Below are 115,343 nucleotides of genomic sequence, written 5' to 3' on the forward strand. Positions count from 1 at the left end.
GTTTTGCTTTCGCAAAGGAAGATCTTCCTCTCCCTCCGCCCACAGTCGCCTGCAAGCTACCGGTTTCATGGTTCGCTAAAGAATCATGCGGTAAAAACCAAAGTAATTTCAAAACCCAGGCGGTCAACAAGCTTTTATAAAAAAGTTCGTGGTTCATGAAGATTATTTTTATAAATTGGTGGTTCGTTAGCAGGTGTAATGAGACATAATTCGGGTGATGGATGTATGGGAGGCAATGGCGCATAACAATGGAATGGTGGCTATAGACAAGCGGCTAACATTAGATAGATGGTACAGGCGAGCGGTTGTTTGTATGAATGGGTCAGATCTTCTCTCTTACTTTGCGTATAGATTTGCAAAAGGTGAACTTATGGAGAGATTTTTTTGGAAAGAGTCATTGTTAGTTGGAATTCTAACGTTCTTGTGGTAGAAGGGACTTATTGGGTGGCGGGTGGATTACCCCACCCAGTTCGATCAGGGCGGGGAGACTTTACTTTCTAATAACGCACATTAAACTGCAGATAACCATACCCTTCACGTGATGTCTGCCCATAACTGACTGAACCAGGGTTTATTGGTAAATATATGAAGATGTTCGTCACACTTCTCATCATTTTACCAAGCGCTCAAAATCTCACAGATTCATCTATTGATTCCTACCTGTACAAATATAGGGCAAACTCTTGTCGCCCACCAACGAAAAGAAAGAAAAGAAGAAGAAAACATGCGTATCACCATTCACCTACCAATCCTCCCAAAATTCTCTTGCAATTTCTTGAATCAATGTAAGATTTTTATGAATCTATATTGATTCTGCATTGTATGAAAAAAACACTTTTAATAATATTTCTGTGCCTTGTGACCCTTCCCCTATTCGCAGTCAATACTGTCATTCTAAAAAATGGGAAAACATTAAAAGGGAAAGTTACCGACCAAAATGAACGAGGACTCACTGTGCAAACCGCAGAAGGATCACAAACCGTTTCTAAATCCCAAATTTTAAAAGTAATTTATAAAGATGTAAGCGAACAAGAAGCCGAAAAGATCAGGATCGCTGAAGAGAAAAAATTACGAGAAAAAGAAGAAAAAGAAAAAGCGAAACTTGAAAAAGAAAGACTACTGGCAGAAGCAAAAGAACAGAAACGTTTGGAAGAAGAAGCAAAACTTGCGGAACAAACAAGACTCGCTGAAGAAAAAAACAAAGGAACACTAGCGGAAAAAGAAGCAAGAGCCGAAGCAGAATGGCTCGCAACAAGAAAACTAGGTCCTTCTCCGGCAGCAGCCCAGTGCGGAGGCCGACTAGCATTGATTTGGCGATCTGCATTAATCCCTGGATGGGGTCAGTATTGTGGTGGTTATACTGTATCAGCCGGGACCTTTGGTACTTTATTTTTTGGCACTCTTCTCTATTCACTTGGGCCTCTACGCACCGAAGAACAAAATGCAAAGTCCCATTACGATACAATGGTCTTAATCAACCAAATCGGAGGACCAGGCACCAGATTCAATGCACAAAATGTGAGTTTGCCTTCTGAATTTATTGGTGGATTTGTTGAGACTTCCATTATGGAAGATCTAATCACAAAAAGTAAAAACAATGCCAAAGAAGCTAATATCAAATATTTGGCTGGGCTTGGAACAGCTGGAATCATTTACATCACCAATGTCATCCATGCCTATATGATTGGAAGGGACCGGTATCCCGATCGCCCTTCTGTCAGCACTGGAGGCAAACAAATTAGAGAAGGTTTCGACTGGGATTCTGGCTTTGACAAACCATACTCAGTCACAGGCATTCGCCCACAAACCAATGCAGTTTATGCCGAAGTTCGGTATTCCATTCTATTCTAAGGAGCCTCCCAATGAAAAAATCATTCATAACCATTCTAATTCTTTTACTTTCTTTTCAGTGTAAAATTTTCAAACCATCCAACCTTGATCCCACTGAAGACTTAGGTTCTTTACAGTCCTTACTTCGAATGTTAAGTTTGATCGATGCTTTCAGTACCTATAGCCAAACGGTCGTCTTTATGAAGTTTACCGATCCAAGTGGAAATCCATACATCAATGGGATCGTCACTTATTCTGTTTTTAACGAAGCAGACGAAAATGGAATCATCCCTTCCCAATATGGAGAATCAGGAAATGTCCAATCCTATACAGTCACTCTCGATGTCAATGGTCGCGGATTTTTATACTTTAGCGAACGCGGGATTGCGAACCTCTCCGTTGCAACTTCAGGAGGAACTCTTGTCGGCGCTGCCAGCTTTCGCATCTACAACGGAATCACCAAACAATCGTTTTCTTTACTAACCCAAGGCGGAATTGTTCAGTTCCTTTTAGAAGATATTGCCAATTATCGAAATCAACTGGCATCTAACCTTTCTTTTACTCCTCTCGGGTCAGTGAACGGAAGGCAGTTTATTTATTTAGAAGTTCAAACTTCCTTTGTCTCTCCTAGCCAAAACACTTCCATCGGATATATCGCATCCTCTGCAGATGGAGAGAACTATGATTTGGTCACAAAAATTGACGGGGTTACCATTGAAAAAGGGGTAGGCTATGAGGTAGTATTAAAAATATCAAAACCAGTTTTTAATGGATCAGAATATGTCTTTTTTCTTGCAGAAGAAAAACGTGATTTTGCGGGTCCTCCACCAAATATACTTGGATTTCGTAACTTAGCATTGCGGATTCCTGCTTTTTTTACACCTAACTCTAGTGCAGTCATTGGACTAACATTAGACCCCACACTTTTTTTATATCGACCAGACAATTTTCCTTGGATGTATCCGGCGTTTTATTTTGGCAATGGTCGGTATCTCATTTCGCCGACATTCTATAGCGCTGTAGAAACAAGGCCGATCCTTCTAAATTCTGACTTTTCAGTAAACCAAGATTTAAATACTAGCTTTAGCTGTAACCTTGCTAATTCAATTGTAAACTCAGTCGGCTTTCAAATCGTGTCTATCGGTGGAACTGAATACCTTCAATGTCCAAGTTCATCGTTAACTTCCCCTATTCAGGTTAGAAGTATTGAAGGGAATACTTTAAGTAACCGTGTTGTCAATTTCGATGGAACTCAGAATTTTGAATCACTTCCTGTTTTTGTCAGAGGGAAGTTTGTTGCCACCTTTGGTCCTACGCCTATTGGTTATACATTCAATGCAGATAATTACTCATTACCAAATCCAACTTTGGTAAGAAATGCCTCGCAAATTTCAGGCTTCACTTCTTCCATTAGTAATTCAGGCACTAGTGGAATTCTGAGATCTGTCAAAAGTTCAGGAAACTCAGATTATTTTATCCTTTCGAATAATCCTACTTTTTCAACACCTACCATCGAAATCTTTCGTAGCACTGATTCTTTAGCTAGTGTTACTCTATTACCAGGATTCCCCGGAACATACAGCACGGGGATTTCCAATGCAGAACAACTTCAATCGGTCAATGGAAAATTAAACTACAGCTACGCAATCTCCGCAGGCACCGGTTTTGGTTTTTTCCCAGTTTACCTCACTCGATTCACACAAGATGATGGAAACTGGGAAGCTCTACCTAGACTCATCAAAATTCGTTAGAAAATTACCACCTATCTTTTCGTAGGTGGTAATTTAAGAAACTGCCATTTTTTATGTTAGCGGTTTCCAAAATCATCCTTCAATACATATCACTTTGGGAAGGAAGTATGTTCTTTTAGAAAAGAATTTACTATGGATTCGTATTCACTCGGGCGAACGTCAATCGACTTACAATGATTAGCTCCCCAATCCGTTTCCACCAATTGTTTACGGTTCGATTTTAAATTTTGAAAAATTTCCTCAGAATGAGAAACCGGAGTAATCTCATCTGTGTTTGAATGAATCAAAAGTACTGGCAAAGATATAAATTTTGCGGCTTTTTTAGGAGAAACTTCATCCACAAGAAAATCGGCACGAAGTTCCGCGAGAGAAAGGGCGATGGGAGATAGAAAAAGTACCACCGGTGAATACAAATCGACGGCTCTTTTTTCTACAATCGAACGCATATCCATAAAAGGGGAATCCGCAATCACAAATGCAAAATCATTTCGTCCTTCTGCATATTGTAATGCCGTCGCTGCACCAAACGAAGCACCAAAAATTCCAATCTGTTCTTCTGGAACTGTGCTAATCTCGGAAAAGAACTCAATGGCCCTTTCTAAATCAATTTTTTCATAAAATCCGTACGTTCCGTATTCTCCTCCACTTTCCCCGTGATGACGAGCATCATAGAGGAACAAACTGCAACCTCGTTTCCAAAACAAGGGGGCATATTTCAATACACCAAAACGTGTTCTCGTATGTCCGTGAAGCAAAACAACACCACATTTTTTCTTTTTTGGATTTTTGAAATACCAACCACGCAAACGAAGATTTCCATTTTGAAATCGAATGGATTCTGGTTCAGGGAGTCCAAATTCAGAAATGGAATTGATCTTTAATTTCGTCTTATCCTCTTCTAAGGTAGTGACGGGAAAGGAGACAATGGAAGATGAAAAATAATAGCCTGCACCTAGCAAAAAAAAGGTGAAAACAATGATAAACGTACTGAGAATCTTTTTCATTAAAGGACCTAGTTGGAAAAATCTAGGAGAGACCACAATTGGAAAAGCGAATTTTCCAAAATGCCTGTTTTTGAACCGAAAAAGAATTGCCGGTTTGCGATCCTTCCATCATTTCTTAAGGAAATCTATGAAACTATATTTAGCGTGCTTAGCCCTCCTCCTTAGTCTTTCCTTCACAAACTGTCGAACGATGGATGCTGCTGTCCAATACCCAGAATCGGGAAAAACGGATTTAGGAATTTCAAAAGTGGCAGTTCTACTTTTTGACATTGAAGAGGCCAAATGGGGAGATGAATTCACCGATGCAGTCTCTTTACAAATTGCAAAATTACTTCCAATCAAAGTAATCGAAAGAGAACAACTTTCAAAAGTAGTAAACGAACAAAGTTTTTCTAAAACTGGAATCATTGACACACAAACAGCCGTTCGATTGGGAAAAGTGCTTGGTGTGGATGCATTGGTTTTTGGTCGAGGATCTGCACTCAAAAAATACGATGAAAAAGGAAAACTCATCCCCAATTTAGTGGATACAGTTTCCCTCAAAATAGTTCATATAGAATCAGGCCATGTCATCGTCAATGCTCGTAAAAAACCGGGAGCAGATTGGACCATAGGAAAATTAATCCAATATAGCTTAGGACTTGGGCTTATCTGGAGTCGTGAGGACATTTTGTTAACCACGAGCCAATATGATTTTGTTGCCGAGAGTCTAGTAGAACGAATCGTTTCAGAACTAAAGAAATAATATATAGCAAATCAAAAGGATAAATGATGAAAATTAATATTGGAATCCCAGAAGAAGAAAGAAGTGCAATCTCAGAGTCTTTAAAAAAACTTTTAGCAGATACGTACACTTTGTACCAAAAAACTCATAGTTACCATTGGAACGTAACAGGGCCAATGTTTCAAACTTTGCATATTCTGTTTATGACACAGTATACTGAACTTTGGAATGCAATTGATCCCATTGCTGAAAGGATTCGATCTCTTGGATACTATGCACCAATGGGTGGTTGGGAATTTGCAAAATATTCTAGCATCGCAGAAGACAAAGAAGTTCCGAAAGCCCAAGATATGATCAAACATTTAGTGGAAGGAAATGAAGCAGTCATTCGTACGGCTCGGGCAGCCTACGCACCAGCGGAAAAAGGAAACGACCAAGCTACATTGGACTTACTCACACAACGTTTGGACATTCACGAAAAAACAGCATGGATGTTAAGATCCTTACTGGAAGAATAATTTTTTTTTGATTCGACCTTAAGGTCACTAGACATTCAAAATCCAACTTCTGTTACAATGATACTGTTTCAGTGGTTGGAGATTTTCGATTGAAACCAATTCTTCAAAATTCCTAAATACTCTGCTTGGTGGGTATAATGAATATAGTGACCACCTCCCAAAATACTTTCCATTGTTAAACGGGAAAAAATTTCCTGAATTAAGGTTTTATCTGAATCTGTAATATAATCAGAAGAGCCACCAAGAATAAAAAGTGTATTTGTGTCGGAAGATATTTTTTCAGGAAAAGGATGATCAAATACTCGCCTTGCCTGATTCAGTCCGGCCACATTTAATTTCCAACGATACTCACCCGAATCTAACCTTTCCAAACTCATTTGTAAAAACTGACGAATAAATGTATCCGGTAAAAATTTTGCCATCTCAGTATCAATGTCAGCTCGAGAGGTAAATCCTTCCAACGGAAAAGACATAGACTGGATTTCCTGATCGTAAGCGAAAGGATAGGACCTAGGCGCAATGTCTTGCACAACCAAAGCATTCAAAACGCCGGGATGCGTAAAATCAAAATACATTGCCACAAGCCCGCCCATAGAATGACCAAATAAAATCGGATTTTTGATTTGGTGATCCAAAATGAATTCTTCCAAATCCTCTGACATCAATCGGATAGAGTGTTCAGTAGCATGGGGAGAATCTCCATGGTTTCTTTGGTCAACAGTATAAACTGAACCGAAGTTTGATAAAAACTTTGCCACAGTTACCCAGTTTTTTGATGAACCGAATAATCCATGTAAGATGATAATATCTCCTAAAGATTTTTCATTTTCTGAATTTGGTTGGAATAGATACAGTTTGTAACTTAGTTTCACAAAAACCTCTATCAAATTTCAGAAAATAGTTAACGAAAACATTCTTTCTTTAGGATTTGCAAATGAGGGAGGATTTGTTTTTTTTCACGAGGTCCAATCTCTGAAGCATATCGAATCATTTGATTGATTTCAGATTTGATCCCTTCCCCTACTGGAGCAAAACAAGGGATAGAATCGGGATCTTTTGTCATCGATTGCAGATTGTTTACTAAATCTTTAGTGTATAAATTAATATAATTACCTGTGGGAAATAAATAGATATAACGAAGTTTCCCCTTTCTCATTTCTTCCAAACGGCATTTTAAATCTACATTACAATCGGCATTTGGCATACTTTCTGTTGCCAAATAACCAGCGTAATCCGAATGTTTGGTTTTTGGATAGGCCTCTAATAGTTTCCAAAAATAATTCGAATCTACATAGTATTTCCCAGAATTGTAATCATACAATAACCTGGTTTGGTGGCGTTTTAAAAATTCCAAAGTACCTGGATCATTGTCCGGTTTGATTCCCTTTGTATTCATAAGATCGACTGTTTTTTTTAGGAAAAATCCAGCCTTGGCTCGGATAAATATAAAATCATCCCCTGTAAATTTTCCCGTAGAAGAAATGGCAAAAATAGTATCTGTAATCTCTTGTTTGGCAACAAAATCAATTTGATTGGAAAGAATCATTCGTTCTGCTTCAAATAATAAGGTAGACAAATACTGTTTCGGAGGAACCGAACGGACAACGGAACGTTTGATAAACCCGGAAAGCCCGTCTTCTAATTTTACAGGAATCCAATCTTCTTTGGGGCTTTCCAGCGAATCCTTGTCAAAGGAAACTGGTTCACCAAACTTAAGTTTCCGCAAAACATCACTTTTCTGATCAGCAAACAAATGTAAGTTGAGTCCAATCACTGGAATGACAATCAGAGAATTTGAGTCTCGTTTGAATAGTTCAGAAGGTTTTGTTTGTTTTGATTTTTCTTGTACGATCGGAGCGGAAATCAGCAAACCATTAGAGATGATTACAAAGATCAAAACTGCAACGAAAAAAAGAGAAAAACCAATTCGAATGCGAAAGGAAAACTTTGGCCTGAAATACATCAGTTGATGAGAAAAGACCATCCCTCTACGAAAGAATTTCAGTAAAGGGAGGAACTTCATTTTACTTTTGTAAATCCTCAATCATTTGTTTGATACGAGCCACACCTTTTTCGATGTCCTTATCACCTAACGCATAAGACAATCGAATGGCTTTATCATCTCCAAAGGCAATACCAGGCACTGCGGCCACATTGTATTTATCAAGGAGGACATCACAAAAAAGTTTGGAGTAAGAAGTTTCTTTTTTCTCCGAAAGAAGGCGTTTGAACCCAGGAGTTTCATACACACCTGTTATATATGGGAATGCATAAAAAGCACCTTCTGGCATCCGGCATTCTACACCTGGAATCTCACGTAATAGTCCCACGATGAGTTTACGACGTTTATCAAAAGCCTTGAGCATTTCTGCCACAGGTGTTTGGTCACCAGCGAGAGCTGCCTCAGCAGCTGCTTGGGAAATGGAAGAGGCATTGCTTGTGGATTGGCCTTGCATGGTGTCCATGTTTTTAACAATCTCTGCGTTTCCTACCCCGTATCCAATCCTCCAACCTGTCATCGAATATGCTTTGGACACACCATTGATGACAAAGGTTTTTTCCTTCATCTTCTCGGAGATCATAGCAGGATTTACAAATTCCAATCCATCATAAATGATTTTTTCGTAAATATCATCCGAAACTGTAATGATATCTTTTGGTTCCAAAACCTTTACAAGTGCTTCTACATCCGAACGAGTGTAAGCCGCACCTGTTGGGTTCGATGGAGAATTAAAAATAAAAACTTTAGTTTTGGGAGTGATGGCTTTTTCTAATTGTTCTGCCGTGATTTTAAATCCACTGGAAATATCAGTCGAAACAATGACAGGAGTTCCTTCCGCCAAACGAACGATATCCGCATAACTTACCCAATACGGTGCAGGGATGATCACCTCGTCACCAGGATTGAGAGTCGCCATAAAAAAATTGTAGAGAACTTGTTTTCCACCTGTTCCTACAATGATTTGGTTCTTTTCGTATTTGAGTCCGTTTTCAGTTTCAAATTTACGAATGATGGCCTCTTTCAAAGAAACAGTTCCACTCACAGGAGTGTATTTGGTTTTCCCTTGGTCCATTGCCTTTTTGGCAGCTTCTTTGATATGTGTTGGTGTATCAAAGTCAGGTTCCCCTGCTCCAAATCCAACAACATCAAGTCCACTCGCTTTCAACTGATTGGCTTTAGCAGTGATCGCGAGAGTGGGAGAAGGTTCTACGACATCCAGTCGTTTTGCTACAAGTTTCATTTTGTCCTCTATTTAGTGAGTGATTCCTCTGGAACTGTTTCTTTAAACTGATCCAAAGTATAAATTTCGTATTCATACCCTTGTTCGGTGAGGAAGAGCTGTCTGTTTTGACCAAACCTTTCTTCGTTGGTATCACGCGAAATCAGCGAGTAAAAAATGGCCGTGTTGTCTTGGGCTTTCGGACGAAGGATACGCCCTAAACGCTGCGCCTCTTCTTGTCTGGAACCAAAAGTTCCCGATACCTGGATGGCAATGTTCGCATCTGGTAAGTCGATGGAAAAGTTCGCAACTTTCGAAACCACAAGTTGTTTGATTTGTCCTGTACGGAAGGCCTGGTAAAGTTCTTGTCTTTCAGGAAGAGGAGTTTTCCCGGTAATCAAAGGGATTTTGAAAGTATTGGAAATTTCTTCTAACTGATTGATGTATTGTCCAATCACCAAAATGTTGTTAGTGGAGTGTTTTTTTAGAATGTAACTGATCGCGCGGAGTTTTTCAGGGTTTTCTGATGCCAAACGGAACTTCTCACGGTCATCCGCCACAGAATACTTCATACGAAGGTCATCTTCCATTGGCACACGAATTTCCACACAATTGGCTTCTGCAATCCAAGACTTGGCTTCGAGTTCTTTCCAAGGCACATCATACTTTTTAGGACCAATCAGTGAGAACACATCTTCTTCCAATCCATCTTCCCGCACAAGTGTCGCAGTCAAACCTAACCTACGTTTGGCTTGGAGTTCCGAAGTCATACGAAATACAGGAGCTGGTAATAAGTGAACCTCATCATAAACAATCAGTCCCCAGTTGTTGGCACTGAAAATATGAAAGTGTGTGAAGTCCCCACCTTTTTTCTTCCTATGAGTTAAGATATTGTAAGTTGCAATGGTAATGGGTTTGATTTCTTTGAGTTCACCCGAATACTCACCGATGTCTGATTCAGGGATATCGGTTTTGTCTAAAATTTCGTTTCTCCACTGACGAATGGACAAAGTGTTCGTGACTAGAATCAGAGTTTCTGCTCCGACAATTTGCATAACCCCCATCCCCACAATGGTTTTTCCGGCACCACAAGGAAGGACCACAACCCCAGATCCACCTTCATTCCGGCCACCAGCATGGAAGGCTTCCACCGAAGCTCTTTGGTAGTCACGCATACCAAACTTGATACCACCAACGGTAACAGGACGTAAATTAAACGGATATTTATTTCCTTCATCGTAACCGGCAAGGTCTTCCACAGGGAAACCAATTTTAATTAACGCTTGTTTGATGTGGCCACGGTATTCTTTTTTGATACGAATTTTATCACCTTCCATTCCATCCACAAAGGGTTGAACGGCGCGGTTATTCGCAATTTCAGTAATGAATCCTTTTTCGTTGGAAATGATATACAATTCCCCCGATTCTTCTTTTACTAGTTTTACTTTTCCGTAACGAGAGATTTGTTCTCTCACTTCATTCATTACGTTTTTAGGAACGGAATAACGAGCAAACTTAGTTAAACCTTCAATGATCTCATCTGCCGTCATTTTAATGGATGCCGCATTCCACAAAGAAAGTGGAGAAATGCGATACGTATGCATATATTCCGGGCTTTTTTCGAGCTCAGCAAACTTGGAAACGAGGTCCCGACAGGCTTCAAATTCTGGGTTATCCACCTCTAGAAGCATTGTTTTGTCACTTTGTACGGTGAGTGGCTTGGTCATGGTATTCCCTCTCAATTTAACCAGGCTGGGAAGAGAAACCGCCCTGTCAACTCATTTGATTTTAATAGATTTTCGATGAGTTTTCTCGGCGTTTTTCAGGCAAATCCAGAATTTTTTGAACAAACTCTAGACATGTGCCGTCTAATCTAAGTTAATCTATACCTTCCAATTTTAAATAATTGAATTGACTTCTATTTCTTTTCTTTGGGCGTTCCCCAATTTGTCCCTATTGGAAACTTTCATTTTCCAAGGGTCAGGCTCTTCCGGGGTGCGCTTACGCTTCCGCCAGCTTCTCGTCGTTAGACGATTCGCTGGCCTTACGCCCTCCAGATCCTTAACGTTCTAAATAATCCTCTAAAATAGATTCGTTTGCTCCTGTCGTATGCATTCGATCTGTGAGAAATTTTCGAAACTCTCTGGCACCCTTTTCTCCATAATAAAGTCCCAAAATATGTCGTAGAATATGATGCACTTTTCCCTCTTTTTCGAGAGCCGAGTGAATATAGGAAATAAGCTCACGAAGGACTTCTTCTCTCGAAAGAGGATTTTCTTTTGCTCCAAAATACAATTGGTCCACTTCCTGAAATAAAAATGGATTGTCATAAGCCGCCCGTCCCATCATCACTCCATCTACCTTTGTTAGATGTTCTTTAATCTCAGCGTGGGTTTTAATTCCCCCATTGATAGTAATGGGAAAATCGGGAAACTCATCTTTCAGTCGGTAAACATCTTCATATCGGAGGGGAGGAACCGTTCGATTCTCTTTGGGAGAAAGTCCTTCTAAAATGGCAATCCTTGCATGAATAATACTATGATCCACTCCTGCTTCCTTAATTTTAGAAACAAAATGATATAAATCCTCGTAACTTTCTTTTCCGTTCACACCAATCCGATGTTTGACGGTAACTGGAATTTTGACCTTTGCCTTACAAGCGGAAACCATCTCAGCCACAAGGTCTGGTTCTTTCATGAGACATGCCCCAAAACTGCCACTTTGTACTCGGTCCGAAGGACAACCCACATTCAGATTGATTTCGTTATAACCATAATCTTCCCCAATTTTGGCACATTCCGCCAGTGCCATGGGTGAATCACCACCTAACTGAAGAGCAACGGGATGTTCCTCTTTGGAAAAATCTAAATATCTATGATTGTCTTTTCCACGAAGGATGGCACCTGTAGTCACCATCTCCGTATAAAGTAACGTTTGTTTGGAGATAAGTCGGATAAAAAAACGGAAATGTCTGTCCGTCCAGTCCATCATCGGGGCAACTGAAATGCGGTACGATGGAACTGAACTTGTCAAAAAAATCTCCTATGCTTCTTGTGGGTGCTCCTCTCTTGAGGGAAGGCTTAGAACCGAGGCAATTTCTGTCGGAACCCCTCTATGGATTTCTTCAGAAGCAATTACTGCAAAGTTCCTGGGGGGTAGTTCCTTTGTCAAAAAGAATGCAAAGGCTTGTCTCAAGTATCTAGAAACCACAAAGATTAGGAAACGATTCTCATCTAATGCCTTTTGTAATTCATTGTATACCGATTCCAAAATCCTCACACGAATGTCATGCGGAAGGATGATGAGTTTACTTCCATCCGTTTCGTCCAGAGTGATACTTTTGTTCATACGATCAATGATCCTTGGGTCAATGGTCACCACATGTAACTTTCCATCTGGAGAAAGGAAATCATTGATGATTTGACGAGAGAGAGCTTGTCTTACATGTTCTGCCAAATCAAAAGGATTGTTTGTCCTTGGCAGATGGTTGGCAATGGCATCCATAATTTTCGGAAGGTTTTTAATCGAAAGTCCCTCTGCCAAAAGATTTTGTAAGGTTTGTTGGATGATCCCAAGTCTTCCTTGTTTGTCATAATCCAATTCACCCACAAGAGTCGGATGAGTTTGTCGTAAATGTTCGAGAAGTGCTTTCACTTCTTCTCTTCCTAAAAGTTGTGATGCATAATTCGAAATTAATTCTTTTAGATGAGTGATAATAACAGTGGATGGATCTACCACCGAATAACCTTTGTTCTCCACTTCAATTTTATCATTGGGATCAATCCAAGTGGCTTTGAGTCCAAAGGCTGGTTCCGTAAAAGGTTCTCCCACAATGGCTTCTAAATTACGTGCCGTGTTATTCATTGCCATCAGTCTATCTGCTCTGACAGCTGATTGGCCAACCACCACTCCATTGATACGAATGCTATAGTTATCGTGAGGGATTTCTAAGTTGTCTATGATTCGAATGGCTGGAATCACGAGTCCAAAATCAATTGCGAATTTTTTTCGTGTATTGGCGATCTGCTCGAGTAAATGACCACCCGAAGAGGCATCCACTAACGGGAGTAAATCGCGACCAAGTTCCACTTGAATGGCTTCCACAGAAATTTCTTTGATATAGTTTTCTGGTTTTTTCTCTTGGACTTTTTCTTGGGCAACGTTTTCTATTTTTTTGATTTCTTCTTTTGCCACTTGTTCAATGGAATATCCCAAATACCCAATGGCACCTGCTAAAAAGAGTAATGAGAAAAATGGAAGTCCAGGAATCAAACTAGAAAGACCAAGTGCTCCGGAAACCACATACAAGGTTTTGGCATTTCCAAAAAGTTGGTCTTTGATTTCCACTGTCAGTTTTTTTTCTGAACTAGAACGAGTGACAATGATACCAGTTGCGGTTGTAGAAAGTAGACCTGGAATCTGCGAAACAAGTCCATCCCCAATGGTAAACTTTCCATAGGTTTCAATCGAGGCGAGAAAGGATTCCCCACGAATGGTAGAACCAATGAGAATACCACCAAGTAAGTTGATGGCTGTAATGATAAGGCCTGCTCTCACATCTCCTTGTACGAACTTGGAGGCTCCATCCATGGCCCCATAAAAATCAACTTCCCGTTGGACCTTTTTTCGTTTTACTTTCGCTTCAGCTTCTGTAATCGCACCACTATTGAGTTCCATATCGATGGACATTTGTTTTTGTGGTAATCCATCGAGTGTAAACCTTGCTGCTACTTCCGAGATCCTTGTTGCACCTTTCGTGATAACTAACACCTGTACGATGGTAAGGATAATAAAGATAATAAGTCCTACTACATACTTTCCAAGTCCCGATTCTCCACCCACCACAAAGGTTCCAAATGCTTCAATCACACTTGAATTCATCGCAGGACCTTTAGATAAAATTTGTCTTGTGGTGGATACGTTTAGAGCTAACCGAAATAATGTGGTGATGAGTAGTAAACTTGGAAAAATGGAAAACTCACTTGGTTCGGTCACGGACAAAGCTGTCATGAGAATGAGTAACCCAAGCCCAATACTCACAACAATCAGAATGTCTAAGACAAATCCCGGTAAAGGGACAATCAACATTCCCAAAATCAGAAGTGTTCCCACTCCTAAAACCACATCGGATTGTTTGAGTATGTCTCTAAAGTTCATTTGCTTATGCCATTCCTACTTTTTTTTTGAACTTCTCAAGGGTGATAAGGATTTGTACCACCGCTTGGAAGAATTCTTGCGGGATTTCTTCTCCCACTTCCACTTGCGCATATAAAAGACGTGCTTGTTTTGGGCTTTCAATAATTGGGACATCATTTTCACGAGCAATTCTTCGTATTTCGAGTGCTAGGCGGTTTTCACCCTTAGCAATCACTCTCGGTGCAGAGTCCCTTCCCATTTCATAAGATAAGGCTACAGAATAATGAGTGGGATTGGTAATCACAACATCGGCCTTTGGGACTTCACGAAGCATATTTCCCTGCATCATATCCCTTGCCAATTGCATCCTTCTGTTTTTCATTACAGGATCACCCGAATCTTCCTTCATCTCTCGTTTTGCTTCTGAAGGAGTTTGTTTGAGAGATTCTTCAAATTCAGACTTTTGGAAAAAAAAGTCAGCAACTGCTATCCCCAGTAACAAAAGTCCAGCAGCCATCATAATCTTAAATCCAGAATAGGTGATGAGAGTAATGGCCTGCATCATTCCCATATTTCCCGTCAAAAGAACTTTCAAAAAATCGCCTGAAATTAAAACATAACTAATTACACCGATTAACACTACTTTTGCGAGGGACTTAACCAAATTAAACAATGTTTGGCGATTTGGCAAAACCCGTTTAAAATTTGGTGAGATTCGATCAAATCGAAAGGAAAGTGCTCTTGGAGAAAACATAAACCCTACCTGCACCACATTCCCAACAATCGCAAATACAAGAGTAATCGCAAGGATTGGCCAAAGCAGATTAAAAAAATCACGGGAAACACCGGCGAGGATCACACGAAATTCCTCTGCCCCGAATCGATCTAGTTTCATTCCCATGGGAAGGTATTTTTTAATAAAAATAGCCGTATTTCGTATAAATGTGTCACCCAAAACAAATAATACACCTGTTCCACCTAACAAAACAAGTGTGGATGCAACTTCATTGGACTTAGGGACATTCCCCTTTTCTTTTTCTTCTCTTCTGCGACGTTCACTCGGCGGTTCAGTTCGACCTTCATCAGCTGCTGCAAAAAGCTGAAGATCTATTTCATAATAACCTGTGGAAAAATGAAGACTTTTCCGAAAAAACTTGGTAACCAAATTTTCTATAAGTCCTAATGGCAAAAAACAAGTACCACCAAACAAATATTTGGTTACTGATTTCATCCATGTAGTTGTATTACCGAAAAAAAACTTCATTTTTCTTTTCATAAATTGGGCCACTCCCGGATGAGTAAACTTGCCTTATCCATGGAAATTTGAATTCCCTGTACCATTTGAGTTGCAATGAAAGTCAATGTTGCAATGAGAGTGAGTGTTCCAATAAAAACTTTGAGTGGGAAAGACATGGACATCACATTCATTTGTTGTGCCGCCTTTCCCATAAGGCCTTCCGCAAGAGAGACTAAAAATAAAATCCCCATCACAGGGAGTGCGATTTTAAAGCTAACAACAAACATAGCCCCTATCGCGTCTTCCATCAACCGATATAACCCAGCATTTACCTTTCCGGTAAATGCAATGATTCTAATTTTTTCAAAAGAATAAGCAATTGTTTCAATGAGAAACCTATGTGCTCCAATCACAAGAAATAGTGCCGTTGCCATTAAGTTTTTCATGGTTCCAATGGCAGGGAGAGAATTTTGAGTGACTGGGTCTAGAATTTCCGTATAACCAAAGCCAATTTGATTATTAAAAAATTCACCAGCCATTTGAAAGGCGGCAAACACAAGTGATACGAGAAATCCAATAAATACACCAACCAACATTTCGGAAATAATTAGAATTCCGAAGTTGATCATATGACCGGGGACAGGCGGCATATAAGTTGCGACAACTGGATAAACAATGAGTGATACCATAAAGGAAAAGATCATACGGAGTGAAAAATTGATTGATTCAGAAGAGAAAAAGGGTGCTACAAGGAAAAGTCCGAGAAGTCGAACTAAGACAAAGAGAAAAGATTGAAAGTGTAAAACAAATGATTCCATATCATATCTTTTCTATCATAAAAAAAATTTCACGAGTGTAGTCCGTCATCACTCGCACCATCCAAGCTGAAAAAAATACAATCACAGCAAAAATAGAAACTAGTTTCGGAACAAAGGCAATGGTAGGTTCTTGGATGGAAGTTGTAGTTTGTAAAATCCCAACAATCAGTCCCACCACAAGTGCAGTAATCAAAATGGGACTAGAAATTTTTAGAGTCACAATGAATGCTTCTCGCATCAAGTTGACAACATCGACTTCTGTCATTTATAACTCCTCACAAGTTCCAGAACAAGTAGGTTCCATCCATCAATCAAAATGAAAAGAATAAGCTTTAACGGAAGGGAGATCATTACCGGAGGTAACATCATAAAACCCATAGCAAGAAGGGCTGATGCAACAATCAAATCGATCACAATAAATGGTATAAAGATATAAATCCCAATGATAAAAGCTTTTTTGATTTCGCTTAACATAAAAGCAGGAACCAAAACATAAGAAGGGACGTCTTCAAAAGATTTTACATTTTGTACTTTCCCAATTTTCAAAAACAAAGCAACGTCCTTTGTTCCATCTTTTCCTAGTTGCCTGATCATAAATTGACGAAGATGTTTCATGGATCCTTCCATCATCGCCGTTTGATCAATTTTCCCATTTAAGTAAGGTTGGAGAGCTTCATCATTCACCTTACCAATCGTAGGTGCCATAATAAAAAAAGTAACAAACAAAGCAAGACCCATCATCACTTGGTTTGGTGGTAAGTTTTGTAAAGAAAGAGCCCTTCTCACAAAATCAAATACAATCACAACCTTCGTAAACGAAGTGACACTCATCACAATGGCTGGTGCCAAAGAAAGTATGGTAACAAGAAAAAGGATCATCAGAGACAAACTTGTTTCTTTAGGTCCCCGCGCCTCATTTACGTTAAATGATAAATTAGGAATAGGAATTTTCGAACCTTTGTCCTGAGCCATAAGGCCCGTAAACCCACCGGCTGTGATGAGGAATAAAATTCCAATGAGAAAAATAATCGATTTATGTCTCTTAAGGAAGGATAAAAAACGCAATTTCACGACTCCCCTCCCTCTAACAATTCACGGTGTTTGCGTAGACGTTCCAATCCTTCTTTGGCCTTTCTTTGGATCTCGGCTGCTCCGTCGAATTCCAAACTTTCCATCTTGGAAGGGTTGATTCGAATTTTTCTTTGTGCTTTGGATTGTAAACTTTCGAGGACAGTTTCCAAAAAATTAGGAACGTAAGGATCCGCTTCCTCTTTCATTTTTTGGATTTGTGATTTTTCGTCGGGAGCAGTCACTTCCGTGAGTAAACTTACAGAACCATCGGCAACACCGAGCACAAGTGTACGACCACCCACTTCGATAATTTGAACGGATTGTGTGGCTGAAAGTGGCAAACTAGACAAAACCTTCATAAACCCTTTTACAGGATACTTAGCCGATTTTGATTTTTGCATTTGCAAAATGAGATAATAACCGGCACCCACAAGGATGGCCAAAATAAATAAAATTTTCAGTAAGATCCAAGTGGCTGAAGGGGAATCATCCGAATTTTCTGCATATCTTTCTTGGATGAGATTGGTTTCCTCGTTTCCTTTTGTGGTCTCACTAACGTTCGAATTACTTGTGTTAGCCGATCCTTCAAACTTTGGACCAGAATTGGAATTGTTAACATCGGATGGTTTGGATTTAGGGTCACCCAATTCCTGGCGAAGGATTTGATCCAATTCCTTGGTTTCTGTGTTTTGAGAAATGACAGGGGAAACAGCCAAAACAAGGATTAGGCAGAAGTACATAACTTGCCCCTTTTGTTTTAAGCTTTTATGGATGGACCTGATCATTTTTCGCCTTTGAGTCGGTCAGTAGGACTTACAATATCGGTAACACGAACCCCAAAGTTTTCATCGATCACCACAACCTCACCTTTTGCAATGAGTTTGCCGTTCACAAGTAAGTCCACTGGCTCACCAGCTAACTTATCCAACTCGATGATAGAACCTTCACCCAAACCTAAAATATCTTTGATGTACATTTTGGTTCTACCGAGCTCTACTGTCAGTGCCATCTGCACATCCATGAGAAGGTTGAGATTTGTTTGTCCGGGGCCACCACCTGCGGTTGCAAGAGATGGGAAATTAACACCTTTGATTCCAACAGATCCTTGGCCACCACCCATGCCCATGTTTGGTTGCATGTTGACGTTCATTCCACCAGACTGTTGTTGTTGTTTTTGGCCACCACCCTTTTGGATATCCAAAACGGAATTAGCCATAGACAGAGCAATTACATAATATACTTTAAAGGAACCTACTCCATCAATATTTAAACTGAGAGAGGTTTTCACCAAATTATTGTCATCTGGTAGTTGTAAATCACGGCCTGAATTGACAAGAGCAATCTCCGGAGGACTACCGGACATGGTTCCACCAAGTTTCATTCCAATCTGTGCCGTCACAGTTCCGAGAATGGGAGATAATGAATCTTTTAAAGTTTGGAGTTGCGCATTGTCTAATTGGCCTGGAGGAGTCATCCCCCCCATCATCACACCAGCAATTTTTGCTGCGTTTTCTTGGGCCATAATCAGACAAACTCGTCCCGCCAAACTTCCGCTAATTGTTGAAAATAAACTAACGGATTTTGTTCCAAGTTCCTTTTGAATGTCAGCAGAGGAGCTCGATTCGGTGGCAGGGTTCATAAAACGAGTGTTTTTTGCCAAGATCGTGCCAAGTGTGTTCCCCGCCACCTGGAATGCAGAGCCGATCACATCAGAAATAATGTCGCGGTCAATTGGAGATAGGTTGTCCGATGACGAACTTGCGGCGCCACTTAAAGAAGAGAGGTCGAATGTATCATCCGCACCTTGTAGTAATGCGTCTATCTCGTCTTGTGAGAGTGAACCTTCACCCATACCCTTTTATCTCCGGAAAACTTAGGATAATGAGACATAATATGAATCTTTTTGTCACTCAGTTTTTTTCCGAATTGACAAAAAGTAAGAGAGATTAGTCGAATGCGCTCGAAAATCCGTCCGAATAGGCACGGAGATTGTCATACGAGTAAATTCCAGTGTTATGGTAGTCACTCCAAACAATGGAAATCGCATACCGACCCACTTTGGTCCAAGAAAGGAGTTTGATGGACTGGATATGGCCAGTTGCATCCCCTACTTTCCCGCCATGCCCGCCTCGACAAGTGGCACAAGGGCATTTTTTACGTAAGTCCAGAAGGGAATACTTCGACCCATGGCCATCCTTCCATTCGATGTACAAAGAATCATCATCGAAAGAAATTTCTTTTGGGAAGGTGGCAAGTTGTGAGTTCGACATTTTTAAGGTTTCACCGGTAGTTTTGTCGTTTTGGAACGAAAATTCCCAACAGTGGTTCCATACTGGATTTTGTCACCGAGGGTTATGTTTGTCAAGTCGATGGTGTCATTTTCGAAAACAAGGATGACTGTGGAACCCATTTCAAAACGTCCCAGTTCCGACCCTTTGTCGATCATAATGGAAACATCTTTGTAATGGTGTTCCTTCGCAAAACGAATCCAGTTGTTTGTGACGATTTTATTGTCATACGTCACCCGAATCTTACCCACGTTAGATGCCCCGACCTTAATGACAGCTATTTTACCGTATTCCGTTTGTAAGAAGGTGATAAGCCTTTCGTTTTTAGGGAAAAGTCCACGAATATTGAGAACCGCCAAATCATTCACAGGGAAAAGTTTTCCCGGCTCATAATAATAACCAAGAATTTGACCAGCGAATGGACTGTGGATGCGGTGGTAATCTTGTGGGGATAAATAAAAGGTAATGTATTTACCATTTGTGAAGTAAGGATAATACTTTTCGGAGCCTAACAATTCTTTTACGGAATAATCAATCCCTTTGGCTTGGATGATGGTCGATTGGCTGATATTTCCAAAGCTTGTGATTTTTGAATCTGTAGGAGAAACCACAGCGTTGGCCGCTGAATCGATGATCCTTGCTTCGGCGCGAAGGGCACGAGTAAAAAATTGATTGAGGGATGCATATTCTTTAATTTCAAGTTCTGCTTCGCTCAAATTGATTTTATAAGCCTTTGCAAATGCTTTTAAGATGGGAATCATCATAAATCTTGGCAACTTAAACATGGAGAAGTAACCAAAGAGTTTGGAAATTAAGTTTTTCGGAAGTAAGGTTAAAAACAAAAGGTAAATGTCTTTGAAAATTTCGTAACGAGCACCTGATTCGGAAAGGTATTTTTTTAGTTCCAAATTGGCTGATTTACCAAGCAACATAAGAGAAACTAACAATGGCACACTGGTAATGACTGCGGCAATATAACCCCAATGCATTACAAATATAAATACATCGATTCCGTATTTTACATAAAGATAGGCAAAACCAAGAGTTGATCCGATGAATAACATTCTAAAAAAATTGGAAAATTTTTCACCAAATACATAAAATGCATTTTGTTCTCCACTATAGAACCAACCAGCAAGACTGAGAACTCCAAAACAAAGGAAGGATACAAAAAATAGAATGGCTGGCAATGATTCCTTTTGTTCTAAAATTCGATTTGGGAATAAAAGAATAGTTTCTAAATTGACAGCTCCGTAAGAATACAAAACAAAACCTACTAGTGTCGCCATAACAAATCCTTCAAAAAAGGAGGCAAGCATACTCACTAACCCTTGTTTTGCGGCATAATCAGTTCGAACAACCCCAGCAATCCCTGAAGATTTTCCAACAGCAGTTTCTGTAGACAAAAAGAAAGTACTTAAGGAAACAGAAAGACCACGTAAAATCCCAAACGCCCCACCACCTTGTAAGGCCTTGATAGAAAACGCTTCTTTTGTAACGTCCGACAAAAATCCAAAAAAGGAAATCATTCCACCGGAAAACAAAGACACGTAACCAAAAATGAAGAGAATGATACCAATGGGAGCAAGAATGGATGCAGCACGACCGACTCGCCTAACACCGCCAATAACGATAAATAGTAAAATGACGGAAATGGAAATAGGGCCTGATAAACCGGATAAACTCAAACCCTCTTTTGTGATATATGTCAGTCCCACATAAGGAAAAATTCCACCAAACAAAAGGACTGTTACCAAACTTGCGAGGGAAAAGGCAACAGCAAGCCATTTGGCCCGCAAAGCTTTTTCGATAAAATACATTGGTCCAGAAAGATACCGACCACTCGGAAGTTGGTTTCTAAATTTGACTGCGAGTGTTGAAGAAACAAAACGGACGGGCATCACGAGTAAACTCATGACCCAAATCCAAAAAAGAACGCCAATTCCGCCATATGCGATGGCCAAAGCCGTTCCAATCACTGATCCTACAAGTAACGAAGAACCGATTCCTGCAAAAAATGCCTGTGAATGAACCAATTGCCCCTTGGAACCTTTGAAGTCCATATTGCCCGTAAGGATCTTGAGTGCGAGGAAGAGAAAACGAATTTGTGGAAATCCCAATCGAAAGCTCAAATACACCGAGGCAATCAGAATGAGATAGAAATAAGGGCTGAGAATGTCTGATCCTAAAATCAGATTAAACGTAGATCCGTTTTGAAAGAGTGTTTCCATATTGGTTCTTCCTCACGAAATTGGAATAAATTGTTATGTCAAGATGTATTGTGATCCTTTCGCTTCTGGTTTTTATGATTTCTTCTCTGGCCCTTGGTAACTTGGTCGCCGAACCCTCAGGGATCGAAGTGGGTATGCGATATGGTGCTGGTGAACGAATTCCAGGTCGATTTGACGGTGACCTAAAACAGTTCTCGTCTACCTTTAATCCATTGGTTTTTTCTGATGTCAGTTTGAGTGGAGGAAAGTCCACCAACTTGTATGAAGGTTTTGTTCGTTTCCTTTTGGATTCAAGATCAAGGGTCGGGTTTGTTGTTGGTAGGAATGATTGGCAAATGCTACACCTAACCGAAGTTACAAGTGACCTTTATTATACAAAACTTCGGTCGGAAATTTATTCCTACCATGTACTCGGAATGTATTACTTTTCAATGCCTATCTTTCGGAATTGGGAATGGGAAAACGGTTTGGGGATTGGATTTACCTCTGCCGATTGGAACATAAGAGGATATTCGGTGGGTGAGTTACCTCCGGATACCCAATACTTCAATCAAAAAGGAAGGTTACGAGGAAGTGGACTTGCGTATCGAGCAGAGACTGCCATCAATCACAGGTTATACGAAAACACATTTTTTCAAATTGGCCTTGGTTATCACCATGTTGCCATTGATAAGTTTAGCGGAAACTATAATGGAGAAACTTCAAGTTTCTATATACGAGCCGACGGGAAAGTGGGTGTGATTGATGACACTCGAATCTTAGATGCCACTGTGAGCACTGCACAAACTTTTCGAAGGTTAGATATGAATACGGGATCATGGGTTCTTTATTTTTCAGTCTTCCAAAGGTTTTTGGATTGACGATCCATTGTTTAAAGTATCATTTTTAAGAAAATTACATGAAACCTTCTAAAATCATTACCATCGGTATCAAAGAATTGGCTCACCAAAAAGTCATCCTTGCTGCTTGGTATAACTTTCTAAAAGAAAACTTCGATGCCAAAAAAGTTTCTGCAGAAGAATTCACTTTATACCTACAAGCACATGTCATGTATGATTTGGACAAAGACCAAATTGAATTGATGTTGTCGGGTCCTGAACCTCTTTTAGAAGATTTCAAAAAGTCTATTTTTGGATGAATCTCCAAATCTTCGGAACCAAAAAATGCAAAGACACGAAGAAGGCTCAACTCTTCTTCCAAGAACGTCGTGTGAATTTTCAGTTCATCAACCTGCAGGAAAAAGAGATGAGCAAGGGAGAACTTCGTTCCATACTCGGCAGTGTCAGTTTAGATGACTTGGTTGATACAGAATCCAAAGTTTACGAAGACAAAAATCTCAAATACATGTTATACGACAAAGAAGAGGCCTTACTCGAGAACCCTCTTCTTTTCAAAACCCCAATCGTTCGAGATGGGAAACGTGCAACCATTGGATTTGTTCCAGATGTCTGGAAACAGTGGATCTTAGAATCTAAAAAATAAAGTCGAAGTCTTTAGGACTCCAACTTCTTTCTTTTTGAAAAATCCTTTGCAATTTCTGGTAACACTGGCAATGAACTGTGAATTCGATGCATTTCCAATGCAGGTCTTGCGGGAATTCCAAAGTATGCAGTTTTTTCTTTAGAATCTTCTGTAAGTCCTGACAAACCCATTAAAATCGAACCTTTTTTCATTGTTAGGTGTTCTGCTACTGCAGATTGCCCTGCAAGGAAACATCCGTCTTCAATCGTAACAGAACCTGCAAGTACAGTGGCACCCGCAATATAAACGTAATTTCCAACACGGCAATTATGACCGACATGCACATGGTCATCAAACTTTGTAAAATTCCCAATGGTTGTGGATTCAAGAGCGGCTCTGTCTACGGTGCAATGAGCACCCATTTCTACTTCATCACCAATGATGACGTTGCCAATTTGGGGAACTTTGTATCGCACCCCTGCATAGTCATAAAATCCAAATCCATCTGCGCCAATGACAGTATTAGAATGGATCAAATTTCTTTTCCCCAACTTACAATTGTAATATACGACAACGCCAGATTTTAAAACTGTTTCCTCTCCAATTTCCACATCTGATTCCAAAACAACATTGGGATAAATAACGGCGCGATCACCAATGACTACATTTTCTTGGATCACAGCAAAATCCATAATCGTTACATCTTTTCCAAGTTTGGCGGAAGGATGGATACTCGCTTTGGAGGAAATAGAAGCCACATGTTTTGGTTTTTTTTCAAACAAAGAGACAACTTGAATGAATTTTACCTTAGAACCTTCTTCTGGAATAATAATAGCATTAGGAAATTGCGAAGCAAGCGAATCGACTGTTAAAGCCACTTTTACATCCGAAGCTTTTTTGTGTTTGGCTAAGTATTTTTTGGAAGCTACGTAATAAATACTATTTGGATCTACGGGAGTATGGTGCTCCAAATCTTTGATCCCATTGATTTCTAAGTCACCGGAACCAGTGAAATTTGCACCTAATTGTTCAGCTAAATCTTTTAGTTTCATTATACACCTTACACTTGAAAATGAATTGGAAGGGACATATTTCAATCACATTTTTAAAATCTATCATATTGATTATTTTCAAACTTTCCGATGATTAGATTATGCGCCATCTACTTTTAAACAAAGGCCTCCGCTTGCTTTTGTTAACTTACACTGTTCAATATTGTTTATTCATAAAAGATCTAGTCGCGCAGGAAGGATATGTCTTTGAGAATCCTTATAAAAAGACAGAACAGGCTTCTGATGAAAAATCATTTACGATCTACTTTTCGAATCATTCTTCCAAAATTTCAAAATCAGATTTAGTTCGATTACAACCAGTCGCAGATTTTTTAAACCAAAATCGAAACTATTCTGTGTACATTCATGCACATGCAAATGAAGGAAAAACGGCTTCTGAAGATGTTACCATTAGCGAAAAAAGGTCGTTAGAAGTAGAACGTTTCTTTTTGATCCACTTTGTGGAACCAAACCAAATCAGGAGATTGTTTTATGGAAATGCAAAATCACCTAACAAAACAAAAGAACACCAAGCTCTTAACAGACGTGTCGAAATTAAATTACAACCACTTCCTTAACGTGGATCTTTCCAATCTTTGAGGTCATTGATATCATCAATATCATTTAACTCTGCAAGTAAAGTAACAGTATTTTTGTTTTTTTGTATGACTTCAAGTGTAAGCGGAAGAACATTACTTGTGCTCCAAGGAATGGAATCAAAAACATAGGGAAAAAATTCTCTCATCCCCAAAAGATAATATCCTCCGTCCATCGCAGGACCAATTACAAAATCAGTTGTATCCAAACTCAGGTAGGCCTTCTCTAAAATTTCTTTTGTTAAAAAGGGACAATCGGTTCCAATGATCACAACCTTTCCAAAATTTGATCGGAATTCATCTTCAAAGGCAGTTTTCATTTTAAATCCGAGATCTCCTTCTACTTGGACTTTCGTTGAATCGCCAAACTCAAATTTCAAAGGGCTCACAAGATCAAGATGATCCCAATACACAATTTTTTCAACAGAGAGAGTTGAAGTTATATTTTTTGTGATCTCAAGGAGTTCCTTATAAATCTTTAAAGTTTGGTCTTCTCCAATACTCACTGCTAGGCGAGTTTTTACTTTTCCAAGTTCAGGTTGTTTTGCGAAGATAATTAATTTGTTTTTTCCCATATAAACCTAAAATTAAAATTGAAACTAGCCAATGAATGTATACGAATTCATAATACACATACATTCCATATGATAAAAAAGCCAAAAAGATAACGGAAGAGAGAATCTTTTTGGCATTCTTTTTTTCAATCATAAACAAAATCCATAGAATCCAATACCAAGGATGAATGACTGGCGAAAACAAAAGAAACAAAGAATACAAAACTAAAAAAGAATTCCACTTTGTTAGGCGATAAAAATATTGTTCTTTGAATAAATAAAAAAGAATAAATCCCAAAATAGAAAATGAGATGACCCCAGACAAATACTCTCCTTCAAATATGGATAAAATGAAATAGAAAAAAGGTTCTAAAATACCAGCAAATCGAAAGGAATGAAAAAAAAGTCCGATACCGGAACTGCCTTGCAATAACAAATCTGAAAACACTGTCAATTTCCAAATCAAAAGTGAAACAAGCAAAACAAACGCCAAACGAATCCAAAACCTTTTGTCTCCACGAAACCCAAAAACAAAAAGAAATAAGTTTAACTTTAATTGTGTTAGGATAAAAAAAGAAAATAAACGAAACCAATTGGGCCGTAAAATAAATAGAAATAAAAATCCTGTGACGACCAGAACCTCGGGATGCATTTGAGAAACCCCTTCGATGATGACAATCGGATTTCCAAAATAAAACCAATAAGATTGGTTTTCGCTATGCGGGTATAATTTTCGGATAAGAGTCAAATTGATACTTTCGACTGCCACAAAGAGAATCTGAATTCCCACCAAACTGTTTCCAAATATAGAACCTAACAAAGTTCCGAAGGAATAAAAAATTTGTAATAACAAAGGATAAACGGAATAATAATCAGGACTATTCATCTTCAAAAACAAAAAGTCCAACCCAAGATTCGAAGTATTCCCAAGTTCAAGAAATTCTCGAGGAGTATGGTGATAAGGTAAGATACCATTCAAAAATAGTTTTGCATCAAATAAATAACGATAAATATCATCACTCCACACTGCTGGAGAGCCAATCACAACAACTCGCAAAAAAATTCCATACAAAAGAAAAAGATAAAATCGATTCCCAAACAAAAACAGGATGTCTGATAAAAAATAAAAATACAGGGGCAAAACAAAGGCCACCACAAGGATTACACTGAATTCATTTCTATTTCCAAAATGTACCGAAACAAATAAAAGAATCGGATAAATCAAAAACAAAAGAAATTTCAAAAACTGAGAACTAACGGACACGGAAAATTAATAACCGAAAGAAAGTGTATAAAATTTTGATACCCACACGCAAAGACATTAAAATTGTTCCAGAAATTTTGGAAACACCAGCAAAACGTTTTCGATAATTGACTGAAATTTCACGAATATCAAATCCAAGTTGCAACGCCTTTATATGCATTTCAATATTCCATCCCCAAGTTGGATCCTGCATCTGCAATTTGTGAAAGGATGTATATTTGACAATTCGAAGCGGACCCATATCCGTAAATTTACGTCGAAAAAAAAGGAGGATCAAAAAACAAGTGAGAGCATTTCCAAAAATTTGGATTGGGGACAAGGCACCTTTCTCAACATTCCCAATAGTCCTTGAACCAATCACTAAATCAGCTTTTGTTTCGTTTATCACCTGAATCAATTTTTGAATGTCAGAAGGATCATCTGAGCCATCAGCATCACAGAATAAAATATATTCGGGATTCAATTTTGATTGATTGATCCAATCCAAGGCCACCAAACAAGCGTTTCCATATCCAATTTTTGGACAATCCAATACCAACAAACCCATCTCTTTGACAATCTTTGGAGTTTGGTCTTTTGATGCATTGTTGACGACAATGAATTGAGATTTGTTTAAACCAGAACCAAGGATAAGACCATTTAACGCACGAAAGATGCCCTCTTCCTCATCCCTAGCCGGTATAATACAAAGAACTTTATTCACCTTTTCTTAGTATATTCCTTCGGAAAAGTTCTTCTAAAGGAGTGTCTTTTCTTTTTTTTGTTTTCAATTGATAGATTGATTCAATGACAATCGAACTATGAGGATACAAATCTTTCATTTTTTCCACTTTTTCTTTATACGGAGAGGAAAGGTTACCAGAAGAAAGGATCATATAGTCAGAAGTTTTGTCCTTTAAACGAACATGAACCGCTTGGAAAAGAAAAGATTCAATCAGAGGATCCTTTTGTTCCAATTTCCAAACAAAGTTTTTTCCTGATGGAATTCGCGAATCACTAACCTTTTTTGCAGAAGGAGACCAAGACCATTCTTGCCCTATTGTAGTTTCTTCTTTAAAAACAATATTTCCTTTTTTATTTAGACCTATGAGTGTTAGTCGATAAAATCTCTCAGGATCTCCTGTTGTGACATGATGATCTGCACTTGTGTTGGTTAACGTCAATTCAACTGTATTATTTTCTACTTTTATGTTGGAAAGGACAATCCCTGGTTTATAACCCAATCGAATTTGGTCAGCATACAATTCAAAAGTTTTTGGAACTCCTCCTCCAATAAATCCATGTTTGTGCGATCTTCGGATTGGTTTGTGTAGAGACGGTTTTACAAACGACCTACGAACTTCTGGTTGGTGGCAAGAAGAACAAGATTCATTTGATTTAGTAGCGATTAACTCTGTGCCTGTTTGGAAAGAACAAACAAGGGATTCGTTTAAAGTATAAGTTTCATTATGGCAATCGTAACAACGACTTAGCAACTGTTTGCGATCTATTTTTACCGGATGTGGCGGTGACGTTCCGCCTGTTCCACCAATCACATAACTTTCTTTAGTTTCAGAGTCCACACGAACATGGCAGGTAGCACAAGTGACACCTTCGGCTTTCATTTCTGGGTTAAAACTAGGATTTACAATTTCTATTGGTCGGAAATAATCTCCATTTTTTAGTCCAGTGATAATGGTTTCTCTTTGGTTTTGAACAGGAATATGGCAGTTCAAACAAATCCATTTTGGTGAACTTGGTTTTGCTAATTCTGACTGAAATTGTATATCCGAGAGGGCATTGGCATGTGTGGAACGTCTCCACTCTTCATAAATTTCCGTGTGACAATTTCCGCAATTTTTTGCGGTTGGTGCCCCTACTGCCTTTAAATCTGGTAGGTTTTCAATTGGTTTTGCCCAAACTTTTCCAGGGAACACCTGTTCAATGGGAACTTCTCTTTGGTTGAGATAAATCAAAACACTCGCACCTAAAATCAGAAAAAGAAAAAAAGAGATGTAAATGTTTCGTTTCAATTTCCAGTTTCCAAAGGAAGATTTGGGTCGTGAGACCATTCCCACATAGATCCCGCATAGTTATAAGCATTATAACCATAGGTGCGAAGAATTCCAACGACAAAAGCGGATCGAACCCCACCAGTGCAATAAGCAACGACCGGTTTTTCTTTTTGGATTCCCAACCGTTTTAAATAAAGCTCCACCTCGGCCTTCGATTTGATTTGGCCTTTTGCATCGAATAACTCTTGGTAAAATACTGACTTTGCTCCCGGAATATGCCCCCCACGGGACTCGCCATACGGTGTGGCTCCAGAAAATTCTCTCGGCTCGCGAGTATCAAGGATTTGATATTCTTTTGAGGATAATCCTTTCAGAAGTTCCTCTTTTTGGATTGTATAGGATATATTGGAATTTGGTTTAGAAGGTTTAGGAGTCGGGTTTATATTATTTTCTGACTTTAAATTTGTTTTCTTTCGAATTTCCTTTTCATAGGTTTCATATCCACCATCCAACCAATAGGCTTGTGTAAACCCTGCTTCACGTAGACTCCAAACAATACGCCCCTCTTCTCCCCATCCACTCGCACCATCACCTAACACAAGAATGCTGTCGTTAAGTTTGATTCCTAAATCATTGATTTTTTTACGTACCAATTTTAATTCCAACAATTCCCCCTTATGCGGGAAATCAGTTCTTGATAACTCTTCCCATGTAATGACTTTGGAACCGGGAACTTTATTTTTCCAACGTTGTAAGGAGGAACGTGTGTCGAGAATGGTAAATTCTGTGAATGGATACGAGGATTCTTCGGAAAGAAACCAAGGGGTTTCTTTGGATTCTCCTGGCTGGACCTTGGGCTCTGCCGTCAATTGAAGCCAAAAAGCCCAGAACAGAGACAAAGAAAATAGATAAATCCCATAACCACGGAATACTTTCATAAAGATTCCCTCCCGATTTCTAAAATCTTTCTCTTTTAAGACGAATTTTCGTCAATAAAATAAACATTTCATCCAAGAAAGCGAATTTTTCTTGCCCAATTGAACCCTCTCCGTAATTTGGAAGCAAAGGGAGGGCAATATGAAAATTGGATACTATCCGGATGTGGTCAATGAAAATGTCACAAGAATTGTTGCTTCAACTGTTGTATTCCTCGGCGTCATCGCTATCTTATTTCCGAATGCCTATGTTCTTGGACTCCTGTTACTTGGATTTTCTCTGCGATTGAGTTATGGACCAAAGTTTGAACCATTTGCTTTTTTTACTTCTCGGTATTTGGTGCCATGGCTTGGAATCTCTTTTGTAGGAGCGGCAGGACCACCAAAACGATTTGCGCAGTTGATTGGATTTCTCTTTAGTTTGAGTGCAATTGGATTCTTTATTTTGGGTTATTCCTTCGCTTACCAAATCACTCTTGCGACTCTTGTTTTTTTTGCTTCACTCGAATCTTTTTTAGGATGGTGTGCTGGTTGTTTTGTCTTTGGTTTACTGATGAAACTGGGAATCATTCCAGAAGAAATTTGTGAACGATGCAACAACCTAAACTTCAATAAATAAGTTTGTAGTAAAACTTTGGTACAATGGTTTCTTTTTTCCTTTTTTTCTCTTGTTACCATTCTCTTTTTGGGGATGGTAACCTTACCTAAAACTTTTTTTAAAAAACATTCACAATTAATTTTTCTTATAGGATTTGGGTTCAGAATTCTTTGTATTTTTTTTCCACCCATTTGGGAAGACGATTGGTCAAGATACTTATGGGAAGGGAATTTAATTCGTAACGGAGAATCTCCTTACCAAATCACAGCCTCTACTTATTTTCAAAAACAAAACATATCAGAATCCGAAATAGAAATTTTATCACATATCAATCATCCCGATTGGACAACCATCTATAGCCCTTTTGTTTTGTTATTTTTTGCCTTATTTTCAGCTGGTTTTTCGGGAATTTTTCTTAAACTCAGTTATCTCTTTTTTGAGACAGCCTGTATACTTTTTTTTTCCAAAAAGAAATTCAACAAACATCTTCTACTCTATTGGAGTTTTCCGATTCTTATCAAAGAAGTATATGTAAACTTGCATTTTGAAATTTTAGTTTTATCTTTTGCTTTTGTTTTTTTTCGATTAGTAAAAGATAAAAAAAGAATTCTCGCAAGTTTTCTATTGGGCCTTGGAGTTCATGTTAAAATATTTTCGTTACTTTATTCGTTTTATTTAATTGCTACAATAAAAATCCAAAATTGGAAAAACCAAATTGTAGATTGGATTTTAAATACTCTTTCTTTTTTTCTCGGATTTTCTATTTTCTTTTTTATCTATTACATACTTTTCCCAAACACAATTGATTTTGGAACTACCAACTTACTTAAATTTGGTGCAAATTTCAAATTCAATCAGTTTTATGAACCATTCTGGAGATTATTCGGAGTAGCAGACCTTAAAGTTTTTCCTTTTTTGATCCATTTGATCATGATGACTGCATACGTATTTCTCTCGTTAGAGAAACAAAATCGAATCCAAAAGTTTAAAAGATTTTTCATTCAATACAATTTGTATTTTGTATATAGTTTTCTATTTTTATCCCTACTTCCCGTATCCAATCCTTGGTATTTTTTGGTTCTTCTCCCGATCATTTTAATATCTCCCTTTCCATCCCCCCTCCCATGGATTTTGGTTTTGGTCCCACAACTATCCTACCTTACAAAAGTGCGATTGGGGCAAGAATTCACTTATTTCTATGAAATCCCAGACTCAATCCTCCTTACCGAAGCCCTAATTTCAGTTTTCTGTCTCTTGTGGTATTTCAAACAAATATTCATTTTACTTTACAAACTATCCAATATATCAAACATAGCTCCAAAGGGAAATATTGGGTATGGAAACAGAAATTGATAGTTTTTCGGCCACAACAGAAAACGAAAGAAATGTAGACGAAGTTTTGACGGTTGTTCTTGGAGAAACCTTAAAACGGCGAAGGCTTGAGTTAGGGTTATCAATGGAAAAACTCTCCCAGCTATCAACCGTAAGCCGGGGTATGCTCGGACTCATTGAGTCGGGCAAAACCACTCCAAGCATTGGAATTTTATGGAAATTATCCAAATCACTCAGGATTCCCATTGGAGAAATGATTCCCGATTTATTTGCACAATCTCCTCGGTTTATTGGAGCAAACGAAGGAAGACGTTGGATTTCCCCCAAAAATACAGCAGAATCTCGCGTTTTTTACCAGGAAGAAAGGGACCGTTTGAGCATTGTTGAATGGAAACTGGCAACTGGGAAACTCACTCAATTCGGACATTTGCCAACGGCATTTGATATCAAAATCTACCAAGTGAGCGGACAATCCAAAATTAAACTAAAAACAAAAGAGTTATTTTTAGAAACATCTGACAGTGCTTTTTTCCCAATTTCAGAATTGGAATCGATTGAAAATGACTCCCCAGAAGAATCCAAATTCCTTTGGATCGCCTCAAAAAAGGTAAGGTAAGAAAAATATAGGAACTTATGGACCTTCTTTCTCTTCCCAAACAGGGGGTCCAAAAGAATGTACAACCCGAGAATATTTTATACGTTATATAGGAATTTATATTCAATATATAAGATAATCAGTTTTTGATTTCCTCCCCCTTTTTCAGACTGACCTTACCTTGTTTTTGTCTCTGGTGCAACCCCTACAGAGAAAAAACGGGAATTCAATCTAAGGATTTACAAATGAAAACCAATTTAGTTTCCAAACTGATTGCTCTTATTACCGCGGGGTTCATCGGAGCCTGCGGTGGAGCCAATAAGAATAACGACACCCAAAGTTTACTCCTAGCAGCCCTTGCCCTTTCTTCAGGAATCAAGGTCAACAGCGCAGCAGAGTTAGCCAAAGAATCTAACGATGATTACAATCTCAACGAGTATGGCCTTATCACTCCATCAACTTTAGGCAAATGGGTGAACAATTGGGCAGGAACAAAACCTGCTGGTATCAATGGTAAATTGGTTATCCTACAAAATGGTGCCAGTGCCACAGTCGGAAAAGAATACATCGCCGGAAATGGAAACGATGTTGTTGTCTATAGTTTTACATTTGCTGATGGGGCAAGTGCTCTTGATGGCGGTGATGGATTTAGTCAAAAAAGAAATAGTGGACTTAGTGATACAGTTTCCATCATTGCAAACGGAACAAAAGTTGATTCGATTTTAAATCGTTATGGAATTGATCCAATCAATGACTTAGTAGTTTTTGTTTCTTCTGCCAATGCCAATAGCCACGTCCAAGGAACACTCAGAGGATTTTATACTTTCCGTTATTGGGGATTTGATGCAAAAAACTTAGCATTCCTCAATGGAACACTCCCTCGACTTGCAGTCACTGATGGAAATTTTGTTCCTTTCAGCTCAACTACAAATACACCTCCGGGTTTCACAAATCGTTATTCTGTTCGTTCACTCAGAGTAGACAATACAATTCTTATGTTGCCTTTGGAAGATGTCATTAAAGCGGTAAAATCACCGAACAACGTTACTGTAACTGGTCTTACCTCTAGTGTATTTGTTTCTGATGCACGTTCTTCTTCGGGAACAAGCAATGAGTACAATGGTGTGATCAAAAGTACAACTTCTGAAGTAGCTGGAAAATATGTTGGTTTTGAAGGAAGAATCAAAGGAGCAAAAGAAGTAAAGTGGACTGATTTACTCGATACGGAATTCCGATTCAAATCCAAAGCAGATTTAAAAGCATACTATGATGGGAAAGGATACCAAGCGGGACAAACTGCTATCCAACTTTGCAGAACAAATAACAGATCACAGGTGACTGGATTTTCTTACATCGCTATCCTTGGATATCCTTCTACATACTATGATGGAAGTTGGATTGAATGGGGAAGTTTGACTGGTGGAGGACCTGCACCAAAATTACCTTCGGATTCTCCGTTCAGAACAGATATACCAGAATTATCAGAGGTGATTACCTACAACGTAGCTGGAGATGTTGATCCAAGTCTTCCAACTAATTTAAATACTTTCGCAACAACTTCAAGAAAGATTGTGGAAGAAGACAAAGCATACAAACGCTAAAACTTTTAAAAAAAGGTTAGAGGGATGTTCCAACATCCCTCTAAAAAATAAATAAATCGATACAACAGGGAAAGTTATATGAAGAACTTATTAAAAATTATATTAATTCACTTAACGATCATTACAGCATTAAGTGCATCCGGTGGAATTGGTGGTGGTGGGATTGCAAACATTCCACAAGGCCAAGATAGAGAAAAATACCATCTTGGAAAAGCAGTCTATAACCAAGACATTACCTTAGAAAAACAAACAAATGTTAAGTTAGTTGAACAAGAAGAACGTTTAGAATACTTACAAGGTAGTCTACCAAATACTGAAAAAAGACGAGTGAATCTTCCTGACTTTGCAGGAAAACTTACGGAAGAACAACTCCAGGCCCTCGAATATTTCATCCAAATTCGGTTCAATGTGAAATTTCCAGACAAAAAGAAGGAATAAAATATGAAAGTCTACTTCAACTATATCAAATCATTTTTATTTTTTACTTTTTTTGTTAGCTCAAGTATATATTCACAACAAGCTTGGGCTCCCTATGAAAGACAACTTTGGATACGTCCTGTATTTATTCATTCCGAATACGACAGCGCTTTTTTAGCCGGGCAAAAAGCAAAGTATGACGATAACGTTCGTTTAGCGGTAGCAAACTTAGCTTTAGAATACGGGATTACTGATCGGTTAACGGCAGATTTAACATTAGGTTTTGGAAAACTAGGAAGACATAGAGTATTTAACAGATATTTAGGGTTACAACAAACCCCGGATGTTCCAGATAAATATGGCTTTATGGATACAAGATTTGGACTCCGTTATAAAATCCTGGACGAGTTCGATTCTAAATACCGATGGATGCCCACAATTTCTCTTCGTTTCGGAGGAATCAAACGGGGAGATTATGACCGTAACCCGCAATCACTTGGAGATGGCGCAAGTGGTGGAGAAGTAAATCTCTATTTAGCAAAAGATTTTGGAGTCTGGGGACTTGGTTCTTTAGGTGAATTTTCCTATCGTAAACGTGAAAATCCAGTTCCAGATGATATTCTTTACTACTCTGCGATTTATAAACGATTTTTCGAATCGCTTTTTTTAACGGTAGGACTTCGTGGACAAGTTGGACAAGGTGGGTATGCATATGCCGATCCAAGACAACAGCCTCCATTGAATATGGTTCGTTATCCGCAACCTTCTATCTACGGAATCAATCCATATGATCTTTACGTACAAAATGAACGGCCCGCATGGGGAAGAAAAGAAGATTTCCATAATGCTGAAGTTGGTTTGAGTTATTCAGACAGTTTTGGAAATTTTTATACTCTATTTTATTCGGAAACCATTGCTGGCTACAACACAGCTAGACTTAAAACTGTTGGTTTTGCTGCGACACTACCATACAATCTCTGAGGTTATCAATGAAACTTAAATACTTAACTATATTCACTGTTTTATTCATCCATATACTTGGTTGTAAAGGTTTGCCAGAATATCTGTTTTTACCACAGAGTATGAAGCTAGACTTAACTCCTTTTTTATTTCGTGTTTATTCACCTGGAGAACTGGCAACATTATCCAATTCTGATTATAATGCAAATGAAAGTGGACTCATTACATCATCCAAGTTCTCTCGTTTTTTATCTAATTGGAGTAACAATCGACCTGTTGGAGTTTCTGGAAATTTGGTTGTTTTTCAGATCCAAACATCAGGTGTCACAAGTGGGCGCTATGTTTTCTTCGATGGAAAACAAAGTTTTGCTTATCCAATTGCAAATTTACCTGATTTACTGACAGACACAAGAGATGACGGAGTTTTATCAATTGATGGAGTTGTTCCTAAAGGAAAAAAAATATCTGATTTTTTTGCCATTTATGGGATTGATCCTGCTATTGATTACGTTGTATTTGCACAAGATACATCTTCACTAACCAATTTATCTTCTGCAACTTTTGCTTATTATTCCTTACTGTATTGGGGGTTCCCCAAAGAAAGGTTAGCCATTCTAAATGGTTCCATTGCAGATTTAACCGTAGCAGGTAGTATATTTACAACTCCATCCTATACGTATGCTAATAGCAATCGAGCTGGGAGTATCAAAACTCTTTACCGGGACCATACTGTTTTGCAACTCACAATTGGAGATTTAATTCATGCAGTGAAAAATGGGAACACAAATCTGGAAGAGGTAGATCCAATTCCAGCAGAAGGTTTTTTTCTGATTGATGGCAGACCAAATGCTTCTTATACGGGAACTACCAACTCAACTGCAGCTGGATCTAAGTATGCAAACTGTACTGCTAAAACAAATTCAACCTTTGTTACGAATACTTGTGTGGTTACTTATGAAGGACGAGTTAAGTCTGCTACAAATTTGATCCCTACAGATTTGTATGACGGAACAACCTTCCAATTCAAATCCTTTGCCCAACTCCAAACGTATCTAAACAATACAGGATACCCAACGAACAAACAAATTTATGTTTATGGGGAGGACGCAAACAAAGGATCCCTAGCTTGGTTTGTATTACACCAAATTCTTGGCAACCCAACAAGGTTATATGAAGGAGGATGGAAACAATTTGGCGCACTGGGACTTCGAACACCGCCTTCTGGTACAAGCCCAAGTGCCATCACACAACCGGCTTCTTATTGGAGGACAGACATTGTTACACTTTCGGAAAGTAATACGACAAATGCAGACAACAATGTTCCCAATTACCAACTGGATATATCAAGACAATATTCAAAAACAGCAAACAAACTGAGAACAGAAGACAAAGCATTTTTACGAGGAACTTCTACTGGTGGATCGTCTGGTGGAAGTGGCGGTGCACCTTCCGGCGGCGGTGGAAATGCTTGCGGAGGATAATCCTTATCGTATTGTTTACGAATAGGTATGCGATATCTGAACTTCCAACTTACGAACATTCTCCTTTTGGTCCCAATGTTCGTAAGTTGCTCTGACTCAAATTTTTTGGAGTCTCACTGGAACCATCCCATACAAATACAAGGGAAACCTCCTTCGCATTTTTCTCCATTAGAAAAGAATATGGACCCAAATGCTTGTGGTACTTGCCATACGGAACAATTCCGAAATTGGCAAAATAGTTTTCATGCAAAATCCATTGGCAAAGGTTTTTTATGGCAGAAAGAAATTCTAAAATCTGAAGAATTCAAATCTTGTTTCCACTGCCACTCACCTCTTCCTGAAACTAAATCAGAACTTTCGACTGAATTTTTAACTCCTGAAATCCTCAGTTCAAAAACCCATAACTTTCCAAATGGAATCAAAAACCCATCGATTCTATGTGCCTCTTGCCACATCAGAAACCAAATTCGATTTGGACCACCGCCAAAAACAAGCTTAGAGACAAACAAGGATATTCCGAAAGAAAAACTTCCACATAACGGTTATATTGTGAAAGAAGATTTTGAATCATCAAAGTTTTGTAAATCTTGTCATGAAAGTAAAGAGGAAGGAGTGAAACTTAACGGGAAAAAACTGATGGAAGTGTATTCCGAATGGGAAAAAAGCCCTTTTGCAAAACAAGGAGTACAATGCCAAAACTGTCATATGCCAAACAGGGAACACTCCTGGAAAGGGATTCATGATAAAACCTTTGTTCAAAACTCTATTTTGCCAAGATGGGAAATCATCGAACATGATGGATTTTATTCAGTAAAAGCCGAAATCAAATCCATTGGTGTTGGCCATATGTTTCCTACTTATGTAGTTCCTAAGATCTATTTACGTTTTTATGCAATCACAAATGAAAAAAAAAGAATCCTTTTGGATGAATCGATTGTGGGTAGATATGTGAATACCGATTTGAATGAAGAATACTTTGATACAAGGATCAAACCAAATGGAACTCTAATGGTTCAATTTGATTACAAACCTAAAAATAAAATCCAAGAATTTCTTTGGGAAATTGAAGTAAATCCAGATGAACATTATGTTCGGAGTTTTGAAGAGCAGTTAGTTACAAAAGCTGACATCATCTCCAAACAAGCTATACAAATGTTGCAAGAGTCCTTATCAGAAAAAAAGAACTCCCGTTATCTATTATTTACTTTGAATTGGCGAGTGCCTGCTTCACTTCCGCAATAATATCGTCAATATGTTCCAAACCAACAGACACACGAATGAGTCCTGGTAAAATTCCTACAGCAAGTCTTTCTGCTTCCGATAGTTTAGAATGAGTCGTTGAAGTCGGATGGGTCACAGTGGTTCTTGTATCTCCCAAATTAGCAGTGAGAGAAAACCATTTCAAAGCATCCAAAAATTTTCTAGCTCTATCCACTCCACCTTTGATTACAAAGGAAACAATTCCCCCACCCGATTTCATTTGTTTTTTTGCAATCGCATAACCAGGATCATTCGGCAAAAAAGGATACCTAACTAATTCAACATCGGCTGATTGTTCTAAAAATTCAGCCAACTTCATTGCATTTTCAGAATGTCTATCCATACGCACCGCAAGTGTTTCTAAACTTTTCGAAATGATCCATGCATTCATCGGAGATAAAGATGGTCCAGTATTACGAGCCATATAACGAATCGGTTGGATGTATTCTTTTTTGCCTAAAATAATACCTGCGATCACCCGGCCTTGCCCATCCAAATATTTAGTAGCAGAGTGAATTACAATATCTGCTCCAAAATCAGCAGGCCTTTGGATATAAGGAGAACAAAAACAATTATCAACAATGAGAATTGCTTTTTTCTTTTTACATAATGCTGCTACCCATGCCAAATCTACAATATCAAGCCCTGGATTGGAAGGTGTTTCAATATAAACGATTTTAGTATTTTCTTGGAAAGCTGCTTCCCATAACTCTGGTTTGTTGATATCAACGTAAGTTGTCGTCACTCCGAATCGTGGCAATATGTTCGCAAAAATCTGATGGGTGGATCCAAAAATAGCGCGAGCCGATACAATATGATCCCCCGACTTAACGAGACCAAACACAGAAGTAAAAACAGCAGACATTCCCGAAGCAGTAGCGATTCCGTCCTCTGTGTGCTCTAAAGAACATAATTTATCAATTAACTCAGTTGTATTCGGATTGGAAAATCTTGTGTATTGATTGCCGGTCACTTCTTCTGCAAACAGCGCCCTTGCATGTTCTGCATCATCAAAAACAAAACTAGAAGTTAAAAATAGCGGGGTGGAATGTTCTTTTTCCCCGGTTCGTTTGGTTTGGATGCGAATGGCGTCAGTTTCAAAGTGTTCAAACATACTTCTACCAAGTTTGGCGATGAACGCTCGAAAACATCATTTTTTTTAGAAAATATCTGCTATAAAATCGGAAATAAACTAATATAGCAGAATTTTTAAGAAATTTCTGCAATTTTACCATCGATCATATGGACACGACGGTTAGCAAGGCCTGCATAATCAGGATCGTGAGTGACAAATAGAATGGTGGTTCCATCCACTTTGTTGATCCGTTTGAATATCTCCATCACCTTATCTCCATTAGCTGTATCTAAATTTCCCGTTGGTTCATCAGCAAAAAGAAACTTTGGTTTTTGAACAAGAGCACGTGCGATTGCCACCCTTTGGCCTTCTCCACCAGACATTTGGCTTGGAAATTTATCCTTACAGTGTAATACGGAAAAACTTTCCATTAAATGCAAAGCATACTCTTCGATCATTTTATGTGATCCAGTTTTTCTCGCAGGCATCGTTATGTTTTCAAGGCCGGTGAGTTCAGGGAGTAAGTAGTGAAATTGAAAGACAAATCCTATCGATAAATTTCTTAAAGTGTGAATATCTTTACTTCCCATACCCACAAGGGAACTTCCATTCAATTTTACATCGCCACTTGTTGGATTGTCTAAGCCACTCACGATATAAAGTAAGGTTGATTTTCCCGATCCAGATTTTCCAGTCAGAGCCACAAAATCTCCAACTGCAATCTCAAGTGATACATCTTTTAAAACATCTTGAGGTGGTTCTCCGAAAGATTTAAAAATATGTGTGGCTTCGATTCCTAACATTTAAGTAGCTCCTCGAATGATATCTACTGGAGAAAGACGACTTGCCATACGAGCAGGAATATAACTCGCAATCGACGCACTAAGAACTGCGATTGAGAAACCCTTTATATAAATCATCCAGTCCCAAGAAATCATCATTGTTTTCATCAGAGCCTTTGAATTGTGTTTTGGATCTCCAATGGGAATTCCATCAATATAATAACATCCTAAAATTCCTACAAAAATTCCTATGATGGCCCCAAGTGTTCCTAAAAACAATCCTTGGAAAATAAAAAGTTGAATTGTATCTTTTTCATCAAACCCAATGGAGCGAAGGATGGCCACTTCCTTTTTCTTTTGATTTACAACCATATTTAGAATATTATAAATTCCAAATGCCACAACGAGGATAATGGTAAATGTTGTTGAGTTCCGGACTATATCCTGTGTTCTAAAAACTTGAAGAATACTTGCGTTAACTTCATCCCAACTTTCCACTTTATCTTTGCTAAAGTAACGAAAGTCTTCGGCAATTGCAGCGGCTGATCGAATGTCTTTAATTTTTACAATGATCTGCGAGACCTCACCACTGGATTTGGTAATACTTTGGACAGAGGATAAAGAAGAATATACCGTGACATCATCTACCAATCGGTTCCCGGTACTCAATACTCCAACAACTTTCACTGGGATCAAATCAGTTCCAGGAATATAAACAGAGATAGTATCTCCAATTTTTGCACCCAGTTTATTTAGAACTCCTTCACCCATTATGGCAAGGGAAGTCCCTCTTGATAAATCCGCAAGTTTTCCCTCAACAATGTAATCACTCAAATTGGTGACTTTGGGTTGGATACTCGGATCAACTCCAACAAAACGAGCCGGTGCGGTAGCTTTCCCATTCACAAAAATAACTTCTTTTGTTAACTGCGGTGCAAAGGAAACAACCCTGTGGTCATTCGAAAGTTTGTCCATCCACCCAAGAACATTAGTTAAACGAGAGTTATCGGTCCGCCCCGATGGAGGAGATAACCAACGAACCATTTTGTTTTGAAAAAAAACATCTTCAAACGTTCTCTCTGTAATGAGTTCGTCTTTCGGAGAAATTTTAATTTGACCATCCGAATTCACCAATTGGTCAGTAATGACGGCCTGGAACCCTAACATAATTCCAGAGAATACAATATAACCGGCAGTACCCAAAACAATCCCAATCAATGTTAAAATTGATTGTTGGGGTCTCGAAAGAATTTGTCGAATAGCAAGAAACAACATATTAGTTCTTAACCAATACTTCGTCGCCTTCTTTTAAATCCCCTTGGATGAGTTCTCCAAACTCAGAATTGATTGCCCCAATTCGAATTTCTATCTTATCACGTTTCCCATCTCGAAAACGAGTTAATTTCCCTCGATCCACGGCAACTAACGGAACTAGTACGACATTTTCTTTTGAAGAAACCTCTATGGCAACATCGGTTGTCATATCTGGTAAAATCCCTTGCGGGAGTTCATGAGGTTCAATGCGTACTAAAAACTGGCCATTGGATGGATAAATTCTTTCCACTTTTCCTTTATAAACGTTTCCACGAATGGATTCAAAACTAAGTTGGACTGCCTGGTCTGGTTTGACCCTTAAAGCCGACTCTTGGTCCAATGATACAGAGATATATACTTCTTTTAAATTCTGGATTTCTAAAAGAGGAAGTCCAGGCATTGCTGTTTCATTTTTCGCAACATTTAACTTTGTTAAGGTGCCTGTAAATGGAGATCGAAAGGTGATTCCTGAATCGTTGGTTAGAAGGGCTTGCCCTTTTGTGACCATTTGACCTTCTTCCACAAAAATTTCTCGAACGGAAGCAGCAATTCCAAACTTTAAACTAAAACTATCCACAGGTTTCACAGTTCCCAAAGCATAAACGGCTTCTACCAAAGATCCTCTTTCGATTTTCAATCGATTGGATTGGGAATTTCTAAAGAAAAGGTAAATTGTAACGATTAGAACCATTACAACGATAAAACCAATGATAGATAACTTTTTACGGTCCATGATGACCTAATAGTCAATGATCGAAAGTTTTTGAAAATTCTTTTTCTATAAAAAACTAAAGGGACAAACCGAAAACGAACTCACCTTCTTTGTCTTTGGCGGGTTTGTATTCCAAACACCTAACATCAACGAATTGGCCTTTTTGTAAAGTATGAAAGATACTGGAATTTTCCAATCGACCTTTCAGATAATTATCAGTCACTAACCTGCCATCACTTTCGAGAATGGCTTCATAGGTTTTTCCTAAAACCGATTCAGCATATTTAGTATGGAGTGTGGAGCTAAGTGACATCAAATCTAGCACTCTGCGTTTTTTCTCATCACCAGGGATTGGATCACCAAACGTTTCGGCCGTAGTTCCTTTACGAACTGAATAAGGAAATACATGTAACTTTGCAAATCCAAGTTCGACCAACAAATCCTTTGTTTCTTGAAACTCTAATTCGGTTTCCGATGGAAATCCAACAATTACATCTGTTCCTAAAAACAAGTTTGGGAGTTTTTCTTTGGCAAGTTCGATCCTGGTGCGAAATGCATCAGGATGATAAGTCCTTCGCATATCCTTCAAAACCTTTCGACTCCCACTCTGGATGGGAACATGCAAAAATTTACAAAAGCGTGGGTGTTTCATTAAATCTAATAAACCGGAACCCACATCCGGTGGTTCAATCGAAGAAAGGCGAATTCTAGAATATTCTAAAATCTTTAGAATATCTTCCAAAAGATTGAGAAATCCTTTTTCTCCATTTTCCAACCGGTACCAACCCAAATTAACACCGGTTAATTGGATCTCCCCAACCCCATTGTCTTGAAGATATCGGACCTGATCTAAAACATCATTATAATTTCGACTAACACCAAGTCCACGGGCCGCAGGTATTTTACAATAAGAACATTTCCGATTGCATCCATCTTGGATTTTTAGATAAGAACGAGTATGGCCTTCTGGTAGAACATCGGAATAAGCAAATCGATCGAGTGTTTTCTCTGGATAACTATCCTTACCTTCAAAGTCTTCTAAGATTTTGTAAGGAAGAGCACTTTTTTCGGAATTCCCAAAAACACCGAATACTCCGGGGATATTTTGTAAAATTTCTTTATCAGTCTCCGCATAACAACCAGTCACATAAACCTTGGCACCAGGATTTGTGCGGATGGCATTGCGGATGATATTTCGATTTTTTACATCAGCTTTATTTGTCACAGTACATGTATTCACAACAATGTACTGTGCCTCTTCCTGGGCTTCCGCCAGAGAAAAACCTTTGTCTTTTAATACAGAGTACATACCATCGGTTTCAAAAAAATTCAACCGACAGCCAAGAGTATGAAACTTAATTTTCACAAGTCGTTCAGTGCTACAATCCGTTTAGAGTTTTCTTTGATTGTATTACTTTCGCCATTTAAATCAGAAGCTTTTCGGATACAATCCTTTGCTTCCGCCAAATAGGTGTTCGCCTGGGATTTTTTTCCCAATTTTTTATTAGTTTTAAATAATGACTCTTGAACGAGAGCCAAGTTATTCCAAATTTCAGCTGAATTTTGGTTTAAAGATGATGCCCATCGCAGACTAACATCTGCTTTGTCATAATTTTTTAGATTATAATAAATTTTCCCTTCCAGCTCTAACATTCGAAAATCATTTGGGCTTCCTGCCTTTGCTTTTTCGATTTGAGAAAGAGCTGTTTTGGAAGCACCTTTTTCGGAAAGTGCTAACGCATAAAAGTATCTAACTTCAGGGTTTTGTGGGTATAAAGGAATAGTTTTTTCAGCCAGTTCAATTGCTGGTTTCCATTTTTTATGGCGCGTTAGAATCGCAAGACTTGCTTGCAATAGGTCTTCATCATCGGGTTTACGTTTTCTTGCTTCCAAGATATTTTTATAAGAATTTTCGAAGTCGTTCAATTTATCATAGTTAAATGCAAGTAAGGCATAAAACTCATAAGAAGACTTTCCATCAGTCAAAAGGCTTTTGACTAGTTCAATTGACTTGTTATAATTTTTAACCTTATATTCATCCACAGCTTGGAAATAAGCGGAACCAACTTGTTCTTTTTCTTGAGAGTGAAGGGATGTTACGAGAAGACAGGTAACGGCAAAAGTATAAATCAAATGTTTCATAAAAGGTCCGATGGAACTGTAATGGAGTTCAAATTGACCGAATCAATCCTGGAATGGTAAGGTTCGATGGGGTCCAGGTATAGGAAAACGCTTCCCCCCTTGGAAAGCAAGTAATGTTCGATATGTTCTTCGGTGATGATTTCGGTATCTGCGGTGTAAAGAATTGGGTTTTCTCCCGGCCCCATATGGACGTGGAATTCCTGGTGGGAGAGAAAATCTGAAAGGTTGAGATACCCGGACCCAAAATAGAGTCCCGACTGGAAGTAGTATTTATAATAGACTTTCACTTCAGGGAGGATGAGATTCGGGCGAATGAATCCCAATTCAATTCGTTCAATTGTGCCAACAGTACGGATTTTTCGGAGTTGGAACCAAATTTTGCGGATAAAAAAATAAGAAAACAGAAAGACGAGGGGAATGAGGATAGCCATTTCCGTTCGCCTTTCCGAAAGGCTCTCTAAACGAGAGCCAAATCTTTTTCCTCTGTGTTTGGAGAAGAACCATCGTCTTTTTTCGGAATTTCTTTGTAATCAGACCAAGGAGTTTCCGAATACACTAGTTTTCCTTCTGCAAAATCAACGAAGATCTTTGTTGGGTTGTCATAAACACCTTTCAAAGATTGTACTGCCATATAATCTTCCAATTCTCTTTGGAACACACGCCTAAGTGGTCGTGCCCCATAGTTTTGGTCGTATCCAATGGTTGCAAAATGTTCTTTTGCCAATTGAGAAAGGTCAACAAGAACTTTTTTCTCAGTCAAACGTTTGTTAAAGTCTTTTAACATGATATCCACAATGTTTACGATCTCTTCTTTTTTGAGAGGAGAAAAGTAAACCACCTCATCCACACGGTTGAGGAATTCTGGATTAAAATGTTTTTTCAACTGTTCACGAGCTTGTTCTGCTTTGTAAGTTTCTCTTTCTTCTGCGAAGTCTTCAAAACCCAATCTTCCACCTTTCGAAATTTCTTTCGCAGCGATGTTCGATGTCATGATAATGATGGTATCGCGGAAATTTACCTTACGACCTTTCGTATCAGTTAAGTTTCCCTCTTCCATGATTTGGAGTAGGATGTTAAAAAGATCATGGTGTGCCTTTTCGATTTCATCAAGAAGCACCAAACTATATGGTTTTCTTCTGACAAACTCAGTGAGTTGGCCACCATCATCATAACCTACGTAACCTGGAGGAGCTCCAATCAAACGGGATACTGCGTGAGGTTCCATATATTCCGACATATCAATGCGGAGCATATTATCCTCCGATCCAAACAACTGTTCTGCGAGCGCCTTAGCAAGTTCTGTTTTTCCCACACCCGTTGGGCCAAGGAAAATAAACGATCCAGTAGGACGTTTTTCGCTTTTAAGACCGGTACGAGAACGTCTGACGGCACGAGCCACTTTTTCGATGGCATCAGTTTGGCCAACAATACGACCTTTGATGTCTTCTTCCAAATTGAGAAGTTTGGTATTTTCGGACTGTTCCATTTTTTTCAATGGAATTCCTGTCCAAAGGCTCACAACAGAAAGTATGTCCTCTTCTTCGATGGAAACGGCATAACCTTCCATTCGTTCTTGCCATTGTTTGGTTTTTTCTTCCAACTGGCCTTTTTTACGATTCACTTCATCGCGAACAGCTGCAGCTTTTTCATACTCTTGGCTACGAACCAAATCTTCTTTTTTAACAGAAAGACCTTTGATTTCTTCTTCGATCTCTTTGATTTCATTTGGACGTTGGCAATTCGCAAGGCGTGCTTTTGCTCCTGCTTCATCAATGATATCAATGGCTTTGTCTGGTAAAAAACGATCGTTGATATAACGGTGAGATAACTTCACAGCTTGTTCGATCGCTTTTTCCGAATAACGGACCTTATGGTGAGCCTCGTATGCTTTTTTCAAACCGTCTAGGATAAGAACCGCATCATCCACGGAAGGTTCTAAAACCTTCACCATTTGGAATCTTCTTTCCAAAGCAGAATCTTTTTCGATGTATTTACGGTATTCGTTATTGGTGGTGGCACCAATACATTGTAATTCCCCACGTGCAAGAGCTGGTTTTAAGATGTTTGCTGCATCCACAGCACCTTCTGCGGCACCCGCTCCAATCAGAGTGTGTAACTCATCAATAAAGATAATGATGTTTTGAGAAGTAACGATTTCTTTCATGATTTTTTTCAATCGTTCTTCAAACTCACCGCGGTATTTCGTTCCAGCAATGAGACTTGCCAAATCAAGAGATAACACTCGTTTATCGAAAAGTAAATCTGGAACTAATTTTTCGATTACGGCTTGTGCAAGACCTTCAACAATCGCCGTTTTTCCCACACCCGATTCTCCTACAAGAACTGGGTTGTTTTTCGTTTTACGAGAAAGGATTTGAATGACTCGTTCGATTTCTTTGGAACGACCAATCACTGGATCCAATTTTTTCTCACGTGCGAGTTGGGTTAAGTCTCTTGCAAATTCATCCAAAATCGGAGTTTTACTCTTCTCTTGTCTTGGGGCCGCTTGTTGTTGTGTTTGGCCTTGGGTTGCACCTTGTGTTCCCGTAGCTCCACCCACAGCACCAGAAGGTGGAGCTCCGAGAAGTCGTAAAATTTCAGATTTAATGACGTTATAATTTACGCTAAAAGATGATAACGATCCGCCCGCGATATTATTATTATCACGTAATAATGCCAATAGAATGTGTTCAGTTCCTACATAGTTATGTTTGAGGCGTTTTGCTTCCTCTTTAGAAACTTCGATCATTTTTTGGTATTTGTCTTGTCCTTGGCTTACATCCAAAAGCAAGGCACCCGAACCCTCACGAGTTCTTTTTTCGACTTCTTTACGAAGTTCGTTTAAATTGATATTTAGATTCGTTAGAATCTTGATCGCGACAGAGTCCTCCTCCCGGAGAAGCCCAAGTAGAATGTGCTCAGGACCGATAAAATCGGAACCCAAACGTTTTGCCTCATCTTGGGCGATTTCGTTGATGACTCTTTTTGCTCTTTTTGTGAATTCCAACATGCCGCACCCTGCCTTTGTTAATTAGACGAACGTTCTTTGTTCCCATCACGACCGTACCGGTTTAATACGAGCCTAGTAAACCAAGAATTTTGTAAAACTGACGTTTTTGAACCACTGAGGCGTTCTTCCACGAAATTTTTACGACTAGGACTCGGTCTTTTCCGATGTTCCTAAATCTATGATCGGTGGAAGGAGCAAATTCTATACCAAATTCAGACAATGTTTGTAAATTTGAAAAAAACCCAATCGCAAGGTCGGGATCCACTCCGAGTAGGACAGAATCTCGCCTTCCCATTCCCAAATTGGTGGGGCAGGAAGAAACAAATCCCCATTCCGGTAAATGGGCCCAGTGGGATTTTTGGAATAAAAAACGAAAAATGGAAATTTTCTTTTTTTCTCTAAGGGGGAAGGGAAGCGAATTTTTCGGTGGGAAAACCCAGATGGATTCCCAGCGGATATGGTCTTCCGATCCCAAATAAAAACCCATTGTAGATTCCGGTTCCGCACTCCTTGGAGGATTCGAAAAAAAACCATCCGGATACAAATAAACATCCATTTTATTTTCAACTAACAGCCGTTTAGACTTATCTTCAAAAGTTTCATAAAAAGGAAAAAGATTTGATTTTAAATTTCTTGTGATGCGAGTTCGAAAAGACAATAAAGAGAGATGGTTTGTATTTTCTTTTACAAAATTTTCCAAATCTTCCCTTAAGTTTTTGGGGATGATTTTGTTTTTTTTTGGTTTTGGAAATTCAAAATTGGAAACACAATGAATACACCCAAACTTGCCGCTTTTACGAAACTGGATTTCTGTGGTTCCGCAAAAACGACAAAAGCGCATTTTAGATAACTGGCGTTAGCTGCCCTGATACAATTCGATTTCGTTTGTGAGCCATAGAGGCAAGTTCCAAGTCGTGAGTCACAAGAATCAAAGAGAACTTAAATTCATTCTGCAGTTCTTTGATTAAATCCATCAAATGGCGAGAGTTATCCCGGTCCAAGTTTCCTGTTGGTTCATCTGCCAAAATGAGTTGCCTTCTTCCCACAAGGGCTCTTGCCACACCGACCCTAGCACTTTCTCCACCGGAGAGTTGGGATGGGAAACTATCTGTCCTTTCGCCAAGACCTACCTTTTTTAAAATTTCAGTGGCCTGTTGTTTTGCCAAACCTGGATTCATTTTTGCAATGAGAAGTGGCATCATTACATTTTCTAGAGCGGTAAAATCAGGTAACAGAAGATGTTGTTGGAAAATAAAAGAAATTTTTTCGGCACGAAAACTTTCTCTTTGTTTTTCGTTTAGATTCTTTAGACTCACTCCACATACTTCCACCTCACCGTCGTCAAACGAATCCATAGCGCCAAGGATATTGAGAAGTGTGGACTTCCCCACTCCCGAAGCTCCTTCTACAGAAACAATTTCACCAGGCAAAACTTCAAAATCTAGGCCCGATATGATATGGTATCTTTTATCAACAACCTGATAGTATTTTTCTAATTTGCGAACGGAAACAGTTGGTTTTATATTCATATCAGTCATTTCGGATTGTATCCACAGGGTTTAGATTCGCAGCCATACGTGCAGGGAAATAACCAGCAAGACCCGAAAGAATGGTCGCAGCCGTTGTCACCATAAAGATAAAAGAAATATCAATGTCCACAGGGATATGATCAAAATAATAAATATCTTTTGGTACAAGTTCTACGGGATCCCAATCTCCAGGGTTTAATAGTCCACCAATTCCATTGATGATCTCAGAGATTACGTTGATGATGACTTCTAACTTAGTCGCAATAAAAATCCCAGCCATTCCACCTACGAGCGAAGACAATATCCCTACAATCATCGCATTTAATGTAAAAATCAAAAGAATATCATTGGAAGCAAGGCCAAGTGCCTTCAGTGTTCCAATGGATCTTCTTTTGGCTCGAATCAATGAATGGACCGTGGCCACCATCCCAAGTGCTGCAAGGACAATAAATAAAAATACAATGATGGAGATGATTGTTTTTTCAAGCCTTAGTGCTGCTAAAAAGTTTTCCTGTTCTTCAGCGATCGTTCTAACAGACCATGAAGTTTCATCTTGAATTTTTTTGTTCCAGTTATCTTCGTTTAACCTTGATAAGATCCTATGTTTGGTAAGTTTTAAATCATCCAAAGAACGAACCTTAATAGCAACCTGATTGACTGCTCCACTCATTTTAAAAAATTCTTGAGCTTGCGGAAGAGACAAAAATACAAACTTAGAATCGTAATTATAATAACCTGTTTTAAAAAGTCCGGTCAATCGAAAGGTTTGGACATTGACTTGGACACCACGTTCCACAGTAAATCTTCCACCGGGAACAGCCATTGTGATTTCACGACCAAGCCCATACCCGTAGATGGCACTCATCTCTTTTCCCACAACAACCAATTTCTTCGTGTTGATCGATTGGATCTCATCTCGATCGTATTGCAAAATGCGAGGAAAGTTTGGTAACCCATTCTCCACTAATTTTTCGACAGAGTCCACAGGGACTGCACGAATCATAATGGGGTTAAAGTTGTTATTACTTTGAATGAGTCCATGACTCGTTATGTTTCCTTCAACAGAAACAAAAGACTCTGCCAATTTCGGATCTGACTTTAGGTGAGCGATGACCTTTTCATAATCATAAATCGCCCCAGACCCATATGAGTTTTCGATCGTGATATGTGGTCCCCCTTGCCAAAGAGATTCTTTCACTTGTTTTTGGAATCCGTTGAAAATGGAGAGGACAACCACGAGGAGTCCCACTCCCACCGCCATAACAATGAACGACAGCCTGGATTTGATGGAGAGGAATCCTAGTACTCGGGACCCTCGGATGTAACGGATTGTGATTAAAGAGACAATTCCCATGATGACCTAATCTTTTTGACAGCTTTCTTCCAAAGATGGATACTGTCAAAAAAGAACCTTATGCCTGAGACACCAAACTATTATTCTGTCAAAGTAAACCTTCGAGACGAAGCCAATATGGTCTACACCATGATTGCGGCTGTCATTGACCCGGTTGAAACCAAATCGGTGAAGTTTGAGGGAGTTTCATGTACAAGCCCGCTGTCCCTTTTGCCAGTTCGGTCCACATTTCAGGACTTTTATAACCGAATGCAACGGGTGATTTACAAAGGGGAACAACAAAAAAACATCACAAAGTCCCTCCAAGAGCTGATCAAAACAAAATTTGGATCAGAAAGTTTTTTGGAAGAGATCCTTCACTACATGGATCACAACCTAACAGACCGTTTGGACTTTGTTTTTAGCGAAATTCATAAAAGAACCTCGGGAAACACAGAACCTAAAGTGGAGATCCATTTTGAACTCATTGACCCAAGTGAAGTTTCAAAAACCACTGTGGACGAGGAAGAAGTTGCAAAAAAAGAAGCCCCTCCTCCAACGCCAGTTCCCCAAGCCTCCGGTTTTTTAATCCCAGCTGACAAACAAATTGTTCAATTTAAGTTCCAACTCTCCCCTGTGAATGGAGTACCCCTCGTTGAACTGAAAGCAGGTGATAATGTTTACATTCGTTTGGTTCCTGGTGATGGAATCACAGATTCCATCATCAATACTCTAGAACTCAAAGAAGAATCTGGTGCAATCAAACAAATTCCCGCAAAAATTGTAAACATCTCGAATAACAAAAATTTTTCGGAAGTTGTCATTAAAATCAATGAACAAATCTACGGAAAAATCATTGAAGAAGAGAATTCTGTAAAAATCAAAACAACGGATGCACAACAAGGGGCCGCCAATATCATAGGTTCAGTGGCATCTCCCACGGCAGCCGTTACCAAAGCTAAACAAAACCAAAAACTTTCTGCTGATGAAAGTTTTCATTTAATGCCTTATATCATTATGTTAATCGTTCTTGCGATTGGTATGATGACTATTTTTGTAATTTTATAAACTTCTATGGAAAAAATAAAAAAAAGACTCCCGATCATCACTTCGGCATTTATTGCCATCATTCTCATTCATTCTCTCTTTGTTGATTATACAGTTCAGTTTCCCGATTATATCGCCACAGAACCGTCCGATTCGGCAATGGAATCAATGAAACCACAAGTAGTTGCTGAAAACGGAGTTCTGAATCGAATTTCCTATTTAGAATCATTTTTGGTTGAGTTGGAATCAAGAGAACTTCCAGTAGATACAGAGCAGGAAGACACTAAAGAAAATATCAAACGAGTCTTAGTTGGTCAAAAGTTATTACTCGGCCTTTCTTTGTTTTATTTGTTATTAGCATTTTCAACTGCAGTTTCCTATGCATTCAGAGCATGGTTTCATAAAACATTGGCAAATGTTTTTTATCCCGTGTCTTTTGTTGTTTTGGCACCAAAAGTTTTTTACCAACTCAACTTGGCAATGCAGCAGGAAATTTTTTCCTATTTTTATTTCATTTTTTTAATTTTCACATACGGAATCAGTGTGATTTCCTATCGATTGATTTTAAAAAATAAAGAACTAGCAGAAGGATTCCAATCACTACAATTTTCTTCTTCCTTAGAAGAAGAAGGGAGATCTCCAAGTAACACAAAAACTGGATCTATCTTCGCTCCAGTGTTTCATGTGGCCATCATCATCTTAATTGGAATTTTAATTGGAAACTTAATTTATATTCCGCTTTTCCTATTACAAAAACACTATGTAACAGAATTTAGTTACTTTATTTTCTTTTTACTTGGGATTTTATCTTTATTTTATATCTTCAATTACAAAAAAGTGGGCGGGGAACCAAACAGTAGTAATTGGAAAAATCTGACTGTTAGTTTTGCTTATTTACAATTTCGTTTTTTAAGAAATGGCTTTTTGTCTTTATTTAGCACCATTCTTATTGTTTTCTTTGTAACGTTTTTGTTTAGTTTATTACTTTTTAATATTGATCTAATCCAAAATCATTTGGGGCTTTTTGGCAAAGCCACAGAATTTTGAGTGCCTAGTGGCACTCAGGTTCCTTCCCTTTGCGCACCAAACACCAAACCTTTCCATTCGGATAGAATGTAGATCTTGAAATCAATTCTCCTTCATTGGAGTAGATTTCAGATGCTTCTTTTGCACCAGTTGGGTAGTAATAAAACCACTCACCCACCTTCTTATCGTTTTCGTAACTACCCTTTTCTTCTACTTTTGTATCTGGATAATAACGAACCCAATCTCCTGTACGCAATCCGCCGTCAAAAAAACCTTTTTCGTTCAATCGACCACTACGAAAATAACGATGATAGGAGCCGGTTTCATTTCCGAGTTCAGCAGATCGAATCCATAACTGTTTTTTGCGATTCCCAACTTTGTAATTTTGTTCGATGTATAATTTACCATCGGAGAAATAAAACTTCCAAAGTCCGTCTCGTTCACCGTTGATCATATTCCCTTCCATGATGGTAATCCCAGAGAGGTAATTTAACTTTTTACCATATCCATTGGGTTGGCCAAGAGCATCAACGGGAACCTCAGTGATTAAGTTTCCGTTTTCATACCATTCACGGTAAAACCCATCCCCCACCAAAAGGTAGAGATTTGTTTTTTTTTCGTAGTTTGCATCCTTAGGAATGGACCCAGACCTTGCGGCAGTTGCTTTACAAGGACCGAACAACAAACCGGAAACTAAAATCGCAACTAATAAGGATACAAAGACCCAGATCGAACTGTCTTTAATGTGTGTGGATGTAGATGTCATTTTCATTTTTGAACTTAGTTAGGATTTCTTTTGAGATAAGAATTCGATTGAGCCTCTTTGACCGAATGGGAGTTAAGTAACGTAAACACATCAGGATAGTTCCTTCAGGTTCTAAAGAAGTGTATACGATAGGAGTTGTTTTGCCAAGTCGAACCAGATAGTTTTTAGACATCTCTCGAATTTTTGATTCTACCAATTCAGGAGCCAAAACCAATTCTTCATGAAGGATTTGGGAACAGATTTTTTCTGCTTTTTCCCAATTGGAATTGATCGCAAGATATACCTTAAACTCATCCCAAACAAAATCCATAGTTTCCGAAACAATAAAGAATCGATACAAAACAATATTATAATTTGGAAAGTGAATGAGTCGATTTGTTGATTGTTCAAATCTTGGGTCTGAAGCAATTTCTAATAGAGTGAACTTAAAAAAACCAATATTAACAACATCACCTTTGATATTATCCAGTTCAATCCGGTCTCCCACCTTAAATCCATTGGCTCCCATAATCATAAACCAACCGACCATATTCAACCAGACTTCTTTCAGTGAAATGACAATCCCGGCGCCAGCAAGACCAAGCACCGTGGGCAAAAGCGACAAACTTGAAAACACAATGGGAAGATAAGCAATCCCAAACACCAAAAGAAATCCCATACGGGCTACTTTTCTACGATTGTATTCATGAACCGCATCGGGAGCTGGTTTGATCCTCTCCACAAGAATCATAGTAACTTTATAACAAAATATAGCAACAATGACCATGTATCCAAACAGAATCATGGTTTCCGCAAAATCACGGTTAGCACTACGAAGTAAAGTTAATGGATTTAAATCCAAATAGAATTCTTTTAGGCTTCCCCTACCCATTCTATAGTTTTCCTTTTTGGCGTTTTAAAATTTCGAGGATCATCTTTCTTTCCACCGGAACACCAAATTTTGGTTTTCCAAAATCCTCTAAGAGAACAAATTTTAAGGAACTACCTTCCTTTTTTTTGTCATGTTCCATATGTTTTAAGATTTCTTCTGGTTTTTCTTCCAAACGAGTGGGAAGTTCCAGTTTTTTCATAAGGGTGATAGCCTTTTGAAAATTTGATTCTGAAAATCCAACCAATTCTTTGGATAACAATAAGGCAGTCACAAGGCCCACAGAAACGGCTTCCCCGTGAGAATATTTTTTGTATTGGGTTAACGATTCAATGGCATGACCAGTTGTATGTCCTAAATTTAGGACAGCACGAAGGCCCGACTCCTTTTCATCTTGCCCAACAATCCCGGATTTGACTCTCACGGATTCCTCAATCGCATAACGAAGAATTGGTGAATCTGCAAAGTATTCTGAACGTATTGAATTTGATATTTTTTCTAAAAAGTCTCCACCATCGAGAAATGCGTGTTTTGCGATTTCTGCTAACCCACAACTCCATTCTTTATCTGGGAGAGTGGATAGTGTAAAGAGGGGAGCAAAAACAAACTCCGGTTGGTAAAAAGCTCCAACCATATTTTTACCAGAATCAACATTTACTGCAACCTTTCCTCCAACTGAGGAATCAACACAAGCGAGTAATGTCGTCGGAACCTGTACAAAACGTACGCCTCTTTGATAGGTAGCGGCAATAAAACCCGCGAAGTCACCTACCACTCCACCGCCAAAGGCGATGACAACGGCTCTTCTATCTGCATCCGTTTCAATGAGTTGGTTGTAGACCTTCTTCACTCGATCGATATGTTTATTTTTTTCACCAGGTTTTAGATAAATAAAGGAAAATGGGACGTTTAAGGACTTTAATTCTTTGGTAATGTATTTTTCATAAATTCCCGCAATTTCTCGGCTCGTCAGCACATAGATTTTTGAAACCTTGGGTAGTGAATTTAATTTTTCAGTGAGGCCTTGGAAGTCTTCGTGTAACTCAATTGGGTAACGAAACCCCTGTCCAATAATTTCACGTTCTGACAACTTCATGGTTCATTCACCCATGGGCTGGAAATATATCTAGGTTTATTTGTTGTTTTTGCCCGGAAGTAATGTTTTATATCGGGACGAATGTCCATAGACAAAATTTCTTTGGTAGTAAAATATCCAAACCCGGAAATTGCCTTTTCTTTCGGATTGAGAACGGGTAAAAGATCTTTGACCTTGGTTAAAAAAACAATTTGAATGAGATGTCGTTTTTTATTTGGATCGATGGATTCATTTAAAAATAAAAAATCCATTTTACTCACTTCCAGAGACAATTCTTCATTCAGTTCTCGTTTGAGTGCTTCTTCTCCCGACTCACCAAATTCAATCCCACCACCAGGAAGCAACCAATACCCCGACTGTTTTTTTTGCTGTTGTACAAGCAAAATCTTACCCTTGGGATCTTGGATGAGAGCGGCAACCCGAACTCTCATCGATTTGGATTTTAATAAAAAATCGATCATAGTATCTTTAAAAAACGTAAGGCCGCTTTTGCTGCCATCTGTTCTGCCCGACGTTTGTTTTTTCCTTCCCCATTTGTTTGGAAATTTTTATCGCAAACAACAGAAACGAGGAACTCTTTATCGTGGTCAGGACCCTCTTCTTTCATAACAGAATATTCAGGTAATTTTTTCCATTTCTTTTGGCAAAATTCCTGCAAAATGGTTTTATAATCTTTTGTTTCTTCGGCATCATCCACTGCCTTTTCCATCGTTTGGAAATGAGGAGTGAGGAACTTACGACAACTCTCTAATCCTTGGTCCAAATACAAAGCACCAAGGAAAGCTTCAAAACAGTCTGCTTGTAGATTGGCATTGGCTTCCCCTTTGTCCCTCTCACCTTTGCCGAGGAGTAAATACTCAGGGAACCTGTACACACGCGCTAATTTCGCAATGGCGGGCGCAGAAACCATTTTGCTTTTTAGTTTAGCAAGTTTCCCTTCTTTTCCTTTGGGTAGGGATCTATATAAAAATTCGGCAGCGAGGATTCCGAGGACCGAGTCACCAAGGAACTCCAAACGTTCATTGTCAGATAAATAACGATCTGAGTCTTCGTTTGCGAATGACCTGTGAACAAATGCTAGGTGGAGAAGAGAAATATCCTTAAATTGGGTTTTTGTTAAAACTTGGAGTTCTTTAAGAGAGGAAATTCTTTCAGGTGGGAGTTTGATACGAATCGAGTCGGACAAGGGTTCAAAGATCCGGGTTCCTCTATTCGGGGAACCCGGTTTTTGGATTGGGAATTACCCCTTAAGTTTATCGATGAATTTAATTACATCGCCTACGGTTTGGATTTTTTCTGCGTCTTCGTCAGAAATTTCCACACCAAACTCTTCTTCAAGAGCCATTACTAGCTCAACTGTATCAAGAGAGTCAGCACCAAGATCATTGATGAAGTGAGCTTCAGGTGTAACTTCTGACTCATCAACACCAAGTTGTTCTACGATGATTGACTTAATTTTTTCGAAATCTGCCATTTTATATCCTCCAGGCCACTGTGAACAGTGGGGCAAGTGTTAAATCGTTTTCCGCCAGGTATATATGTACGCCTAGCGTTTTTTTAAAATGAAATTGTCGGAATTTTTGGCAAGTCTAAATAGATTATTTTCCTCTTGAAACCTTTGACATCATTCTAACATCACCTAACGCAAATTAACTTCAGGAAAATTCTTGCGTTTTGTTCAGAAAACCGAGTCCACACCCAAAGGACCCAGACATTTCCAAAATCCTGACCCGATTTCCAATGCTTTGCTCCATTTTAGCAGATTTACTTTCTGTTATAATGGAATTAACTTCCCCCAATCCCTCCCCTTTGCGAAAACAATCCCAAGAAAATAAATAAAGGAGAATTCCATGACTCAAAAATGGATCCAACTATTCACCACTTTCCTCCTACTTTCCTTCTCGGTATCTTGTGCAGAAAAGAAAGAAGACAATAACACACTACTCGCAGGCCTACTTCTCTTTGCCGCAAACCAAGTGAAAGTGAATACAGCCGCCGATTTAGTGAACGAATCGGCAGCGGACTACAATCAAAACAATTGGGGACTCATCACTCCGCAAACTTTGGCCCGATTTGTAAACAATTGGCAGACAAACAAACCAAGCCACATCACAGGAAACCTCATCATCTTACAAACAGATGCAGCTGATCGTGTAGCGGGAGGTGCTGCTTCCCCATACATAACTGAAAATCCAAGCCAAGGTGTCTACGTATACCTATTAGATGATTATAAAACTGTCGATTTACCAAGTGGAGGATTCCGTTTCAACCAAACAAGAGACACGGGCCTATTCTCCAACTCCGTTCGTTACCAAGCAAATGGACAGTTTGTAGATGATTGGCTAAAAACTTTTGGAATCAATCTCTCTAAAGACTTAGTTGTTTTTACTGTTGGTACAGGGAATGGAATCACAGCAGGAGCTTATCCAGCAAAAGCAGTGGGAGCCGGTGCCGTACAAGATGTAACAAGAGCGGTATATTGGTTACGTTATTGGGGAGCCGATATCAAAAACTTGGCAATTCTCAATGGAAACCTGAACAAAAAAGCAACTGGTGCAGGGATTCCTCTTTCTGCAAGTCGGTCAGGAATCAACTTAGAAAGGAATGCTGGATTTTCAGTGAAACAACTACGAGTTGATAATACTGTGCTTACCCTTGGATTGGAAGATATTTACGAGATTGCAAAAACTGGCGGGACCGCAAATCTTCCTGGCCTTACCGCCAAACAACAGATTATTGATGCAAGGCCAGCCACACAATACAATGGGACTGCGGATGGTTTAAACGTAGCACGAAATGCACTTCTAACAAATCCAGGAAACCAAGCCTACATCACAACTTCCTTTCAATCATCAGGTGCCCCTTCTGCCAGTGCAGGCAACCAAACCTTTGTCCCTTTCGAAGGGAATATCAAATCTTCCAAAACATTTCCATGGGCCGACCTACTCAAAGACAATGCGGATGGATATGAATTCTTAGACAAAGCAGCCATCAAAACATTGTTTGATACAACAAGAGCTGTTTACTCACCAGGAACCACCATTGTCAGCCAATGCCGTACAAACTTTGAAGCCCAGGTCAATGGATTTGCCTCGTTGAATATCCTTGGATACCCAACAGTCTATTATGATGGATCTCTCGTGGAATGGACGGCTCTAGTAGCGGGACATGGAACCAATTCCATCAACCAAGTGCCTGCAGACTTCAAATGGAGAACGGATACTTCCAATGTATCAACTTTTCTTTGGTACAATGAACCAACACATGTGGTTCGCCCTGTTGTAAATCTCACGGCAACGACTACAAAAAAATTCATCCAAGAAGATAAGGCTTATAAGTACTAATCTCTTTCCCAGTTTACACTTCGTCTCCCTGCGAAAGTAGGGAGACAATCTTTTAGAAATTCCCTTTCCAAGAAAGTTTTTCCTAGTCAGTTTGTATTTATGGCAAGGAACGAAAAAGAAGAATCCATCCACATTGGGTTTCGTGAGACCATTACCTTAATCCTCCCCTACTTTCAAAAAAAAATTTGGGACCAAATCAAAGCCGTCATCTGGATTGTTCTGTATCTTGCTCTCTTTCAATTATTCATTTTGCGAATTCCCATCAAAGAAGCAGGTCTAATTGCCTTGGGAATCTCTGCAGTAGTCCTTGGTTTGGCTTTCTTTTTGGAAGGACTGTTTTTGGGTCTCATGCCCTTGGGTGAGGCATTGGGACTTCGCCTTCCACAGAAATTAGGAATTTTTAGCATCATCCTTTTTTCCATATTGATGGGAGTTGGTGCCACACTGGCAGAGCCAGCCATCACCATCCTTCGTGCCTGTGGGAGTAAGGTGGCGCCTTGGGATGCTCCACTACTCTATTTTTTGTTAAACGAAGGGTCTTTTTATCTTTACCTTTCCATTGCCATAGGGGTTGGGATCTCCGTTGTCTTTGGTATGTTACGATTTTTATTTGGATTTTCTTTAATGCGAATCCTTGTGCCAACCATAGTGATTCTGTTAGGTGTAAGTATCTATGCATACTTTGATGAAAATTTAAAATTTATATCTGGCCTTGCTTGGGATTCGGGAGCTGTGACAACGGGACCGGTCACTGTCCCACTGGTTGTGGCGCTGGGAATTGGGATTTCCAAGGTAGCAGAAAAAAATGACCAGAGTAGTGCTTATGGAGTCGTGACTCTTGCTTCTCTTTTTCCCATCCTCTCTGTGTTTTTAGTAGGAATGTATTTTTCTGGAAAACTACCCAAACCAATGCCGGAAGAAGTATTTTTTAAACAAGGAATCAAATTAGAAGAAGCCAAACTTCTGCTTGGTGATTCATACAAAGTCCCTTCCACAAAAGAAGTATCTCTGCCAAAAAAAATTAGCCCACCTGAATTTTTCATAAAGGCAAAAGAAAATATTTTTGATGCTTTTGAATTAGCAATCCGGGCCATTTTACCTTTATCAATTTTTTTACTTTTGTTTTTAGGATTAATTCTTAAAGAAAAAATATCCTACCCCGAAGAAGTTTTTTTGGGGATTGGATTTTCTATCATTGGTCTTAGCATTTTTAACTTTGGGATCATCTTCGGATTAAATAAACTGGGAGACCAAGTCGGTGGGAAACTTCCATCCACGTTTCGTTCCATTGAACTCATCGACTCCACAAAATTTATTCCTAACTTTAACCCAAAATCTGTTTTGAAAGCCGTCAACGAAGATGGAAAAGAAGAAAAGTTCTTTTATCTAAAAGAAAGAAAATCCTATACAGGAATCCCATACCATGAAGAAAACTGGAATCAAAAAAACAAAGTGTATGAATATGTTCCCATCCACGGACCAATTTTTGGGAAAGAAGACAATTTATTAGGTTACTTAGTAGTTCTTGTATTTGCTTTCTTTTTGGGATATAGCGCAACACTCGCCGAACCAGCATTATCTGCCCTAGGAAATACTGTAGAAGAAACAACCGTTGGTACTTTTCGAAAATCTTTATTAATTCAATCTGTGGCGGTGGGAGTGGGACTTGGAACTCTCCTTGGTATGTTAAAAATTTTATTAGAAATTCCTTTGGTTTGGATTGTTGTTCCCATTTATCTTTTACTTCTTTTTTTAAATACATTTAGCAAATCAGAATTTATTGATATAGCCTGGGATAGCGCTGGAGTGACCACAGGCCCCATCACTGTTCCACTAATCATCGCCATGGGACTTGGGATCGGCAACCAAATGGGAACTGTCGATGGATTTGGAATTTTAGCAGCCGCATCTGCTTTTCCCATCTTATCTGTTTTGATTATGGGTATGATTGTTGAGAACTCCCGCAAACTTTCGTTACGTGATTCAGAACTAAAAGAGAAATAAAATGCATTTTAAACAAAAAGCGATACGAATCACTGCAATCGTACATAGAGATTTAACCGACCTCGTTGTTTCCGCCTTAAAACGAAATAATATCCACTATTTCCATATGGAACCAGGCAGGTATCCAGTCCTTGCCAAACGAGGTTGGCTTCTTTTTGATTTTTACCAAAACCATTCTATCATTGATACGCCGGTTACGATCTTTGAAGTTTCCTGTGAGGCCTCTACTGAAAACTTTTTACTTTCGCTTTTCCGAGATGCAGCAGAACTAAACATCCCAGGTCACGGCAGTGTGTATTCAGAGACGATTGAATTCCACAGTCCTCTCCCAGCCGACTACATTGTCACAACGGAAGAAAAAACCAAAACCATTGGTTTTTCAGGACTCACTGGAATTTTTTGTATTTTACCTCGCGGGTCAGCAGAACCTATAGCTCGTTTGATTCTGCAAAACGGTGTGGCCGTTCCTACCATTAGTTATGGAACAGGGACAGGATTACGGGATCAGTTGGGACTTTTAAGAATCACAATTCCAAAAGAAAAAGAAATTTTAAAATTAGTTGTCCACTCATCGGATGCGGAACATGCGATGGACTTTATCATCGAGGTGGGGCGATTGGATTTACCAGGCAGAGGATTTATTTTTGAATTCCCAATTGGCCGAGGTTTACTCAATACAAAAGTCAGTTTGGAAGGACCCAAACAAGCAGCCAGTATGGACCAAATCATTTCCGCATTAGACCAGTTATACGGAAATATGGAATGGAGAAAAAAATCCAATCAATTTAGACAATCGGCTCGTCATAGAAATTATTTTGAAGGGGTGAATGTTGTCATCAACTGCAAAGAGGAATCTATTGAATCCACTCTTGCCAATCTACGAAAAGTGGGAGTTTCCAGTTCCACAATCTCCCTCAACAAATTGGTTCATTCCCAAAATGAAAAAAATGCATTTACACCAGCAAGAGAGGTAGCCAATATTCTGATCCCTAAAAAAAATCTTTCAGAAGTACTTAGCTTATTGGAAGAAACTGGATTTTTCGGAGAAGAAACAGAAGGGATTGTTTACACAATCGAAATCCCAAGAGCCTTCTCTTACCAATCGAAACTCGGTAAAAGAAAATAAAAATCCCCTCATCTCGAAGTATCGAAATCAGGGGATCTACTATCACCAAAAGATGGTAAGGTGGTAAACTTAAGATCAGTCTTCAATCAATCTGAAGGAAAACTGACCAACGTCTTATTTCCTAAATCTTAGTGACCGCCACCTGGTAAAAATCCACCACCATTAATATCAAGGATATGTCCTGTGATAAAAGAAGATGCATCAGATGCAAGGAATGCGATTCCGTTTGCGATATCTTCTGGTAAACCAGCACGTTTGAGTGGAATTGCTTGCACCATACCATGTCTGATGTTTTCAGGGATTGCTTCTGTCATTTCAGTTGCGATAAATCCTGGAGCAATTGCGTTACAACGAACCTTTCTAGAAGCCATCTCAAGAGCTACTGCTTTTGTAAAACCAATCACACCTGCTTTGGATGCCGAGTAGTTTGTTTGTCCAATGTTTCCATTTTCACCAGAAATAGAAGAAAGGTTGATGATCGATCCACCATTTTCTTGTTTCATCATGACTTTGATGGCAGCTTGTGTACAGAGATAAGTTCCAGTTAGGTTTACTGCAATCACAGAATCCCATTGTTCTTTTTTCATTCTCATGAGGAGAGTGTCACGAGTGATCCCTGCGTTGTTCACTAGGATATCAACAGATCCAAATTCTTTTTTTGCAGAATCAATTAGTTTTTGAGCATCTTCTTCAACAGAAACGTTTGCGACAACTGCGATTGCTTTGTAACCTTTTGATTTTAATTCTTCCGCAGTGGCATTCGTTGCTTCTGGGTTCATATCCGCTACAACGATATTGGCTCCAAGAGAAGCAAGTTTCAAACAAGTTGCTTTTCCAATTCCTCTTGCTCCACCTGTTACGATGGCTGTTTTTCCTGATAAACTAATCATTTGGTTTTTCCTCTTTTTTTCTAATTCCTAAAAACATTTTTAAATCTAAAATCTATTAAAATGAATCCTTCTATTTAAACCGAATCACTAAGAATCGTTTTGTATTCACTCAGTCTTGTTCGAATTCTATCGTTGATTCCGTGTTTGGCGCACTCTGAAATGACTCTGACTGCATTTTTAACTGCCAATGCATTGGAAGAACCATGCCCAATCATACAAATCCCTTCTACACCGAGTAGAAGCGCACCGCCATATTCCGCATAGTCTAAACGTTTTTTCACAGCGTTAAATGTTGATTTTAAAAGTAAGGCACCAGTTTGTGCAAGACTGGATTGTCTGATGGAATTTTTTAAAACATTAAAAATAGATTTTGCAAGACCTTCTGTTGCTTTGAGAACAATGTTCCCAATAAAACCATCACAAACAACAACGTCTACTTCACGGCCACCGCCATAAAGATCACGACCTTCCACGTTTCCGACGAAGTTAAATGGTATTTTTTTTAAGAGATCAAAGGTTTTGACAGAAACCGTATTTCCTTTTTTGTCTTCTTCCCCATTGGAAAGAATACCAACCTTAGGATTTTGGATTCCAAAAAGTTCACGAGAATAGATTTCACCCATCACAGCAAACTGAGCTAAGTATTCGGGTTTACAGTCTACGTTTGCACCAGCATCTAACAGAAGTACAGGTGGCCCTTCCTCTCTTGGAATATGCGCAGCAATGGGTGGGCGCAAAACGCCAGGTAGGCGGCCAAGGTGTAACAATGCGGCGGCCATAGTAGCACCTGTGTTTCCCGGAGAAAACACACCGATACATTCTTTATCTGCTACCAAACGAACTGCTTTGACTACGGAAGAATCCTCCATAGCGCGTACTGCTATCGAAGGAGAATCATTCATACCAATGATTTCGGTAGAATGAATGACACGGATTTTTTCAGTGTCATAATCAAATTTTAACAGGATATCGAGTAACTCTTGTTCGTCTCCAACGAGATACACAGACAGCCCGAATTCTCGAACTGCCAGTACCGCGCCCTCGACGATACCTTCAGGGCCGTAATCTCCGCTCATCGCGTCCACGGCGACCCACATAATGGTTAGTTATCTTCGGTCGTTTTTTTAACTTTTTGAGCGACTACGAGTTTTCCCTTATAAAAACCGCAATAAGGGCAAACACGGTGGGATAGAACAAATGATCCACAATTGGAACACGGGTTTAAGTTAGGTTTGCCAATCGCGTGATGGGCTCTTTTCGTTCTAACTTTCGATTTTGATTTACGTCTCTTTGGGACTGCCATGGCTATCCTCTATGGAATTATAACTGGTTTTTACTATGTTTTGGAAAACCAATGTGAAAACAATATTTTAATTTTCTAGGCTCTCGATAAGAGACCGTAATTCGGTGTGTTTGTGATAAAAAGAGGAACGATTGCAGACAAAACGGGCTGTACTGTATAAAATCGACTCAAATTCCTTGAGACCATTGGCTTTGAGAGTCCCACCAGTGGATACTAAGTCCACGATACAGTCAGATAGACCTACAATCGGTGCCAGTTCAATCGAACCATAAAGTTTGATGATTTCGCAGGAAATCCCTTTGGAAAAAAAATATTCCCGAGTTAGGTTGGGGTATTTGGTCGCCACTCGCACTTTGGAGCGTTTGGCAAATAAATCAAAGTCAGGGAATGAGGCAAGAGAGAGACGACAAGCCCCTAGTTTCAAATCCACTGGAGCAATGAGATCAAATCCCCCTTCTCGGAGGATGTCCCAGCCCACAATGCCGGCATCAGCGGCTGCTTCTTCCACATAGGTGCAAACATCTTGGGATCTGACAAATAAAAGACGGAGGCGTTTGTCTTCCGAGACAAAGGTGAGTTCTTTGGAACCCTCGGATGGCAGAGTTTTTAACCATCCTTTGGATAACAAAAGATCCGCAGTTTCTTCGGCAAGCCTACCTTTCGGAAGAGCCAAAGTTAACATAGGTTAGTTTTTCCCGAGTTTGAGGAGTAAATAACTAGAGAGAAGTTTTACATCTTCCCCAGATTCTGCCACATCTAGTTTGACTGCTTTTTCAAGATACTCTTTGGCACCCGCCTTATCTCCGTTAAGGTAAGACAAACGACCTGCTTGGTAATTAGACCATGCTTTAAATCCATTGAGTTCTCTTGCTGGTTCGATCACCGTAGCTGCAATCTTATAGTTTTCTAATGACTTGGCATTATTTTTTTCACGTTCTCTGTAGTTCCCAGCAACGTAAAAATAAAGTGCTTTGATTTCTTTGGGAGTATCAATTTTTTTAGCGGCGTCTTCTAAGTATCCGGCAGCTTTTCCGAATTCCCCTTTTTCAGCATACAGTTTTGAAAGATCTTTCCAAACTCGAAGTTCCATCTTTCCGGTACTTTGGTTTTGTAAAAAAGCTTCTAAACTTTGGATCTGAACATCGAGACCCACTTTCGATTTTTGGTGGGTGAGTTTCAAATCCTCAAGTGTTACCGTTTCTTTTTCAAAAAGATAAGCTCTATATTCGAAAAATCCAATGACAACAGCTAACACAACAATGGCGGATGCAAGACTGATAAAAACAGACTTACGATTGCGTGCTAAAAAATGTGTGAACTTTAAAAATGCGAGTTCAGCTTTAGAACCTTCAAAATCAGCGAACTCATCCTTTTGGATGAGTTCTGCTTGTTTTTTGTGTTCGATTTGGTTTTTTTTATGAAACTTATCCATGGACCTATCGGTTTTGGTTTAAATTCATAAAAGAACCGATGGATTCACGTGAAGGTTGGTTGTCTTCCTTCATGTATTTTGCCATCTCTTCACGTTCTACTGCTTTATCAAAGTCTTTGATAGAGAGAGAAATTTTCTTATTGTTAGGTTCGATTTTGACTACAACTGTGCGAACAGAATCACCCACTTTGTAAAGATCTTCTAACTTAATGTTACGACCATCTGGGATTTCAGAGATATGAACTAGGCCTTCATAACCTGGTTCTACTTCTACGAAAACACCAAAACTAACAATCGATTTCACACGACCTTCTACAAGAGTACCCGGTGGGTATTTTTTGCGAAGAGCTTCGTATGGATGTTCAGAAAGTTGTTTTAATCCACAGCTGATTCGTTGTGCATCTAAGTTTACATCTAGGATTTTGTATTGAACCGATTGGCCTTTTTTAAGGAGGTTTAATGGGTTCTTTTCTTTTTCATCCCAAGTGATGTCAGAGATATGAATGAGTCCTTCGATTCCACTTTCTACTTCAACGAAAGCACCGTATTTAGTGATCCCTGTGATTTTACCTTCGAGTACGTTTCCGGCACGAACGTTAGCAGAAAGCGCTTCCCAAGGGTTAGGAAGGAGTTGTTTGAGTCCGAGAGACAAACGTCTTGCTTCGAAATCAATGTCTAAAATTTCAGAGTCAACTTCTTGGCCTTTTTTCAAAACATCTTTTGGATGAGGTGGTTTTTTGGCCCAAGAAAGTTCAGTGGTGTGAATCAGACCTTCGAGTCCCTCTTTGAGTTCCACGAAAGCACCAAAGTTGGTAAGGGAGGTTACGATTCCGCGAACCACCATTCCTTTTTCGAGTTCTTTCTTTGCCCAAATCCAAGGATCTTCGTAAAGTTGTTTGATTCCAAGAGAAAGTTTATTGTTCTCTTTATCAACTTCCAGAACAACTACTTCCACTTCGGCACCGATGTTGAAGTATTGTTTGAAAGGAGCAAATTTTTTGTAAGAAATATCGTTTTGGCGGAGAAGTCCGACCACTTCGTAAACAGAAAGGAAAACACCAAAATTGGCAATTTTCACAACCTTACCGTTCACTTTGTCCCCAACTTTTACTTTGCCGAGGAGTTCTTCCCACTTCTCGCCGTTGATTTCGTCGAGGAGTGTTTTACGAGAAACCACGCCGGTTCTTGTTTTTTCGTTGAGTTCAATGATTTTGAATGAAAACTCTTTTCCACCTTCTGTGGATTCTTTGAAACGGACCCCTACGTGAGAGGCAGGAAGGAAAAGTTGAATGCCTTCACTTTCAACTAGGTATCCTTTGTTTTTGACTTCACCGACAATTTTACCGGAGAGTGGATATCCGTTTTGGCTTGCATCTTTGATGGTTTCCCAACCGACTCGTTGGTCCGCTTCTTTTTTGGAAAGGACACAATATCCATCGACCCGCTTTTTGATGATCGCACTGACTTTTTCACCGCGTTTTGGCGTTTCAGAAAAGTCTTCACGTGAGACACGAGCTTCCAATTTTTCTCCAATATCAAGGAAAACAGTGTCACCAATGACATCGACTACAGTCCCTTCGATGAGGGTACCTTTTCCTGCGGAGTTTTCTTGTTCTTGTGCTTGTGACTGCGATTCCCACTTCTCTAATAATTCGCCGAAGGAAGTGGTCTCATTTTTGGGGGAGGATGGGTTGGTTGAATTCAATGGTTACCGGGATACAAAACCTAGATTTGCCCAGAGGATGAAACCTTGGACAGGATAGTATTTAGGACAGTTTCCGTGTCGAGGGTGCTCGTGTCAATCAGGATTGCGTCGGAAGCCTGCTTCAGGGGAGCCACAGTGCGGGTGGTGTCACTTTCATCCCTTGCCACAATCTCTTCTTTGATGTGGTTTAGGTCGGCTTTGAAGCCTTTTGTTACTAATTCATCGTATCGGCGTTTGGCCCGCACTTCCACAGAGGCGGTCAGAAAAAATTTAAATTTGGATTTGGGAAAAACTTCTGTCCCAATGTCTCGACCATCCATCACCAATTGGTGGGTTTTTGCAAATTCTCGGATGTGGTGGTTGATAATTTCGCGAAATGCTCGCCTAGGGGCAATGTAACGAATCTTTTTTGTAATCTCTGGATCGCGGATTTCCAAACTTATGTCCCTTCCACCTAGGAACATTAAATTTTCCCCCGTGGAAGAAAGTTCACAATGTACGGGAATTTTAGCCACAGAAAAACCGAATTCTACTTCGTCCTTTTCTAAAAGGGTGGCGTCTGCTAGTTTTTCTGTATAAAACGGAAACTTAGACTCATCCTCTTTTGTTTCCAAAAACTTTTCCCATATAGCAAGCGTTAACGCACGATAATAAGCACCCGAATCCAAGTAAAGATACCCGATTTTATGGGCGATCATTCGTGCAAGTGTACTTTTTCCGGAGCCGGCAGGCCCGTCTATGGCAATGACTTTTTCTATGTTCGAGAGACTCATGGTTTTATATTCTAAAACTAGAACAGGAATTGATTTCGTCCAGAGGAATTCTGAATGGGAAGAAAGGCTAACCGACGGTAAACGATTTTCCCTTGACATCAAAATTTTCCTCCCTAGCGTAGCGACACTCAGGCGGGATGTTCGTGAAGCTTAGAAATCGCAATCTTGATCCAGAACGAATTGCCGACTTTGAATGTTATCGAAGTGGGATTTTAGAACTCATAGTAGGAAATGCTCCGCTCACTAATGTACTAACCGAAATTGTATTGGGAATTGAAACTTTAAATCCCACAATGCTTTGTACAGTTGTTCTCATCGAAAATTCTAAAATTAAAATTGGAGCGGCCCCTTCTCTTCCCAAAATTTATAACGATTCCATTGAAGGAGTCACCATCGGACCTGAGGCCGGTTCTTGTGGCACAGCGGCATACACTGGCAAACGAGTTGTGGTAGAAGATATAGGAACAAGTCCTTTATGGAAAAATTATAAAGACATAGCATTGAGTGTGGGTCTATCCTCTTGTTGGTCTGAACCCATCCGTTCCCATACAAACGAAGTGATTGGTACATTTGCCATTTACCATCATGAAGTTGCAAGCCCTACAGAATTTGATATCTTTATCATTACAGAAACAGCTGATCTTGTGAGCATCGCGATCGAAAAATCGATTGTTTCCGAAAAACTAACAGAAAGTGAAAGAAGGTTTCGCGATTTTTTTGAAAAAAATTCATCTGTAATGCTCATCATTGAACCAAACTCCGGGGACATCATTAACGCTAACCAAACAGCAGTTCAATTCTATGGATATCCTCATGAAGTTTTGACAAAGATGAAAATTGAAGAAATCAATATTTTACCTCCTGAAGAAGTAAAAGCAGAAAGGCTGCGTGCACTGGCAGAAGAGAGAAGTTATTTTGCTTTTTCGCATAAACTTGCCAGTGGAGCCATCAAACAAGTAGAAGTTTATTCCACTCCAATTGAAACAAGCAACCGCCATCTTCTTTTTTCCATCGTTCATGATGTCACAGAAAGAAAAATCGCTGAAGAAAAAGTTAAGTCCCTACTTTCGGAAAAGGAAATGATTTTACGAGAGGTCCACCATCGGATCAAAAACAATATGACCATTCTTTATAATCTTTTGGATTTACAAGCAGGATCACAGGAAAACGAAGAAATCCGAAACTCATTAAAGGATGCAACCAGTCGTATCAAAACAATGTCCCTTCTCTACGACAAATTGTACTTGGGGAAAGCATTTCACGAATTACTTTTAGATGAATATCTAATCCCTTTATCAGGGGAAATTATTTCTTTATTTCCTTACCCAGTAAAACTGATTACTGAAATTGATAGTCTCCAATTGTCCGCAGAACAACTCCAAGCCATTGGCATCATTACAAACGAACTGCTCACCAATAGTTTAAAGTATGCAAGAGATTCTTCCAAAGAGTTGGAAATTAAAATCAAAGTTTGGGCAGAAGAAGAAAATTTCTTTTTACTCATCAGTGACAACGGAAAAGGATTTGATCCAGAAATATCAAACCCAGATAAACTGGGTTTTGGATTGACCTTAGTGTCTATGTTAACCAAACAACTGAATGGTTTACTTACCTTTCAAGGTGCTTCTGGTGCAGAATATAAAATCAAATTCCCGATCCATAAAACCCATCCTTAACTGCGGGGAAAGTGTATCGAAATCTTTTTTTGGAATTACCTAAATAAGCAAATTCCATACGGATGGTGTCAATATGGCTGGCATCATTACCTCCATCCAAATACAATCTCACTTCCTTCTCCATTGTTTTACGGTAAAAATAGTTATCCTTAACGTAATTGACCATCTGAAGGTATAAAACTTGATTTTCTGCTGAAAGTTTAGGGTTTACTTTGTCTGCATTTTGGCTGGCAAATTTCAACTTCCCGTTCAAAAAATGTAAGTTAGAAGAAAACAAATAATTCATTGGGTTTGTTTGATCCATCTGGATGATGAGTGGGAGTTTAACTGAATTACAATTCCAATAGAATCTTAGTGTAGGTTCTTCTAAATTCACTTCCTTCCAATAAAATTCTAATTCATTCTTTTGGCCGCAAAACTCATTTGACTTTTCATCTGAATTGGAAAGCCGAATCGATGATTTTGGAAATACAGAAAATACAGACTGGTTTTTGCTTAATTTCGAATACACTCCATGTGGAATCCAAACTTTTGTTTCTAGTTGTATGGCCAATGATTTTGCTTGTTCTTCTCCATTTCTCTTTTTTACTTCAGTAAAGAGAGAGTCAGAAAGTGTATTGATAAACTCCGGGAAAAAACGATCTCCTGCACTAGTTTTTGCAATTGCCTGAAAAATGGTTACATCTGCTAACTCACTTCCCACCAAAGCCCGATACTGCCATAACAAAGAAGGAATAAAGGCAAAATCTTTTTTAAAATCAGATTCAATGTTTGCGTCATAAATTCCAATTTCTTTATCCAATCGAAACGCAGATACAATCAGTTGGCGTTTGACTGCCTCACAAGTTTTGTGCGTATACAATTCAGGATGATCCAAAAGAGATGCAGCATAATAATCAGATATCCCTTCTGCAAGGGAACGACCTATGGCATTGTTCCCAAGATATTTTCCTGTGATCAAATGAGTGTATTCGTGATAGATGGCATCAGGACAAGAAGCTGTATCAATGATTCGTTCAAATGCAAATGTTCCAAAAACAGGTAAATCCCATTTAGGAGCAAACCACAACTCACTGTTCCAAGTTCCATTGGATTCAGCTGGTGGGATGGTCAAAGCAGTGTTTTTTAATGAAACTTTGGAATCATAATAATCCGTAGGTGAATAAGCAAATGGGGCATCCACTCGGATTCGAACCTTGGGATTAAATTCTGTAATTTTATCTTTTATTCCAGCGTTTGTTACGATTGTTTTAAATCTAGATTCGATTTTCCGAAGTTGGAATCCTAACGTCAGTAACTTCAAATTTCCTTCTACTTGTTCCAGTGGAATTGGCTCTTGTTCTAACTTAGAATAAATGGAAAAATTTTCTAATATATAATTTGTTTTGGATTTGAGACCTAGGTCTTCAATTGATATATTCTTATGGACAAACTGTTTACGGTTCCCATCCCAATCCAATACTTGGTTTTCTTTTTTTACTTCTGCTGATAGGTTCACACCGAAGAGGAATGTAAAAAGAGAAAGTAAGATGTAACCTTTTTGTTTCCATTGATTTTTATGAAACTCTAAACTCTTCATTTTTTATACTCTATGGTTCTGTTGTTAAAAAAAGGGATCTTGTTTCTTTTTGCCACCAAGAGTGGATAGAAACAAGATCATTAAATTTGTTTTAATGTCTGATAAATGGATTAGAACCCAAGTCCTACGGAATCATACATTCCGCCAGATACCACGTTACCAAATCCACCACTATGAATGACCAAACCAACAACAGCGACTACAGTCACAGAAGCTAAAACGTTTTCAAAAACTCTGAAGTTTGTTCCGTGTAAGTAGTTACCTGTAGATTGTTTCAATTGAATAGAAGAAACAATTCCTTCTAAATCTTGGTCAAGAGTTCCTGCGAATTCAGCATTTTTAATTTCTCTACTGATTCTTACAAACTCTTGCGGAGTGATATGAGCTTTTAGATACTCATGAGCTTCTTTGTTTGTCATTCCATTGGTTACTAATATTTTCGCTGCTTCCTTTACGCTCATTTGGTTAGCGGGTGCTGCAAATGCTGCTTGAGTGGCAAACGCGATAGCGAGTACTAAACTGATTTTCTTTTTCATGGGGTTATCCTTTGAATCAAATTTGTTCTTAGTGGGATTTCTTTGAACTCCCCTCTCAAACTTGAATCCATCCTACTACGAAAAAGAATCCAGATCGTCTGGATCGATCGAATTGGATTGAAAACTACGACCGACTGGATCGAACTGGATGTTTTTTCAGAATTTTTTCTCTATATTCTCTTGGAGTGGTCCCCGTTTCTTTTTTGAAGGCTTCATTGAAGGTAGATTTGGACCCAAATCCTACATCATAGGCAATGGCAAGAAGGGACCTGTCTGGTTCCTTTTCGATTTTTTCCTTTGCTTCACTCACTCGGTAGAAATTTGTATATTGGTAAAAACTTTGTTTGATTTCCGTATTTAAAAATTCAGAGAGTTGGTGTGAACTTAAGTCCACTCTTTCTGCTAATTCACGAAGGCTTAGTTTTTCTTCTCGGTAGATCTTTTCTTTTTCAAATAAACTCGCGAGTTTGTTTCGCACTTCCTTGTGGTCTAGTTTGGAAATCTGCGAGATCTTTGCCTTTTTTTCATCTTCTACAATTTTGCGAACTTCCAAAAAGAAATCCGGGTAAGTTTGTCTCAATACATACAAAAAACACAAAAAAAATCCAATGGCAATCCCTGACAATTGGTGAGCGGTTTGTCCACCTCTGGCCAAAGTGATGAGTCCATGAATCGATAAGGCCAAACAAAATCCAACTATGAGGATTCCAATTCGTAATGTGTAATTTTTTCGCAACGTACTCCAACGAATTTGTTTGGATATCCTTCTAAAAATCCGAAGCAAACACCAAATATAAATGAGAATGGTGGGCAAAACTAAAAACAAAGGTCTCGATAAAAATGGATTCAAACCAAGGGCTTGGATTTCCTGGTAGTTGGATCTGTTCCAAATATTCCAAAGAACAATCAAAACAAATAACGAAGTTAAGGGAACAATCCTGTAAGAAAGCCTTCGAAAAGATCGGAATTTTCCTTCCAGAATCATAAGAAAGTATTCATCCAATAAGACCCCAAGGCAGGCAACAATGGGTAAATCTGTTAAGAATAAAGGATAAAGTCCCTTAATTTTTCCAGAAGAGATTAGGTAAAAGTTAAAAAGTAAGTAACTAGTTCCAAGGAAGATGATTCCTAAAAGAATTTGTTTTCTATTTTTATGATAACTAAAAAATTCGCCGATTGCATATAGAAATCCGAGAAGTGAGGAAAACAGGAGGAAAAAATTTAAGTATTCACTGAAATATTGGAAGGGAGAAGCCATACATATACCACGCTAAAAAGCCGAAGCACCACTTGATTGTTACAATTAGACGAGAAGTAGAATTGATCAATCATTACTAATGACTGATTCTAGAAGAAACAGAAATATTTTTCCATATGAATGAACACAGTTAAGATTCAATTCGAACATAATTTGTCCGAATCGATCGAAACGGATTTTTTAGAGTTTAAATTGATCCCTAGATTTAGATGGATTGGATCAAATCAAAATCCGAAATCATTTGTTTCAGAATGATTTTAGAATTTCGAAAAATCCAGGGAAACTGGTATCTACCCAACTGGTATCATCAAACGTTAGTTCTACGCCCGAAAGTTTAGAGAGAATTGCAAAACTCATAGCAATCCGATGGTCCATAAAAGTTTCAATCGCTGAGGTTTTGATTTCTTTTACTTCCCCAAATTCATACCCATCTTTGGACTCCATAACTGTCACACCAAGTCTTTCTAAGTTGGATACCATCGATTGGATTCGATCAGATTCTTTTGCTCTAAGCTCTTCAGCATGAGAAATTTGGAATCCCCCTTCGGAAAACAATCCAGCTATAGTAAGGATTGGAATTTCATCGATGATGGAGGGAATCAAATCTTCTGTAATCACAGACCTTTTTAATTGGGAAGGATAAACAAGTAAATCTCCGATTTCTTCACCACATTCTTGTCGTTTGGCGGTGACTTCAATTTTGCCACCCATATTTCTAAGAACTGTGATGATTCCCACTCGTGAAGGATTGAGTCCAATGTTACGAATGAGAAGAGGTTCACTCCCTCCCGCACAAAGTCCAAAAACAATATAAAAGGCAGCACTGGAAATATCTCCAGGGATCACAAACTTGGCCCCTTCAAAATGATAAGGTGGCTCAACCGTAAAATGAACTGGGGAATGGTGTTTGATGTTTCCTCCGAGGAATCGGATCATATTTTCTGTATGATCGCGGGAAACTTCCGACTCTTTGTATTCAATAGAAATCTCAGAAGCAAGAGCCGCAAGCACCAAAGCACTTTTGATTTGTGCCGAAGCAATCGGACTTGTATAAGAATAAGATTTGAGTTGTTTTCCCGTCACACGAAGAGGAGCCCGATCATTCCCTTCGACCGATACAATGTCTGCTCCCATTTCACGAAGTGGATTCATAATCCTTGCCATGGGGCGTTTGCAAAGAGAGGCATCCCCTGTTAGAGTGGCAGTGATCTGTGGAAGTCCGGCAAGAAGTCCTGCAGAAAGGCGGATCCCCGTTCCCGCATTCCCAAAATCCAGAACACCCGTAGGAGATTTTAAGTTCTGTTTTCCTGGGCTTTGTACGGAATAACTACCTTTTCCTAAGGGCTCCACCGAAAGCCCTAAACTGGCAAAACAATTTAAGGTATGAAGGGGATCTTCTCCTTCTAAAAAACCATGAATTTCCGATTTTCCTTGGGAGAGTGCACTAAAGAGTACCGACCTATGTGAGATGGACTTATCTCCTGGGACATAAATTTCTTTTTTTGCACTTAATTTAATTTGGGGCTTCAACATGATGTATTTTTCTAAAAAGTATTTTGCAATTTGGTGCTTCTTTAGTAGGTTTTGACGGAAACCAAAGTTTCGCAAAACGAACAACCAAATGCCTCTAGATACCAGTAAAAATAACCAAAAGATCCCAGTCAATCCAGGTGAAGTCCTTTTCATTGGAGGCAAAGCCTCAACTTCCATGAACATCCTACATGAAGGATCGGTTCGTATTGAAACCACTTTGGGAGATACAAGCATCGTTCTCTACAGTTTGGACGGAGCCAATCTCACTCCCGGTATCTTTGCCCTCTTGGAAGGGACACCTTATCCCTATACCATCCGAGCCAAAACTTCCTGTGTGATTTCCACTTATGTGATGAACCAGGCCAATGCCAAAAAAACTCTTACTTCCAAAGTTTCTGTAGGAGTGATGGCCGTTCGCACTCTACTCAAAGAAATTGGAGAACTCTACAAACGAGTGTTATCGATCAAGGGCCTTGCTGCAAAGTTTGAACAGACCATGGACAACTTGGGGGCAGTGTATTATATTTTAAATCCTTCTATCTTTTCAGATGTCAGTCCAGGGGCACTCATCACACGAGATGAAAACATCATTGATCCAGTGATGAGACTCATCCGAAACAACTTGGCTGGGTTCCAAGAACATGGAGGAATTTTACCAGACAAACCAACTGTTAATTTTTTAGAAGAAGACCATGGCGAATTTTTTGAACGTAATTATAGCGAATCCATAGAATGGAATGATGCCGAGTTTCATTTTATTCGAAAAATTCTTTCGGTGAACCCAAAAATTTCACAAGCCTTATTTGAGTCCGATCCAAGCCTACTTCAAAGTGCCGCAGAAAGTTATGTTAAAACCTATCGAGAGTTGTTCGAAATTCTAATCAAAGAAACAAATGAACTCTCTGAGATGATGAACACTATGTTTGTGGGAGAGAATGCCCTTGTTGAAAAATTCAACCTAACATTGGATTTGTTTAACACTGGATATTCTACAATTCCATCTACAGTGTTATTGCCGATTACTGAATGGGCTCTTAAAAAATCAAAATCACTTTTAGATGAATACAAACAAATTTTTGGTTCTCCTTATGCTTCCCTTGGAAACAATCTAGACAAACTAGAAACCAAACAGACAGAACTCACAAACAAATATGGCCATGAACTTGCTGCAGGAAAAAACAAAGAAGAAAGTGCGCAAGGTAGCGGAACCATTCACGCTGGAATCGATACCAAAGCTCTCAAAGTAGAACTTTTAAATTCAGCAAGCCAAATCCTAAACTATTCCCAAGCAGATCCAGAAGCTGTAAAAGAGTTTTCGACTCTTATGGTAAAACTCAAATCCTTTAAAAATCCATTGGATCCAGAACCAGACAATCGTAAAATCAGAAGGACTATTGCAAAAACTTATTGGGAAGTGTATAAAAAATCTTTCACCAAATGGTTACAAGCTGGTAAACAAGCTCCGAAGGCCGTTGAACTCATGTTACGATATGGGTACTTTGATGAAAGCCTTTTGGATGAAGGCCATATTGTTGAACTTGTTGGTCGTTTGTACCAAGGAGGGGGAAACCCAAGTGCTCCTATCCATTACGGAACCGATTGGCTAGAAAAAATTTATTCAAGAGAAGTCCCAACTTCTGTGGATGAGTTGGGACAAACTTTTTTTGAAAAACTCAAAATGGATCTGAAAGATTCGGGAATCAAATCTGAAAAAGACATTCCACCTGATTATGATACGGGTGATGCAAGACTTGGTTCAGAAATCTCCTCCATGTATGAGCCAAACGTTCGTTTGACGTCTGGTAATATTGCCAGCCACTTTCCAATCTTAACAAAATACCATATTACCATTCCTTTAGAAAAATGTTTTGTATCTAAAGAAGATGTAGAAAAGGCCCTACAATATATTTTAGGAGTCGATTATACTGCCTTCAACCGAGAAGTCATTTACCGAAACGAAGAAATTGGTATCAAAAACGAATTTGTCCAAAGGTCGATCATTCCTGACTTTATCTTAGTTCCTTCCATTGGACCAAAGATTATGATGTGGCAGGACCTATCAGTCTTTCGTGGAGCCGGTTCAAAAGAATCAAGAGGAAGAATTTGTATTCCTCACTTTGTCACCGGAGACCTAAAAACGTTTATGTTAGAAGCCATCGCAGCATTTCGTTGGGAACTTTGTAAAAATATTTTGGGTCCAGACTGGAACAACGTGGGAATTCCTTCCATCACAGCAGATTACACGGATTATGTGCAGTTCTATAAAAAGAGCAAAGACCTCTCACCAGAACTCAAAGAAAAAATTTCATCTGAATTCAAACGTTTCCGAACGGACAGGGATAAATTTGCTTACGACTACTCCATGTGGATTCGGTATGAAGCAGAAGGAGTACAAAGGGTCAACCGAGTGGTGCGTTCCATCTTCTATCGTCATATCCCTTTCCACAAAAATATCAGAGAAAAGGTAAGTTCGCAACCGGCGTATGCAGAACTTCACAACCGATTCAAAAACATTCGGACACGCCAACACAAAGAATTCGAAAACAAATACAAAAAGTATATGGATGCCAGCGGGAATCTCCCCAAGGAACTTTATGAGAATTTAACGTTTTACGAAGTTTAATCCTTGCTTAATTCCATAGATGCAACATAATTGCATCTATGGAATCCATCCAAACAGTCGAAGTAGCCATCATCGGTGGAAGTTTTTCGGGACTTTCAGCCGCTCTTTCCCTTGTTCGTTCCCTTAGAAAAATCATAGTTTTTGATTCTGAAAGGCCCTGTAACAAAACCACTCCCGCATCGCATAACTTTATCACCCACGATGGAGAATCTCCTGATTCCATTCGTACAAAAGCAATTAATGATTTAAAAAAATACCCAAACTTCAAACTTCAGTTAGGTGAAGTAGGAACAATCGAAAAAATGGAAGAAGGTTTTTTATTAAAGGGAAATGGATTTTCTCCCATCCAGACAGAAAAAATTATTTTTGCCACTGGTCTGAAAGATGTTTTACCGGGAATTCCGGGGTTTGCCGAGTCTTGGGGAAAATCTGTCATCCATTGCCCGTATTGCCATGGTTATGAATATGTTGGAAACCAAACTGGGCTTTGGATGAACGAACCGGGAGTATTCGAACATTCTAAATTTCTTAAACATTGGTCGGAAGAATTAACAGTATATACCAATGGTCCCATTCAGTTTCCCAAAGAAGAACAATCTAAATTAGAAAATGAAGGGATAAAAATTGTTACAGATTTGGTAGAAGCCCTGGTCCATCAAGAAGGCCAAATTTCTGCTATCAAATTAAAATCAGGAAAAGAGAATCAAATCGAAGCACTCTACACCAGATTGCCAATGGTACAACATTCTAAGTTACCTGAAGAAATTGGATGTAAACTATTACCAAGTGGTCATCTAGAAGTGACAAACTTTTATGAAACGAATGTTCCAGGCGTGTATGCAGTCGGCGATATGTCGTCAATGTTTCGTTCGGTGGCAAATGCTGTCCACTCGGGAAACATCGCCGGTGCTATGCTCAACCGTGCGATGATTTTGTCTTAGCTAAACTTCTTCTACAAAATATGGTCTTGTGTATTCTCTCACAATCTCCACCACAAAACGTCCCCAGGATTTGGGGTCTTCTTGGGAGATATTGACCTGTTTGATTTTTGGGAAATACGCTGTTGGTTTAAAAACAGAATGGGTAAGTTCCAAGGTTCGAAGGTAATTGTCCAATCGTTTGACTTTTACAAAATTGATGATTTCGTTTTGGATTTTTTCTTTGGGAAGGTAACCCACAATGATCATACGAGGGAATAGGTTTTTTTTGAGTAGTCCAATGAAGTCCTCGAAACTATCCACACGGTCAATAAACCCTTCGTAAGCACCACCACCTAAGTTCATAATCTGGGTCACAATGTCCATGGAAAAGGAAACCCCTTCCATTGTGGACATATCGGAGATGATGACAAGCCCCTCATCCGGTTGGAAAACCTTAAACATATCCACACCCTTAAAATGGCGCCTAAGGAGTTTTGCAGCTGACACATCGATTTCTTGTGCTTTGGCTAGGAGAACCTTTCCTTGGGGGTCAAGGATGGGATCTCGCGTGATGAGGTACCGCTTTTTCACGGCATTTTGGTTCATGACTCGAAAGGCCTTTACTTTTTCCTCGATTTCATCCAAGGTTGAGTAACCAATCTTAAGTACATTTTCCCGTTTGCGTTTCCCGATGTCTGTTTCTTCCATGAAAGCTTGGTGCCTAAATCTTTGTATTGCTTATCCTATGGTAATTCTAGCATTGTATAGCATATTTTTGTCTAAGGAATAGAATGCGATTTAATTTTTCCCTATTTCCCCTACTCTTACTCGTAATTGGATGTTCTACGGTGGATTTTATCCCAGAACCTGATTACAGGCCAAATGATTCGCGTTATAAGGTGCAATCCTGGGCGGAAGTGGAAATCCTCCGCGAACGTCCGAAACGTCTTTTCCAAATTGTAGGCGAGGTCATTGTTCGTAATACGGAAGATCTCTCTTGGGAAGATTATGAACCTCGAGTCAAAAAAGATATGTTCCGACGTAAAATTGATGGAGTTTGGATGACTGAAAAAAATCAATCCACCATTGATTCCGCAACCATTGAAACTATGGACCAAAAGGGTCGCTCCACCAATTCTTACTTGCAAAAATCAAACCTTCCTTATTGGAAAGGTTATGCCTACAGGTATAAATAAAAATCATATGCCAAGAATATTTGACTCTGAAATTTATGTTTCTCCAACAGACGAATGGATCTTTCGTGAAAATCGAATCGATAAAGAAGAAATTTTACAATATTTTCGAAACAATCTGCACGGTAACGAGAAGGGAGTGTACATTGAAAATCGGTTTGGGGAACTTTCGGAACATGGATACATTCGAATTGATGGTTGCCCCTGTCATGTCCTTCATGTAGAACCAACGGATTCAGAACTAATCTTTCATACAGACGATGGAAGAAACTATCCTTTTGGCGAATTTGAAATTTATGAAACAAACGATGGTGGACTCATTGGTCTACGTACGACAGAAGAAAAAATCAAATACCGATTCACTTGGAATGCAGCAAAAGAACTTTCTGATCATCTTACAGAAGAGGAAGAAACTACTTATCTGGAATGGAAGGGAGTGAAAATGGAAGTTCCCAAATATTTGGGAGAGATTCCAGTCCCTCTCCCAAATGAATATTCTTAGTCCTTAGTTGGAAGGTGCTTCTTCGTCGGACTTTAATTCCCTCCAAAGATCATTTGCCTCTGAAAAATCTTTTTTAAGAGTCAATGCTTTGTGAAGGTATTGTAAGGATCTTTCAGGTCTATTCCATAACTTATACAAAGTAGCAAGGTTAAAATAAGAAATATGAGGAGCGTCGTTTCGTTCACAACGAACCGATTTTTTCAACCAATACACTGCTTCTTTGTCGTTCCCCATACGGAGCAATAGGACACCAATTTCATTACATGGATTGCCGTATTCGTGGTTTAAACTCACGGCTTTGTAATAAGAAGCCAGAGCATCGCTCCATTGGCCGAGGGCGTTTTGCACCAAACCCAAATAAAAATAGGCTTCATCGGATTCTTCCAATTCCAAACTGGAACGAAGGTGGAATTCAGCTCGGTCTAAATCACCGACTTTAAAATGGTCTTTGGCTAAATCTAAAGAAAGTTGGAAAGAACTAGAAGACAATGAGATCCTCGCATTTTCTTTCATTTTCGGATGACTTGAAAAATATCTGTAAAACTAATTTATTTTTTCAAAGATAGAATCAACTCTTCGGCAATTTGCGAAGCGGTCAGACGGTAATGGTCCAAAATTTGATTCCTTTCCCCATGGTGAATGGGTTCGGGTGGCAATGCAAAGGTCTTTAAAAACTTTCCAAGAAGATCCGAAGGAATTTCATTCAAAAGAAAACCAGAAGCACCTGCATGGATATAACTTTCGTCCAAAATCACAAACCGTTTGTTTTTTTGAATTTGCCCATGCACAAGATCCGTATCATAAGGGCGTAACCAAAAAAGATCCACAACTGAAACAGAAATCCCTTTTTGTTTTAAAATATTCCCAACAGTTGTGGCAATCGGTAACATAAACCCAACGGAAAGAATGAGTAAATCCTCTCCCTCACTTACCAAACGACCCTTTGCCTTGGTGATCGAAAGAGGAGAATCAAACTTTAACTCGCGTAAGTCGCCACTATCCTTAGGAAACCGAATGGCAATGGGATGTTCTGTATAATCCTTCATAAAGTGAAGGCTATCAATAATGTCTTGGGCAGAACTAGGAACAATGATGTCCATATTAGGGAGTCCCGCCAAATACCCAAGATCAGAAAGGCCTTGGTGGGTTTCCCCATCGGGCCCAACGATCCCTGCTCGATCGATCACAAATCGAACTGGCAAATTCATAAGAGAAACATCTTCTACCAATTGGTCCATTGCCCGAGTGAGGAAGGTGGAATAAATACACATATAAGGAATGGCACCACCACTTGTCATGGCACCTGCAAAAGCAACGGAATGTTGTTCTGCAATTCCCACATCAAATGTATGGGCAGGATAGGCCTCTTGGTATTCCCTAAGTCCCGAACCTTCAATCATCGCAGGGGTGATGACTGCAATTCGTTTGTCTTTGTCGGTTAAATCGGTAAGTGTTTTTCCAACAATTTTAGATAAACCAATTTTATTGGAGTCGGATGAAGCCATTTTCCCCGACTCTTTGTTAAACGGTGTGACACCATGATATTTGATGGGATCAGCTTCTGCAGGTTTATAACCTTTTCCTTTTTGCGTTAGAACATGCAAAAGGATGGGGCCTTGGATTTTTGAAAGATTTTGTAACATCTGAACCACGCGGTTCACATCGTGACCATCAATCGGACCAAAATAAGTAAAACCCAAATCCTCAAAAAGTCCACCAGGACGCATCATAAAATGTTTAAACGAAGTTTCCATATTATGAGCAAGCGCCTGCAAGGCGGGCCCAATCAGCGGAATCCATTTTAAAAATCCATAGAATGCCGTTTTACCCCTGTTATAGATTTGAGAGGAAATGATTCGGTTAAGATAATTTGAAATGGAACCTACGTTTTTGGAAATCGACATATAGTTGTCATTCAAAATGACGAGCATGTTCGGTTTGACATGACCACCATGGTTCATGGCTTCGAGAGCCATTCCTGTGGCAATGGAAGCATCTCCAATGACGGCAGCGACTTTGTAGTCTTTTCCAAGTAGGTCGCGGGCACAGGCCTCACCTAGAGCTTGGGAGATGGAAGTTCCGGCATGGCCAGTGTTGTACAAATCGTATTCGGATTCTTCTCGTTTGGGAAACCCAGAAAGCCCTTGCCACTTACGAACAGTGGGGAGTTCTTTCTTTCGGCCTGTGAGAATTTTATGAGGGTAAGTTTGGTGGCCTACGTCCCAGATGATTTTGTCAGTGGGGGTTTGGAACACATAATGCAACGCGACTGTGAGTTCCACAACGCCTAGGTTACTAGCGAAGTGCCCTCCTACGTCTGAGAGGGTGTCGATGATGTATTCCCGAAGGTCATGGCAAACCTTCGAGAGATCCTCTTCGTTTATCTTTCTAAGATCTTCCGGAAATTGGATTTTGTCGAGATAGGGATATGATGGCATGTAAACTTCATGTTGCCGCCTTTTGGAGAGGCCGCTTCATTTTCTCCATATCTTCTGGGTTTGTGATTCCAAGCAATTCGTAAATCCGAACAGGTTGGGTTTTTCCTTTTACTCGCACTAAATCCAGTTCCCGAGCGACCACTCGGTCTTTCACTTTTTCGTATGTGTATTCAGAGATAATCACATTTGTGGTGTACATTTTATTGGATCCTTCCAAACGGGATCCAAGGTTGATCGTATCACCCATACAGGTATATTCCATCCTGTGAGAAGATCCCATGTTCCCAACAACGGCAGGACCGGAATTCAGACCACATCCAATATCGATCACCGGAACATTTCGTTCTGCCCATTTTTGTTGGAGGATTTTTAAATGGTCGAGCTGAGCAAGAGCCGCCACACAAGCATAGTATGCATGGTCTTCCAAAGGAACTGGTGCTCCCCAGAATGCCATAATCGCATCTCCCATATACTTATCAATGGTTCCCTTGTATTCAATAATGATATCTGTCATAGCCGACAAATATTCGTTCAGTAATTTCACCAAATCTTCTGGACCCAACTGTTCCGAGATGGTAGTGAACCCGCGAACGTCAGAGAAAAAAATGGTGATCTCTCGTTTGGATCCACCAAGTGCCAAGTTATCAGGGTGTTTGAGGAGTTCGTCCACAACGTCTTTGGATACGAATTTAGAGAAAGTTTGACGGATGTATTTTACGTTTTCTTCTTCTGTTAAGATTCTAAATCCGATGATGGCAACAAAGACCACAATCTGTTCGATGGTAACAGATGGAAGGACTGTGATGAGGTTGAAGGTTTGGAAAATATACAACGTAGCCACTACATAAAGTAAAAGCTGAGTTAACATAATCGCAAAACCAATATGTGTTTTTACCCTTGGTTGTAAAAATCCAATCATTACACCAAGACCAACATAAATTAGGAAAATTCCCCAGTTTGGTATTGTAGACAAAAAGTCTTGGTTTAGGATGGTATTGATTGCGTGAGCATGGTGTTCAATTCCCGACATATCGCCAAACGGAGATAAGTGGGAGTCTTTAGAAGCCCCACGCCCCGTAGCATAATACATTGCCACAAGAAAGATTTTATTATTAATTTGGTTTGCTTCTAGTAACTCAGCATCCCAATCATTAGTGACTTCGAAAATTTCATTTTGTTTGAAGGAATAACGTCCACCTACGAAGTTGATTTCCATTTGTCCTTCCCAATCAATCGGGATGACCACTTCTCTTTTTTCGTTCGGGACTTGCATCACATCCCTTTCTTCAAACTTACGTTCTTTGATGTTAAACTCTCGGATGATTTTTTTTGGAATATTGGACAATTTTATATAATGTCCCATATTGACTTCCACATCTCTCTGTACATCGATACCGTAGTATTTACAAACAATGAGTAAGTCGATGGAAGGGAAATATTCTGTTTCTCTATCTCTTCCTGAATTATAAACTTTTACCACAAGTGGCATCTTACGATTCAAACCAGATTCGTCTTTTTTTACGTTCGCAAAACCAAGACCAGCAGACAATTCGCTAATGGGTTCAATCGGAGGTTGTGGAAACTTAACCCAAGAGATCCCCGCATCGTTTTCATCGATGACATTTTTCAATTGGAACTTACGAAGGATATCAATTCGTTTTTCCAAATTTAGAACTGCTTCCTTTGATTCCGCGCTGACTTCCATAGGGTAGTCAAAGAGGACATTCCGGTTCTTTTGAAGAGCAGCTGCCATCTCTTCTGTTTGACCGGGTTTGTAATCTACGAAGAAAATATCGAACATGAGAATGTTATTCGATTCTTTGAATGTTTCAATGATATCAGCGTAATAACTCCAAGGAAGAGGCCAAGTCCCTTGTAATTTTTCGAGTGATTCTGTTGTGATACCAATGATATTGATATCCTTACGGGCCTTAGCTGGTGGTTGGAACTGAATGTATTCGATACGACCCGTGTCCCCTTCACTTTCTGTTTTTGTGTTGGATCCACGTAAAAATTGAAACCGTGTGGAAACGGAATTTTCTTCCAAATCCTTGAGTGGTTGGAAGGTGTTTACCATTGTATACATAAAAATGGCGATCACATAGGATAACCAAATCGCACCTGACTTCTGTTTGTCTTTAGAAACCTTTTCGATGGTTTTATATACAAAATAAGAAGAAGTCAATAAGGTGAGTAAACCACCAATGAGGAAGGAAAATTCGTATTCCCACCCTGTCATGACGACAGAAATGATCACACCAAGTGATCCTAGTGCGGCAACGGTAACACTGAGATAGTCCAAAATCGAAAGCGATTTTGATTCTTTGTCGGACATAGAGCCTCTTTATTCGTTTGGGAATTTCCGACCATTTTCCCGGAATTTTTAAAGAGACTCAAATGTTTTTGAAGGATACAGGAAAAAAATTTAGGAAATCGATGCCCTGATCTTTGAAATGTAATCCGCCAAAGCCGAAACCGCTTTTGTGCGGTCTGACCCGTTTTCTTCAATGATCCTTTGGATCGCAGAACCGATGATGATCCCGTCCGCATACTGTGAAATTTGGTTGGATTGTTCCGGAGTGGAAATTCCAAACCCTGCACAAATTGGCAACCGGATGGTATCTTTCAAAAATTTAATTCTTTCCTTTAAATCCACCGAGAACTCCCTTCTTTCTCCAGTAACTCCAAAAGAAGTTACGTAGTAAATGAACCCAGAGGAAGTTTTGGAAAGGGCTTGGATTCTCTTTTTTTCCGAGGCCGGAGTGACCAAATGGATGAGATCCATATCCCGAACTTTTAATTCTCGAAACAAGGTTTCACTTTCTTCTGTATCAAAAGGTAAGTCAGGAATCACAAGGCCCACAATTCCTGATTCCTTGGCTCTATCCAAAAACTTGGTGATCCCACAATGGTAAATGGGATTGAAGTAAGTAAGATAAACAAGTGGAGTCTCTGGTTTGTGGTCATGGATGGCTTTTGTGACTCGAAAAATTTCTTCGAAAGAAAAAGGATTCTTCAAAGAACGAGCCACTGCTCTTTGGATTACGGGTCCATCTGCAACCGGATCAGAAAAAGGAATCCCGAGTTCCAAAATATCAGCACCGTTGTCTAAAATGGTTTTTCCAAATTCGATGGAATCATTATAGTTTGGATCCCCTAAAGTGAAATAAGGGATAAAGGCTGATTTAAAACTTCCGCTCTCAAATAAAGATTTTATTTTACTCATTTACTTTCTTTCACCTAAGAGTCGCAAAACTTCCGTTACATCTTTATCACCCCGGCCAGACAGACAAATGATGAGATCCTTTTTCTTTCCAAGGTCTTTTGCCACATCACGAGCTACATGAAAGGCATGAGCTGTTTCCAGGGCAGGAATGATTCCCTCCACACGAGTGACTTCCAAAAAAGAATCTAATGCTTGTTCGTCTGTTACCATTCGGTAATCCACTCTTCCCGTTTGGGACAGGTGAGCGTGTTCTGGTCCCACACCTGGGTAATCTAACCCTGCAGAAACTGAATGCGCTGGTACAATTTGTCCAAACTCATCTTGGATGATTAAGGTTTTTGTTCCATGTAAAAATCCAGTTTTCCCGTATGTCAAAGTTGCCGAATGTTCTCCTGGTTTTGGACCAAGTCCACCAGCCTCTGCGCCATAGATGGCAACATGTTTGTCTTTTAAAAAGGCATGGAACATTCCAATGGAATTGGATCCTCCACCTACACAAGCTACAATGGCATTCGGAAGTTTATGATTTCGTTTTTTAAACTCTGCTCTTGCCTCTGTACCAATAAAGGATTGGAAGTCACGTACGATTGTGGGAAACGGGTGAGGTCCAATCGCAGATCCAACAATATAATGAGTTGTGGATACATTGAGGGCCCAGTCTCTCATAGCTTCACTGGTTGCTTCTTTAAGAGTGGCTTCTCCTGCTGTGACCGGAAGGATTTTTGCACCTAACATCTCAATTTTTTTAGCATTGAGATTTTGTCTTTCCACATCGACAGCTCCCATATACACCACGGTTTCCATTCCAAACATTGCTCCCACTGTTGCCGTCGCAAGACCGTGTTGGCCTGCACCAGTTTCTGCAATGATTCGTTTTTTCCCCATAAAACGAGCGATAAGCGCCTGTCCGATGGCATTATTAATTTTATGCGCACCTGTATGATTTAAATCTTCGCGTTTGAGCCAAATCCTAGCACCTCCCCATTGTTTGGTGAGGCGTTCAGCATAAGTCAGAGGACTAGGTCTTCCGACATAGTTCTTTAAATAGTATTCGAGTTCTTTTTTGAACTTTTTACTTTTCTTTAACTTTTGATAGGTGGATTCAAGTTCTTCTAATGCTTCCGTTAGAATCTCAGGAGAGTAACGGCCACCGAATTCACCAAAATATCCAGGTAGGTTTTTGCCCATATATCCCAAAATACGGGAATGGGGGAATATGAAAACTGCTTCTTTTGTGGGGGGTGGGGGTTTTTGAGTATACTCTCCCCGCCCTGATCGAACTGGGTGGGGTTAACCACCCGCCACCCAATGGCTACCTTCTATCACATCTCTCTCATTCTTACCATCGCTTATCCCGATTTTAAAGAAAAAATCGAAAGAAGTTCATGTTCCCGCACGTTCCACTTCGGCTTGGAGGGTAGCATGCAGGTTCTTGATTTGATTTTGTAAGCGACCAACCAAATCTTCATTTGTGGTAAAGGTAACGGTCTCTTCTGCCATTGATTTTCGGTCAAGGATGGTGATTTCACCCTTCTCCAAAAATCCCTTTCCAAGTGTCAATCGGATGGGAAAACCAATGAGTTCGGAATCTTTGAACTTAAAACCAGGACCAAGGTCCCGGTCATCCCAAAGCACTTCGATCCCGGCCGCCACAAGTGCTTTGTAAATGGATTCAATTTTGGCAATGTCGTCTGGATTTTTAGCAATACTCACCAAACAAACAGTAAACGGCGCAATGGAGACTGGCCAAAAAATTCCTTTATCGTCATTACATTGTTCGATGACAGTGGCCATACAGCGATTGACACCGATCCCATAACAACCCATAGTCGTTGTGGTGGCTTTCCCTTTATCATTTAAAACAGTAATATCAAAAGCTTTGGAATACTTTTGGCCTAACTTAAAGATATGACCAACTTCGATTCCTTTTTCCGCAGTGAGACCGGTTCCACAGTTAGGGCAAGGATCCCCTACTTTGGATTGCGACACATCGATTTTTGTCACTTCCTCATCTTTGAAAAAGTCGAAGAGTTTAACCCCTGCAATATGGTAATCCACTTCGTTTGCACCAGATATATACCCAAAATTCCAATCGATCAGAGAATCGATGATAATTTTGAGAGATTCTGATTTTGGAAATCCAGGTCCGATGAATCCAGGAACGAGCCCAAGTTTTTCCATTTCAGCCGGTCCTATTGGTCTTAGTTCATTACAACCCAAATGATTTTTTAGTTTGTTCTCATTGAGTTCCCGGTCGCCTTCTAAAAAGACTAGGACGTAGGTTCCGTCCGCCCATAAAGCCACTGCCTTTAGGAGGTTTTCTTCCTTTGTCCCTATAAACTCAGCAACTTCTGTAATTGATTTTTTAGATGGAGTATGGATTTTATCTTTTCCGACAAACGCTTGTTTTGCTAAACTTACATTTCGAATCACAGGAGTTTTTTCAATATTCCCTGAATATTGGCAAGAAGGACAAATCGTAAGTGTTTCTTCTCCTATGGGTGACACCACCATAAATTCCTCAGACGCAGACCCACCCATATTTCCTGAATCCGCTTGCACTGGGATCGTAGAAAGACCCATCCCCGCAAAAATCCTTCGGTAAGTTTTACGCATCGTTTGGTAGGTTTTGTCCAAAGACTCATCATCTAAATGAAAAGAATAAGCATCTTTCATTGTAAATTCACGAGAACGAATCACTCCAAACCTTGGACGAATTTCATCGCGAAACTTTGTATGAATTTGATACACATTGATAGGAAGATCTTTATAAGAACGAACCATTGGTTTCACGAGCACACAAAAAGATTCTTCATGCGTGGGGCCAAGGCAACTTTCATTGTCATGCCGATCTTTCAAACGAAACATCTCTTTCCCCATTTTATCCCAACGGCCAGACTCTTTCCAAATTTCACTTGGAGTTAAAATAGGAAGTTGGAATTCCAAACCACCGGCCCGGTCCATCTCGGAACGAACAATGCCTTCAATTTTTTTTAGGACCCTTAACCCGAGAGGAAGATAAGAATACAATCCGGCTGCGGATTTACGAATGAGTCCCGCCCTTGTCATCAGTTTATGGGAAGCAACAACTGCATCTTGTGGATCTTCTTTTGCAGTAGGAATCAAATAGGAACTAGCTTTCATCGATCTTTTCTCTTTTATTTATATAAAACTAAACGAAACAAAAATTAAAAAATACGCATCACATCATTGAACGAAACATAAAGCCCAAGTCCAATGAGAAAGAAAAATCCCAACCGAAAAATGGCTTCAATGGCTTTTCTTGGGAGTGGTCTACCTGTAATCGCTTCATAGGCATAGAGAACAATATGTCCACCATCTGCCATTGGAATTGGTAATAAATTCATCACCATCAGCGCTAGGGAAATTTTGGCAACAAAGTCGAGGTAAGTCACCCAACCATATTCCAAACTAATTCCTGCTATTTGTACAATTCCAATAGGACCTGATAAATTTTCTTTTGGAGATAGAAGTCCAGAAAATAACATCCCAATCCCTTTTAAGGTAGTGGATACATTTTCATACACTTTTGTTGAAGCGCCCACAAACGAAGAATAGACGGTTGTTTCCTTCTGTAACTTCTCTGCTTCAAATTTCATCGAAGCACGAAATCCGAGAAGCCCAATGGGTTTTAAATTGACATCGGCGGAATATTTCATATTCCCAATCCATATATCTTTTCTACCCGAAGATTGTTTTAAGTAATCGCTGATTGCATCGGCTTTGTCGAAGGATTTATCTTCTATCTTTAAATTAGAAAGGCGATTTTCAATTTCGGAATCATAACTATCCAACCGGAAATAAGGGATTCCCAGTTCAGGAAACTTCGGATGTCTGATATCCCAAAATTCAAACACATTGGCACCTAACACAGGAATTTGAATGGTCACAGTTTCAGTCGCCCAAGGTGTGAGGAGTGGGTATGTTTTTCTTTCCACAACAACAGGAATGGTTTTTCCCTGGTGTTTTCCGAGCTCTGTTTGCAACTCAGGAACGGTATGAACATCCACGCCAGCCACTTGCAAAATCATATCCCCATCTTTTAAAAAGGATAAGGCACGCCTGCGAAGGGATTTTTCGCGTTCTTGGATTTCTCTTTGTTTTAAAAGTTCTTCCGGGATTTCATCTTTTCGTTCTTCGATTTTTTCCTGAAAGTAAACTGAAGATTTGTCATCACGATCGAGGAGATTTGCCATAAAATGGCTTAGTTGTTCCCCATAAGTAAAAGTAGCCACAACTCGTCTTTCTCCAAATGGCATCACTCCAATGGTAGGATGTCCACCAGCCGAATATAAATTCGGTATAACTTGTACGATTTTTATTTCTTCGGCTCTTTTGTAAGAGACTTCTACAGGATCGCCCGTGGTCAAACTCACGTTAGTAAAAATATCTTCGAAACTTTCTGTTTTTTTCCCATTGATGGAAACAATTTGGTCTCCCGTACGAAGTCCGGCAGTATAAGCTGGACTCGAAACCTTGTTTGCATCTTCGATAAAAATACGATTGGAAGAAGGACTATCTCCCGAAAGTTCCAAAACAAACAATAAAACAAAACCTAACACCAAATTAGCGAACGGCCCACCAAGCACTGGAATCATCCGACGAAGTGGTGGCGTGGAAAGTAAATCCCCTTGTTTTGGTTTTTTGTTTTTGCTGTAGTCATCTCCACGAAAAAGAACGTAACCACCAATGGGAATGGCTGTGATTTGGTAGATGGTTTTCCCAATTCTTTTTTTCCAAATTCCTTTTCCATAACCAAGGGAAAAAATGCGAGCTTCCACTCCAACCAATTTTCCACATAAGAGGTGTCCCAATTCATGGATAAAAATAGAAACAGCTAACATGAATACGGCGCCAAATATCATTACGATCATATAGTCACTCCCCCTTTCACAAATTCTTTTTGAATATAATTACGTGTTTCTCTATCTTTTTCTAAATACCCTTCCAAATCATTAGGAAAGGAATTCGAAATTTTATTTAGCGCCGATTCGATTAACTTGGGAATGGCGGTAAAAGAAATTTTTTCTTCTAAAAATAATGCAACAGCTTCTTCATTGGCTGCATTAAACACACAAGGTGTCGTTCCCCCTGCCCTTCCCGCTTGGAAAGCCAAACGAAGGCCTGGATAACGATGAAGATCAGGCGGAAAAAATTCCAAGGTCTTCCATGTCCCAGGTTTTCTTTCAATTAAAATCTTCGGTGTAGGCGCTGGATAAAACAAAGAATGAGCAATGGGATAAATCATATCAGGATGGCTTGTGTATTGCAAACAAGCACCGTCCATGGTTTCAATGATTCCGTGGGTTAGTGATTGTGGGTGGATCACCACTTCAATTTCGTCATAAGAAAATCCAAATAAATAATGAGCTTCAATCACTTCGAGACCCTTATTGATAAGGCCCGCAGAGTCTACGGTGATTTTTGGCCCCATCGACCAAGTAGGATGATTTAATGCCTGTTTTACGGATACATGTTCCAATTCTTCGATAGGAAGGGTTCGAAAACTCCCTCCCGAGGCCGTGAGAGTGATGGCGCGAATATTGGATCTTTTTTCTCGTTCAATGAGCTGAAAGAGTGCATTATGTTCGGAATCCACTGGGACCATCAAGGTATTGTGTTTTGCCACCAAACGGTTGATCAGTGGACCAAAGGTCACGAGTGTTTCTTTATTGGCGATGGCAATTTTTTTACCGGCTTCGATGGCGGCGATAGTAGGCCTTACCCCTCTGGCACCCACAACGGCTGTCACGACCACAGAAACAGAAGGAAGACGAACTAAATCAGATAGTGATTCCTCTCCATAGAGAATAGTTGTGGATTTGTATTTGGATCCGAGGCTACCTTCTAACTTCGAATCGGTGATCGAAATCACTTCTGGAGAAAATTCATCAATAAGAGATTTCGCAAGATCTAAATTGGAATGAACCGAAAAACTATGTAAAGAAAAGGAATCTCGAAATTGACGGAGTACCTTCACTGTCGAAGTGCCAACAGAACCAGAAATTCCTAATACGGATACTCCAACCATCTAAGCCTTAGACCGATCCCGAACTGAGAATCAGACCGCGTAACCGAGAATTCCCTTAAATAAGAAATAATAATAAATCACAGGAACGGTAAATAAAAGGGCATCCGCTAAATCTAAAACCCCACCATGGCCAGGAATCAAACTTCCCGAATCTTTGATTTTAGCATCTCGTTTCATCGCAGACTCTGCCAAGTCACCCATCACCGAAATGATAGAAACCACAAAAGCCACGATGATGGATTCAATGACTCCAATCGGCAATTTCACTCCACTAAAATGTTCCCAAGTAAAATTGAGGATTTGAACACCAACAACAGCAGTGATATTTCCAGTCACATACCCTTCCCAAGTTTTTTTAGGAGAGATCTTGAGACCCGCAGGATGTTTTCCAAACCAACGACCGCCGAAATAAGCACCAGCATCACTCATAAAAGTAATCACAGATACAAGAAAGATATAATAAGCACCGAAAGGAAACGCCAAGAGAAGTAAAAAATGTCCAATAGGAATCGCTAAATAGATTGGCCCTAAAATGGTAGCACTCGCCGAAAACAAAGCACCGTCTAACGGGCGTTTCAGAATTTGCAAAATCCAAACGGTCAGAGAAAGGGCAACGAGTAAAAAAGGAATCGGGTGGAATCCTTCTCGGAGGATCTTAGAAAGTTGTAAAACAAAAGCAGGAGGAGTGACTTCAAATTGAAGGCCTAAAAACTGAATGTAGTATACAGTAAAAATCAAAAGGGAAAAGAGAAGTCCCGTTCCAAAAAAAGGTTTGGAATCTTCTCTTCTGCAAAATGCATACAATTCTTTTAAACCCAAGTAGATGGTAATACAACCAAAGGCATAGAATTCCAAATAGTAAAAGGAACTATGGAAAATCATAAACACATATACAAAAGTGAGTACGATTGCAGATAGAATACGGAGTGTTGTCTCACTCATAACAAACCACCAAATTTACGTTTTCGGGAATCAAAAAAAAGAAGGGCTTCTTCCAAAGAAGTTCTTCCAAAGTCCGGCCAAAGTGTATTCGTAAAATACATTTCAGCATAGGCACTCTGCCACAAAAGAAAATTGGAAATCCTTTGTTCTCCCGCAGTTCTGATCAATAAATCTACCGGCGGCAAAGGGAATGTATACAAATATTTTTCAAATTCTTTGGGACTAATGGGTTTGTCCAAAGATTCTTTTTTGGACTTACGCACTGCCATGATCCTAGAAAAATTACTCAGGATCTCTTCATGTCCACCATAGTTCAAACAAAAGTTGGCGGTGAGTTTTTTGTTCTTTTTTGTGACCGCCATCGCATGGTCAATTTTACTTAAAACAGTTTTAGAAAGTTTATTCCGTGCTCCGCTGTGGTGGATCCGAATTCCCTTGGAATGGATGGTATCAAGCCTTGTTTCAATAAACTCAACTAACAAACCAAAGATGGCTTGGATTTCGGTGATAGGGCGTTTCCAGTTTTCTGTAGAAAAAGCATATAGAGAGATATTGGGGATTTTGTATTCCAAAGCCACATCCAAAAGGCGATCGATAGCGTTCGCCCCTTCTCTGTGGCCTTCGGTTCTTTTTTTCCCTTGGCTTTCGGCCCACCTTCCATTTCCGTCCATGATGACAGCAATGTGGGCAGGGATTGTGTTCAACTTCATAGGAAATTAAAGAGTGGTGATCTCTTTTTCTTTTTCCTTTTCTAAATCTCCCAATTTGGCAATATAAGAATCCGTAATTTTTTGGATTTTATCTTGGTGGCCTTTGAGTTCATCTTGGGACATTTCTGCCTGGTGTTTTTTTAATTCATCATTGGCATCACGACGGATATTACGAATCGCAACTTTTTTTTCTTCGGCCCTTTGTTTGACCACTTTTGCCAATTCTTTCCGTCTTTCCCCTGTTAGTTCAGGAATATTAATACGAATGCTAGAACCGTCGTTATTTGGCGTAAGTCCAAGACTTGCAGCAAAAATTGCTTTTTCAATGTCTTTCAACATTCCTTTTTCAAAAGGAGTGATGAGAATCATACGAGGTTCTGGACAAGCAATTTTACCAAGTTGGTTCAGTGGTGTGAGTGTTCCGTAATAGTCCACTCTTACATCTTCCACCATCATAGGATTTGCTTTCCCCGTACGAATGGTACCGAAGTCTTTTTTCAAAGCCTCAACCGTTTTGTCCATTTTGGACTGCATGGATTTTATAATTTCATCTACCATCTAAAATCACTTCCTCTGAATTGGAGATTAGTGTACCAATTGGCTCTCCATCGATTAATTTTCTTAAATTTCCTGCTTTAAAAATATCAAACACGATAATGGGCATATTATTGTCCATACAGAGACTAAGAGCAGTTGAATCCATTACCTTTAACCGGTGTTTAATGGACTCCATAAAAGAAACTTCTAAGTAACGTTTTGCACTAGGATCTTTTTTAGGATCTGCGGTGTACACTCCGTCCACTTTTGTGGCTTTCAGGATGACTTCACATCCAACTTCCACAGCCCGAAGGGATGCAGTTGTATCCGTTGTAAAATACGGATTTCCTGTCCCACCAGCAAATATAATGACACGATTTTTTTCTAAATGGCGAACCGCACGTCTACGAATATAAGGTTCTGCAACGGATTTCATTTCGATGGCGGAAAGAACTCGGGTAAACATCCCTTGTTTTTCGCATGCATCCTGTAAGGCGAGACCATTCATGATGGTGCCGAGCATTCCCATGTAGTCTGCCGTTGCTCTGTCCATTCCGGACTTTGCTAAAGTTTCGCCACGGATCATATTTCCACCGCCCACAACGACGGCAACTTCCAGACCTAAGTCATGAACTTCTTTGATTTGTCCGGCAAGTGAGAATGTTTTGTTGGTATCAATACCAAGTTCACCCTCACCGGCGAGAGCCTCGCCGGAGATTTTAATTAGGATTCGTTTGAAACGCGGACTAGTTCCCACCTACTTGGAACCTCGAGAACCTACCAACAGTAATGTTCTCTCCAAACTTCGCAATGGCTTCTTGGAGAAGGTCATTGATGGTTTTGGAGTTGTCACGAATCGATTTTTGGTGGATGAGACAAATCTCTTCAAAGTATTTTTTCATTTTACCAGGAAGAATCTTTTCGATTTGGTCTGCTTTTTTACCTTCTTTTTCAAGAAGAGCTTTTTGCACACTCATCTCATTGTCAATTTCTGACTGAGGAATGGATTCCTCGTTTACGTAAAGTGGATTCATCGCAGTGATTTGAAGAGCTATCTCTTTTCCAAGAGCTTCAAACGCTTCATTGTTTGCAACGAAGTCAGTTTCACAGTTGAGTTCGACAAGAACTCCTGTTTTTCCTGTTCCGTGGATGTAAGCGATGACTTTTCCTTCACCAGTTTCACGACCAGCACGTTTCGCTGCTTTCGCTAAACCTTTTTCTCTTAAGTATGTAACTGCTTTTTCAATATCGCCACCCTTTTCTTCGAGGGCTTTTTTGCAGTCCATCATCCCCGCGCCTGTACGTTCGCGGAGATCTTTAATTTGTTCGGAGCTAACTGCCATTCGTATTATCCTTCTGTAGTAGGTTTTACTTCTGCTACTGTTTCCGCTGCTTTTTTAGCAGCTTCTGCATCAACAGGGATGTCTTTTGCAACTGGAGGAAGTTCATCGTCCATAATGAATTTTCCAGACTCATCATACTCACCTTGGTATTCAAGAGCAAGTTGTTCTGCGTCCATATCTTCAGCAAAATTAGTTTGGATGACTTCTCCACCTGTTCCTTCGAGTACAGCATTTGCCATAGTATCAAGGAATAAAGAAATTGCACGGATCGCATCATCGTTACCTGGAATTGGGTAATCGATTGGTTCCGGATCACAGTTTGTATCAATCACTGCGAACACTTTCAAACCAAGTTTTTTAGCTTCTTTCACAGCAATTTCTTCTTTTTTAGGATCGATCACAAAAAGAATCTCAGGCACAACTGCCATATCCTTAATTCCACCAAGTGTTTGACGGAGTTTTTCTAACTCACGTTTGAGAGATAATGCTTCTTTTTTAGTTCTAGCTTCTTGTTCGAAAGAGTTGTTCTCTTCCATTTGCTCTAGTCTTTTCAAACGAGCAATTGACTTCTTCACTGTGTTCCAGTTAGTCAAAAGACCACCTAACCAACGGTTAGATACATAGTACATACTGCACGCTTGTGCGGCTCTTTCAATCGCGCCACGAGCTTGTTTTTTAGTTCCTACAAAAAGAACTTTCTTACCTTGACCGGTAAGTTTTTTCAAAGCATCGTAAGCTTCTTTTGTTTTTTGAACTGTCTTTTGAAGGTCGATGATGTGAATTCCGTTACGAGCCGTATAAACATAAGGACTCATTTTTGGATTCCAACGACGTGTTTGGTGACCGAAGTGTACGCCTGCTTCTAGCAGACTTTTCATGGAAATTACTGACATAGTTACCCCTTTTTTAATGCGAGATATCCAGACGCTACAAGACCAACGATACTTGCAGGGGTTAGCTGGAACTCGACTTTAATTATGTAAAGCTCGAGAGATACTGGTGATTCGAACAAATACCGAGAGAGGTAAGTTGTACCAAGAAGTCGATCGAGGACCACTCCAGCCACAGCTCCCGCCATCAGTCCCAAAAATAGCACGAGAAGCAGGTTCCCGATTTGGGTTTTGTTCATCCAAAAGCACCTTTGTCAAGCTTTCCTGTCAGGATTTGGAATTTAGGCAGATTGTCAAGGGGAAAGGAATTTAAGGGCTTCGAAATGGAATTTTGGGAACACCTTTTTCGAAAATGGCCGTGAAACTTAGGCAAAATCCCTTTTTTTGTGGGGCGGCTCCCATCCTTTCCTAAAGCTAGAACGAATTGGGTAAGGACCGGGCTCTCCGTTCCAATCTACGATTTCCACTACGATCCCTGCCGCGGGATTCCGTTGTATTATGTTTTTTATTTTTTCTAAAACAAAAACAATTCTGTGACGATTGTTAAATGGCAGTCTATGAAACTCTCCTACTTCACCTTATATCTGTTTTGCTTTCAAAACTGTCTTTTCGGACCCAGTTTTCATGGTCTTGGCAATATGAGTTCTGCCGGAGATAGCCAACGAGTTTATTATGATGAAACAAGTGGTAACTTTGAAACCATTGCGAATTTTAGAGGGAACATTGTCAAACTAGGCACAGTTGTTCCAGACCAAATAGAAAAATTAGAACCCAAACTAAAGAAAAAAAGAACCTGTGAAAGAACTGATGTTGATTTGGTCAAAACTTTTAACTTAATTGACGAACGGAGGATCCTTGCGTTCTACGAATCTTCTGGTTTTATATGTATCGAATATTATTAATTCTGTTTCTCTGCTTTTCTGCCAGCTGCACAAACCTCAGATCCTATAGACAAATCACTTTAGAGAAAAAAGATTACCAAACGATCAAACGTTTGCCATTCATTGGAACTAGTTGTGGTTCAGGAAATTTTTTTCCAAATGACAAATACAATACTTATTCATTCATCAAAATTTGGGAAGATGGAGAGTTTAGAATCTCCAACTTATCGAGAGAACCATTTGATGCAATTGAAGATCTTAGAATTTACCATTCACCTGACCATTTCTGGATGATATTTTTTTTACCGCTTTTTGGGAAATACGATTGCGACGAATACCACGTTACAGGGTATCTACTGTATCTTGATGAAACATCAAAACAAAAATTAAAAAAGAACTTACAATCAGAAAAAACAAAAACTCCTCCAGACCTTCCAATAATGGTGGTTCGTGAATATCGTTTGATGGATTCAGAACTACTTTCACAAAAAAGAAACGAACAAAGAGAAGTGGAAAGGAAAAGAAATTCTAGATATCACAAAGAATCCATGCTACTTCCTAAAGTTTGGGATACTAAACCCAAATCGGAAATTGTCAGTATGCCAAACGAAAGACTGATTGATTACTGTTTGGAATTCCCTTATGAATGTGTCACAGATCCTAACTACTTGGGTGAAATTCAGCTTAGGAATAAAAAACAAAATGCCGACCTTCCTGATTTTTCTACCAACCTTCAAACAAAAATCAAAGAAACAAACGATTCCACTTATTTTGGTTGTTATTGTCGTAAAATTCCAGACCTATCCATTTACAGCTCTTGCCCTATCGATCAATTTGGTTTGGATTCAATTTGTAAAAACAAAAACGATTGTTTAGAAAAAACAAGTGATGAAAGCAAAAAACTTTGTCACAAAAGGTTCAAAGATGATCTATCCATTCTTATGAAAACAAAAGAATCAAAAGATAGAATCCACCAAGGAAAAGATAATTTTGAGAGAATGATTTTTTATGCAAGGAAACTTTGGGCTTTAGAGACACTGCGGGAACTAAACAAATGAATGTTAAAGAGCACTATGCAAATCATTTTGGAAATATTTATTCTTGGATGGTTGGCGATTGGAAGACAAAAGAATCGGAGTTTCTCGGACTAATCAAATTGACTCTGCATAAAAAATATCACCTTGATGTCTTTGATAACAAAAAATTCAAAATGGGAGAGTAAGAAACTAAATAAAATAAACATATTGTGATTGAGAACAATAAATGAACAATTGAATGACAAAACAGTCTAAACAGTTTCGACAAGTCAATTCACCAAAGCAACATTAATATATAATAACATACCTATTGTTGCAATTTTTTCACATAAATCCCTTGCAATGATCTTTCTACATGTTTTCATAGTAGCATGAGACTGATCCTCGTATCCAATAGGTTGCCAGTCCAGTGGGATGGCACTCCCAATGTAGGTGGTCTTGCAACAGGACTTTCCAGTTTTCTTTCTCACTGGAAATCATTAGGAAATGAAGTGGTTTGGGTGGGCTGGCCAGGAAAGTCCATTCCCGAAAAAGAACAAAAGTCATACATTAAAAAAATGTGGGAAGAACATGGAACCATTCCTGTTTTTCTAAAACAAAAGTTAGCAGATTCATTTTACAATGGATTTTGCAACAAAACCATATGGCCATTATTTCATTATTTTACATCCCATTGCGAATATTCAGATATTACTTTCGAGTCCTACGTAGAGGCAAATAATGAATTTGCACGATCGGTCGAAGCGATATACCAACCGGGAGACTGGGTTTGGATCCATGATTATCATTTATTTTTATTACCAGAAATATTAAGAAAACTGTTCCCTGACATTTTTTTATCGTTCTTTCTGCATATACCATTTCCAACATTTGAAATTTTTCGCTTGTTGCCAGAACGATTTCGGACAAAAATTCTTACTGGAGTATTAGGTGCCGATCTCATTGGATTTCATACCCAAAGTTATACACAATATTTTCTTAGATCTTTATTAAGATGTTTAGGAATAGAAAATGAACGTGGAATCATTTACTATAAAAATCACTTAACCAAAACTGGCGCATACCCAATGGGTATCAACGTTGAAAACTTTATCCAATATTCAAATTCAAAAGAATGTGATACCATCGCAAACGAAATCAATAAAAACCACAAAAACTTAAAACAAATTCTTTCGGTCGATAGATTAGACTACACAAAAGGTGTATTACAAAGGTTAAGTGCTTTTGAACTTTTTTTAAACCAAAATTCGAATTGGATAAAAAAGTGTAAATTCGTTTTGGTTTTAGTTCCTTCCAGAACTGATGTTTCATCTTATTTATCTATGAAAAAAGCCATAGATGAAAAAGTAGGCGCTGTCAATGGCTCATATGGCACATTAGATTGGACACCGATTCTTTACCAATACAAGGGATTTCCATTCGAAGAACTCGTACCTCTTTATAAAAATACCCACGTTATGTTAGTCACACCATTCCGCGATGGAATGAACCTTGTTGCTAAGGAATTTTTAGTTTCACAAAGCTGCGGCATGTTAGTCCTAAGTGAGATGGCAGGCGCAGCAGCAGAACTACCAGAAACAATTTTAGTGAACCCGAATGACTTAAATGGAATGGCCGCAGCTATTCGAGAAGCAATTGAAATGGATGAAAATGATATTTACTCTCGTAACCATGTAATGATCAATCGTTTAAAAGAAAACACAGTGAATGATTGGGCAAAGAGAATTTATTCTGACACCGAGGATCTATGTTTAAAAAATTTAGCTTTCCAAACAAAAACCTTATCTCCAAAATCCGATACTTTATTACCTCCAGACAATAAACCAATTTTCATTATCTTTGATTATGATGGCACACTTGTTCCTTTCGAATCTTTGCCTCACTTAGCTGTTCCGAAAAAGGAATTACTCAATTCATTATCAACATTATTGGAATTTCCGAATATATCTATAGCAATTATAAGTGGAAGAAATAAATCTTTCCTCGAAGAAACTTTTCAAAATCTCCCTTTGCATTTGGTAGCCGAACATGGTGCTTGGCATAGAGCACCTTACGGAGAGAGGTGGACTTCGTTACATTCATCAAACTTAGAATGGAAAGAGCAAATCAAAAACCACCTAAATGAATTTACGAAAAGAGTTCCTGGATCATTTACTGAGGAAAAAGAATTCTCCCTAGTTTGGCATTTTAGAAACGCAGATCCTGATATTGGACTAAATGCCGCAAGAGAAATGTTAGATGAATTATCACAAATATCATCTAATAGTGGTTTCTTCGTTCAGCGTGGTAATAAAATTATTGAAGTTAGAGATTATGGTACCGGGAAAGGAAAAGCTGCCATAAAAATAGTCCCCAACGCAGATTTAAACGTATTTGTATTTGGAGACGATACAACAGATGAGGATATGTTCCGGGAATTACCAGATTCTGTGACTTCCGTAAAAATTGGGAATTCAGAAACTATCGCAAAATACCGGTTTAATGCACCTGAAGAGGTCCAAGAATGGATTTATAGCTTAATATCCCACCTAAAACAGGAATCCAAATGAACAAACATAAATATGATTCAGGTATCATTGGAAATGGAAGTTACATCGCACACATCAATCGTTTTGCAGAAATTGTGTGGTTGTGTTGGCCAAACTTTGACAGTTCCCCCATTTTTGGTTCACTCATTGACAAAAAATGTGGTAACTTTTCAGTTATTCCGAATGCAAAAGTAATCAAAACATCGCAAAGCTATATTGAGAATACAAATATTCTTCGCACCGAAATTCATACTGAATGCGGAGCTTTCGCAGTTGTTGATTTTGCACCCAGATATTATAAAAATGGAGATTTAAAATATGGACGATCTTTATATAGAAAGATTATCCCTTTGTATGGAGATATAAAAATAAAAATTGAAATTGCTCCAACTTATTATTATGGGAGTAGTATAATAGAGAAAAAGGTTTTTTCGGACCACATTCTCCTAAAAGTCCCTGAATTTAAAATCCAAATTTTTTCAAATATTTCATTAAATCAAATTTCAATGGGAAATTCTTTCCATCTTAACCATACTATTTATATCGGCTTATTTGAATCTCCACCTGAAGAACTACCAATAGAAGATTTTATTGAATCAGAATTTGCAAAGACTAAAACCTATTGGCAAAACTGGGTCAAACATTGTACGATTCCAAATTTTGCGCAAAGTCAACAAATTCGATCTGCATTATGCTTAAAACTACATCAATTTCAAGATACTGGTGCAATCATAGCAGCTTCAACCACAAGCTTACCAGAAGCTCCCCATTCTGGCAGAAATTGGGATTACCGTTTTTCTTGGTTACGTGACGGTTTTTATACGTTGCATGCATTAACGAATTTAGGACAATTCGAGGAACTTGAAATGTATTCTCAATTCATAAGTAACCTAACACCTGGTAGAGATGGTAGGTTCCAACCGTTATATAGTATTTTTGGTGAATCAATATTAGAAGAAAAAATATTAAATTTAGATGGTTATCTGGCGAATCAACCAGTTCGCATCGGTAATTCGGCATATACTCATAAACAAAATGATGCTTATGGCCAAATTTTAATTTCGCTATTGCCTTTATATTTAGATGAACGCATCCCTGAAAAGAACAGATTTCATAATTTAAGTTTGATAAAAAATATATTGGACAAAATTGAACTTACGATGTCCGAACCAGATGCTGGCCTTTGGGAATTCAGAAATTTTTCACAAAAACATTGTTATACTTTTTTGTTCCATTGGGTCGGTGCGAAGGCTGTAAAAGTAATAGCTACCGTATTAGGGGAAAAAGAACTTCAACAAAAGTCTGAATCTTTAATGAAAGATGCAGAAAATAATATAGAAGCCTGTTTCGATATTGAATTAGGTTGTTATACTCAGGCACAAGGAAAAAAAGATTTAGATGCAAGTTTATTACAACTAATTACATTAGGATACTTAGATCCAAAATCTGAAAAAGCCAAAACACATCTCAAGGCAATAGAACAATCGCTGAAAACAAAAAACGGTTTATTATACCGGTATTTACATAATGACGATTTTGGAAAACCTGAAACCACTTTTTTAGTTTGTACTTTTTGGTATGTAGAAGCATTAGCTTGTATGGATCGTTTAGACGAAGCAATCAAATTATTTAATGAAGTAACGAAACATGCAAACCACGTCGGCTTATATAGTGAAGATATTGAATCGAATTCAGGGAGCCAATGGGGAAACTTTCCTCAAACATATAGCCATGTAGGATTAGTCAACGCAGCTCATCGAATTTCCGAGAAAAAAACAAAGAGTTTATTCTGGTAAAAACGTTCATTCTAAAAAAGATAAATTGAAGGTTTACGGGTAACGATTTTTTACATTGTATTCGATATTTTTTAAGAAGAACTTCCCGTATGTAAAGTCTCCCTCTGGATACTTCCAGATGGCTTCTCCATAAGTGGGTATCTTAACTCCGTTCAATTCTTTATAATCTTTTATTGGAGTAGACCAACGTGCTTTCCTTAAAGAACCATCATCTTGTAGTGCAGACCGATCATCTGATATAAACTCAACCAACTCACCTATTTCATTAAAAATGAGGACTGCAGATACTCGATACTTCCCATTTTTAAAAAAAACTTTCGTAGACAAAGGACCGTTTGCCTCCCAAGAGATCCTTCGGTCAATCAGTGCGGCGGGGGCAAATAAACAAAGATCGTTTAACACGGTGATAGTTTCTGCGATCGTTAACTCTTCATTGTCTAAATCAACGGCATTAAAAAGTGAAGCGACACGAACTAACATCGTAGCCTTTTCCTCAGAATAAGAATGAAGGACACGGAAAGGAATTCCCATCATACTTGCCTTCATATAAAAATGGCGAGCAGGATGTAAAAAAAAGTTATACTGCTCAGACGAAGAAACCATCGGCTTCGCTTCCGGATTTTTATACATCAATTCATCAAAAACAATTCGTACATTTTGAACTTGGTTTTTCCCTACAACACCCACATATAGAAGGTATTTTTGAACGGGAAATGGCAAGTGTCGAATGTCTGATTTTGTTAGTTTTTTTTCTATTAGAACTGGTTGAGTTTTAAATTCAAATTGAACTTTGGAATCAAAAGAGGATTGAACTCCGTGACAACCAAAGAATAAGGCGAAAACTAAAACTCGCCAAGGAATACCATCTATTACCTTCTGTCTCAATTGGTCCATTTTCTTCTCCTAAAAATTAGTTTCCCGTTTCTCCCAAAAATGAAGCAAAAAAAATGGATTTGAAATCTATTCGTAGGTTTTGTGTTAACGTAACCAATATGAAGAACTTTTTTGCTCAAATTCCCTTTGTTCTCCGGCAACTAACGTTTGGAAGGTAAAATTTAATCTTTCACGAATTGATTTTATATTTGCAAAATTTCGAAAAAAAGTTAAGAAATGACAAGTGGTTACCCTACAGAAAAAAAACGTCACTTTATTTGCTTTATCACTTGTTTTACCTTTGGTTCAATTTCTCGTACAAGTAGATAGTTTTTATTTATCAGATCCGCTCGTTAAAATGATCCAAGTCATTTCACTCTGGAAACAACAATGGCAAACTCAGAGCATTGTTTATCCTGCCTACGAGTTTGATCCCCTATTTCTTCTGAGTCCGTTTAACGAAGGATTTGTTTTCCAAAACCAAGAAAGGTTAATCGGGAACTATCCAATTGCATTTACCTTTATCTACTCGTTATTCGGATTTATACCCTTTCAATTTCTTCCCTTCCTAAACTTTCTGTTTTTACTAGGCTTTCTTAAACTTCTAAATAACGACTCTATCAAAACCTCTGTATTAATATTTGTTACATTCGGAACAGTTGTATTCCCGTTACTCATTGATTTTTCTGAAAATGCGATTTTCCTGCTCCTTTCTGGCTATGGGTATATTTTTTTACTGAAAGCCTTTCAAAATCAGAATACTAAACATTGGTTTCTAGGTAACTTTTTCCTTGGTTTAGCCATTTGGTTTCGACTTGAAGCTGTGTTATTTTTTGCGTCTATTCAAGTTACTATATTCATAATTGATTTTTTCATCGAAAAAAAATCTCTTATCCAAACTCTTAATCCCATTCGCTACATTATTTTCTTACTAATCTTGTCATCATTCCTTCTCTGGAACCAATACAGTTATTCGCATCCAATGGGAACACGTTACTTAGCAACTATGGCCTATAGTTCTAGATCCATTTGGGATCAAATCATGATTTTCCTCTCGATGTCATTGACATTCCCAAAACCAGAAGGGTGGTCTTTGGGGTTTTTTCTACAAAGTCCAATCTTTTTATTTGCTTTGATCCAGTTGCGCAAAGAACAATTACAAAAGAATCAGACATTATTCTATCATTTTTGTATATCGATGATATTCCTTTTAATCGTGGGGATCACTTCTCCAAATGATGGTATTACCTTAACAGGTAGATATCTTTTGTTGCTCGTATATCCTTTATCTTTCATATTAAATGAACAAATAGAAAACATACAAAAGAAAAAAACAATTTTCTATATTCTTTCTATTTGGACTTCTATATGTGCTCTCGTTATTTCCGCCATTTTCTTTTTCGCAAACAAGGAACTCACAAAATTAAAGAAAGAAATAAAACCTATGAATTCAGAATTAATTGTTACTACGAGCGAACTTTTATCAGGTGCTTATGGTTTAGACTTAATTGAAAAGAAGGTGCTTTGTATTAAAAATCCTTATCTAGTTAAATATCTCTTTTATAACATAGAAAAAAAATCACTAAACGAATTTTTGATTACTACAGTTGAAAAACAGACCAAATACAATCAGTATGAGAAAGGAATATATGATTCAATTATTTCAGAATCAAGTCTACATGGATATAGATGTATGGATGAAGAACGTTCAAAAAGGATCCTAAGTCGAAGATGCCTAAAGACAAATTAATAAACCGCTCAATGTTGAGTACATAAAGCGCAAATGATCGCAGCGGAAATCCTTTGCAAAGCAAAGATTGGAGCAAAGAGCATGGTCGCATATGCGATGCGCCCAAAGAAAAATCGCAAAAACGATCCAGTATGGAATTCAAACTCCTGTAAGATAGAATTATCTTAAGGAGAGAATATGGAATTCCAACAAATCCAAACGGGGATCATCACTGAAAAATTAGAAGAAACAAAAGTATTTTACGAAAAATGGTTGGGCTTAATCACAAAATTTGAATCGGATTGGTTTGTATTACTTTGTTTACCAAATCGTCCAGAGGTAGAATTGGCAATCATGAAACCTAACCAACCACAAGTGAGAAAACCCTATTTCCAAAATTCTTACCAAGGAAAGGGTGTTTGGTTTATTTTTGAATCAAAAGATGTAACAAAAGAATTTGAGAAAATGAAACAAAACAAAGCACCCATCGACCTAACTCTCACTACTGAGGAATGGGGAGATGTCCACTTTACCTTAGTGGATCCCAATGGAATTGGGATTGATATTGTTCAAGAAAGAAATTCAAACTAAAATTTAGAAAGACAAACCGAGGAAACTTTTTTACCTTTCTTCTGGAAAGAAAAAAGGTTCCTCCGTGCCAAAACCACCTAACCTCTATCCCGTTTGGAACAAATTAGAAAAACAATTGAATGAGACCATTGGTCTGAACCAAGTTGCTTTTTTTACAGGTTATAGTGATTGGCACTTTCATAGATTATTTAAATCCATCCAAGGGGAAAACGTCAAAGAATACATCCGCAGGTTACGTTTAGAAAAAGCAGCATACGAATTAAAAATCACAAACTTCCCCATTTTAGAAATAGCGATCGAAACTGGTTTTTTATCTCACGAAGCTTTTTCAAAAGCATTCAAACGAGTGATTGGTTCTACTCCCTCCGAGTTTCGAAAACAGTTCCAAAAGAAAAAAAATATAAAAAAGAAAACAAACCACCTAACAATTCCCGATGGTATTTCAAAATTCGGTTTTCAAATCAAAATCATTTCTACTTTTCCAATTGTTTATGTCCGCCATATAGGAAGTTACGAAGAACTTCCTGGACCACTTGCGGGGAGTAAGGAAGTTCTCTCCTTACAATCTTTCATTCAAAATTGGAGTCCTTCCTATTCAAACCACAAATGGATCGGTATTAGCCAAGATGACCCTGAAATTTCACCCAAAGGAAAAATACGATTTGATTTAGGAATTACTGCGGGTTCTTCACAAAACCCAATTCCAGAAGGATTTGGAATTGGGTCCATACCGGGTGGAAAATATTTACAAATCCGGTACCAAGGTAGTTACCATAATTTACCCAAAATTTATAACTGGATTTTGAATGATTACATAAAAACAACATCCTACAAATTAAAAAACCAACCACCTTGGGAATGTTATTTGAATCCTCAGGAAAAACTGGATGATAAACGCATAACGGATATCTATTTTCCAATTCGTTGATGGATCTTTAGTTCCCAAAGTTGGTTAGCATCAAACAAAAGTTCTTAATACTTAAGTTTTTTATTTTTTAGAAGCCACCACAAAAGAAGCACTATCTTCATAAAAGTGGTAGGAAAGAATTTTTCCATCTTTGATTTGTATCTTCAATGCCCATTCACTTTCAAAAGGTTTGCCTGTTTGTTTGATGGTATGCAAAAAACTTCCACTCGCAAACACCCAATCTTTTTTACCAACAATCTGATCCACTTGAAAACGCTTTGTATCCAACTGGGAACCCATATTCTTTAAAAACTCCTCGGCACCAGCAATGCCATTGTAAGTTCCATACAATTGATTCTCACTTCGATTTTCATTACGAACGGCCGTAATGATTGTTTGTGGGTGAAAACAATTCAAAACTCCTGTTGCGTTTCCTTTTCCAAATTCGTTAAAAAAGGTTTCTAAAACCTTTTCCCCGGTAGGTGATGCAGATTTTGCAAACAATCCAACACTTCCTAATAGCAAAGTAGCTAGTACCAAAACTGGTTTCATTTTAATCTCCTCGAATTAAGATACCAACAGTATCGTTATTCGATACTAGCGGTATCGGAATATACTTGACAGTCAATTCTTTTTTAAAAAAATTTGATTTATGGCTGTAAAAAAGAAAATGGCTTCAAAAACTGCGGGTCGCCCCAGATCGGAAGATTTAGAACCCTTGGTCTTAAAAACAACATATGAAATGTTAGCAAAGAAAGGGTATCATGGTTTTTCCATCGATGATATTGTAAAGGAAACCGGAGTCGCCAAAACCACTATTTACAGAAGGTGGCCTAACAAAGCAAATTTGGCGATGAACACAGTCACTCATATGATTTCACCTTATTTGGAATTTCCAAAAGAAATACCTTTTGAGAAAGCACTCTTAGAACAAATGGAAGCTCTCTCCGGCGTATTCACTGGTAAATTTGGGCGAGTGATATCCACACTTATTGGTGCAGGACAACAAGATAACGAACTTTCCGAATCAATTTTAGAAAATTATTTACTCCCCAGAAGAGATGCAGCCAAACAATTCTTTCGTTTTGCCATTTCATCCAAACAAATTCAAGTTTTGTCAGACGAGGAAATTGATGTCTGTATGGACATCCTTTATGGATCCTTATATTTTCGTTTGTTACTGAAACATGAAAAACCAGAATTCCAAAATTTAAAACCTTGGTTAGAAAGATTTTTACGAACACTCAAGTAGTTTGGGAGTCGATATTTTCTGTTCTTAAGATTGTATTGGAGCAGAAATTCAATTCAATCTTAAGAACAGAACAATGAATTTTACCTTCAGCTAATTGATCTGAATACTATCTAATGTCATAAAAACGTGTAAAATAATTTTATCCCAATCCTCTTGTGAAAAGTTAGGCATAAAAATCATGTTAATCGTAACACGATAGGTTTCTTCATTTTTTTTGTCATAGAAGAAGGCAATTGCTTTATTTCCAACTAATTCGCCTTGCCCAAAGTATATTGCCATAGGATCCGTCTTAAATTTTAGATTAGTTTCCCAAGCCTGAATTCGGTTAGGTGGAGAACCAAAATCTTTTTTAATAGACTCTTCAACCAATGTTTTGAAATTTTTGGTTTTTTCTGGAATAACGGAAACATCAATTAATAAAGAAAAACATTCAGACGTTTGCTGGCAATCCGCCTTAAAAAAAGAGATTGGATACTTTAGCTGTGCTTGAATGGAATCATATCGATCCGTTATTTCAGGAACGGCAATAACCATTGATTTTACAATTTGTCTCTTCTTTGGGAAAAATGAGATCCCTCTATATGTTTTTGTAAGCCAAGTTTGAGTATAAGTTCTTTCTGATTTACCACGTAAACAGCGGACTTGTCTGACAGCAGTCCCTCTACTTAAATAAGCTTTACTTTCAAAAGAATATGCATAATAAATACCCTGATTGCCCTTTTCATCTGGAGTTGATGTCCAATAAATATCGAAAGTTGTGTTATCGCTGATTTCCATTTTTTTTTGGTTCAGATAATTCAGAATATCTTCATGCCAACTTTTAGTGATTCCATTTGATTCAGAATCTTGAATTTCAGTAAATGTAGGCAAACGCATTCCAATTGCGCTGCATTGACTTGCTGCTTCATACCAATTCATTAATCCGATGTAACCGGACCATTCAAGGTTTTCAATTGCTTTAGGACTCGCTTTCCTAGGTGAATTTTTATCTCTTATAGAAGAACATGAATAAAAGAATATGAAAACTAAAATCTGAAAGAAAAAGACTAATTTCATTTGATTACCTGCAAAAAGACAAATTATCATTTTTCACAATTCTTAGTCAAATTCTCTAATGCATAAATATTCGATATTTTCTGTTCGTTTTTCAAATTTTGCTTTTTCCTTTTTTGTTTTTGATTACCATCAAAAACCATGAAACACCTAGCAAAACTTTGGCTTCTCTTATTTTTATTATTTGAGTCCTGCGTTATTTTCCAAGCAACAAAAGTGCCAGCAAACAATCTCAAGGCGGCAGTTGAAACAAAATCAAACAAAAGTCCGAAGATTGTATTTCTCGGTGATAGCATCACTCATGGTCGTGTTAGTTACGATTATGTGGCTTCCATTGCAAAGCACCCTTCTTTAGCAGATTACCAAATCATCAACGAAGGAATTAATAGTCGTTTGACGGTTCAAATTCTTGAACAACTTGAGAATGTAAAACAAATCAATCCTGATATTGTTTTCCTCCTGATTGGAACCAACGATTTAAAAGCCACACTTTCGGAAGAGGAATACAATCGATATGCAAATCTTTGGAAATTAAAAGATCCAGTGACAGAAGAAAGTTTTGTTCGCAACCTAACAAAAATCATCCAAACTATCCAAAAAGATACCAAAACAAAACTCGTTGTTTTTTCTCCACCCGTTTTGGGAGAGGACCCAAACTCCATTCCATTCCAAAGATCAAAAAGATTTGCAGAACTCACCAAACAAGTGGTCACCAAAGAAAAAGCAATTTACAAACCACTTCATGAAACACTTTCCAGAGGACTGGATGAATCCAAACTGAATGTACGGAAACCCTATATCCAAGGCACTTGGGGAATGTATTGGACAATTTTGAAATACTATTCTTCCACTTCCAGTTGGAATGATTTAGGTGATTCCAATGGATATTATTATTTAACCGATGCCATTCATTTGAACGAACGTGGAGGAAAAATTCTAGAAGACATGGCCTTAGAAGAAATCCTCGTTGGAAAAAAATAACAATCATAGCGTTAATTGATACTTAATCTCTTTCTAAGCAGATAAGGAAGGAAAGTTCTGACTATTCGTGACTGCAAGTTCTAACATCAGAATGAAAATATAGATTTTTTATCGTCAAAGAGAGTATAAATCTTGTTACAGTAGAACTGGGTGTGTGGTGATTTCTACGGGAATCGCCTCCTCCACCATCCAGAAAGGAGATTAGGGAATGTCCGCAGAAACAAACGAAATCAGTCTATTTGAGAGAACTCTCTTTCGGAAAGGGGTTTCACTCATTGTGTACACAAAGTACGGATTGAGTGCAGTGTTTCTTTTAGGAGTTGCTGCCAATGTTGCCACGAAAAGTTTTATACCAAATTTTATTGGCTCTCTCATCTTTTTACTCAATGGAATTGTTCCGGGATATTATTTACGAAAAGATAAAGAAATTTCAAAATCATGGGCCTTTACCATTATCTTCATCGACCTACTCATTTTGGTTAGTTTCTTCTACTTAGACATCTATAATAATTATACAAAAGGTGATGCAAGTAATACAATCAACGCAGGTATCTTTTACATTATTTTTGTGTTTATTGCCATTTATTCCAGTTTTCTTTTCGAATCTAAACTTGTGGTGGTGGTAGGGATCATTTCCACCTTTTTATACTTAGGTGGTATTTATTTATCAGCAAAACTTGGTGCGGCCCTTGTGGGTAAACCTAGCCCTGATATGTTAAGAGCAAACCATGTCATCGTTGCCACAGAGGTACAAAAGGTAATTTTTTTCTTTGGAGTGATTTTCAGTTTACGGTTCGTAGTGGCCCTAATTCGGGAAATGCAATCCGACCTTAAAACAAAACTCAAAGAAACGTTAGAAAAACAAAACTTTATTTCAAACAAATCCATCCAATTGGAACAGTCTGCCAATACTCTTGCTGCTTCCGTAGATACATTACAATCCATGTCGGATGAATTACACAACCAATCTCAAAACCAAGCGGCTTCTGTGGAAGAAATCTCTGCTTCCGTAGAAGAACTTTCTTCTTCGGCAATTAGTTCGGCAAATCTTGTGGAAGACCAAGTGGCTCGTGTAAAAATTGTAGATCAAAACTTTTTATCTCTTCAAAATATTAGTGAAAACGTAAAAAACAAAACCACTCAAATCGCAAAGGATGTAAGCCTCTCTGCTGATTTTAGCAAAAAAGTAAAAACCTCCTCTGAAGAACTCAATAGTATTTACTCAGAACTGAACCAAGCTTTTTCAAAAGTGGAAGAAATCAACCAAATGATGTCGGAAATTGCTGATCAAACCAACTTACTAGCGTTAAATGCTTCTATCGAAGCCGCAAGAGCTGGAGAACATGGACGTGGATTTGCGGTCGTTGCTCAAGAAGTTGCAAAACTTGCTGAACGTTCTCAATCCAATGCAGGCACAATTGCAAAAATTGTGAAAGATGCCGGGATCAAAATCAATGAAGGTACCAGATACTCAAAAGAAGTCAAAACCCAAGTGGAAAGCCAGAACCAAGAATTACTTCGAATCGAAAGCGAAATTTTAAGTTTAGAAGGTCATGTCACTGAACAAGAGAATTTAAATTCACAACTAAGACTAACCTTTTCCGAATTACATGTTCTATCCGAACAAATTGGTGTGATTGCGCAAGAACAGATGTCTGGTAGTAAAGAAATCAATCATGCGATTACCACCATTGATGAAACCACACAAAAACTTGCGGATTCGGTACAACTCCTTTATGAGGAGATCAATGCCATCCATACCCAATCCAAACAGCTAACATTGAACTAAGGGATTTCCCTCTATTCTGAACGGAGTTTTAGGGATAAAACCTGTCTTTACAACAGGTGCCTTTTCTAAAACTTTGGGAAATCGTAGGAAATAAATTGATAACCTTTACCGTGCTATGTTAAAACCCAATGCAACAGACCGCCCTGGTCAAAGAATCGAAGATACCATCATGGCCATTTTGGAGGAAAATCCAAATCATGAGGAGTTTCTATTCCAAAGAATCAAAGAACTTCCTGCCTACCATTTAGAAGATTCACAAATTTATTCAGCGATCTTAAAAGTCCTCACTTCACTTGAAATTTCAGAAAATGAATCCGAATTCGTTTGGTCAGAAATCATCCAAAACCAAACCAAACTCAACCAATGTATGGGCCGCCAAGTGGGCTTTCGAGTTGCTTTATTTGATTATTTTACCAACATCAATCCCAAAATCAAAAATCCAAAAACTATAGAGATGAAACTCTTTGCTGATACCGAAAAACTGATATTAGTTGATGAACTCACTCGATTATACAACCGTAGGCATTTCGAAACCGCACTCATTCGAGAATTCAAACAATCCACAAGATACAATCAAAACCTCACTCTTCTTATCATGGACATTGATGATTTCAAAAAAATCAATGATACCTATGGTCATACCACAGGTGATGAAATTTTAACAAAGGTTGCAAAACAGATAACATCTTGTTTAAGAATGGAAGACACAGCTTGCCGCATTGGCGGTGAAGAGTTTGCAGTGATTTTTCCACAAACAAATGAAGAACAAGCACTCATTGCATCAGAAAAACTTTTGGAAGCTTGTCGCACCATCCAACTTAGCGGTAAGTCTGTGACACTTAGCGGGGGGATTGTATCTTATCCTGAAAAAGTCAAAACTTGCGAAGAGATGTATGACTTAGCAGACCGTGCCTTGTATACAGCCAAATACTCCGGCAAAAATCAAATTGTGGCTTATTCCAATGAAAAAAGAAGTAGTTTGCGTTTTGATGCCAACCTAGAACTCCTTTTCATTCTACCAGATAAAACTCTCAAAACCATTTCTAAAAATATTTCCGTAACAGGGATTGCCTTTGATACGGAAGATGATATCACACTCAACGAATCCTTCGATGTCAAACTTCGTGAATCAGACACCAATCAAGAAATCAATGCAAAGATCAAAGTAGTCAGAAAAGAAGAATTTGGATTTCACAAGTACCATATGGCTGCTGAATTTTTGGAACTCTCAGTCGAAGACCAATCCAAACTTTCTGACTTGTATACTTTACACCGATACAAATCAAAGATTCCTACCGGTGCCGTATCATAAAAAATAAATCGATGCCGCTATGGCATATCGGAAAGACCACCTGCATTCAAAACAGAGGAGTAACCACTGGCTTGTAAAATTTGTTTGGCTCTTTCGCTCCTGGCACCAGATCGACAATAAACAATAATTTTTGCCCCTTTGTCTTTCAATCGATTGATTTGAGACGGAAGAACATCCACAGGAATATTCATCGCACCGGAATAATGACCTTCTGCAAATTCTGACTGGGTTCGCACATCAACAACAACTGCCCCATTTTGAATCCATTGTTTTACCATATCTTTTTCTCCTTTGGATTGGATGCGTTTTACAAAAACAAAGAGGAACCCAATGATGGCTCCGAAAATCAGGAAAGATTTCATACTTTCTCCTTTTTTTCCAATTTCTAGTTGCCGGAATTTTCGTCAAGAGAATCCCTATACTATAGGGGGTATGGTATTTACATCCATTCTAACCCTAAATTTTGGCGGTCCATTGCCTTTGGACCAAAAGGAGAGATGTTTCTAATATGATTACCAATCCCAAAGAAAATTTAGAAATTCGACCACTTTATGATTTAGAATCGGGAACCTGGACCTATCTAATCCTCGATCAAAAATCCAAACAATCCGTTCTTGTTGATCCAGTACTCGAACGTTTAGAAAGAGACTTAAACTATATCCAAGAACTTGGATATAAACTATCCCTCACTGTAGAAACACATATGCATGCAGATCATATCACTTCAGCAGGAAATTTGAGGGACAAAACCAATTGTGAATCTTATGCTTCCGAAAACTCAGGTGCTGTTTGTGCTTCTAAATTTTTGAAAGATGGAGATTCATTTCAGGTTGGGAATCTTAAGTTTGTAGTCATTCATACACCTGGTCATACTCCTTGTTCCATCTCTCTTCTGTTAAATGGTTTATATCTTTTTTCTGGGGATGCACTTTTCGTACGTGGATGCGGGCGGACAGACTTCCAAGGTGGAAGTGCGGACGAATTGTACAATTCTATCACAAAAAAACTATTTTCACTTCCGGATGAAACAATCGTCTTACCAGGACATGATTACAAAGGATTTCTTTCCACAACCATTGGAGAGGAAAAACGATTGAATCCAAGAATCGTTGGAAAATCACTCCAAGAGTTTAAAGAAATTATGGACAATTTGAACCTTCCGGAACCAAAAAAAATTCATGAAGCAGTGCCAGCCAATCGTGCCTGTGGGAAAGTATCATGAGTCTAGGAATTTTATTTTTATTGTTAGGCGTAGGTGCAGGAATTCTTGGTGGGCTTGTAGGGATTGGAGGTGGAATCCTCCTTGTCCCTGCCCTTGTTTATTTTTTTGAATTTAATCAAAAACTAGCCCAAGGAACCACACTGGCAGCAATGGTTCCCCCCATTGGAATTGTGGCAGCTTATATTTATTATACACGAGGAGAAACCAATCTCTTTGCTGCTGCTTTTATCAGTGCAGGATTTATTCTTGGAAGTATTTTTGGCGCAGGGATGGCATCCAAAATTGATACAACCACTCTATCCCGATTTTTTGGAATCTTTACCGTGATCGTTGGCCTTAAAATGATTTTTTTTCCGAAGTAAAAATGAAATAAATTTTTCCTTGCAGGAACATTGGTTTTCAGTTTCCATTCACTCGTGTTCGGTTTTTATCTCACATTCTTTTGGATTCTTATTTCCTTTTTTTCCGCCAACTTTTCTTGGCCGGCCGGACTCATTCCCCCGCTCCAATTCCTTTTTTGGTGGAACCTTGTTTTCTCTTCTTTTTGGTTACTTCTGATCTTTATAGTTGTTTTTGGGCTTTTAGGCTTTTTACTTCGCATTCCCGTTGTTGGAATTTTGTTACAGGGCATTCGAAATCAAATCACAGAAATTGGTTGGTATCATTTCCTCCTCAACCGAACTACTGTTTGGCTGCTAAGCCAGATACTCATTCTTTCCGGTTCCTTTGTGTTTGGATATGGTGGCCATACCGAAACCTGGATTTATACTGTTTCCCTTTCTGTGACCATTCTAGGTTACTTCATCAAACAAAATTTTTACAAACCAATGGCAAGTTTTTCCGGTTCAAAAGGTATCTTTGTTTATCGAAGTGGGGGAACCAATAGAGGGGTAAATCCCCATCACACTCCCTTTCCTGAAGAAAAAGACGTAACTCCTCCATAACTTTTTTCTTTTGATTCTCAAATGATTGGCAAACCAATCTAATAGGGTATGGAATCAGTTACAAAAAAGTTTCGAACCCTACCTCTTTCGATTTTGGCCTTTGTATTTGTATTTGCCTTACTACAATTCCAATGCCAACGTTTTTCTGAGAAAAAAATAGAGACAGAAAAACTTTCCTTACAGCCAAAGGAAGGCCAAAAAATGGCAGCCTTTGCGGAAGGTTGTTTTTGGTGTTCCGAACATATTTTTGAATCCATTCCTGGAGTTACAGAAGTTGTTTCGGGTTATGCTGGTGGACATACAAAAAACCCCAATTATGAATTAGTAAACACAGAAACGACAGGCCACGCTGAAACAGTCCTAGTGTATTACGATCCATCAAAAATTGATTTTGCAGAACTATGCAGAATTTTTTTTCTTTCACACGATCCCACTACTTTTCATAGGCAAGGACCAGATGAAGGATCTTCATACCGATCCATTTTATTCTACTCTTCCGAGTTGGAGTTAAAAATAGCAAAATCGATTCAAAAGGAAATAGAGAAAAAACAAATTTGGAAAAACCCAATTGTTACGGAATACCAAGAACTAAAAGATTTTTACCAAGCAGAATCATATCACCAAAACTTTATCAAAAACAATCCTAACCAATCTTATGTTCAGGCAGTTTCTATTCCAAGATACCAAGAGTTCCAATCCAGATACAATCTATACAGAAAATCACTGGATGAATCAAAATGATCTTATGGTTTTTAATAAGATAAAAACTGCTCTCTAATTTTTGTTCGGAAAGAATCAAATTCAGATTTAGATTGAAACTTACAAAGTTTTAGAATTTCAGCTGAAATCTCTGACGTTTTTGCTTCCTTTGCATTAATGGAAATCATCATATCACTCAAATAAATCGGGAATACAATATCCGCATAAACATCGTCTGCAAGGAGAGGACGATGGTGAAATTCCATAGCCTTTGTATAAAGAATTGGGAAATTCCATTTTTCACCGACCATTGCACCTAACTTTGAATGTGTGATACCTATGGCGGACTCTTCCATACTGATAGTAGATGCAATTTCTCTTGAATTGGAATAAGTTTTAATTTTTGACATATGTTGTTTGTCAAAAGATAAAAGCAAAATTTCACCAATGTCATGCAGAAGAGATGCTGCAATCAAATTACTAAGATCTGCTTTGTTCATACCCATTTTTTGACCAATGGCTTTACAATAAAAAGCAGATTCGTTCGATTTTTCCCAAATGGCAGTAAATGCAGGGAACTTATCC

The 115,343-nt window shown here is 38.8% G+C and carries 111 protein-coding genes (1 of these 111 running past the window's edge); 41 read left to right on the plus strand and 70 right to left on the minus strand.

What is annotated here, in order from left to right:
- The first annotated feature begins 822 nt into the window (after positions 1-822).
- Positions 823-1,851, plus strand: coding sequence for an LA_0442/LA_0875 N-terminal domain-containing protein (locus EHQ47_RS11990; protein WP_135777248.1), 1,029 nt, complete (start codon positions 823-825; stop codon positions 1,849-1,851).
- Positions 1,852-1,862: 11 nt separating this feature from the next.
- Entirely contained in the window at positions 1,863-3,581 is a 1,719-nt protein-coding gene (locus tag EHQ47_RS11995) for a hypothetical protein (protein WP_135747073.1), read from the plus strand.
- A gap of 89 nt (positions 3,582-3,670) precedes the next feature.
- On the opposite strand, the gene EHQ47_RS12000 is transcribed toward EHQ47_RS11995, so the two are convergent.
- Positions 3,671-4,585 (minus strand): alpha/beta hydrolase, encoded by a 915-nt coding sequence (locus tag EHQ47_RS12000; protein WP_135747072.1) that lies wholly within the window; start codon positions 4,583-4,585, stop codon positions 3,671-3,673.
- 127 nt (positions 4,586-4,712) lie between these two features.
- Between EHQ47_RS12000 and EHQ47_RS12005 the strand changes: the two genes are divergently transcribed.
- Positions 4,713-5,330 (plus strand): CsgG/HfaB family protein, encoded by a 618-nt coding sequence (locus tag EHQ47_RS12005; protein WP_244290333.1) that lies wholly within the window; start codon positions 4,713-4,715, stop codon positions 5,328-5,330.
- A 23-nt stretch (positions 5,331-5,353) separates the two neighbouring features.
- A complete protein-coding gene (locus tag EHQ47_RS12010; RefSeq protein WP_208727436.1) occupies positions 5,354-5,827 on the plus strand; it encodes a Dps family protein in 474 nt (157 codons plus the stop codon).
- Positions 5,828-5,895: 68 nt separating this feature from the next.
- Here EHQ47_RS12010 and EHQ47_RS12015 read toward each other — a convergent pair whose 3' ends face one another.
- The 14 genes from EHQ47_RS12015 to asd all read right to left on the minus strand — a co-directional run bounded on the left by EHQ47_RS12015 (position 5,896) and on the right by asd (position 21,829).
- Positions 5,896-6,699 carry an alpha/beta fold hydrolase gene (locus tag EHQ47_RS12015; RefSeq protein WP_135747071.1) on the minus strand — a complete coding sequence of 268 codons (804 nt, stop codon included), beginning with the start codon at positions 6,697-6,699 and terminating at the stop codon, positions 5,896-5,898.
- Between the two features lie 29 nt (positions 6,700-6,728).
- Positions 6,729-7,850, minus strand: a complete 1,122-nt coding sequence (locus EHQ47_RS12020; RefSeq protein WP_135747070.1) for an SH3 domain-containing protein — start codon at positions 7,848-7,850, stop codon at positions 6,729-6,731.
- 1 nt (position 7,851) lies between these two features.
- Positions 7,852-9,069 (minus strand): pyridoxal phosphate-dependent aminotransferase, encoded by a 1,218-nt coding sequence (locus tag EHQ47_RS12025; protein WP_135747069.1) that lies wholly within the window; start codon positions 9,067-9,069, stop codon positions 7,852-7,854.
- Between the two features lie 8 nt (positions 9,070-9,077).
- Positions 9,078-10,775 (minus strand): DNA repair helicase XPB, encoded by a 1,698-nt coding sequence (locus EHQ47_RS12030; protein WP_135747068.1) that lies wholly within the window; start codon positions 10,773-10,775, stop codon positions 9,078-9,080.
- A 334-nt stretch (positions 10,776-11,109) separates the two neighbouring features.
- Positions 11,110-12,039, minus strand: a complete 930-nt coding sequence (gene dusA / locus EHQ47_RS12035) for a tRNA dihydrouridine(20/20a) synthase DusA (RefSeq protein WP_244290366.1) — start codon at positions 12,037-12,039, stop codon at positions 11,110-11,112.
- A 51-nt stretch (positions 12,040-12,090) separates the two neighbouring features.
- Complete coding sequence (locus EHQ47_RS12040; protein ID WP_135747066.1) at positions 12,091-14,205, minus strand: flagellar biosynthesis protein FlhA; 2,115 nt, start codon at positions 14,203-14,205, stop codon at positions 12,091-12,093.
- Between the two features lie 4 nt (positions 14,206-14,209).
- On the minus strand, positions 14,210-15,460 hold the full coding sequence (locus tag EHQ47_RS12045) for an EscU/YscU/HrcU family type III secretion system export apparatus switch protein (RefSeq protein ID WP_135747065.1): 1,251 nt from the start codon (positions 15,458-15,460) through the stop codon (positions 14,210-14,212).
- Positions 15,457-16,239, minus strand: a complete 783-nt coding sequence (gene fliR, locus EHQ47_RS12050) for a flagellar biosynthetic protein FliR (protein WP_135747064.1) — start codon at positions 16,237-16,239, stop codon at positions 15,457-15,459. Before fliR ends, EHQ47_RS12045 begins: the two co-directional genes overlap by 4 nt.
- Before the next feature lies 1 nt (position 16,240).
- The gene (gene fliQ, locus EHQ47_RS12055) at positions 16,241-16,504 is read right to left on the minus strand and encodes a flagellar biosynthesis protein FliQ (RefSeq protein ID WP_004786411.1); all 264 of its coding nucleotides are present in this window, start codon (positions 16,502-16,504) and stop codon (positions 16,241-16,243) included.
- Positions 16,501-17,310, minus strand: coding sequence for a flagellar type III secretion system pore protein FliP (gene fliP, locus EHQ47_RS12060; protein ID WP_135747063.1), 810 nt, complete (start codon positions 17,308-17,310; stop codon positions 16,501-16,503). Before fliP ends, fliQ begins: the two co-directional genes overlap by 4 nt.
- The gene (locus EHQ47_RS12065) at positions 17,307-18,050 is read right to left on the minus strand and encodes a FliO/MopB family protein (protein WP_135747062.1); all 744 of its coding nucleotides are present in this window, start codon (positions 18,048-18,050) and stop codon (positions 17,307-17,309) included. Before EHQ47_RS12065 ends, fliP begins: the two co-directional genes overlap by 4 nt.
- Positions 18,051-18,091: 41 nt before the next feature.
- Positions 18,092-19,162: a flagellar motor switch protein FliN gene (gene fliN, locus EHQ47_RS12070; protein ID WP_100735520.1), complete on the minus strand. Its 1,071-nt coding sequence runs from the start codon at positions 19,160-19,162 to the stop codon at positions 18,092-18,094.
- 94 nt (positions 19,163-19,256) lie between these two features.
- Positions 19,257-19,580 (minus strand): DUF971 domain-containing protein, encoded by a 324-nt coding sequence (locus EHQ47_RS12075; protein WP_135777249.1) that lies wholly within the window; start codon positions 19,578-19,580, stop codon positions 19,257-19,259.
- Between the two features lie 2 nt (positions 19,581-19,582).
- Positions 19,583-21,829, minus strand: coding sequence for an archaetidylserine decarboxylase (asd, locus tag EHQ47_RS12080; RefSeq protein WP_135777250.1), 2,247 nt, complete (start codon positions 21,827-21,829; stop codon positions 19,583-19,585).
- A gap of 35 nt (positions 21,830-21,864) precedes the next feature.
- On the opposite strand from asd, the gene EHQ47_RS12085 reads away from it, so the two are divergent.
- From EHQ47_RS12085 to EHQ47_RS12095, 3 genes are read left to right on the plus strand one after another with little or no spacing between them, the layout of a single operon-like run.
- On the plus strand, positions 21,865-22,689 hold the full coding sequence (locus tag EHQ47_RS12085; RefSeq protein ID WP_135694160.1) for an LIC_11366 family protein: 825 nt from the start codon (positions 21,865-21,867) through the stop codon (positions 22,687-22,689).
- Positions 22,690-22,727: 38 nt separating this feature from the next.
- Positions 22,728-22,967, plus strand: coding sequence for a hypothetical protein (locus EHQ47_RS12090; RefSeq protein WP_100744426.1), 240 nt, complete (start codon positions 22,728-22,730; stop codon positions 22,965-22,967).
- Positions 22,964-23,311, plus strand: a complete 348-nt coding sequence (locus EHQ47_RS12095) for an arsenate reductase family protein (protein ID WP_135747060.1) — start codon at positions 22,964-22,966, stop codon at positions 23,309-23,311. The genes EHQ47_RS12090 and EHQ47_RS12095 overlap by 4 nt, the downstream gene beginning before the upstream one ends.
- A gap of 11 nt (positions 23,312-23,322) precedes the next feature.
- Here the strand turns inward: EHQ47_RS12095 and lpxD are convergent, their stop codons facing one another.
- Complete coding sequence (gene lpxD / locus EHQ47_RS12100; RefSeq protein ID WP_135747059.1) at positions 23,323-24,342, minus strand: UDP-3-O-(3-hydroxymyristoyl)glucosamine N-acyltransferase; 1,020 nt, start codon at positions 24,340-24,342, stop codon at positions 23,323-23,325.
- Positions 24,343-24,443: 101 nt separating this feature from the next.
- Between lpxD and EHQ47_RS12105 the strand changes: the two genes are divergently transcribed.
- Complete coding sequence (locus tag EHQ47_RS12105; protein WP_135777251.1) at positions 24,444-24,920, plus strand: OmpA family protein; 477 nt, start codon at positions 24,444-24,446, stop codon at positions 24,918-24,920.
- On the opposite strand, the gene EHQ47_RS12110 is transcribed toward EHQ47_RS12105, so the two are convergent.
- Genes EHQ47_RS12110 through EHQ47_RS12130 form a run of 5 tightly spaced genes read right to left on the minus strand, consistent with a single transcriptional unit; the run spans position 24,917 to position 29,688 of the window.
- On the minus strand, positions 24,917-25,513 hold the full coding sequence (locus tag EHQ47_RS12110; protein WP_135777252.1) for a TIGR04282 family arsenosugar biosynthesis glycosyltransferase: 597 nt from the start codon (positions 25,511-25,513) through the stop codon (positions 24,917-24,919). The two genes, EHQ47_RS12105 and EHQ47_RS12110, sit on opposite strands and share 4 nt — an antisense overlap.
- Positions 25,473-26,756: an MptA/MptB family glycosyltransferase gene (locus tag EHQ47_RS12115; RefSeq protein ID WP_135777253.1), complete on the minus strand. Its 1,284-nt coding sequence runs from the start codon at positions 26,754-26,756 to the stop codon at positions 25,473-25,475. Before EHQ47_RS12115 ends, EHQ47_RS12110 begins: the two co-directional genes overlap by 41 nt.
- On the minus strand, positions 26,746-27,459 hold the full coding sequence (locus EHQ47_RS12120) for a glycosyltransferase family 2 protein (RefSeq protein WP_135777254.1): 714 nt from the start codon (positions 27,457-27,459) through the stop codon (positions 26,746-26,748). The genes EHQ47_RS12115 and EHQ47_RS12120 overlap by 11 nt, the downstream gene beginning before the upstream one ends.
- Entirely contained in the window at positions 27,452-28,807 is a 1,356-nt protein-coding gene (locus EHQ47_RS12125) for a multiheme c-type cytochrome (RefSeq protein WP_135777255.1), read from the minus strand. The genes EHQ47_RS12120 and EHQ47_RS12125 overlap by 8 nt, the downstream gene beginning before the upstream one ends.
- On the minus strand, positions 28,765-29,688 hold the full coding sequence (locus EHQ47_RS12130; RefSeq protein WP_135777256.1) for a sulfurtransferase: 924 nt from the start codon (positions 29,686-29,688) through the stop codon (positions 28,765-28,767). The genes EHQ47_RS12125 and EHQ47_RS12130 overlap by 43 nt, the downstream gene beginning before the upstream one ends.
- A gap of 139 nt (positions 29,689-29,827) precedes the next feature.
- On the opposite strand from EHQ47_RS12130, the gene EHQ47_RS12135 reads away from it, so the two are divergent.
- From EHQ47_RS12135 to EHQ47_RS12175, 8 genes are all read left to right on the plus strand, one after another.
- Positions 29,828-30,304 carry a DUF4395 domain-containing protein gene (locus EHQ47_RS12135; protein WP_135747052.1) on the plus strand — a complete coding sequence of 159 codons (477 nt, stop codon included), beginning with the start codon at positions 29,828-29,830 and terminating at the stop codon, positions 30,302-30,304.
- A gap of 15 nt (positions 30,305-30,319) precedes the next feature.
- The gene (locus EHQ47_RS12145; protein WP_167483287.1) at positions 30,320-31,636 is read left to right on the plus strand and encodes a hypothetical protein; all 1,317 of its coding nucleotides are present in this window, start codon (positions 30,320-30,322) and stop codon (positions 31,634-31,636) included.
- Positions 31,620-32,231 carry a helix-turn-helix domain-containing protein gene (locus tag EHQ47_RS12150; protein ID WP_135777257.1) on the plus strand — a complete coding sequence of 204 codons (612 nt, stop codon included), beginning with the start codon at positions 31,620-31,622 and terminating at the stop codon, positions 32,229-32,231. The genes EHQ47_RS12145 and EHQ47_RS12150 overlap by 17 nt, the downstream gene beginning before the upstream one ends.
- 224 nt (positions 32,232-32,455) lie before the next feature.
- On the plus strand, positions 32,456-33,811 hold the full coding sequence (locus EHQ47_RS12155) for a rhodanese (protein WP_135777258.1): 1,356 nt from the start codon (positions 32,456-32,458) through the stop codon (positions 33,809-33,811).
- A gap of 78 nt (positions 33,812-33,889) precedes the next feature.
- Complete coding sequence (locus EHQ47_RS12160; protein ID WP_135777259.1) at positions 33,890-34,249, plus strand: hypothetical protein; 360 nt, start codon at positions 33,890-33,892, stop codon at positions 34,247-34,249.
- 3 nt (positions 34,250-34,252) lie between these two features.
- Positions 34,253-35,209, plus strand: coding sequence for a hypothetical protein (locus EHQ47_RS12165; RefSeq protein WP_135777260.1), 957 nt, complete (start codon positions 34,253-34,255; stop codon positions 35,207-35,209).
- Positions 35,210-35,217: 8 nt separating this feature from the next.
- Positions 35,218-36,669 (plus strand): rhodanese-like domain-containing protein, encoded by a 1,452-nt coding sequence (locus EHQ47_RS12170; RefSeq protein ID WP_135777261.1) that lies wholly within the window; start codon positions 35,218-35,220, stop codon positions 36,667-36,669.
- A 180-nt stretch (positions 36,670-36,849) separates the two neighbouring features.
- Positions 36,850-37,911, plus strand: coding sequence for a multiheme c-type cytochrome (locus tag EHQ47_RS12175; RefSeq protein WP_244290334.1), 1,062 nt, complete (start codon positions 36,850-36,852; stop codon positions 37,909-37,911).
- Here the strand turns inward: EHQ47_RS12175 and EHQ47_RS12180 are convergent.
- The 11 genes from EHQ47_RS12180 to EHQ47_RS12230 all read right to left on the minus strand — a co-directional run bounded on the left by EHQ47_RS12180 (position 37,871) and on the right by EHQ47_RS12230 (position 49,847).
- Positions 37,871-39,043 carry a trans-sulfuration enzyme family protein gene (locus EHQ47_RS12180; RefSeq protein ID WP_135777262.1) on the minus strand — a complete coding sequence of 391 codons (1,173 nt, stop codon included), beginning with the start codon at positions 39,041-39,043 and terminating at the stop codon, positions 37,871-37,873. The two genes, EHQ47_RS12175 and EHQ47_RS12180, sit on opposite strands and share 41 nt — an antisense overlap.
- A 95-nt stretch (positions 39,044-39,138) precedes the next feature.
- Complete coding sequence (locus EHQ47_RS12185) at positions 39,139-39,807, minus strand: ABC transporter ATP-binding protein (RefSeq protein WP_135749519.1); 669 nt, start codon at positions 39,805-39,807, stop codon at positions 39,139-39,141.
- A complete protein-coding gene (locus EHQ47_RS12190) occupies positions 39,808-41,061 on the minus strand; it encodes an ABC transporter permease (protein WP_135749518.1) in 1,254 nt (417 codons plus the stop codon).
- Position 41,062: 1 nt separating this feature from the next.
- Complete coding sequence (locus EHQ47_RS12195) at positions 41,063-41,833, minus strand: efflux RND transporter periplasmic adaptor subunit (protein ID WP_135777263.1); 771 nt, start codon at positions 41,831-41,833, stop codon at positions 41,063-41,065.
- Positions 41,834-41,888: 55 nt separating this feature from the next.
- The gene (gene mtaB / locus EHQ47_RS12200) at positions 41,889-43,178 is read right to left on the minus strand and encodes a tRNA (N(6)-L-threonylcarbamoyladenosine(37)-C(2))-methylthiotransferase MtaB (protein ID WP_135749516.1); all 1,290 of its coding nucleotides are present in this window, start codon (positions 43,176-43,178) and stop codon (positions 41,889-41,891) included.
- Positions 43,175-43,954, minus strand: coding sequence for a tetratricopeptide repeat protein (locus EHQ47_RS12205; RefSeq protein ID WP_135749515.1), 780 nt, complete (start codon positions 43,952-43,954; stop codon positions 43,175-43,177). The genes mtaB and EHQ47_RS12205 overlap by 4 nt, the downstream gene beginning before the upstream one ends.
- A complete protein-coding gene (locus EHQ47_RS12210; protein ID WP_135694139.1) occupies positions 43,951-44,385 on the minus strand; it encodes a hypothetical protein in 435 nt (144 codons plus the stop codon). The genes EHQ47_RS12205 and EHQ47_RS12210 overlap by 4 nt, the downstream gene beginning before the upstream one ends.
- 26 nt (positions 44,386-44,411) lie before the next feature.
- Entirely contained in the window at positions 44,412-46,964 is a 2,553-nt protein-coding gene (locus EHQ47_RS12215) for an ATP-dependent Clp protease ATP-binding subunit (RefSeq protein ID WP_135777264.1), read from the minus strand.
- Between the two features lie 61 nt (positions 46,965-47,025).
- Entirely contained in the window at positions 47,026-47,664 is a 639-nt protein-coding gene (locus EHQ47_RS12220; protein ID WP_341867464.1) for an ATP--guanido phosphotransferase, read from the minus strand.
- A 142-nt stretch (positions 47,665-47,806) separates the two neighbouring features.
- Positions 47,807-48,502 (minus strand): ABC transporter ATP-binding protein, encoded by a 696-nt coding sequence (locus EHQ47_RS12225; protein WP_135749511.1) that lies wholly within the window; start codon positions 48,500-48,502, stop codon positions 47,807-47,809.
- On the minus strand, positions 48,495-49,847 hold the full coding sequence (locus EHQ47_RS12230) for an ABC transporter permease (RefSeq protein ID WP_208727437.1): 1,353 nt from the start codon (positions 49,845-49,847) through the stop codon (positions 48,495-48,497). Before EHQ47_RS12230 ends, EHQ47_RS12225 begins: the two co-directional genes overlap by 8 nt.
- Before the next feature lie 60 nt (positions 49,848-49,907).
- Between EHQ47_RS12230 and EHQ47_RS12235 the strand changes: the two genes are divergently transcribed.
- Together EHQ47_RS12235 and EHQ47_RS12240 are read left to right on the plus strand one after the other, a co-directional pair.
- The gene (locus EHQ47_RS12235; protein WP_135694135.1) at positions 49,908-50,894 is read left to right on the plus strand and encodes a hypothetical protein; all 987 of its coding nucleotides are present in this window, start codon (positions 49,908-49,910) and stop codon (positions 50,892-50,894) included.
- 6 nt (positions 50,895-50,900) lie between these two features.
- Positions 50,901-51,920: an LIC_10230 family protein gene (locus tag EHQ47_RS12240; protein ID WP_135750064.1), complete on the plus strand. Its 1,020-nt coding sequence runs from the start codon at positions 50,901-50,903 to the stop codon at positions 51,918-51,920.
- A gap of 4 nt (positions 51,921-51,924) precedes the next feature.
- Here the strand turns inward: EHQ47_RS12240 and EHQ47_RS12245 are convergent, their stop codons facing one another.
- Genes EHQ47_RS12245 through acpP form a run of 6 tightly spaced genes read right to left on the minus strand, consistent with a single transcriptional unit; the run spans position 51,925 to position 56,103 of the window.
- Complete coding sequence (locus tag EHQ47_RS12245) at positions 51,925-52,665, minus strand: toxin-antitoxin system YwqK family antitoxin (RefSeq protein ID WP_208727438.1); 741 nt, start codon at positions 52,663-52,665, stop codon at positions 51,925-51,927.
- Complete coding sequence (locus tag EHQ47_RS12250; protein ID WP_135749508.1) at positions 52,640-53,536, minus strand: mechanosensitive ion channel family protein; 897 nt, start codon at positions 53,534-53,536, stop codon at positions 52,640-52,642. Before EHQ47_RS12250 ends, EHQ47_RS12245 begins: the two co-directional genes overlap by 26 nt.
- Position 53,537: 1 nt before the next feature.
- A complete protein-coding gene (gene aroB / locus EHQ47_RS12255) occupies positions 53,538-54,629 on the minus strand; it encodes a 3-dehydroquinate synthase (protein WP_135749507.1) in 1,092 nt (363 codons plus the stop codon).
- Positions 54,626-55,090 carry an NUDIX domain-containing protein gene (locus EHQ47_RS12260; protein ID WP_135694130.1) on the minus strand — a complete coding sequence of 155 codons (465 nt, stop codon included), beginning with the start codon at positions 55,088-55,090 and terminating at the stop codon, positions 54,626-54,628. The genes aroB and EHQ47_RS12260 overlap by 4 nt, the downstream gene beginning before the upstream one ends.
- Complete coding sequence (rnc, locus tag EHQ47_RS12265; RefSeq protein WP_135749506.1) at positions 55,087-55,815, minus strand: ribonuclease III; 729 nt, start codon at positions 55,813-55,815, stop codon at positions 55,087-55,089. The genes EHQ47_RS12260 and rnc overlap by 4 nt, the downstream gene beginning before the upstream one ends.
- A gap of 54 nt (positions 55,816-55,869) precedes the next feature.
- Positions 55,870-56,103: an acyl carrier protein gene (acpP, locus tag EHQ47_RS12270; RefSeq protein WP_002974954.1), complete on the minus strand. Its 234-nt coding sequence runs from the start codon at positions 56,101-56,103 to the stop codon at positions 55,870-55,872.
- Between the two features lie 376 nt (positions 56,104-56,479).
- Between acpP and EHQ47_RS12275 the strand changes: the two genes are divergently transcribed.
- From EHQ47_RS12275 to EHQ47_RS12285, 3 genes are all read left to right on the plus strand, one after another.
- The gene (locus tag EHQ47_RS12275; protein WP_135749505.1) at positions 56,480-57,973 is read left to right on the plus strand and encodes a sulfurtransferase; all 1,494 of its coding nucleotides are present in this window, start codon (positions 56,480-56,482) and stop codon (positions 57,971-57,973) included.
- 99 nt (positions 57,974-58,072) lie between these two features.
- Entirely contained in the window at positions 58,073-59,977 is a 1,905-nt protein-coding gene (locus EHQ47_RS12280; protein WP_135777266.1) for a DUF1538 domain-containing protein, read from the plus strand.
- Position 59,978: 1 nt separating this feature from the next.
- Complete coding sequence (locus EHQ47_RS12285) at positions 59,979-61,103, plus strand: P-II family nitrogen regulator (RefSeq protein WP_135777267.1); 1,125 nt, start codon at positions 59,979-59,981, stop codon at positions 61,101-61,103.
- Between the two features lie 128 nt (positions 61,104-61,231).
- Here EHQ47_RS12285 and fabG read toward each other — a convergent pair whose 3' ends face one another.
- The 7 genes from fabG to cmk form a co-directional block, all read right to left on the minus strand.
- Entirely contained in the window at positions 61,232-61,993 is a 762-nt protein-coding gene (gene fabG, locus EHQ47_RS12290) for a 3-oxoacyl-ACP reductase FabG (RefSeq protein WP_135749502.1), read from the minus strand.
- A gap of 74 nt (positions 61,994-62,067) precedes the next feature.
- The gene (gene plsX, locus EHQ47_RS12295; protein WP_167483288.1) at positions 62,068-63,090 is read right to left on the minus strand and encodes a phosphate acyltransferase PlsX; all 1,023 of its coding nucleotides are present in this window, start codon (positions 63,088-63,090) and stop codon (positions 62,068-62,070) included.
- Between the two features lie 5 nt (positions 63,091-63,095).
- A complete protein-coding gene (rpmF, locus tag EHQ47_RS12300) occupies positions 63,096-63,296 on the minus strand; it encodes a 50S ribosomal protein L32 (protein WP_015679024.1) in 201 nt (66 codons plus the stop codon).
- 67 nt (positions 63,297-63,363) lie between these two features.
- Positions 63,364-63,978 carry an ATP phosphoribosyltransferase gene (gene hisG, locus EHQ47_RS12305; RefSeq protein WP_004785973.1) on the minus strand — a complete coding sequence of 205 codons (615 nt, stop codon included), beginning with the start codon at positions 63,976-63,978 and terminating at the stop codon, positions 63,364-63,366.
- A gap of 3 nt (positions 63,979-63,981) precedes the next feature.
- Positions 63,982-64,728, minus strand: coding sequence for a tetratricopeptide repeat protein (locus tag EHQ47_RS12310; RefSeq protein WP_135749500.1), 747 nt, complete (start codon positions 64,726-64,728; stop codon positions 63,982-63,984).
- Positions 64,729-64,732: 4 nt separating this feature from the next.
- Complete coding sequence (locus EHQ47_RS12315; RefSeq protein WP_135749499.1) at positions 64,733-66,433, minus strand: 30S ribosomal protein S1; 1,701 nt, start codon at positions 66,431-66,433, stop codon at positions 64,733-64,735.
- 20 nt (positions 66,434-66,453) lie between these two features.
- The gene (gene cmk / locus EHQ47_RS12320) at positions 66,454-67,206 is read right to left on the minus strand and encodes a (d)CMP kinase (protein WP_135777269.1); all 753 of its coding nucleotides are present in this window, start codon (positions 67,204-67,206) and stop codon (positions 66,454-66,456) included.
- A 143-nt stretch (positions 67,207-67,349) separates the two neighbouring features.
- Between cmk and EHQ47_RS12325 the strand changes: the two genes are divergently transcribed.
- Positions 67,350-68,882: a histidine kinase dimerization/phosphoacceptor domain -containing protein gene (locus tag EHQ47_RS12325; protein ID WP_135777270.1), complete on the plus strand. Its 1,533-nt coding sequence runs from the start codon at positions 67,350-67,352 to the stop codon at positions 68,880-68,882.
- Here EHQ47_RS12325 and EHQ47_RS12330 read toward each other — a convergent pair.
- The 4 genes from EHQ47_RS12330 to aroA form a co-directional block, all read right to left on the minus strand.
- On the minus strand, positions 68,851-70,461 hold the full coding sequence (locus EHQ47_RS12330; RefSeq protein WP_135777271.1) for a hypothetical protein: 1,611 nt from the start codon (positions 70,459-70,461) through the stop codon (positions 68,851-68,853). The genes EHQ47_RS12325 and EHQ47_RS12330 overlap by 32 nt on opposite strands.
- A gap of 110 nt (positions 70,462-70,571) precedes the next feature.
- Positions 70,572-70,997, minus strand: coding sequence for a hypothetical protein (locus EHQ47_RS12335; RefSeq protein WP_135777272.1), 426 nt, complete (start codon positions 70,995-70,997; stop codon positions 70,572-70,574).
- 124 nt (positions 70,998-71,121) lie between these two features.
- Positions 71,122-72,255, minus strand: coding sequence for a helix-turn-helix domain-containing protein (locus EHQ47_RS12340; RefSeq protein WP_135777273.1), 1,134 nt, complete (start codon positions 72,253-72,255; stop codon positions 71,122-71,124).
- Between the two features lie 246 nt (positions 72,256-72,501).
- Entirely contained in the window at positions 72,502-73,788 is a 1,287-nt protein-coding gene (gene aroA / locus EHQ47_RS12345) for a 3-phosphoshikimate 1-carboxyvinyltransferase (RefSeq protein WP_135777274.1), read from the minus strand.
- An 88-nt stretch (positions 73,789-73,876) separates the two neighbouring features.
- On the opposite strand from aroA, the gene EHQ47_RS12350 reads away from it, so the two are divergent.
- Both EHQ47_RS12350 and EHQ47_RS12355 read left to right on the plus strand, forming a co-directional pair.
- Positions 73,877-76,411: a cyclic nucleotide-binding domain-containing protein gene (locus EHQ47_RS12350; protein ID WP_135749492.1), complete on the plus strand. Its 2,535-nt coding sequence runs from the start codon at positions 73,877-73,879 to the stop codon at positions 76,409-76,411.
- A 38-nt stretch (positions 76,412-76,449) separates the two neighbouring features.
- Entirely contained in the window at positions 76,450-77,352 is a 903-nt protein-coding gene (locus EHQ47_RS12355) for an NAD(P)/FAD-dependent oxidoreductase (protein WP_135749491.1), read from the plus strand.
- Here the strand turns inward: EHQ47_RS12355 and EHQ47_RS12360 are convergent, their stop codons facing one another.
- Positions 77,353-78,039 (minus strand): hypothetical protein, encoded by a 687-nt coding sequence (locus EHQ47_RS12360; protein ID WP_004787724.1) that lies wholly within the window; start codon positions 78,037-78,039, stop codon positions 77,353-77,355.
- 83 nt (positions 78,040-78,122) lie between these two features.
- On the opposite strand from EHQ47_RS12360, the gene EHQ47_RS12365 reads away from it, so the two are divergent.
- A complete protein-coding gene (locus EHQ47_RS12365; protein ID WP_135749490.1) occupies positions 78,123-78,527 on the plus strand; it encodes a hypothetical protein in 405 nt (134 codons plus the stop codon).
- On the plus strand, positions 78,508-79,026 hold the full coding sequence (locus tag EHQ47_RS12370) for a hypothetical protein (protein WP_135777275.1): 519 nt from the start codon (positions 78,508-78,510) through the stop codon (positions 79,024-79,026). The genes EHQ47_RS12365 and EHQ47_RS12370 overlap by 20 nt, the downstream gene beginning before the upstream one ends.
- A 3-nt stretch (positions 79,027-79,029) precedes the next feature.
- Here the strand turns inward: EHQ47_RS12370 and EHQ47_RS12375 are convergent, their stop codons facing one another.
- The 15 genes from EHQ47_RS12375 to EHQ47_RS12445 all read right to left on the minus strand — a co-directional run bounded on the left by EHQ47_RS12375 (position 79,030) and on the right by EHQ47_RS12445 (position 95,403).
- Positions 79,030-79,539, minus strand: a complete 510-nt coding sequence (locus EHQ47_RS12375) for a tetratricopeptide repeat protein (protein ID WP_208721749.1) — start codon at positions 79,537-79,539, stop codon at positions 79,030-79,032.
- A gap of 35 nt (positions 79,540-79,574) precedes the next feature.
- Positions 79,575-81,464: a 1-deoxy-D-xylulose-5-phosphate synthase gene (gene dxs / locus EHQ47_RS12380; RefSeq protein ID WP_135777276.1), complete on the minus strand. Its 1,890-nt coding sequence runs from the start codon at positions 81,462-81,464 to the stop codon at positions 79,575-79,577.
- Positions 81,465-81,471: 7 nt separating this feature from the next.
- Complete coding sequence (locus EHQ47_RS12385) at positions 81,472-83,799, minus strand: adenylate/guanylate cyclase domain-containing protein (protein WP_135777277.1); 2,328 nt, start codon at positions 83,797-83,799, stop codon at positions 81,472-81,474.
- A 90-nt stretch (positions 83,800-83,889) separates the two neighbouring features.
- Positions 83,890-84,690 (minus strand): tryptophan synthase subunit alpha, encoded by an 801-nt coding sequence (gene trpA / locus EHQ47_RS12390; RefSeq protein ID WP_135777278.1) that lies wholly within the window; start codon positions 84,688-84,690, stop codon positions 83,890-83,892.
- Positions 84,691-85,878 (minus strand): tryptophan synthase subunit beta, encoded by a 1,188-nt coding sequence (trpB, locus tag EHQ47_RS12395; protein ID WP_100744373.1) that lies wholly within the window; start codon positions 85,876-85,878, stop codon positions 84,691-84,693. It abuts the gene before it with no gap.
- 195 nt (positions 85,879-86,073) lie between these two features.
- A complete protein-coding gene (locus tag EHQ47_RS12400) occupies positions 86,074-87,834 on the minus strand; it encodes a proline--tRNA ligase (RefSeq protein ID WP_135749484.1) in 1,761 nt (586 codons plus the stop codon).
- A 44-nt stretch (positions 87,835-87,878) separates the two neighbouring features.
- On the minus strand, positions 87,879-89,585 hold the full coding sequence (locus EHQ47_RS12405) for a site-2 protease family protein (RefSeq protein ID WP_135749483.1): 1,707 nt from the start codon (positions 89,583-89,585) through the stop codon (positions 87,879-87,881).
- Positions 89,582-90,742 carry a 1-deoxy-D-xylulose-5-phosphate reductoisomerase gene (gene dxr / locus EHQ47_RS12410; RefSeq protein ID WP_135777279.1) on the minus strand — a complete coding sequence of 387 codons (1,161 nt, stop codon included), beginning with the start codon at positions 90,740-90,742 and terminating at the stop codon, positions 89,582-89,584. Before dxr ends, EHQ47_RS12405 begins: the two co-directional genes overlap by 4 nt.
- A gap of 30 nt (positions 90,743-90,772) precedes the next feature.
- On the minus strand, positions 90,773-91,684 hold the full coding sequence (locus EHQ47_RS12415) for a phosphatidate cytidylyltransferase (RefSeq protein ID WP_135749481.1): 912 nt from the start codon (positions 91,682-91,684) through the stop codon (positions 90,773-90,775).
- Positions 91,681-92,394, minus strand: coding sequence for an isoprenyl transferase (locus EHQ47_RS12420; protein WP_135749480.1), 714 nt, complete (start codon positions 92,392-92,394; stop codon positions 91,681-91,683). The genes EHQ47_RS12415 and EHQ47_RS12420 overlap by 4 nt, the downstream gene beginning before the upstream one ends.
- A 6-nt stretch (positions 92,395-92,400) precedes the next feature.
- Positions 92,401-92,952 carry a ribosome recycling factor gene (frr, locus tag EHQ47_RS12425; protein ID WP_135777280.1) on the minus strand — a complete coding sequence of 184 codons (552 nt, stop codon included), beginning with the start codon at positions 92,950-92,952 and terminating at the stop codon, positions 92,401-92,403.
- Positions 92,942-93,688 (minus strand): UMP kinase, encoded by a 747-nt coding sequence (gene pyrH, locus EHQ47_RS12430; RefSeq protein WP_135574766.1) that lies wholly within the window; start codon positions 93,686-93,688, stop codon positions 92,942-92,944. The genes frr and pyrH overlap by 11 nt, the downstream gene beginning before the upstream one ends.
- On the minus strand, positions 93,678-94,274 hold the full coding sequence (gene tsf, locus EHQ47_RS12435) for a translation elongation factor Ts (protein ID WP_004787415.1): 597 nt from the start codon (positions 94,272-94,274) through the stop codon (positions 93,678-93,680). Before tsf ends, pyrH begins: the two co-directional genes overlap by 11 nt.
- Before the next feature lie 5 nt (positions 94,275-94,279).
- A complete protein-coding gene (gene rpsB, locus EHQ47_RS12440; protein WP_135749478.1) occupies positions 94,280-95,167 on the minus strand; it encodes a 30S ribosomal protein S2 in 888 nt (295 codons plus the stop codon).
- A gap of 2 nt (positions 95,168-95,169) precedes the next feature.
- Entirely contained in the window at positions 95,170-95,403 is a 234-nt protein-coding gene (locus tag EHQ47_RS12445) for a hypothetical protein (protein ID WP_015679594.1), read from the minus strand.
- A gap of 399 nt (positions 95,404-95,802) precedes the next feature.
- On the opposite strand from EHQ47_RS12445, the gene EHQ47_RS12455 reads away from it, so the two are divergent.
- From EHQ47_RS12455 to EHQ47_RS12475, 4 genes are all read left to right on the plus strand, one after another.
- Positions 95,803-96,066 carry a hypothetical protein gene (locus EHQ47_RS12455; protein ID WP_135749477.1) on the plus strand — a complete coding sequence of 88 codons (264 nt, stop codon included), beginning with the start codon at positions 95,803-95,805 and terminating at the stop codon, positions 96,064-96,066.
- On the plus strand, positions 96,048-97,103 hold the full coding sequence (locus EHQ47_RS12460) for a hypothetical protein (protein ID WP_244290335.1): 1,056 nt from the start codon (positions 96,048-96,050) through the stop codon (positions 97,101-97,103). The genes EHQ47_RS12455 and EHQ47_RS12460 overlap by 19 nt, the downstream gene beginning before the upstream one ends.
- 350 nt (positions 97,104-97,453) lie before the next feature.
- Positions 97,454-99,631 (plus strand): bifunctional alpha,alpha-trehalose-phosphate synthase (UDP-forming)/trehalose-phosphatase, encoded by a 2,178-nt coding sequence (locus tag EHQ47_RS12470; RefSeq protein WP_135777281.1) that lies wholly within the window; start codon positions 97,454-97,456, stop codon positions 99,629-99,631.
- The gene (locus EHQ47_RS12475) at positions 99,628-101,406 is read left to right on the plus strand and encodes a glycoside hydrolase family 15 protein (RefSeq protein WP_135750062.1); all 1,779 of its coding nucleotides are present in this window, start codon (positions 99,628-99,630) and stop codon (positions 101,404-101,406) included. The genes EHQ47_RS12470 and EHQ47_RS12475 overlap by 4 nt, the downstream gene beginning before the upstream one ends.
- Positions 101,407-101,439: 33 nt before the next feature.
- Here the strand turns inward: EHQ47_RS12475 and EHQ47_RS12480 are convergent, their stop codons facing one another.
- The gene (locus EHQ47_RS12480) at positions 101,440-102,300 is read right to left on the minus strand and encodes a DUF6544 family protein (protein ID WP_135777282.1); all 861 of its coding nucleotides are present in this window, start codon (positions 102,298-102,300) and stop codon (positions 101,440-101,442) included.
- Positions 102,301-102,523: 223 nt separating this feature from the next.
- Here EHQ47_RS12480 and EHQ47_RS12485 point away from each other — a divergent pair, with 223 nt between their 5' ends.
- From EHQ47_RS12485 to EHQ47_RS12495, 3 genes are all read left to right on the plus strand, one after another.
- The gene (locus tag EHQ47_RS12485) at positions 102,524-104,029 is read left to right on the plus strand and encodes an LA_3751/LA_3752 family putative glycosyltransferase (RefSeq protein WP_135777283.1); all 1,506 of its coding nucleotides are present in this window, start codon (positions 102,524-102,526) and stop codon (positions 104,027-104,029) included.
- Between the two features lie 177 nt (positions 104,030-104,206).
- Positions 104,207-104,599 (plus strand): VOC family protein, encoded by a 393-nt coding sequence (locus EHQ47_RS12490; protein WP_135750060.1) that lies wholly within the window; start codon positions 104,207-104,209, stop codon positions 104,597-104,599.
- 64 nt (positions 104,600-104,663) lie between these two features.
- Complete coding sequence (locus EHQ47_RS12495; protein ID WP_135750059.1) at positions 104,664-105,527, plus strand: AraC family transcriptional regulator; 864 nt, start codon at positions 104,664-104,666, stop codon at positions 105,525-105,527.
- 60 nt (positions 105,528-105,587) lie between these two features.
- On the opposite strand, the gene EHQ47_RS12500 is transcribed toward EHQ47_RS12495, so the two are convergent.
- A complete protein-coding gene (locus EHQ47_RS12500; protein ID WP_135746752.1) occupies positions 105,588-106,058 on the minus strand; it encodes a nuclear transport factor 2 family protein in 471 nt (156 codons plus the stop codon).
- A gap of 100 nt (positions 106,059-106,158) precedes the next feature.
- Here EHQ47_RS12500 and EHQ47_RS12505 point away from each other — a divergent pair, with 100 nt between their 5' ends.
- Positions 106,159-106,758 carry a TetR/AcrR family transcriptional regulator gene (locus tag EHQ47_RS12505; protein WP_135746751.1) on the plus strand — a complete coding sequence of 200 codons (600 nt, stop codon included), beginning with the start codon at positions 106,159-106,161 and terminating at the stop codon, positions 106,756-106,758.
- 90 nt (positions 106,759-106,848) lie between these two features.
- Here EHQ47_RS12505 and EHQ47_RS12510 read toward each other — a convergent pair whose 3' ends face one another.
- A complete protein-coding gene (locus tag EHQ47_RS12510) occupies positions 106,849-107,814 on the minus strand; it encodes a hypothetical protein (protein ID WP_135746750.1) in 966 nt (321 codons plus the stop codon).
- A gap of 138 nt (positions 107,815-107,952) precedes the next feature.
- On the opposite strand from EHQ47_RS12510, the gene EHQ47_RS12515 reads away from it, so the two are divergent.
- The 3 genes from EHQ47_RS12515 (at position 107,953) to EHQ47_RS12525 (ending at position 111,893) form a co-directional block, all read left to right on the plus strand.
- Positions 107,953-108,792 carry an SGNH/GDSL hydrolase family protein gene (locus EHQ47_RS12515; protein ID WP_135777284.1) on the plus strand — a complete coding sequence of 280 codons (840 nt, stop codon included), beginning with the start codon at positions 107,953-107,955 and terminating at the stop codon, positions 108,790-108,792.
- A 208-nt stretch (positions 108,793-109,000) separates the two neighbouring features.
- Positions 109,001-110,581, plus strand: coding sequence for a methyl-accepting chemotaxis protein (locus tag EHQ47_RS12520; protein ID WP_135746748.1), 1,581 nt, complete (start codon positions 109,001-109,003; stop codon positions 110,579-110,581).
- A gap of 115 nt (positions 110,582-110,696) precedes the next feature.
- Entirely contained in the window at positions 110,697-111,893 is a 1,197-nt protein-coding gene (locus EHQ47_RS12525) for a diguanylate cyclase (RefSeq protein ID WP_135746747.1), read from the plus strand.
- A gap of 17 nt (positions 111,894-111,910) precedes the next feature.
- On the opposite strand, the gene EHQ47_RS12530 is transcribed toward EHQ47_RS12525, so the two are convergent.
- Positions 111,911-112,255, minus strand: a complete 345-nt coding sequence (locus EHQ47_RS12530) for a rhodanese-like domain-containing protein (protein WP_135777285.1) — start codon at positions 112,253-112,255, stop codon at positions 111,911-111,913.
- Positions 112,256-112,401: 146 nt separating this feature from the next.
- On the opposite strand from EHQ47_RS12530, the gene EHQ47_RS12535 reads away from it, so the two are divergent.
- Genes EHQ47_RS12535 through msrA form a run of 4 tightly spaced genes read left to right on the plus strand, consistent with a single transcriptional unit; the run spans position 112,402 to position 114,800 of the window.
- Positions 112,402-113,115 carry an MBL fold metallo-hydrolase gene (locus EHQ47_RS12535; protein ID WP_135777286.1) on the plus strand — a complete coding sequence of 238 codons (714 nt, stop codon included), beginning with the start codon at positions 112,402-112,404 and terminating at the stop codon, positions 113,113-113,115.
- Entirely contained in the window at positions 113,112-113,477 is a 366-nt protein-coding gene (locus EHQ47_RS12540) for a TSUP family transporter (protein WP_135746744.1), read from the plus strand. Before EHQ47_RS12535 ends, EHQ47_RS12540 begins: the two co-directional genes overlap by 4 nt.
- 54 nt (positions 113,478-113,531) lie before the next feature.
- A complete protein-coding gene (locus EHQ47_RS12545) occupies positions 113,532-114,059 on the plus strand; it encodes a hypothetical protein (protein WP_135746753.1) in 528 nt (175 codons plus the stop codon).
- A gap of 48 nt (positions 114,060-114,107) precedes the next feature.
- Positions 114,108-114,800 (plus strand): peptide-methionine (S)-S-oxide reductase MsrA, encoded by a 693-nt coding sequence (gene msrA, locus EHQ47_RS12550; protein ID WP_135777287.1) that lies wholly within the window; start codon positions 114,108-114,110, stop codon positions 114,798-114,800.
- An 11-nt stretch (positions 114,801-114,811) separates the two neighbouring features.
- Here msrA and EHQ47_RS12555 read toward each other — a convergent pair whose 3' ends face one another.
- Positions 114,812-115,343 carry the 3' portion of an HDOD domain-containing protein gene (locus EHQ47_RS12555; protein WP_135746742.1) on the minus strand. Its footprint extends 989 nt past the window's final position, so only the last 532 of its 1,521 coding nucleotides appear in the window; the start codon falls outside the window, past its right edge — the gene reads right to left on this strand; its stop codon occupies positions 114,812-114,814.

Source organism: Leptospira bourretii (genome assembly GCF_004770145.1).
In the GTDB taxonomy this organism is placed as follows: domain Bacteria; phylum Spirochaetota; class Leptospiria; order Leptospirales; family Leptospiraceae; genus Leptospira_A; species Leptospira_A bourretii.

What these genes read in the sequence shown, in the direction of transcription:
- EHQ47_RS11990 (WP_135777248.1), top strand. Translation starts at nt 823, where the DNA reads ATGAAAAAAACACTTTTAATAATATTTCTGTGCCTTGTGACCCTTCCC.
- EHQ47_RS11995 (WP_135747073.1), top strand. Translation starts at nt 1,863, where the DNA reads ATGAAAAAATCATTCATAACCATTCTAATTCTTTTACTTTCTTTTCAG.
- EHQ47_RS12000 (WP_135747072.1), bottom strand. Translation starts at nt 4,585, where the DNA reads ATGAAAAAGATTCTCAGTACGTTTATCATTGTTTTCACCTTTTTTTTG.
- EHQ47_RS12005 (WP_244290333.1), top strand. Translation starts at nt 4,713, where the DNA reads ATGAAACTATATTTAGCGTGCTTAGCCCTCCTCCTTAGTCTTTCCTTC.
- EHQ47_RS12010 (WP_208727436.1), top strand. Translation starts at nt 5,354, where the DNA reads ATGATGAAAATTAATATTGGAATCCCAGAAGAAGAAAGAAGTGCAATC.
- EHQ47_RS12020 (WP_135747070.1), bottom strand. Translation starts at nt 7,850, where the DNA reads ATGAAGTTCCTCCCTTTACTGAAATTCTTTCGTAGAGGGATGGTCTTT.
- EHQ47_RS12025 (WP_135747069.1), bottom strand. Translation starts at nt 9,069, where the DNA reads ATGAAACTTGTAGCAAAACGACTGGATGTCGTAGAACCTTCTCCCACT.
- EHQ47_RS12030 (WP_135747068.1), bottom strand. Translation starts at nt 10,775, where the DNA reads ATGACCAAGCCACTCACCGTACAAAGTGACAAAACAATGCTTCTAGAG.
- dusA (WP_244290366.1), bottom strand. Translation starts at nt 12,039, where the DNA reads ATGATGGACTGGACGGACAGACATTTCCGTTTTTTTATCCGACTTATC.
- EHQ47_RS12040 (WP_135747066.1), bottom strand. Translation starts at nt 14,205, where the DNA reads ATGAACTTTAGAGACATACTCAAACAATCCGATGTGGTTTTAGGAGTG.
- EHQ47_RS12045 (WP_135747065.1), bottom strand. Translation starts at nt 15,460, where the DNA reads ATGAAAAGAAAAATGAAGTTTTTTTTCGGTAATACAACTACATGGATG.
- fliR (WP_135747064.1), bottom strand. Translation starts at nt 16,239, where the DNA reads ATGGAATCATTTGTTTTACACTTTCAATCTTTTCTCTTTGTCTTAGTT.
- fliQ (WP_004786411.1), bottom strand. Translation starts at nt 16,504, where the DNA reads ATGACAGAAGTCGATGTTGTCAACTTGATGCGAGAAGCATTCATTGTG.
- EHQ47_RS12065 (WP_135747062.1), bottom strand. Translation starts at nt 18,050, where the DNA reads ATGTACTTCTGCCTAATCCTTGTTTTGGCTGTTTCCCCTGTCATTTCT.
- fliN (WP_100735520.1), bottom strand. Translation starts at nt 19,162, where the DNA reads ATGGGTGAAGGTTCACTCTCACAAGACGAGATAGACGCATTACTACAA.
- EHQ47_RS12075 (WP_135777249.1), bottom strand. Translation starts at nt 19,580, where the DNA reads ATGTCGAACTCACAACTTGCCACCTTCCCAAAAGAAATTTCTTTCGAT.
- asd (WP_135777250.1), bottom strand. Translation starts at nt 21,829, where the DNA reads ATGGAAACACTCTTTCAAAACGGATCTACGTTTAATCTGATTTTAGGA.
- EHQ47_RS12085 (WP_135694160.1), top strand. Translation starts at nt 21,865, where the DNA reads ATGTCAAGATGTATTGTGATCCTTTCGCTTCTGGTTTTTATGATTTCT.
- EHQ47_RS12090 (WP_100744426.1), top strand. Translation starts at nt 22,728, where the DNA reads ATGAAACCTTCTAAAATCATTACCATCGGTATCAAAGAATTGGCTCAC.
- EHQ47_RS12095 (WP_135747060.1), top strand. Translation starts at nt 22,964, where the DNA reads ATGAATCTCCAAATCTTCGGAACCAAAAAATGCAAAGACACGAAGAAG.
- lpxD (WP_135747059.1), bottom strand. Translation starts at nt 24,342, where the DNA reads ATGAAACTAAAAGATTTAGCTGAACAATTAGGTGCAAATTTCACTGGT.
- EHQ47_RS12105 (WP_135777251.1), top strand. Translation starts at nt 24,444, where the DNA reads ATGCGCCATCTACTTTTAAACAAAGGCCTCCGCTTGCTTTTGTTAACT.
- EHQ47_RS12110 (WP_135777252.1), bottom strand. Translation starts at nt 25,513, where the DNA reads ATGGGAAAAAACAAATTAATTATCTTCGCAAAACAACCTGAACTTGGA.
- EHQ47_RS12125 (WP_135777255.1), bottom strand. Translation starts at nt 28,807, where the DNA reads ATGGTCTCACGACCCAAATCTTCCTTTGGAAACTGGAAATTGAAACGA.
- EHQ47_RS12130 (WP_135777256.1), bottom strand. Translation starts at nt 29,688, where the DNA reads ATGAAAGTATTCCGTGGTTATGGGATTTATCTATTTTCTTTGTCTCTG.
- EHQ47_RS12135 (WP_135747052.1), top strand. Translation starts at nt 29,828, where the DNA reads ATGAAAATTGGATACTATCCGGATGTGGTCAATGAAAATGTCACAAGA.
- EHQ47_RS12150 (WP_135777257.1), top strand. Translation starts at nt 31,620, where the DNA reads ATGGAAACAGAAATTGATAGTTTTTCGGCCACAACAGAAAACGAAAGA.
- EHQ47_RS12155 (WP_135777258.1), top strand. Translation starts at nt 32,456, where the DNA reads ATGAAAACCAATTTAGTTTCCAAACTGATTGCTCTTATTACCGCGGGG.
- EHQ47_RS12160 (WP_135777259.1), top strand. Translation starts at nt 33,890, where the DNA reads ATGAAGAACTTATTAAAAATTATATTAATTCACTTAACGATCATTACA.
- EHQ47_RS12165 (WP_135777260.1), top strand. Translation starts at nt 34,253, where the DNA reads ATGAAAGTCTACTTCAACTATATCAAATCATTTTTATTTTTTACTTTT.
- EHQ47_RS12170 (WP_135777261.1), top strand. Translation starts at nt 35,218, where the DNA reads ATGAAACTTAAATACTTAACTATATTCACTGTTTTATTCATCCATATA.
- EHQ47_RS12175 (WP_244290334.1), top strand. Translation starts at nt 36,850, where the DNA reads ATGGACCCAAATGCTTGTGGTACTTGCCATACGGAACAATTCCGAAAT.
- EHQ47_RS12180 (WP_135777262.1), bottom strand. Translation starts at nt 39,043, where the DNA reads ATGTTTGAACACTTTGAAACTGACGCCATTCGCATCCAAACCAAACGA.
- EHQ47_RS12185 (WP_135749519.1), bottom strand. Translation starts at nt 39,807, where the DNA reads ATGTTAGGAATCGAAGCCACACATATTTTTAAATCTTTCGGAGAACCA.
- EHQ47_RS12190 (WP_135749518.1), bottom strand. Translation starts at nt 41,061, where the DNA reads ATGTTGTTTCTTGCTATTCGACAAATTCTTTCGAGACCCCAACAATCA.
- EHQ47_RS12195 (WP_135777263.1), bottom strand. Translation starts at nt 41,833, where the DNA reads ATGGACCGTAAAAAGTTATCTATCATTGGTTTTATCGTTGTAATGGTT.
- EHQ47_RS12205 (WP_135749515.1), bottom strand. Translation starts at nt 43,954, where the DNA reads ATGAAACATTTGATTTATACTTTTGCCGTTACCTGTCTTCTCGTAACA.
- EHQ47_RS12210 (WP_135694139.1), bottom strand. Translation starts at nt 44,385, where the DNA reads ATGGCTATCCTCATTCCCCTCGTCTTTCTGTTTTCTTATTTTTTTATC.
- EHQ47_RS12215 (WP_135777264.1), bottom strand. Translation starts at nt 46,964, where the DNA reads ATGTTGGAATTCACAAAAAGAGCAAAAAGAGTCATCAACGAAATCGCC.
- EHQ47_RS12225 (WP_135749511.1), bottom strand. Translation starts at nt 48,502, where the DNA reads ATGACTGATATGAATATAAAACCAACTGTTTCCGTTCGCAAATTAGAA.
- EHQ47_RS12230 (WP_208727437.1), bottom strand. Translation starts at nt 49,847, where the DNA reads ATGGGAATTGTCTCTTTAATCACAATCCGTTACATCCGAGGGTCCCGA.
- EHQ47_RS12235 (WP_135694135.1), top strand. Translation starts at nt 49,908, where the DNA reads ATGCCTGAGACACCAAACTATTATTCTGTCAAAGTAAACCTTCGAGAC.
- EHQ47_RS12240 (WP_135750064.1), top strand. Translation starts at nt 50,901, where the DNA reads ATGGAAAAAATAAAAAAAAGACTCCCGATCATCACTTCGGCATTTATT.
- EHQ47_RS12245 (WP_208727438.1), bottom strand. Translation starts at nt 52,665, where the DNA reads ATGACATCTACATCCACACACATTAAAGACAGTTCGATCTGGGTCTTT.
- EHQ47_RS12250 (WP_135749508.1), bottom strand. Translation starts at nt 53,536, where the DNA reads ATGGGTAGGGGAAGCCTAAAAGAATTCTATTTGGATTTAAATCCATTA.
- aroB (WP_135749507.1), bottom strand. Translation starts at nt 54,629, where the DNA reads ATGAAGTTGTCAGAACGTGAAATTATTGGACAGGGGTTTCGTTACCCA.
- EHQ47_RS12260 (WP_135694130.1), bottom strand. Translation starts at nt 55,090, where the DNA reads ATGATCGATTTTTTATTAAAATCCAAATCGATGAGAGTTCGGGTTGCC.
- acpP (WP_002974954.1), bottom strand. Translation starts at nt 56,103, where the DNA reads ATGGCAGATTTCGAAAAAATTAAGTCAATCATCGTAGAACAACTTGGT.
- EHQ47_RS12275 (WP_135749505.1), top strand. Translation starts at nt 56,480, where the DNA reads ATGACTCAAAAATGGATCCAACTATTCACCACTTTCCTCCTACTTTCC.
- EHQ47_RS12280 (WP_135777266.1), top strand. Translation starts at nt 58,073, where the DNA reads ATGGCAAGGAACGAAAAAGAAGAATCCATCCACATTGGGTTTCGTGAG.
- EHQ47_RS12285 (WP_135777267.1), top strand. Translation starts at nt 59,979, where the DNA reads ATGCATTTTAAACAAAAAGCGATACGAATCACTGCAATCGTACATAGA.
- fabG (WP_135749502.1), bottom strand. Translation starts at nt 61,993, where the DNA reads ATGATTAGTTTATCAGGAAAAACAGCCATCGTAACAGGTGGAGCAAGA.
- plsX (WP_167483288.1), bottom strand. Translation starts at nt 63,090, where the DNA reads ATGTGGGTCGCCGTGGACGCGATGAGCGGAGATTACGGCCCTGAAGGT.
- rpmF (WP_015679024.1), bottom strand. Translation starts at nt 63,296, where the DNA reads ATGGCAGTCCCAAAGAGACGTAAATCAAAATCGAAAGTTAGAACGAAA.
- hisG (WP_004785973.1), bottom strand. Translation starts at nt 63,978, where the DNA reads ATGTTAACTTTGGCTCTTCCGAAAGGTAGGCTTGCCGAAGAAACTGCG.
- EHQ47_RS12310 (WP_135749500.1), bottom strand. Translation starts at nt 64,728, where the DNA reads ATGGATAAGTTTCATAAAAAAAACCAAATCGAACACAAAAAACAAGCA.
- cmk (WP_135777269.1), bottom strand. Translation starts at nt 67,206, where the DNA reads ATGAGTCTCTCGAACATAGAAAAAGTCATTGCCATAGACGGGCCTGCC.
- EHQ47_RS12330 (WP_135777271.1), bottom strand. Translation starts at nt 70,461, where the DNA reads ATGAAGAGTTTAGAGTTTCATAAAAATCAATGGAAACAAAAAGGTTAC.
- EHQ47_RS12335 (WP_135777272.1), bottom strand. Translation starts at nt 70,997, where the DNA reads ATGAAAAAGAAAATCAGTTTAGTACTCGCTATCGCGTTTGCCACTCAA.
- EHQ47_RS12340 (WP_135777273.1), bottom strand. Translation starts at nt 72,255, where the DNA reads ATGGCTTCTCCCTTCCAATATTTCAGTGAATACTTAAATTTTTTCCTC.
- aroA (WP_135777274.1), bottom strand. Translation starts at nt 73,788, where the DNA reads ATGTTGAAGCCCCAAATTAAATTAAGTGCAAAAAAAGAAATTTATGTC.
- EHQ47_RS12350 (WP_135749492.1), top strand. Translation starts at nt 73,877, where the DNA reads ATGCCTCTAGATACCAGTAAAAATAACCAAAAGATCCCAGTCAATCCA.
- EHQ47_RS12355 (WP_135749491.1), top strand. Translation starts at nt 76,450, where the DNA reads ATGGAATCCATCCAAACAGTCGAAGTAGCCATCATCGGTGGAAGTTTT.
- EHQ47_RS12360 (WP_004787724.1), bottom strand. Translation starts at nt 78,039, where the DNA reads ATGGAAGAAACAGACATCGGGAAACGCAAACGGGAAAATGTACTTAAG.
- EHQ47_RS12365 (WP_135749490.1), top strand. Translation starts at nt 78,123, where the DNA reads ATGCGATTTAATTTTTCCCTATTTCCCCTACTCTTACTCGTAATTGGA.
- EHQ47_RS12370 (WP_135777275.1), top strand. Translation starts at nt 78,508, where the DNA reads ATGCCTACAGGTATAAATAAAAATCATATGCCAAGAATATTTGACTCT.
- EHQ47_RS12375 (WP_208721749.1), bottom strand. Translation starts at nt 79,539, where the DNA reads ATGAAAGAAAATGCGAGGATCTCATTGTCTTCTAGTTCTTTCCAACTT.
- dxs (WP_135777276.1), bottom strand. Translation starts at nt 81,464, where the DNA reads ATGCCATCATATCCCTATCTCGACAAAATCCAATTTCCGGAAGATCTT.
- EHQ47_RS12385 (WP_135777277.1), bottom strand. Translation starts at nt 83,799, where the DNA reads ATGTCCGACAAAGAATCAAAATCGCTTTCGATTTTGGACTATCTCAGT.
- trpA (WP_135777278.1), bottom strand. Translation starts at nt 84,690, where the DNA reads ATGAGTAAAATAAAATCTTTATTTGAGAGCGGAAGTTTTAAATCAGCC.
- trpB (WP_100744373.1), bottom strand. Translation starts at nt 85,878, where the DNA reads ATGGGCAAAAACCTACCTGGATATTTTGGTGAATTCGGTGGCCGTTAC.
- EHQ47_RS12400 (WP_135749484.1), bottom strand. Translation starts at nt 87,834, where the DNA reads ATGAAAGCTAGTTCCTATTTGATTCCTACTGCAAAAGAAGATCCACAA.
- EHQ47_RS12405 (WP_135749483.1), bottom strand. Translation starts at nt 89,585, where the DNA reads ATGATCGTAATGATATTTGGCGCCGTATTCATGTTAGCTGTTTCTATT.
- dxr (WP_135777279.1), bottom strand. Translation starts at nt 90,742, where the DNA reads ATGGTTGGAGTATCCGTATTAGGAATTTCTGGTTCTGTTGGCACTTCG.
- EHQ47_RS12415 (WP_135749481.1), bottom strand. Translation starts at nt 91,684, where the DNA reads ATGAGTGAGACAACACTCCGTATTCTATCTGCAATCGTACTCACTTTT.
- EHQ47_RS12420 (WP_135749480.1), bottom strand. Translation starts at nt 92,394, where the DNA reads ATGAAGTTGAACACAATCCCTGCCCACATTGCTGTCATCATGGACGGA.
- frr (WP_135777280.1), bottom strand. Translation starts at nt 92,952, where the DNA reads ATGGTAGATGAAATTATAAAATCCATGCAGTCCAAAATGGACAAAACG.
- tsf (WP_004787415.1), bottom strand. Translation starts at nt 94,274, where the DNA reads ATGGCAGTTAGCTCCGAACAAATTAAAGATCTCCGCGAACGTACAGGC.
- rpsB (WP_135749478.1), bottom strand. Translation starts at nt 95,167, where the DNA reads ATGTCAGTAATTTCCATGAAAAGTCTGCTAGAAGCAGGCGTACACTTC.
- EHQ47_RS12445 (WP_015679594.1), bottom strand. Translation starts at nt 95,403, where the DNA reads ATGAACAAAACCCAAATCGGGAACCTGCTTCTCGTGCTATTTTTGGGA.
- EHQ47_RS12455 (WP_135749477.1), top strand. Translation starts at nt 95,803, where the DNA reads ATGAGTTCTGCCGGAGATAGCCAACGAGTTTATTATGATGAAACAAGT.
- EHQ47_RS12460 (WP_244290335.1), top strand. Translation starts at nt 96,048, where the DNA reads ATGTATCGAATATTATTAATTCTGTTTCTCTGCTTTTCTGCCAGCTGC.
- EHQ47_RS12470 (WP_135777281.1), top strand. Translation starts at nt 97,454, where the DNA reads ATGAGACTGATCCTCGTATCCAATAGGTTGCCAGTCCAGTGGGATGGC.
- EHQ47_RS12475 (WP_135750062.1), top strand. Translation starts at nt 99,628, where the DNA reads ATGAACAAACATAAATATGATTCAGGTATCATTGGAAATGGAAGTTAC.
- EHQ47_RS12480 (WP_135777282.1), bottom strand. Translation starts at nt 102,300, where the DNA reads ATGGACCAATTGAGACAGAAGGTAATAGATGGTATTCCTTGGCGAGTT.
- EHQ47_RS12490 (WP_135750060.1), top strand. Translation starts at nt 104,207, where the DNA reads ATGGAATTCCAACAAATCCAAACGGGGATCATCACTGAAAAATTAGAA.
- EHQ47_RS12500 (WP_135746752.1), bottom strand. Translation starts at nt 106,058, where the DNA reads ATGAAACCAGTTTTGGTACTAGCTACTTTGCTATTAGGAAGTGTTGGA.
- EHQ47_RS12505 (WP_135746751.1), top strand. Translation starts at nt 106,159, where the DNA reads ATGGCTGTAAAAAAGAAAATGGCTTCAAAAACTGCGGGTCGCCCCAGA.
- EHQ47_RS12510 (WP_135746750.1), bottom strand. Translation starts at nt 107,814, where the DNA reads ATGAAATTAGTCTTTTTCTTTCAGATTTTAGTTTTCATATTCTTTTAT.
- EHQ47_RS12515 (WP_135777284.1), top strand. Translation starts at nt 107,953, where the DNA reads ATGAAACACCTAGCAAAACTTTGGCTTCTCTTATTTTTATTATTTGAG.
- EHQ47_RS12520 (WP_135746748.1), top strand. Translation starts at nt 109,001, where the DNA reads ATGTCCGCAGAAACAAACGAAATCAGTCTATTTGAGAGAACTCTCTTT.
- EHQ47_RS12525 (WP_135746747.1), top strand. Translation starts at nt 110,697, where the DNA reads ATGTTAAAACCCAATGCAACAGACCGCCCTGGTCAAAGAATCGAAGAT.
- EHQ47_RS12530 (WP_135777285.1), bottom strand. Translation starts at nt 112,255, where the DNA reads ATGAAATCTTTCCTGATTTTCGGAGCCATCATTGGGTTCCTCTTTGTT.
- EHQ47_RS12535 (WP_135777286.1), top strand. Translation starts at nt 112,402, where the DNA reads ATGATTACCAATCCCAAAGAAAATTTAGAAATTCGACCACTTTATGAT.
- EHQ47_RS12540 (WP_135746744.1), top strand. Translation starts at nt 113,112, where the DNA reads ATGAGTCTAGGAATTTTATTTTTATTGTTAGGCGTAGGTGCAGGAATT.
- msrA (WP_135777287.1), top strand. Translation starts at nt 114,108, where the DNA reads ATGGAATCAGTTACAAAAAAGTTTCGAACCCTACCTCTTTCGATTTTG.